Annotated in this window: 105 protein-coding genes, 2 tRNA genes and 2 riboswitches (2 of these 109 cut by a window edge); of the genes, 63 read left to right on the forward strand and 44 right to left on the reverse strand. The window is 72.9% G+C overall.

The genetic code is table 11. The annotated features are described in order from the left end of the window. The 3 genes from RM572_RS00960 to RM572_RS00970 all read left to right on the forward strand — a co-directional run. On the forward strand, nucleotides 1–170 hold the final stretch of the coding sequence (locus RM572_RS00960) for a ketoacyl-ACP synthase III (RefSeq protein WP_311671345.1). Its footprint begins 865 nt before the window's first position; 170 of the gene's 1035 nt are visible here — the last part of the coding sequence; the start codon falls outside the window, past its left edge; the stop codon is at nucleotides 168–170. Between the two features lie 119 nt (nucleotides 171–289). Continuing rightward, on the forward strand, nucleotides 290–538 hold the full coding sequence (locus RM572_RS00965) for an acyl carrier protein (protein WP_311671346.1): 249 nt from the start codon (nucleotides 290–292) through the stop codon (nucleotides 536–538). Nucleotides 539–611: 73 nt separating this feature from the next. Then, the gene (locus RM572_RS00970; protein WP_311671347.1) at nucleotides 612–1871 is read left to right on the forward strand and encodes a beta-ketoacyl-[acyl-carrier-protein] synthase family protein; all 1260 of its coding nucleotides are present in this window, start codon (nucleotides 612–614) and stop codon (nucleotides 1869–1871) included. 96 nt (nucleotides 1872–1967) lie between these two features. Here the strand turns inward: RM572_RS00970 and RM572_RS00975 are convergent, their stop codons facing one another. Then, nucleotides 1968–2462: a DUF3145 domain-containing protein gene (locus RM572_RS00975; RefSeq protein WP_311671348.1), complete on the reverse strand. Its 495-nt coding sequence runs from the start codon at nucleotides 2460–2462 to the stop codon at nucleotides 1968–1970. Nucleotides 2463–2766: 304 nt separating this feature from the next. Here RM572_RS00975 and RM572_RS00980 point away from each other — a divergent pair, with 304 nt between their 5' ends. After that, on the forward strand, nucleotides 2767–3696 hold the full coding sequence (locus tag RM572_RS00980; RefSeq protein WP_311671349.1) for an SGNH/GDSL hydrolase family protein: 930 nt from the start codon (nucleotides 2767–2769) through the stop codon (nucleotides 3694–3696). Between the two features lie 33 nt (nucleotides 3697–3729). On the opposite strand, the gene RM572_RS00985 is transcribed toward RM572_RS00980, so the two are convergent. Next, complete coding sequence (locus RM572_RS00985; RefSeq protein ID WP_311671350.1) at nucleotides 3730–4176, reverse strand: MarR family winged helix-turn-helix transcriptional regulator; 447 nt, start codon at nucleotides 4174–4176, stop codon at nucleotides 3730–3732. 84 nt (nucleotides 4177–4260) lie between these two features. Between RM572_RS00985 and RM572_RS00990 the strand changes: the two genes are divergently transcribed. Together RM572_RS00990 and RM572_RS00995 are read left to right on the forward strand one after the other, a co-directional pair. Then, a complete protein-coding gene (locus tag RM572_RS00990; protein ID WP_311671351.1) occupies nucleotides 4261–5277 on the forward strand; it encodes an NADP-dependent oxidoreductase in 1017 nt (338 codons plus the stop codon). A 149-nt stretch (nucleotides 5278–5426) separates the two neighbouring features. Continuing rightward, entirely contained in the window at nucleotides 5427–5855 is a 429-nt protein-coding gene (locus tag RM572_RS00995; RefSeq protein ID WP_027762878.1) for an organic hydroperoxide resistance protein, read from the forward strand. 689 nt (nucleotides 5856–6544) lie between these two features. Here the strand turns inward: RM572_RS00995 and RM572_RS01000 are convergent. Further along, entirely contained in the window at nucleotides 6545–7822 is a 1278-nt protein-coding gene (locus RM572_RS01000) for a helix-turn-helix domain-containing protein (RefSeq protein ID WP_311671352.1), read from the reverse strand. Nucleotides 7823–8324: 502 nt separating this feature from the next. Between RM572_RS01000 and RM572_RS01005 the strand changes: the two genes are divergently transcribed. The 13 genes from RM572_RS01005 to RM572_RS01065 all read left to right on the forward strand — a co-directional run bounded on the left by RM572_RS01005 (nucleotide 8325) and on the right by RM572_RS01065 (nucleotide 23725). Further along, the gene (locus RM572_RS01005) at nucleotides 8325–9299 is read left to right on the forward strand and encodes a DUF3068 domain-containing protein (protein WP_311671353.1); all 975 of its coding nucleotides are present in this window, start codon (nucleotides 8325–8327) and stop codon (nucleotides 9297–9299) included. A 379-nt stretch (nucleotides 9300–9678) separates the two neighbouring features. Further along, nucleotides 9679–10884 carry a glycosyltransferase family 4 protein gene (locus RM572_RS01010; protein WP_311671354.1) on the forward strand — a complete coding sequence of 402 codons (1206 nt, stop codon included), beginning with the start codon at nucleotides 9679–9681 and terminating at the stop codon, nucleotides 10882–10884. A 199-nt stretch (nucleotides 10885–11083) separates the two neighbouring features. Then, the gene (locus RM572_RS01015; protein WP_311671803.1) at nucleotides 11084–11794 is read left to right on the forward strand and encodes a class I SAM-dependent methyltransferase; all 711 of its coding nucleotides are present in this window, start codon (nucleotides 11084–11086) and stop codon (nucleotides 11792–11794) included. Beyond that, nucleotides 11791–16128: an alpha-(1->3)-arabinofuranosyltransferase domain-containing protein gene (locus RM572_RS01020; protein WP_311671804.1), complete on the forward strand. Its 4338-nt coding sequence runs from the start codon at nucleotides 11791–11793 to the stop codon at nucleotides 16126–16128. Before RM572_RS01015 ends, RM572_RS01020 begins: the two co-directional genes overlap by 4 nt. 335 nt (nucleotides 16129–16463) lie before the next feature. Continuing rightward, entirely contained in the window at nucleotides 16464–17813 is a 1350-nt protein-coding gene (locus tag RM572_RS01025) for a condensation protein (protein WP_311671805.1), read from the forward strand. Further along, on the forward strand, nucleotides 17810–18655 hold the full coding sequence (locus tag RM572_RS01030; protein ID WP_311671355.1) for a class I SAM-dependent methyltransferase: 846 nt from the start codon (nucleotides 17810–17812) through the stop codon (nucleotides 18653–18655). The genes RM572_RS01025 and RM572_RS01030 overlap by 4 nt, the downstream gene beginning before the upstream one ends. Further along, nucleotides 18655–19659 carry a DMT family transporter gene (locus RM572_RS01035; RefSeq protein ID WP_311671356.1) on the forward strand — a complete coding sequence of 335 codons (1005 nt, stop codon included), beginning with the start codon at nucleotides 18655–18657 and terminating at the stop codon, nucleotides 19657–19659. The genes RM572_RS01030 and RM572_RS01035 overlap by 1 nt, the downstream gene beginning before the upstream one ends. Further along, nucleotides 19646–19879, forward strand: a complete 234-nt coding sequence (locus tag RM572_RS01040; protein WP_311671357.1) for a Trm112 family protein — start codon at nucleotides 19646–19648, stop codon at nucleotides 19877–19879. The genes RM572_RS01035 and RM572_RS01040 overlap by 14 nt, the downstream gene beginning before the upstream one ends. Then, nucleotides 19876–20640, forward strand: coding sequence for an FkbM family methyltransferase (locus RM572_RS01045; RefSeq protein ID WP_311671358.1), 765 nt, complete (start codon nucleotides 19876–19878; stop codon nucleotides 20638–20640). Before RM572_RS01040 ends, RM572_RS01045 begins: the two co-directional genes overlap by 4 nt. A 98-nt stretch (nucleotides 20641–20738) precedes the next feature. Then, nucleotides 20739–20935: riboswitch (cobalamin riboswitch) on the forward strand. A gap of 29 nt (nucleotides 20936–20964) precedes the next feature. Then, the gene (locus tag RM572_RS01050) at nucleotides 20965–21696 is read left to right on the forward strand and encodes an energy-coupling factor ABC transporter permease (RefSeq protein WP_311671359.1); all 732 of its coding nucleotides are present in this window, start codon (nucleotides 20965–20967) and stop codon (nucleotides 21694–21696) included. Beyond that, complete coding sequence (locus RM572_RS01055; RefSeq protein ID WP_311671360.1) at nucleotides 21693–22085, forward strand: energy-coupling factor ABC transporter substrate-binding protein; 393 nt, start codon at nucleotides 21693–21695, stop codon at nucleotides 22083–22085. The genes RM572_RS01050 and RM572_RS01055 overlap by 4 nt, the downstream gene beginning before the upstream one ends. Before the next feature lie 6 nt (nucleotides 22086–22091). Beyond that, nucleotides 22092–22853, forward strand: a complete 762-nt coding sequence (gene cbiQ, locus RM572_RS01060) for a cobalt ECF transporter T component CbiQ (RefSeq protein WP_311671361.1) — start codon at nucleotides 22092–22094, stop codon at nucleotides 22851–22853. Next, nucleotides 22850–23725, forward strand: a complete 876-nt coding sequence (locus RM572_RS01065) for an energy-coupling factor ABC transporter ATP-binding protein (RefSeq protein WP_311671362.1) — start codon at nucleotides 22850–22852, stop codon at nucleotides 23723–23725. The genes cbiQ and RM572_RS01065 overlap by 4 nt, the downstream gene beginning before the upstream one ends. A gap of 5 nt (nucleotides 23726–23730) precedes the next feature. Here RM572_RS01065 and ku read toward each other — a convergent pair whose 3' ends face one another. Further along, nucleotides 23731–24732 (reverse strand): non-homologous end joining protein Ku, encoded by a 1002-nt coding sequence (gene ku, locus RM572_RS01070; RefSeq protein WP_311671363.1) that lies wholly within the window; start codon nucleotides 24730–24732, stop codon nucleotides 23731–23733. A 32-nt stretch (nucleotides 24733–24764) separates the two neighbouring features. Here ku and ligD point away from each other — a divergent pair, with 32 nt between their 5' ends. Further along, nucleotides 24765–25655, forward strand: coding sequence for a non-homologous end-joining DNA ligase (gene ligD / locus RM572_RS01075; protein WP_311671364.1), 891 nt, complete (start codon nucleotides 24765–24767; stop codon nucleotides 25653–25655). Between the two features lie 24 nt (nucleotides 25656–25679). On the opposite strand, the gene RM572_RS01080 is transcribed toward ligD, so the two are convergent. Continuing rightward, nucleotides 25680–25979, reverse strand: coding sequence for a hypothetical protein (locus RM572_RS01080; RefSeq protein ID WP_027762865.1), 300 nt, complete (start codon nucleotides 25977–25979; stop codon nucleotides 25680–25682). A gap of 133 nt (nucleotides 25980–26112) precedes the next feature. On the opposite strand from RM572_RS01080, the gene RM572_RS01085 reads away from it, so the two are divergent. From RM572_RS01085 to RM572_RS01105, 5 genes are all read left to right on the forward strand, one after another. Next, nucleotides 26113–26185, forward strand: a tRNA-Asn gene (locus tag RM572_RS01085). A gap of 234 nt (nucleotides 26186–26419) precedes the next feature. After that, nucleotides 26420–26493, forward strand: a tRNA-Ile gene (locus tag RM572_RS01090). A gap of 298 nt (nucleotides 26494–26791) precedes the next feature. Beyond that, nucleotides 26792–27010 carry a DUF6186 family protein gene (locus RM572_RS01095; RefSeq protein WP_311671365.1) on the forward strand — a complete coding sequence of 73 codons (219 nt, stop codon included), beginning with the start codon at nucleotides 26792–26794 and terminating at the stop codon, nucleotides 27008–27010. 13 nt (nucleotides 27011–27023) lie between these two features. Beyond that, nucleotides 27024–27377, forward strand: a complete 354-nt coding sequence (locus tag RM572_RS01100) for a DUF6256 family protein (RefSeq protein WP_311671366.1) — start codon at nucleotides 27024–27026, stop codon at nucleotides 27375–27377. A 93-nt stretch (nucleotides 27378–27470) separates the two neighbouring features. Beyond that, nucleotides 27471–28583: a glycoside hydrolase family 5 protein gene (locus tag RM572_RS01105; RefSeq protein WP_311671367.1), complete on the forward strand. Its 1113-nt coding sequence runs from the start codon at nucleotides 27471–27473 to the stop codon at nucleotides 28581–28583. Between the two features lie 76 nt (nucleotides 28584–28659). Here RM572_RS01105 and RM572_RS01110 read toward each other — a convergent pair whose 3' ends face one another. From RM572_RS01110 to RM572_RS01125, 4 genes are all read right to left on the reverse strand, one after another. Further along, nucleotides 28660–28959 carry a hypothetical protein gene (locus tag RM572_RS01110; RefSeq protein WP_027762863.1) on the reverse strand — a complete coding sequence of 100 codons (300 nt, stop codon included), beginning with the start codon at nucleotides 28957–28959 and terminating at the stop codon, nucleotides 28660–28662. Next, nucleotides 28953–29270 (reverse strand): hypothetical protein, encoded by a 318-nt coding sequence (locus tag RM572_RS01115; RefSeq protein WP_027762862.1) that lies wholly within the window; start codon nucleotides 29268–29270, stop codon nucleotides 28953–28955. The genes RM572_RS01110 and RM572_RS01115 overlap by 7 nt, the downstream gene beginning before the upstream one ends. Nucleotides 29271–29382: 112 nt before the next feature. Continuing rightward, on the reverse strand, nucleotides 29383–31137 hold the full coding sequence (locus RM572_RS01120) for a ThuA domain-containing protein (protein WP_311671806.1): 1755 nt from the start codon (nucleotides 31135–31137) through the stop codon (nucleotides 29383–29385). An 89-nt stretch (nucleotides 31138–31226) separates the two neighbouring features. Next, entirely contained in the window at nucleotides 31227–34082 is a 2856-nt protein-coding gene (locus RM572_RS01125) for a carbohydrate-binding protein (protein ID WP_311671368.1), read from the reverse strand. A gap of 363 nt (nucleotides 34083–34445) precedes the next feature. Between RM572_RS01125 and RM572_RS01130 the strand changes: the two genes are divergently transcribed. Further along, entirely contained in the window at nucleotides 34446–35852 is a 1407-nt protein-coding gene (locus RM572_RS01130; RefSeq protein WP_311671369.1) for an FGGY family carbohydrate kinase, read from the forward strand. A gap of 259 nt (nucleotides 35853–36111) precedes the next feature. Here the strand turns inward: RM572_RS01130 and RM572_RS01135 are convergent, their stop codons facing one another. The 6 genes from RM572_RS01135 to RM572_RS01160 form a co-directional block, all read right to left on the reverse strand. Next, complete coding sequence (locus tag RM572_RS01135; protein WP_394813507.1) at nucleotides 36112–37245, reverse strand: RNA polymerase sigma factor; 1134 nt, start codon at nucleotides 37243–37245, stop codon at nucleotides 36112–36114. Between the two features lie 217 nt (nucleotides 37246–37462). Beyond that, entirely contained in the window at nucleotides 37463–39382 is a 1920-nt protein-coding gene (gene dnaG / locus RM572_RS01140; RefSeq protein WP_311671371.1) for a DNA primase, read from the reverse strand. A 47-nt stretch (nucleotides 39383–39429) separates the two neighbouring features. Then, entirely contained in the window at nucleotides 39430–39903 is a 474-nt protein-coding gene (locus RM572_RS01145; RefSeq protein WP_311671372.1) for a GNAT family N-acetyltransferase, read from the reverse strand. A gap of 90 nt (nucleotides 39904–39993) precedes the next feature. Then, on the reverse strand, nucleotides 39994–41271 hold the full coding sequence (locus tag RM572_RS01150; protein WP_311671373.1) for an NAD(P)/FAD-dependent oxidoreductase: 1278 nt from the start codon (nucleotides 41269–41271) through the stop codon (nucleotides 39994–39996). A 166-nt stretch (nucleotides 41272–41437) separates the two neighbouring features. After that, complete coding sequence (locus tag RM572_RS01155) at nucleotides 41438–42823, reverse strand: deoxyguanosinetriphosphate triphosphohydrolase (protein ID WP_311671374.1); 1386 nt, start codon at nucleotides 42821–42823, stop codon at nucleotides 41438–41440. 53 nt (nucleotides 42824–42876) lie between these two features. Next, nucleotides 42877–43677 (reverse strand): sirohydrochlorin chelatase, encoded by an 801-nt coding sequence (locus tag RM572_RS01160; RefSeq protein ID WP_311671375.1) that lies wholly within the window; start codon nucleotides 43675–43677, stop codon nucleotides 42877–42879. 231 nt (nucleotides 43678–43908) lie between these two features. Between RM572_RS01160 and RM572_RS01165 the strand changes: the two genes are divergently transcribed. Then, nucleotides 43909–46056 (forward strand): molybdopterin oxidoreductase family protein, encoded by a 2148-nt coding sequence (locus RM572_RS01165; protein WP_311671376.1) that lies wholly within the window; start codon nucleotides 43909–43911, stop codon nucleotides 46054–46056. On the opposite strand, the gene RM572_RS01170 is transcribed toward RM572_RS01165, so the two are convergent. Continuing rightward, nucleotides 46004–47143 (reverse strand): sensor histidine kinase, encoded by a 1140-nt coding sequence (locus tag RM572_RS01170; RefSeq protein WP_311671377.1) that lies wholly within the window; start codon nucleotides 47141–47143, stop codon nucleotides 46004–46006. The genes RM572_RS01165 and RM572_RS01170 overlap by 53 nt on opposite strands. Next, nucleotides 47136–47927 carry a response regulator transcription factor gene (locus RM572_RS01175; RefSeq protein ID WP_311671378.1) on the reverse strand — a complete coding sequence of 264 codons (792 nt, stop codon included), beginning with the start codon at nucleotides 47925–47927 and terminating at the stop codon, nucleotides 47136–47138. The genes RM572_RS01170 and RM572_RS01175 overlap by 8 nt, the downstream gene beginning before the upstream one ends. A 125-nt stretch (nucleotides 47928–48052) precedes the next feature. Between RM572_RS01175 and RM572_RS01180 the strand changes: the two genes are divergently transcribed. The 3 genes from RM572_RS01180 to RM572_RS01190 are packed head-to-tail and all read left to right on the forward strand — an operon-like array spanning nucleotide 48053 to nucleotide 50075. Then, nucleotides 48053–48730, forward strand: a complete 678-nt coding sequence (locus tag RM572_RS01180) for a glycosyltransferase family 2 protein (RefSeq protein WP_311671379.1) — start codon at nucleotides 48053–48055, stop codon at nucleotides 48728–48730. Beyond that, nucleotides 48727–49395 (forward strand): TIGR04282 family arsenosugar biosynthesis glycosyltransferase, encoded by a 669-nt coding sequence (locus RM572_RS01185; RefSeq protein ID WP_311671380.1) that lies wholly within the window; start codon nucleotides 48727–48729, stop codon nucleotides 49393–49395. Before RM572_RS01180 ends, RM572_RS01185 begins: the two co-directional genes overlap by 4 nt. Further along, a complete protein-coding gene (locus RM572_RS01190) occupies nucleotides 49392–50075 on the forward strand; it encodes a class I SAM-dependent methyltransferase (RefSeq protein WP_311671381.1) in 684 nt (227 codons plus the stop codon). Before RM572_RS01185 ends, RM572_RS01190 begins: the two co-directional genes overlap by 4 nt. A 63-nt stretch (nucleotides 50076–50138) precedes the next feature. On the opposite strand, the gene RM572_RS01195 is transcribed toward RM572_RS01190, so the two are convergent. Next, nucleotides 50139–51551, reverse strand: a complete 1413-nt coding sequence (locus RM572_RS01195) for a hypothetical protein (protein ID WP_311671382.1) — start codon at nucleotides 51549–51551, stop codon at nucleotides 50139–50141. A 598-nt stretch (nucleotides 51552–52149) separates the two neighbouring features. Here RM572_RS01195 and RM572_RS01200 point away from each other — a divergent pair. After that, entirely contained in the window at nucleotides 52150–53466 is a 1317-nt protein-coding gene (locus tag RM572_RS01200; RefSeq protein WP_311671807.1) for a molybdopterin-dependent oxidoreductase, read from the forward strand. Beyond that, the gene (locus RM572_RS01205) at nucleotides 53463–53942 is read left to right on the forward strand and encodes a hypothetical protein (protein ID WP_311671383.1); all 480 of its coding nucleotides are present in this window, start codon (nucleotides 53463–53465) and stop codon (nucleotides 53940–53942) included. The genes RM572_RS01200 and RM572_RS01205 overlap by 4 nt, the downstream gene beginning before the upstream one ends. A 10-nt stretch (nucleotides 53943–53952) precedes the next feature. Here RM572_RS01205 and RM572_RS01210 read toward each other — a convergent pair whose 3' ends face one another. Both RM572_RS01210 and cutA read right to left on the reverse strand, forming a co-directional pair. Further along, nucleotides 53953–54984, reverse strand: a complete 1032-nt coding sequence (locus RM572_RS01210; RefSeq protein WP_311671384.1) for an NAD-dependent epimerase/dehydratase family protein — start codon at nucleotides 54982–54984, stop codon at nucleotides 53953–53955. A gap of 111 nt (nucleotides 54985–55095) precedes the next feature. Next, nucleotides 55096–55449, reverse strand: a complete 354-nt coding sequence (gene cutA, locus RM572_RS01215; protein WP_311671385.1) for a divalent-cation tolerance protein CutA — start codon at nucleotides 55447–55449, stop codon at nucleotides 55096–55098. Between the two features lie 87 nt (nucleotides 55450–55536). Between cutA and RM572_RS01220 the strand changes: the two genes are divergently transcribed. Beyond that, the gene (locus tag RM572_RS01220; protein WP_311671386.1) at nucleotides 55537–55956 is read left to right on the forward strand and encodes a VOC family protein; all 420 of its coding nucleotides are present in this window, start codon (nucleotides 55537–55539) and stop codon (nucleotides 55954–55956) included. On the opposite strand, the gene RM572_RS01225 is transcribed toward RM572_RS01220, so the two are convergent. Then, nucleotides 55931–56611: a helix-turn-helix domain-containing protein gene (locus RM572_RS01225; protein ID WP_311671387.1), complete on the reverse strand. Its 681-nt coding sequence runs from the start codon at nucleotides 56609–56611 to the stop codon at nucleotides 55931–55933. The two genes, RM572_RS01220 and RM572_RS01225, sit on opposite strands and share 26 nt — an antisense overlap. Nucleotides 56612–56772: 161 nt before the next feature. On the opposite strand from RM572_RS01225, the gene RM572_RS01230 reads away from it, so the two are divergent. The 6 genes from RM572_RS01230 to RM572_RS01255 all read left to right on the forward strand — a co-directional run bounded on the left by RM572_RS01230 (nucleotide 56773) and on the right by RM572_RS01255 (nucleotide 64950). Continuing rightward, nucleotides 56773–58122, forward strand: a complete 1350-nt coding sequence (locus RM572_RS01230) for an NAD(P)/FAD-dependent oxidoreductase (protein WP_311671388.1) — start codon at nucleotides 56773–56775, stop codon at nucleotides 58120–58122. Between the two features lie 3 nt (nucleotides 58123–58125). Continuing rightward, a complete protein-coding gene (gene nirB, locus RM572_RS01235) occupies nucleotides 58126–60792 on the forward strand; it encodes a nitrite reductase large subunit NirB (RefSeq protein WP_394813487.1) in 2667 nt (888 codons plus the stop codon). Further along, nucleotides 60789–61235 carry a nitrite reductase small subunit NirD gene (gene nirD, locus RM572_RS01240; RefSeq protein ID WP_311671389.1) on the forward strand — a complete coding sequence of 149 codons (447 nt, stop codon included), beginning with the start codon at nucleotides 60789–60791 and terminating at the stop codon, nucleotides 61233–61235. Before nirB ends, nirD begins: the two co-directional genes overlap by 4 nt. Before the next feature lie 162 nt (nucleotides 61236–61397). Further along, complete coding sequence (locus tag RM572_RS01245; protein WP_311671390.1) at nucleotides 61398–62312, forward strand: oxidoreductase; 915 nt, start codon at nucleotides 61398–61400, stop codon at nucleotides 62310–62312. Next, nucleotides 62309–63121: a response regulator gene (locus tag RM572_RS01250; protein ID WP_311671391.1), complete on the forward strand. Its 813-nt coding sequence runs from the start codon at nucleotides 62309–62311 to the stop codon at nucleotides 63119–63121. Before RM572_RS01245 ends, RM572_RS01250 begins: the two co-directional genes overlap by 4 nt. 387 nt (nucleotides 63122–63508) lie before the next feature. Further along, a riboswitch (cyclic di-AMP (ydaO/yuaA leader) is annotated at nucleotides 63509–63691 on the forward strand. A gap of 5 nt (nucleotides 63692–63696) precedes the next feature. Then, a complete protein-coding gene (locus tag RM572_RS01255; RefSeq protein ID WP_311671392.1) occupies nucleotides 63697–64950 on the forward strand; it encodes a transglycosylase family protein in 1254 nt (417 codons plus the stop codon). A gap of 85 nt (nucleotides 64951–65035) precedes the next feature. Here RM572_RS01255 and RM572_RS01260 read toward each other — a convergent pair whose 3' ends face one another. Next, nucleotides 65036–65893 (reverse strand): hypothetical protein, encoded by an 858-nt coding sequence (locus tag RM572_RS01260; RefSeq protein ID WP_311671393.1) that lies wholly within the window; start codon nucleotides 65891–65893, stop codon nucleotides 65036–65038. 220 nt (nucleotides 65894–66113) lie between these two features. Here RM572_RS01260 and RM572_RS01265 point away from each other — a divergent pair, with 220 nt between their 5' ends. Continuing rightward, on the forward strand, nucleotides 66114–67850 hold the full coding sequence (locus RM572_RS01265; protein ID WP_311671394.1) for an SPFH domain-containing protein: 1737 nt from the start codon (nucleotides 66114–66116) through the stop codon (nucleotides 67848–67850). Next, nucleotides 67847–69181 carry an SPFH domain-containing protein gene (locus RM572_RS01270; RefSeq protein WP_311671395.1) on the forward strand — a complete coding sequence of 445 codons (1335 nt, stop codon included), beginning with the start codon at nucleotides 67847–67849 and terminating at the stop codon, nucleotides 69179–69181. The genes RM572_RS01265 and RM572_RS01270 overlap by 4 nt, the downstream gene beginning before the upstream one ends. A gap of 90 nt (nucleotides 69182–69271) precedes the next feature. Here RM572_RS01270 and RM572_RS01275 read toward each other — a convergent pair whose 3' ends face one another. Further along, a complete protein-coding gene (locus tag RM572_RS01275) occupies nucleotides 69272–69535 on the reverse strand; it encodes a chaplin (protein WP_027763809.1) in 264 nt (87 codons plus the stop codon). Nucleotides 69536–69802: 267 nt separating this feature from the next. Then, the gene (locus RM572_RS01280) at nucleotides 69803–70327 is read right to left on the reverse strand and encodes a hypothetical protein (protein ID WP_311671396.1); all 525 of its coding nucleotides are present in this window, start codon (nucleotides 70325–70327) and stop codon (nucleotides 69803–69805) included. 155 nt (nucleotides 70328–70482) lie between these two features. Here RM572_RS01280 and pnuC point away from each other — a divergent pair, with 155 nt between their 5' ends. From pnuC to RM572_RS01330, 10 genes are all read left to right on the forward strand, one after another. After that, nucleotides 70483–71154, forward strand: a complete 672-nt coding sequence (gene pnuC / locus RM572_RS01285) for a nicotinamide riboside transporter PnuC (protein WP_027763807.1) — start codon at nucleotides 70483–70485, stop codon at nucleotides 71152–71154. Further along, nucleotides 71151–72251, forward strand: a complete 1101-nt coding sequence (locus RM572_RS01290) for an AAA family ATPase (protein ID WP_311671397.1) — start codon at nucleotides 71151–71153, stop codon at nucleotides 72249–72251. The genes pnuC and RM572_RS01290 overlap by 4 nt, the downstream gene beginning before the upstream one ends. A 65-nt stretch (nucleotides 72252–72316) precedes the next feature. Continuing rightward, the gene (locus RM572_RS01295) at nucleotides 72317–73078 is read left to right on the forward strand and encodes an alpha/beta hydrolase (protein ID WP_311671398.1); all 762 of its coding nucleotides are present in this window, start codon (nucleotides 72317–72319) and stop codon (nucleotides 73076–73078) included. A 163-nt stretch (nucleotides 73079–73241) separates the two neighbouring features. Continuing rightward, nucleotides 73242–74252: a LacI family DNA-binding transcriptional regulator gene (locus RM572_RS01300; protein WP_311671399.1), complete on the forward strand. Its 1011-nt coding sequence runs from the start codon at nucleotides 73242–73244 to the stop codon at nucleotides 74250–74252. After that, nucleotides 74252–75211, forward strand: coding sequence for a ribokinase (locus RM572_RS01305; RefSeq protein WP_311671400.1), 960 nt, complete (start codon nucleotides 74252–74254; stop codon nucleotides 75209–75211). Before RM572_RS01300 ends, RM572_RS01305 begins: the two co-directional genes overlap by 1 nt. Further along, nucleotides 75212–75718, forward strand: a complete 507-nt coding sequence (locus RM572_RS01310; protein ID WP_311671401.1) for an RpiB/LacA/LacB family sugar-phosphate isomerase — start codon at nucleotides 75212–75214, stop codon at nucleotides 75716–75718. Next, nucleotides 75718–77169: an Nramp family divalent metal transporter gene (locus RM572_RS01315; protein WP_311671402.1), complete on the forward strand. Its 1452-nt coding sequence runs from the start codon at nucleotides 75718–75720 to the stop codon at nucleotides 77167–77169. Before RM572_RS01310 ends, RM572_RS01315 begins: the two co-directional genes overlap by 1 nt. Nucleotides 77170–77180: 11 nt before the next feature. Further along, a complete protein-coding gene (locus RM572_RS01320; protein WP_311671403.1) occupies nucleotides 77181–77567 on the forward strand; it encodes a hypothetical protein in 387 nt (128 codons plus the stop codon). A 1-nt stretch (nucleotide 77568) separates the two neighbouring features. After that, nucleotides 77569–78414 carry an NAD(P)-dependent oxidoreductase gene (locus RM572_RS01325; protein WP_311671404.1) on the forward strand — a complete coding sequence of 282 codons (846 nt, stop codon included), beginning with the start codon at nucleotides 77569–77571 and terminating at the stop codon, nucleotides 78412–78414. A 55-nt stretch (nucleotides 78415–78469) separates the two neighbouring features. Further along, nucleotides 78470–78691 carry a hypothetical protein gene (locus tag RM572_RS01330; RefSeq protein WP_027763801.1) on the forward strand — a complete coding sequence of 74 codons (222 nt, stop codon included), beginning with the start codon at nucleotides 78470–78472 and terminating at the stop codon, nucleotides 78689–78691. Here the strand turns inward: RM572_RS01330 and RM572_RS01335 are convergent. Next, entirely contained in the window at nucleotides 78660–79145 is a 486-nt protein-coding gene (locus tag RM572_RS01335) for a GNAT family N-acetyltransferase (protein ID WP_311671405.1), read from the reverse strand. The genes RM572_RS01330 and RM572_RS01335 overlap by 32 nt on opposite strands. Before the next feature lie 126 nt (nucleotides 79146–79271). Between RM572_RS01335 and RM572_RS01340 the strand changes: the two genes are divergently transcribed. The 3 genes from RM572_RS01340 to RM572_RS01350 are packed head-to-tail and all read left to right on the forward strand — an operon-like array spanning nucleotide 79272 to nucleotide 80234. After that, nucleotides 79272–79568, forward strand: coding sequence for a hypothetical protein (locus tag RM572_RS01340; RefSeq protein WP_311671406.1), 297 nt, complete (start codon nucleotides 79272–79274; stop codon nucleotides 79566–79568). Between the two features lie 2 nt (nucleotides 79569–79570). After that, nucleotides 79571–79969, forward strand: a complete 399-nt coding sequence (locus tag RM572_RS01345) for a PIN domain-containing protein (RefSeq protein WP_311671809.1) — start codon at nucleotides 79571–79573, stop codon at nucleotides 79967–79969. Nucleotides 79970–80024: 55 nt separating this feature from the next. Then, on the forward strand, nucleotides 80025–80234 hold the full coding sequence (locus RM572_RS01350) for a DUF397 domain-containing protein (protein ID WP_311671407.1): 210 nt from the start codon (nucleotides 80025–80027) through the stop codon (nucleotides 80232–80234). An 18-nt stretch (nucleotides 80235–80252) separates the two neighbouring features. On the opposite strand, the gene RM572_RS01355 is transcribed toward RM572_RS01350, so the two are convergent. Continuing rightward, entirely contained in the window at nucleotides 80253–80699 is a 447-nt protein-coding gene (locus RM572_RS01355) for a PIN domain-containing protein (RefSeq protein ID WP_311671408.1), read from the reverse strand. After that, complete coding sequence (locus RM572_RS01360; protein ID WP_027763795.1) at nucleotides 80696–80938, reverse strand: type II toxin-antitoxin system Phd/YefM family antitoxin; 243 nt, start codon at nucleotides 80936–80938, stop codon at nucleotides 80696–80698. Before RM572_RS01360 ends, RM572_RS01355 begins: the two co-directional genes overlap by 4 nt. Nucleotides 80939–81146: 208 nt before the next feature. On the opposite strand from RM572_RS01360, the gene RM572_RS01365 reads away from it, so the two are divergent. Then, nucleotides 81147–84524 carry a pyruvate carboxylase gene (locus RM572_RS01365; RefSeq protein WP_311671409.1) on the forward strand — a complete coding sequence of 1126 codons (3378 nt, stop codon included), beginning with the start codon at nucleotides 81147–81149 and terminating at the stop codon, nucleotides 84522–84524. 65 nt (nucleotides 84525–84589) lie between these two features. Here RM572_RS01365 and RM572_RS01370 read toward each other — a convergent pair whose 3' ends face one another. Both RM572_RS01370 and dacB read right to left on the reverse strand, forming a co-directional pair. Then, the gene (locus RM572_RS01370; RefSeq protein WP_311671410.1) at nucleotides 84590–84853 is read right to left on the reverse strand and encodes a hypothetical protein; all 264 of its coding nucleotides are present in this window, start codon (nucleotides 84851–84853) and stop codon (nucleotides 84590–84592) included. A 119-nt stretch (nucleotides 84854–84972) separates the two neighbouring features. After that, on the reverse strand, nucleotides 84973–86568 hold the full coding sequence (gene dacB / locus RM572_RS01375) for a D-alanyl-D-alanine carboxypeptidase/D-alanyl-D-alanine endopeptidase (RefSeq protein ID WP_311671411.1): 1596 nt from the start codon (nucleotides 86566–86568) through the stop codon (nucleotides 84973–84975). Nucleotides 86569–86795: 227 nt separating this feature from the next. Between dacB and RM572_RS01380 the strand changes: the two genes are divergently transcribed. Beyond that, the gene (locus tag RM572_RS01380) at nucleotides 86796–87596 is read left to right on the forward strand and encodes a hypothetical protein (protein WP_051308272.1); all 801 of its coding nucleotides are present in this window, start codon (nucleotides 86796–86798) and stop codon (nucleotides 87594–87596) included. Nucleotides 87597–87654: 58 nt separating this feature from the next. Here RM572_RS01380 and RM572_RS01385 read toward each other — a convergent pair whose 3' ends face one another. Next, entirely contained in the window at nucleotides 87655–88053 is a 399-nt protein-coding gene (locus RM572_RS01385) for an ATP-binding protein (protein ID WP_311671412.1), read from the reverse strand. A 196-nt stretch (nucleotides 88054–88249) separates the two neighbouring features. Here RM572_RS01385 and RM572_RS01390 point away from each other — a divergent pair, with 196 nt between their 5' ends. Both RM572_RS01390 and RM572_RS01395 read left to right on the forward strand, forming a co-directional pair. Beyond that, on the forward strand, nucleotides 88250–89098 hold the full coding sequence (locus RM572_RS01390; protein ID WP_311671413.1) for a helix-turn-helix domain-containing protein: 849 nt from the start codon (nucleotides 88250–88252) through the stop codon (nucleotides 89096–89098). Next, nucleotides 89095–89316 (forward strand): DUF397 domain-containing protein, encoded by a 222-nt coding sequence (locus RM572_RS01395; RefSeq protein ID WP_311671414.1) that lies wholly within the window; start codon nucleotides 89095–89097, stop codon nucleotides 89314–89316. Before RM572_RS01390 ends, RM572_RS01395 begins: the two co-directional genes overlap by 4 nt. 15 nt (nucleotides 89317–89331) lie before the next feature. On the opposite strand, the gene RM572_RS01400 is transcribed toward RM572_RS01395, so the two are convergent. Continuing rightward, entirely contained in the window at nucleotides 89332–89772 is a 441-nt protein-coding gene (locus tag RM572_RS01400) for a VOC family protein (RefSeq protein WP_311671415.1), read from the reverse strand. 208 nt (nucleotides 89773–89980) lie between these two features. Here RM572_RS01400 and RM572_RS01405 point away from each other — a divergent pair, with 208 nt between their 5' ends. From RM572_RS01405 to RM572_RS01415, 3 genes are all read left to right on the forward strand, one after another. Next, nucleotides 89981–90268 (forward strand): hypothetical protein, encoded by a 288-nt coding sequence (locus tag RM572_RS01405; protein WP_311671416.1) that lies wholly within the window; start codon nucleotides 89981–89983, stop codon nucleotides 90266–90268. Nucleotides 90269–90511: 243 nt separating this feature from the next. Beyond that, a complete protein-coding gene (locus RM572_RS01410) occupies nucleotides 90512–90844 on the forward strand; it encodes a plasmid mobilization protein (RefSeq protein ID WP_311671417.1) in 333 nt (110 codons plus the stop codon). A 29-nt stretch (nucleotides 90845–90873) separates the two neighbouring features. Then, complete coding sequence (locus RM572_RS01415) at nucleotides 90874–91326, forward strand: hypothetical protein (RefSeq protein WP_311671418.1); 453 nt, start codon at nucleotides 90874–90876, stop codon at nucleotides 91324–91326. 2026 nt (nucleotides 91327–93352) lie between these two features. On the opposite strand, the gene RM572_RS01420 is transcribed toward RM572_RS01415, so the two are convergent. The 8 genes from RM572_RS01420 to RM572_RS01455 form a co-directional block, all read right to left on the reverse strand. Continuing rightward, entirely contained in the window at nucleotides 93353–96664 is a 3312-nt protein-coding gene (locus RM572_RS01420) for an RHS repeat domain-containing protein (protein ID WP_311671419.1), read from the reverse strand. A 200-nt stretch (nucleotides 96665–96864) separates the two neighbouring features. After that, a complete protein-coding gene (locus RM572_RS01425; protein WP_311671420.1) occupies nucleotides 96865–97365 on the reverse strand; it encodes a hypothetical protein in 501 nt (166 codons plus the stop codon). Between the two features lie 652 nt (nucleotides 97366–98017). Then, a complete protein-coding gene (locus tag RM572_RS01430; RefSeq protein ID WP_311671421.1) occupies nucleotides 98018–99013 on the reverse strand; it encodes an ArsA family ATPase in 996 nt (331 codons plus the stop codon). Then, entirely contained in the window at nucleotides 99004–99288 is a 285-nt protein-coding gene (locus RM572_RS01435; RefSeq protein ID WP_027763782.1) for a cory-CC-star protein, read from the reverse strand. The genes RM572_RS01430 and RM572_RS01435 overlap by 10 nt, the downstream gene beginning before the upstream one ends. Further along, nucleotides 99285–100985 (reverse strand): carbon starvation CstA family protein, encoded by a 1701-nt coding sequence (locus RM572_RS01440; RefSeq protein WP_311671422.1) that lies wholly within the window; start codon nucleotides 100983–100985, stop codon nucleotides 99285–99287. Before RM572_RS01440 ends, RM572_RS01435 begins: the two co-directional genes overlap by 4 nt. Nucleotides 100986–101487: 502 nt before the next feature. Beyond that, the gene (gene ppdK / locus RM572_RS01445; RefSeq protein WP_394813488.1) at nucleotides 101488–104259 is read right to left on the reverse strand and encodes a pyruvate, phosphate dikinase; all 2772 of its coding nucleotides are present in this window, start codon (nucleotides 104257–104259) and stop codon (nucleotides 101488–101490) included. A 458-nt stretch (nucleotides 104260–104717) separates the two neighbouring features. Further along, a complete protein-coding gene (locus RM572_RS01450) occupies nucleotides 104718–105359 on the reverse strand; it encodes a hypothetical protein (protein WP_311671424.1) in 642 nt (213 codons plus the stop codon). After that, nucleotides 105356–105775: an isomerase gene (locus RM572_RS01455; protein ID WP_311671425.1), complete on the reverse strand. Its 420-nt coding sequence runs from the start codon at nucleotides 105773–105775 to the stop codon at nucleotides 105356–105358. The genes RM572_RS01450 and RM572_RS01455 overlap by 4 nt, the downstream gene beginning before the upstream one ends. A 130-nt stretch (nucleotides 105776–105905) precedes the next feature. Here RM572_RS01455 and RM572_RS01460 point away from each other — a divergent pair, with 130 nt between their 5' ends. Continuing rightward, nucleotides 105906–106694, forward strand: coding sequence for a helix-turn-helix domain-containing protein (locus RM572_RS01460; protein ID WP_311671426.1), 789 nt, complete (start codon nucleotides 105906–105908; stop codon nucleotides 106692–106694). Nucleotides 106695–106751: 57 nt separating this feature from the next. On the opposite strand, the gene RM572_RS01465 is transcribed toward RM572_RS01460, so the two are convergent. The 5 genes from RM572_RS01465 to RM572_RS01485 form a co-directional block, all read right to left on the reverse strand. After that, nucleotides 106752–107663 (reverse strand): Gfo/Idh/MocA family protein, encoded by a 912-nt coding sequence (locus tag RM572_RS01465; protein ID WP_311671427.1) that lies wholly within the window; start codon nucleotides 107661–107663, stop codon nucleotides 106752–106754. Between the two features lie 12 nt (nucleotides 107664–107675). Continuing rightward, nucleotides 107676–108908 carry an ROK family protein gene (locus RM572_RS01470; protein WP_311671428.1) on the reverse strand — a complete coding sequence of 411 codons (1233 nt, stop codon included), beginning with the start codon at nucleotides 108906–108908 and terminating at the stop codon, nucleotides 107676–107678. A gap of 91 nt (nucleotides 108909–108999) precedes the next feature. Continuing rightward, on the reverse strand, nucleotides 109000–109866 hold the full coding sequence (locus RM572_RS01475) for a carbohydrate ABC transporter permease (protein WP_027763776.1): 867 nt from the start codon (nucleotides 109864–109866) through the stop codon (nucleotides 109000–109002). Continuing rightward, nucleotides 109863–110864, reverse strand: coding sequence for a carbohydrate ABC transporter permease (locus RM572_RS01480; protein WP_311671429.1), 1002 nt, complete (start codon nucleotides 110862–110864; stop codon nucleotides 109863–109865). The genes RM572_RS01475 and RM572_RS01480 overlap by 4 nt, the downstream gene beginning before the upstream one ends. Before the next feature lie 20 nt (nucleotides 110865–110884). Beyond that, nucleotides 110885–112282 carry an ABC transporter substrate-binding protein gene (locus tag RM572_RS01485; RefSeq protein WP_311671430.1) on the reverse strand — a complete coding sequence of 466 codons (1398 nt, stop codon included), beginning with the start codon at nucleotides 112280–112282 and terminating at the stop codon, nucleotides 110885–110887. A gap of 138 nt (nucleotides 112283–112420) precedes the next feature. Between RM572_RS01485 and RM572_RS01490 the strand changes: the two genes are divergently transcribed. Further along, nucleotides 112421–112463, forward strand: partial view of a zinc-dependent alcohol dehydrogenase gene (locus RM572_RS01490; RefSeq protein ID WP_311671431.1) — the start only. The gene runs 1004 nt beyond the window's last position; 43 of the gene's 1047 nt are visible here — the first part of the coding sequence; its start codon is at nucleotides 112421–112423; its stop codon lies beyond the right edge, outside the window.

A 112463-nucleotide genomic window follows, 5' to 3' on the forward strand; every position in this document is an offset into this window, starting at 1 on the left:
TCACCGTCGCACGGGACGTGGAGACCACCGGCAACACCTCGGCCGCCTCCATCCCGCTCGCCATGGAGCGGCTGCTGGCGACCGGTCAGGCGAAGAGTGGCGACACGGCACTGGTCATCGGTTTCGGTGCCGGCCTCGTCTACGCGGCCGCCGTCGTTACTCTCCCCTGAAGCAGGACCACACACCTCGCAGCGCACGCCGCACCGTCACGGAGGCGGCAGCGCTGTGGCACAGCACCGGGCCGGGAAGCCGCGTCCGGGAGACCGACACAACACGAAGGAGCGCCGCAATGGCCGCCACGAAGGAAGAGATCATCGCCGGTCTCGCCGACATCGTCAACGAGATCGCCGGTATCCCCGCCGAGGACGTCAAGGAGGACAAGTCCTTCACCGACGACCTGGACGTCGACTCGCTGTCCATGGTCGAGGTCGTCGTAGCCGCCGAGGAGCGCTTCAGCGTGAAGATCCCGGACGACGACGTCAAGAACCTCAAGACCGTCGGCGACGCCACCGAGTACATCCTCAAGCACCAGGGCTGAGCCGGACTGTCGCCGCCCTGCGGTGGCGCCGACGCGTCACCGCGTACCTCAGACACGTGGAGAGAGAATTCCGATGAACACGACCCCATCCGCCGTGGTCGTCACCGGTATCGGCGCAACCACACCGCTGGGTGGCGACAGCGCATCGACCTGGGAGGGTCTCGTCGCCGGCCGGTCCGGTGTGCGTCTCCTGGAGGAGGAGTGGGCGGCCGACCTGCCCGTGCGCATCGGTGCACGGGCGGCCGCCGACCCCTCGGAGGTCATTCCGCGTCCGCAGGCGCGGAAGCTGGACCGCTCCGCGCAGTTCGCGCTCATCGCCGCCCGTGAGGCGTGGGCGGACGCCGGCTTCACCGCGCGCGCGGGCGAGGACGGCACCGTCGACCCCGACCGGCTCGGCGCGGTCGTCGCGTCCGGTATCGGAGGCGTGACCACCCTTCTCGACCAGTACGACGTGCTGCGGGACAAGGGTGTGCGCAAGGTGTCGCCGCACACCGTGCCCATGCTCATGCCGAACGGCCCCTCCGCCAACGTGGGTCTCGAGGTCAACGCGCGGGCCGGGGTGCACACTCCGGTCAGCGCCTGCGCCTCGGGATCGGAGGCCATCGGCTACGCGGTGGAGATGATCCGCACGGGCCGTGCCGACGTCGTCGTCGCCGGTGGGACGGAGGCGGCGATCCACCCGCTGCCCATCGCCGCGTTCGGCAACATGATGGCGATGTCGAAGAACAACGACGACCCGCAGGGCGCCTCGCGGCCGTACGACGCGGACCGCAACGGCTTCGTCATGGGCGAGGGCGCCGGTGTGATCGTGCTGGAGTCGGCGGAGCACGCCGCGCGGCGCGGTGCGCGGGTGTACGCGGAGGCCGTCGGCCAGGGCGTCTCGGCCGACAGCCACCACATCACGCAGCCCGAGCCGAGCGGCAACGGCATCGCGCACGCGCTGCAGAACCTGATGCAGAACACCGACCTGCGCGCCGACGAGATCATGCACATCAACGCGCATGCGACGTCGACCCCGCAGGGCGACATCGCCGAGATCAAGGCACTGCGCAAGGTGTTCTCCGGCGACGTGGACCACATGGCACTGTCCGCGACGAAGTCCATGACCGGTCACCTGCTGGGCGGTGCCGGTGGCATCGAGACTGTGGCGGCGGTGCTCGCGCTGCACCACCGCCTCGCTCCGCCGAGCATCAACATCGCGAACCTCGACCCGGAGGCGGACGCCGACGTCGTCCGTGAGCCGCGCGAGCTGCCGCAGGGCCGCATCGCCGCGCTCAACAACTCCTTCGGGTTCGGCGGCCACAACGTGGTGCTGGCGCTGCGGACGGTCTGACCTCCGCGCGGCCCGCACGTACGAACGCCCCGGCCTGCCAGGCTGTGAAGCCTGGCAGGCCGGGGCGTCTTCGCGTAGTGCCGTGGTGAAGGGGACTCAGACGACCTGGTGGAGCCAGCGCACCGGGGCGCCCTCGCCGGCGTACCGGAAGGGTTCGAGTTCGTCGTCCCAGGGTTTGCCGAGCAGCCGGGCGATCTCCGCCTCGAGGTCGCTCTCCCCCCGCACGGAGCGGGACATCGCGGCCCGCAGCCGGTCCTCGGGGATCAGGATGTCGCCGTGCATGCCGGTGACGGCGTGAAAGATGCCCAGCTCGGGGGTCGAGCTGTAGCGCTCTCCCTCGGCGGCGGCACACGGGTCGGCGGTCACCTCGAAGCGCAGCATGTGCCATCCGCGGAGCGCGGAGGCGAGCTTCGACGCGGTGCCCGGCTCCCCCTGCCAGGAGAACTCGGCACGCCAGGTGCCCGGAGAGGCGGGCTGTTTGATCCAGTCGAGCGCGACGCGGCCGCCCAGCACCCCTGCGACGGCCCACTCGACGTGCGGGCAGAGCGCGCGGGGCGCGGAGTGGACGAACAGGACTCCACGTGTCGTCACCGGGACCTCCAGTGCGGTTCGAGCTCCGACCTCGCGGGCGGGCTCGAGTACCTGCCGGTCACGCGCCGGACCGGCGCCTGACATTCTGCACCATCGACCACTGGCCTACCAGCTTCCGAGGTGACCAACAGTAAACACCATTGTGGTCATTCCTCCACGAATCGGGCAGGATATGACGCGATGTGATGGGTGTTCGGTTACCTGTACGCACGCGAACCGCCCCACGGGAGAAAGCTACCGCGCTGATTCCGGCCGCGGGTGCCGTACGGTCGGGAAGGGAGACGACGCGGAAGGGAAGGCGGCGATGCGGACACGCGGACACACCGCCCGGATGGCGGTGGCCGGCGCCCTGGCCATGACCCTGGGGTGCTCCCTGGCGGCCTGTCAGGGCGGCTCCTCACCAGAGGGCTCCTCACCCCCCTCCTCCTCGGCATCCGGGGCGCGGCCGGGTACATCCCCTTCGTCACCCGGCGCGTCCGCGGCACCCTCGGCCTCCCCGGCATGGGACACCGACCCCGACTCCCTCGCCGCCGTCGGCGACTCCATCACCCGGGCGTTCGATGCCTGCGGGCCGCTCGCCGACTGCCCGAAGTCGTCCTGGGCCACCGGCACCGACCCGGCCGTGGCCAGTCTCGCCTCCCGGCTCCTCGACCGCCCCGGCCGCGACAGCTGGAACCTGGCGGTCTCCGGCGCGACGATGGCCGACCTCCCTCGGCAGATGGCGCAGGCTGCGGACCGCGACCCGGAGTTGGTGACGGTGCTCGTCGGCGCCAACGACGCGTGCAGGCCGTCGGTCGACGCGATGACGCCGGTGGCCGGCTTCCGCACCGACTTCGAGCAGGCACTGCGCACCCTCCGGGAGGAGGCTCCCGGCTCCCAGGTGTACGTGGCGAGCATCCCGGACCTGCAGCGGCTCTGGCAGGTGGGACGCGACGAGCCGGACGCCCGCCGGGTGTGGGATTACGGCATCTGCCGCTCCATGCTGGACGCGCCACGGGACACGGGTGAGGCCGCGACCGCACGCCGGGCGCAGGTCTCGGAGCGCGTGGACGCCTACAACTCCGTGCTGCGCGAGGTCTGCACGGAGGTGAGGCGGTGCCGCTGGGACGGGGGCGAAGTGCACGACTACCGCTTCACCGCGAACGCGCTCAGCCGCTGGGACTGGTTCCACCCGAGCCGCGAGGGACAGAGCGATTTGGCCGAACTCGCCTACAAGCGCATCACGGACGGCTGACTCGACGAGACCGCCGGGCCCCTGGGCGCGGCATCACGGGCTGTCCAGCATCCGTATGAGCAGGTCACGGAGCACCCGCCGCTCCAGCGGCGTGAGCTCGGCGAGCGGCTCCCGGGCGAACCCGAGCGCACCCCGCAGGCTCGCGGCCGTCGCGCTGCCGCGCTCCGTGGGCGCGGCGAGCTTGACGCGGCGATCGGCCGGGTCCGGCCGCCGCTCGACCAGGCCCCGGGCCTCCAGCCTGTCGACGATGCCCGTCACGTTCGACGGCTCACACCTCAGCTGCTCGGCGATGCGGCGCATCGGCGTGGGCTCACGGTCGAGCAGGGCGAGAACGCGCGCCTGCGCTCCGGTGAGCGCGTGGTCGGCGGCGGCCACCTCGTACTCCGCGTGGTAGCGCGCCACGACGCCGCCGATCAGCTCGACGACCTCGCGCGTGAGGGCGTCGGGCAGGGGCGGGACGGAGGGTGAGCCGGTCGACATGACCTCAGCCTACCTCAAAGCTTGACAACATGAAATATCCAGGTGCAGCATTGTTTCAGCATCTGAAGCATCTGGAGGCACCACATGACTCTGCCCACCGCCGGTCGCGCCTGGCATCTGACGGCCCGCCCGCAGGGCTGGCCCACGCCCGACGGGTTCGCGCTGCGGGAAGTCCCGGTAGAGGCCCCCGGGGAAGGCCAGATCCTCGTGCGCAACCTCTACCTGTCCGTGGATCCGTACATGCGCGGCCGGATGAACGACGTCCGGTCGTACGTGCCGCCCTTCCAGCTCGACGCGCCCATGGACGGCGGTGCCGTGGGCGTCGTCGTGGCTTCCGAGGCCGCAGGCTTCGCCGTGGGCGACCACGTCCTGCACGGGCTCGGCTGGCGGGAGTTCGCCACGCTCGACGCCCGGCACGCCACCGTCGTCTCCGCCGACCTGGCGCCGCTCAGCACCTACCTCGGAGTCCTGGGCATGCCGGGTCTCACCGCCTACGCGGGTCTCCTGGAGGTGGGAGGGTTCACCGAGGGCGACGCGGTGTTCGTCTCCGGCGCGGCCGGCGCCGTGGGCGGACAGGTGGGCCAGATCGCCCGGCTCAAGGGCGCTTCCCGGGTGATCGGCAGTGCGGGCTCGGACGAGAAGGTGCGTCTGCTGACCGAGGAGTACGGCTTCGACGCGGCCTTCAACTACAAGTCGGGCCCGGTCGCCGAGCAGCTCCGAGCCGCCGCCCCGGAGGGGATCGACATCTACTTCGACAACGTCGGCGGCGACCACTTGGAGGCCGCTCTCGGCGCGATGAACGTGCACGGCCGCGTCACGGTGTGCGGCATGATCGCGCAGTACAACGCCACGGAGCCCCCCGCCGCACCGCACAATCTCGCCCTGCTCATCGGCAAGCGGATCCGGATGCAGGGCATGCTCGTCAGCGACCACGCATCGCTGCAGCCGCAGTTCGTCTCCGAGGTCTCCGGCTGGATCCGCTCCGGCGAACTCACCTACCGGGAGACCGTCGTGGACGGCATCGACAACGCCCTGGACGCCTTCCTCGGCATGCTCAAGGGCGAGAACACCGGAAAGATGGTCGTCCGCCTCGCCGACTGACGGCAGCGACCCGCACCGACACCCGATCATCCGACCCCACGGGGGCTCCCCGCCATGCCGGCGCCCGCATCCGATCCTCTAGGCTCGGACCGGACCGCAGAGGTCGTGGGCGCGAGCCTCCCGGTCGGACAAGAAACGAGAGGATCTGCATGTCCATCCCATCCCTCGACGTCAAGTACACCGCGGTGGCCACCGCTCACAACGGCCGCGACGGCCGGGTCGCGTCCGACGACGGCAAGCTCGACGTGGTCGTCAACCCGCCCAAGGAACTGGGCGGCAGCGGTGAGGGCACCAACCCGGAGCAACTGTTCGCCGCCGGCTACAGCGCCTGCTTCCAGAGCGCCCTCGGCGTCGTCGCCCGGCAGGAGAAGGCCGACATCACCGGCTCCACGGTCACCGCAGAGGTCGGCATGGGCAAGACGCCGGAAGGCGGCTTCGGCCTCACCGTCGCCCTGCGCGCCAGCATTCCTCAGGTGGACGCCGCGACCGCCAGGCAGCTGCTGGAGAAGGCGCACCAGGTCTGCCCGTACTCCAACGCGACCCGCGGCAACATAGAGGTCACCCTGACCGTCGACTGACGGCTGACGGCTGAGGGCAGGCCGGACGGTCGGCCGCTCGGCAGAAGTGGACGGGTGGGTGGCGCCGCCCGCCCGTCCACCCCGCGCCGTCACCTCTCCGATCCACGGGTTCGCGTGACGCGCTCGAGAACGTCGGTACGGTGCCCGTCGACCGACGGCTCGTCAGCCGGCCGTATGCAGCAGCACCTTGCCGGTCGGGACGTCGGAAGGGGTGGCGAGCAGTCCCATCGCTTCGGGGAAGCCGGTCAGCGGCATGCGGAGACTGATCAACGGTGCGGGTTGAGCCGTCCGGAGGCCAGCGCGTTGGGGCGTGAGACCAGGCGAAGGACCGGGCGCCGAACACCGTACGCAGGGTGAGTCGGTCGGCCGCGAGCCGGATCGGTTCGGCATTCCAGCTACGGGCGCGGGCGTCACCGACGAGGATCACGCGTCCACCGGGCCGGGCCAGGTCACAGGCCGTTCGGCCTGCACCGGACGGCCCGGACCTCTCCAGCACCAGGTCGAAACCCCTCGTCGGCGCCGTCGATGACGAGCGCTCGTGCCAAGGGGTCGTGGACACCGACCTCTCCCGGGCCCCCCGGCCCGGCGGTCGGGCGGTCGGGCGGGCCGGGCGGCCGGACCTCACTGCAGAGCATGGTGCCGTCGCGTTCCCGGGCCCGCCGAGCGAGGCCGGCGGGGGACACCGGTCGTCACACCGGCCGGGAGAGCTCCGGGCGTCGGGCCGTGCTCACGGTGCCGGGCGGGCCCAGCTCGCCGCGCAGCCGCATCGTGCGGAGCACCAGCTCCAGTTCGAAGCGGCTTTCCGGCGCGTCGATGTCGTCACCCCACAACTCGCGTATCTGACGCAGGCGGTAGCGGACGGTCTGGGGATGCACTCCCAGCCGGGCGGCGACTTCGGGGGCTCCTCCTCTGGTCTCCAGCCACGCGAGCAGTGTCTCGGCGAGCCGGCGGCTGTGGGTGGGGCCGCAGTCCCGCAGCGGGGCGAGCCGGCGGCGGGCGAGGTCCCCGATGAGTTCCTCGGGAGGCAGGAGCACCAGTGCCTCGGTGTGTTCGGTGCAGGGAAGGAGTTCGCCTCCGGGCAGGAGCCCGCGCTCCATCAGAGCCACGGCGGACTGTGCCCAGTACAACGACTTCACCGCCTGTGCCGGGGGTACGGGCGGGCCGAGAGCCCCCGCCCAACCGGCCGTCGCCCGGCGGAGCCGTTCGGCGCGGCCGGGTGCGTCCGGATCGGGTACCACCATCCGGGGCTGCTCGCATTCCATGTCCAGCAGCACCTCGTCACCGACGGCCGGCGGCACGGCCGACCGCGCCGGGCGCTGCAGCACGGCGACCGCCACGGTGCACGGCACCGGCCAGGCGATCCGGGCCGCGCGGTCCGCGATGAGTTCGGTGAAGTCGGCCGGGGCCCGGTGGTGTTCGGTGAGCAGCAGATCCAGCAGGCGACGCTGCAGCCGCAGCCGCTCGCCGGCCTGCCGGGCGGCTGCCTCGGCATAGCCGTGCACGGAGGCGGCGACGAGGCTGTCCAGATAGACGAACGCCGCGTCGGCCAGCTCGTACATGGCAGGCGGTGGGATCTCCAGACGGGTGCCCAGTTCGGAGAAGCGGCGCCAGGCGAGGCGTATGCCCAGCCGGTAGATGGCCTGGAGGGCGTCGAGACTGCGGCCTTCCCGCACCTCCCCGCGCCCGAAGTCCTGGAAGATCCGGGGCGGCGGACGCAGATCGGAACTCAGGCCGTGCGTGGTGAGGTGGCCGAGGAAGTGCTCGATGGCGCCCCGGATGCCGACCAGCGCCAGAGGCTCTCCGTTGTCGTCGAGCATCAGCGGCAGGTTCGGGTGCTCACGCCGGATCTCCCCGAGGATGTCCTCGGCGAGTTGCGGCACCTCCTGGAGCGCGCGGGCGGTGAAGCGGCTCACCCGCAGCGGCGGCACCCCGCTCCAGGCCGATCCGGCGACGGCGGCAGTGGTCACGGCGCCCCACCCTCGTCCCCGGCGGCCCCGGCGTCCGGGGACGGCGAAGACGGAGACGGCGAAGACCGTGGCGGCGAAGACTGCGGGGACGGCTCCTGCGAAGGCTGCGGAGGGGAGGTGGACGTGCGGAACTCGACCAGGGGGACGTTCGGCTGCTCCGGCGTGGCGTGCAGCGCGGCGACGATCCCCCACCCCGCCCCGACCGCCAGTGCGGCGGCTGCGACGCAGGTCAGAGTAGCTGTGAGGAGTCTGTGCATGGCGCGACGAACCTCTTTCGTCAGTGCGCACCAGCCCGCCCCAGGGCTGTGACCCTCTGGAAGTTACTCGAGTGTTAATTAGCCATTGACGCCATGTCAAGCGTCCTCTACGTTTCCGGTCTCATGCGAGGCCCTCACCGGTCTCCTCCGAACGCGCACGAATCCGCCCGCGCCCTCGGCATCACCCGCGCTCCACCGGTCACCCCCGCCGCGCTCTCTCCCCGGCCTCACCCACGGAGTCACGTATGCGCCGTTCCGCTTCCCCTCTCTCGCTGGTCCTCCTCGGGCTCGGCGTGTTCCTGCTCGTCCTCGCACCCATGCTGACCTGGTACGTCGAGCCGAGGGCCCAGCGCACGCCGGTGGACGTCGTCTCGACGACGGTGCTCACCGGCACCGGAAGCCACTTCGACCAGGAGGACGTCGAGACGAAGGACGGGCAGCGGCTGACCGTCACCAGGCGGGTGCTCGGCAACGTGGCGGAGAGCGAGAGGAACGGCGTCGCCGTGTGGGACGTGTCACAGACCATCGACACGCCGAAGACCGCGAAGCTGAACGATCCGCGGCGCTCCTTCCAGTGGGAGACCGAGCGCTGGGTCACCGACCCGGCGACCAACCGGCCGGTGCACTGCTGCGGCGAAGCCCCGCAGGAGTTCGGCGGCGAGGCGTACCTGAAGTTCCCCTTCGACGTGCAGGAGCGGTCCTACACCTGGTGGGACGGCACGCTGGGCGGCACGGTGCCGCTGCGGTACGCAGGCCGCGCGGAGGTCCAGGGCTACGAGGGGCTGCGCTTCACCGGTTCCGTGGAGCAGGTGCGGGTCGGGTCCCGGCAGGTGCCGGGGCTCCTCGTCGGCAAGCCGGACGCCGGCCAGGTGCAGGCCGAGGAGTGGTACGCCAACGAGGACATCGACCTCGTCGTCGACCAGAGAACCGGCCGGATCCTGCGGGTGAGCATCGCGCCGAAGGTGACGCTGCGCGCCCCCGGCGGCGAGCGGGACGAGGTCACCCTGTTGCGTAGCGACAAGCTGGAGTTCACGGAAGCAACGCAGCGCGAGCAGGTCGAACTTGCGTCCGCGGACAGCAGGAAGCTGCAGGTCGTGGGCGAGACGGCACCGATCGGCGCCGCCGCGGCGGGAGCCGTACTGGCCCCGTTGGGAGCGGTGCTCGTGGTGCGCGGACGCCCACGCTCCGGCACCCCGCACGCCACGGGCAGCGCGAAGTGATGAAGCACCGGCCCGATGCGTCCCCGAATTTGTCACGCGGGTGAGTAGCCCGCGCGTCCGCTCCGTCGAACACTGAGCCCACGCCGCGCAAACCGGCCCGTTCCGCCCCACGGACCCGCCCGACCGCACGCCGCACCGCGCACCGCAGCCGCGTCACACCGCACGCGCACCCACACCGCGTACCACCCGCACGCGCACTGCTCGCCCCGTACGCGCACCATGCCGCAGCGCAGCGCAGCGCACCGCACCGCACCGCCGGGCACGCACGCCCACCCGCACCCCGCGGCCTCCCCGCCGCGGCGTCCCCACCCACGCGAGGCCGCCCATGCCCGAGGCCCACCCGCACCCGTCCCGCACACCGAGACGAGTTGGAGCACGCATGCCCCAGCACGTGCCGAGCGCGCCCGCCGTCCCGCCCGGCGCGGCCCGCCCCGCAGCCGGCGCCGCCGCCGTGCACGCGCCCGCCCGCTTCCCCCGCCCGCGGGAGGACGCCGGCGAGGCGTCGACGCCTCGCCGGATCGTCTTCCTCGCCCGGCGCGACCTCGGCAATCCGGCCGCCGGGGGCTCCGAGCTGCTCATCGACCGGATCGCGGAGGGCCTGACCGCCCACGGGCACCAGGTGACGCTGCTGTGCGGCGGTCCCGCCGCGTACCGCGACTACCGGGTGGTCTCCGCGGGTGGCGACGCCGGGCACTTCCTCCGGGCGCGGCGGGCCCTCACACGTCAGGTCGGCGCCTGCGACCTGCTGGTGGAGGTCTGCAACGGCATGCCGTACCTCGCGCCGCTCTGGCACCGGGGTCCGACGCTGTGCTTCGTCAACCACGTGCACACGGACCTGTGGTCGATGCGCTATCCGGCTCCCGCCGCGCGGCTGGGCCGCCGCCTGGAGCACTGGGCACTGGCCGGCAGCCACCGCCGCAACCTCAAGGTCGCCGTGTCCGGCTCCACCGCGCAGGCGCTGGCCGCGCTCGGCGTCCCGGACGACGAGATCCGCGTCGTGCACAACGGCGTCGAGGAGCCCGGCACGCTGCACGCCAAGGACGACGAGCCGCTGTTCCTCGCGATGGGCCGACTCGTCGAGTACAAGCGGATCGATCTGCTGCTGCGCCTGTGGGAACGGGTACGCCCCGTCACCGGCGGACGGCTCGTGATCGTGGGCGACGGTCCTGAACGCGCGCGGCTGGAGGCCATGGCCGGCCCGGGCGTGACGTTCGCCGGGCGCGTCGACGAGGCGGAGAAGCACCGGCTCCTCTGCCGCGCGTGGCTGCTGCTGCACCCGTCGCTGGTGGAGGGCTGGGGGCTGGTCGTGACCGAGGCCGCGATCCGCGGCACCCCGGCCGTCGGCTTCGACATCCCCGGACTGCGCGACTCGGTCGACGACGGCCGCACCGGTCTGCTGGCCCGCGGCGAGAGCGCGTTCGCCGCGCACTGGTGCTCCGTCGCCCTGTCGCCACGACGCCGCGACATGCTCGGCGCCGCCGCCCGGCTCCGGGCGCGGCGGCTGAGCTGGGAGAACACCGTGCAGGGATTCCGGACGGTCGCGGCCGAGGCGTACGCGCGGGCCGACACGGGCCGGACGGCGTGAGGGGCGGCAGGTGACGGACACGGCAGCAGACGGGCAGCACGCACACGCCCCGCAGACCACGCCCCCGCAGACCGCGACTCCGCAGACCACGGGCCGGCACCCGTCGCCCCTGCAGACTCCACCCACCCAGTCCCCACCGGCCCAGTCCCCATCCCCGCAGGCCGGCACCCCGCGGGCGCCCTCCCACCCCGACCCGTCACTGCGCCGGTCCGCGGCGCTCCTCCGCGCCTTCCTCCGGGAGCAGACCGACCCCGCCCACACCTACGGCCTGCTGGCACGGGACGCCGCCGACCAGGTGGAGCGGCATCACCCGCTCTCCGGCGCCACCGTGGTCGACGTCGGCGGCGGGGCGGGCCACTTCACCGAGGAGTTCCGGCGGCGCGGCGCCCGGGCGTTCCTCTTCGAACCGGACCCCGCCGAGCTGCACGCCGACGACCGGCGCCCGCACGGCGCGGTGCTCGCCGACGGCTACCTGCTCCCGCTCGCGGACGGCGCGGCGGACGTCTGCTTCTCCTCCAACGTCCTCGAACACGTCGCGGACCCGCAGACGTTCCTCTCCGAGATGGTCCGGGTGACGCGTCCCGGCGGTCTGATCTACGTCGCCTTCACCAACTGGTACTCCCCCTGGGGCGGCCACGAGACCGCGCCCTGGCACTACCTCGGTGCGGCGCGGGCCCGCGCGCGTTACCGGCGGCGCACCGGGCGGGAGGCGAAACACACCCTGGGCGAGAACCTGTTCGCCGTGCACGTCGGTCCCACGCTGCGGCAGGTGCGTGCCCGGCCGGACGTACGGATCGTCTCCGCCCGCTCCCGCTACTGGCCGTTCCTGCCGGGCGCGATCACCCGCGTTCCGCTGCTCCGCGAGATCGCCACCTGGAACCTCCTCCTCATCCTCCGGCGGTGCCCATGACTTCGACGCTCAGTCCTCCGCAGTCCCCGACGGACCCGGGCCGGCCCCGGCCGGCGCGCACGCCCGTTCCGCCCGGCCGGCCGGAACGGCGGAGCAGGCGCTGGCTGCTGGGCTTCTGGGGCGTCGTCCTCGTCGGCTTCCTGGTGCCGTCCCCGGGCCGGATGACGTTCGAGACCAAACTGGGCGTCGTCACGGACCCGTGGCGGTTTCTCGGCGACCTCGGCGAACTGTGGCACGACCGGGCGGGTTTCGGCGGCATCGCCGACCAGTACGTGGGCTACGCCTTCCCGATGCTGCCCTACCACGCGCTGACCGACCTGCTGGGCCTGCCGGTCTGGATGGCGGAGCGCCTGTGGCTGTCGCTGGTGGTCACCGCCGCCTTCTGGGGCGCGTTGCGGCTGGCCGAACGGTTCGGGGTGGGCACCTCGCGTTCCCGGCTGCTGGGCGCGGCCTGCTACGCGCTCTGGCCGACGTTCACCATCGTCGTCGGTTCGACCTCGGCGGCCGCGCTGCCCGGCGCGATGCTGCCCTGGGTGCTGCTGCCGCTGACCTCGACCACCGCCTCGCCGCGTGTGGCGGCCGCCCGGTCGGCGCTGCTGATCCCCTTCATGGGCGGCGTCAACGCCGCCTCCACGCTGGCCTCGCTGCTGCCGGTCGGCCTGTACCTGCTCAGCCGCACCGGCCGGCGCCGCCGTGCCCTCATCGCCTGGTGGACGCCCGGCGTGCTGCTGGCGACCGTGTGGTGGGTGGTGCCGCTGCTGCTCCTCGGCGGCTACGGCGAGGACTTCATGCCGTACGTCGAACAGGCCGAGACCACCACCGGCACGATGGCGGCCACCGAGATGCTGCGCGGCGCCGGGAACTGGACGGCCTATCTCTTCTACGGCGAGCCCTGGCTGCCGGCCGGCTGGACCATGGCCACCGGCGTGCTCACGATCGCGGGCAGCGCGCTGGCCGCGGCGCTCGGGCTGGCCGGGCTGGCCCGGCGTGATCTGCCCGAGCGCCGCTGGCTGGTGCTGACCGCCGTCGTCGTCGCCGCCGTCACGCTGGCCGGTTACGCCGGTGCGCTGGGCGGCCCGTTCGCTCCGACGGTGCAGGGCTGGCTGGACGGCTGGCTGCGGCCGTTCCGCAACATCTACAAGTTCCAGCCCGGCCTGGCGCTGACGCTCGCCTTCGGGCTGGCGCACCTCGTGGGCGTCGCCGCCCGGCGGGCGGGTTCGCGGGGGCTGCCCGCACGGCGGCTGCTGCCGGGGCTGGCGGCTCTGCTGGTGCTGCCCGGGCTCGCCCTGCCGTTCCTCCGGGCGGACGTCCTCCAGCCCGGGGCGTTCGAGAAGCTGCCCCGACACTGGCAGCAGACCGCCGACTGGCTGGAGGAGCACGCGCCGGAGAGCCGCGCGTACGTCACCCCGGCCACCGCGCACGGCATCCACACCTGGGGTTCGCCGATCGACGACCCGCTGCACGTGCTGGCCGAATCGCCCTGGGCTCAGCGGGACTTCGTGCCGTTCGGCACGCCGGGCAACAGGCGGGGGCTGGACGCCGTCGAGCGGGCGATGGCGTCCGGCACCGAGGTGCCCGGACTCTCCGCGTACCTGGCACGCGCGGGCCTGCACCACGTGGTGGTCCGCAACGACCTCGACCCGGACCAGGTCGGGTACGTTCCGCCGCAGACGGTGGAACGCACCCTGCAGTCCTCCGGGTACGAACGGGTCGCCGCGTTCGGGCCGAAGGTGACCGCCGGCCGGATCGCGGCGGACACCCCGCTCGACGTGGCCGCCCTGTACCCGCGCCCGCAGGCCGTCGAGATCTACCGGCCGACCGGCGTGGAATCTCCGGGGAGGGTCACTGCACGCGCGGTGTCGGAGACCGCGTCCGTCAGCGGCGGCCCGGAGTCGCTGCTGCCGCTGGCCGGCGACCCGCGGCTGGCCGGGCGTCCCGCCGTGCTGACCGGCGACGCGCATCCCGGCCTCGACGAACCCGCCCTCCAGGTACGCGGCGACGGACTGCGCCTCGCCGACACCCGTTTCGGTCTGCTCAACCACAACACGTCCGCCGTGTACACGCCCGGACAGCGCAACCCTCCGGACGCCGTGCAGGACGCGGGCGAGCCGCCGAAGCAGATCCTGCCCGTGGAGGGTGTCCGGCATCAGACGACGGCCGCGCTGCGCGGAGCGGAGTCGGTGACCGCGTCCAGCAGCGGCAACTGGCTGTTCCACCTCCCGCAGTTCGAGCCGGTGCACGCCTTCGACGGCGACCCGGACACGGCGTGGGCCGAGGGCAGCGCGGCGGAACCGGTCGGCCAGTGGGTGCAGGTCGACTTCGACGGCACCACCGACGTCCCCCCGGGCCTGGAGGTGACGCCGCTGCCGGGCGACCAGGTGCGCGCCACGCCGACACGCATCCGGGTCACCACCGAGCAGGGCAGCGAGGAGAGCCCGCTGCGCCCGGACGGCTCGACGCAGCGGGTACGTGCCCCGGCGGGTCCTTCCGACTGGCTCCGTGTCACCCTCGCCGCGACCGAGAGCGCCTCGCCCGGCCTCACGGGGGCCGGTTTCGCCGAGATCGCCGTGCCGGACGTGCGGGTGGAGAAGCTGCTGCGCCTTCCGCGGGACGCGTCGGACACCGCCGCCGCGGGCGAGATCGTCTCGCTGCACCGCGCGTTCGACTCGGGCGGGCTGCTGCCCGTCGCCGAGGAGGGCGGCGCGATGAACCGGCGCTTCGCGACCGGGACGGCGGGCGACTGGCGCATGACGGCGACCGCACGTGCAGTGCCGGGCGACGCGCTCGACGCACTGCTGGCACGTGTGGCGCCCGAGCAGCGGGTACGGATCACCGCCACCGCGGAGTCCACCAGCCGGCTCGGCGCGACCGTCGGCCCGCGCAGCCTGGTCGACGGCGACCTCACCACGGCCTGGATCGCGGGCGACGACCCGACCGTCCGTCTGCGCTGGGAGAAGAAGACGGAGATCGACCGGCTGGTGCTCGCGGGTGCGGGCGGCATCACCTCCCGGCCGACCGAGGTGCGGATCTCCTCCCCGGACGGTGCCGCCACGGTCGGCGTCGACGAGAACGGCTGGGTCCGTTTCGACCCGATCACCACCGACGCCCTCGACCTCACCGTCACCGCCACCGAGGACAAGACGGTCCACAACCCCTTCGCCGACCGGCACCTGCAACTGCCCGTCGGACTGACCGAGGTGCACGTACCGGCCCTGGAGGAGCTGCGCACGCCGCCGCCCGACCCGGACGAGAGGTTCTCCCTGCCCTGCGGCGACGGACCACGCCTCGAGGTGGACGGCACCCGGTACCGGACGAAGGCGTCCGGCACGGTCGCCGACCTGGTGCGCGGCCGGGAGGTGGACGTCGAACTCTGCGCGGACGGCCTCGCCTTGCAGCAGGGGCGGCACACCGTCCGGGCGGGCGGTGACGGTCCCCTGGCCGTCACCGGGGTCGCACTCGCCCGGGGCACGGCCGCCGACGTTCCCGGCGGTTCCGCCGGCGGGGCGGGCGGCTCCTCGGAGACTGCGGTGCGAGAGGTGACCGTCGAGGACTGGTCCGGCGACAGCCGCACGGTGCGCGTCGGGGACGGCGCGGCCGCCTACCTCCAGACGTTCCAGAACGTCAACGAGGGCTGGAGAGCCACGCTGAACGGCGAGGAGCTGACCCCACTCCGCCTGGACGGCTGGCAGCAGGGCTTCCTGGTGCCCGAGGGCGGGAACGGCCTGATCACCCTGGAGTACGAACCGGCGCCCTGGTACACGGCCTCGCTGTTCGCGGGCGGGGCCGGGATCGCGGTGCTGCTCGGGCTGGCCCTGTTCCGGCGACGGGCGGGCGAGCCGCTCGGCGAGGACGACCCCGCGGCCGTGCCGCGACCGAGCTGGGTGCTGGGCACGCTCGTCCTGACGTCGGTGATGGTGCTGGTGTCCGGACCGTACGCGCTGGTGGTGCCGGCGCTTGCACTGGTGGCCCGCTTCCGGACCCGTCTGCTGGTGCCGCTCGCGCTGGTCGCGATGGCCGGTGCGGGAGTCGCCGCGGTGGTCGGCGTGCTCGGCGGCGGCCCCGGCATCGGCGACGGCGAGGGCGCGTTCGGCACGGTCGCGCAGGCCCTCGCCCTGCTGGCGCTCTCCGCCGCGCTGGTCACCCTTCCGGCCCGGCACGAGAGCGGCGACGTCGACCGCCGTGAGCGGAGCGATGCCGCTCCCGACGGCACGCCGCCGCCCCCGGGCCCCGGACGGCCCGGCGGCGACCCGCCGACCAGGCCGATGCCCACGGTGCCGGGCGGCGGTTTCGCGCGGGGCGGCGGTCCCGCACCGGGTGGGGAGGCGCGCCGATGACCGCGACGCCACCCCTTCCGGGCCCAGACGCCGCGGCGGCCCGGCCCCCGGCCCGGGTCGGGCAGCTCGAGGGTGCCTGCCGGGTGCCGGGTTCGCCCGGCGTCGGGCACGGCGACGAGAGCCGCTCCCCCGGCCCCGACGCGCCCGCGCGGCCGCCCGGGCCGGACACCACCGGGCCGGGCGCACCCGGACGGAGCACCGTCGGCGCCGGTGAGGGTGAACCGGCAGGCCCGGCCCCGTCGTTCCCCGGCACCCCCGATCCCGGCACCGGCCACGGCCCCGACCCCGACCGCCGCGCGGCGGCTCCCGCCCCGCCCGCGCGGCGGGAGCCGCCGATGCGGCTGCCGTTCCCCGTGGTCGACGAGATCACCCGGCACTGCCGGGACGACGACGAGCCCGACACCGTGCACATCGAGATCCACCTGCCCCACCGCCCCGAGCCGGAACGGCTGCGGGCCGCCGTCGACGCGGCGCTGCGCCGCCATCCGCGCATCCTCATGCGGCAGGTGCCGTCCCGGTGGTGGCATTCCCGCTACCGCTGGGAGGTGACGGACGCCCCGGACCGTGCGCCGGTGTCGTACCCCGGCGGCACGCTCACCGAGGCGCGGCGCCGGGCGCTCACCCGCTGCCCGTCCCTGGACGCGTCGCCTCCGGTCCGTGTCGAGGTGGTGGCGCACAAGGGCGGCTGGGCCCTGGTGGTCACTCTCAACCACACCGCACTGGACGGCCCGGCCTGCCTCCGCGTCCTGGCCACCGCCGCGGAACTGTACGGCGGTGCGGACAACTCCCCCGCCCCGCCGCCCGTACGCACGGCCGGGCCGGGGGCCGGCCACGCGCCGGAGCCGCCCGGGGCGGGCGGCTCCGGCGCGTGGCGGCGGCCCGCTCGCGTCGCCGCCGAGGACGCGCGCCCGGGAACGCCCGGCAACGGCATGCTCGTCACCGAACTGCCCGTCCCCGCGCGCCCGCCCCGCCTCCCCGGCGAACCCGCCGCCTACACCGTCAACGACCAGCTGCTGGTGGCCACCTGGCTGACGGCCGCGCGCTGGAACCGCATGCACGACCGGCCGGTGCGCCCGGTGCGGATCACCATGCCGGTGGACGACCGGCCGCGCACCGCGGACATGCCGATCGGCAACGGCACCCGCCTCGTCGAGGTGACCTTCGGCCCGGAGGAGCGCGCGCTGCACGACCGGCTGACCGCCCCCGGCGGCCCCGACCCCGGCGCGGTGGCCCGCCTGCTGCGGGCGACGTCCGCCCGCACCCGGGCCCTGAAGGCCCTGGACCGGCCCCAACTGGGCTTCAGCGGCGGCCTGCTGACGTCGCCGCTGCTGCCCGTCGGGCTCCGGGCGGCCGCGACCCGGACGCTGCGCGCGGCGGCCGGGCCGTGGGCGTCCACCACGCTGCTGTCCAACATCGGCCGCGTGCCGTACCCGCTGGACTTCGGCGACGCGGGCCGCGCCACGGCCGTCTGGTTCTCCGCCCCGTCCCGCGCGCCGCGCGGTCTGTCGGTGACGACGGTGTCGACCGGCGGTCGGCTCCAGCTCGCGCTGCGCTGGTCGCACCGGAGGCTGGGCGACGGTGCCGGGGCACGGCTCGGCGCGCTGTTCGCCGCGTCGCTGGAGGCGACCGCGCACGATGCCACGGGCGCCGGGCCCGGCCCGGTGCGGGAAGGCGGTGCACGATGACCTCGCCCACCCACCGGCCCGCGCACGGCCGCGGCGGGGGCGTCCACACGAGCACGGGCGCGGACACCCCGCAGGGACTCCGCGGCCTGTACGAGGATCCGGCCACGCCGGTCGCCTCCGGTGCGGACCGCAGCCGCCGGCAGGCACACCTCCTTGCGCGGGCGCTCGGCCCCGTGCCGCAGACCGTGCTCGACGTCGGCTGCGGAGACGGTTCGGCCGCGGCCGTCGCCGGTCCGCTGCTGGCACCGCACCGGGTCGTCGGTGTCGACTGGTCGCAGGACGCCCTGCGCCGCGCGGCCCGCCACCTGACCGCCGTACGCGGCGAACTCACCGGTCCCGGGCTGCCGTTCGCAGCCGGGGTCGCGGACGCCGTGCTGTTCAGCGAGGTCATCGAGCACCTGGTCGACCCGGACGCGGCCCTGGACGAACTGCACCGCGTCCTGCGACCGGGAGGCCACCTGCTGCTGTCCACACCCAATCTGGCGGCCTGGTACAACCGCGGCCTTCTGCTGGCCGGGGTGCAGCCGGTGTTCTCCGAGGTGAGCCTGCGGGGCGTCCACGGACGGCCCGGCGCCCAGGTGGTGGGGCACCTCCGGCTCTACACGGCCCGGGCGCTGCGCTCGATGCTGCCCGCCGCGGGCTTCGAGGTGCTGGGGGTCGCCGGCGCGCCGTACCACGACGTGCCGCGCCCGCTGCGTCCGCTGGACCGCCTCGCCTGCCGGGCGCCGTCGCTCGCCTCGATCCTGCTGGTGCACGCGCGCAGACTGCCCCGCCCGGACGAGGACGCGGAGGGAGCGGACGGAGCGGACGGCACGGGGCACGGAGCGGGGGCGGGCGGCTGATGCTCTGGGGTGTCGCGGCGGCGCTGCTGGCCAACCTGCTGTTCAGCGTCGGTTTCGTGGTGGAGAAGCGGGCGCTGTCCGCGCTGCCGCCGCTGTCCGCCACCCGCCCCGCCGCCCTCCTGGTCCATCTGCTGCGCAGCCCGCTGTGGCTGGTGGGAGCCGCGGCCCTGCTGCTCGGCTTCGGCGCGCAGCTCGTCGTCTACCGGACGCTGCCGCTGGTCGCCGCGCAGGGCCTGTTCGTCACCGGGCTGGTGATGCTGCTTCTGCTGTCCGCTCTCTTCCTCGGGGAGCAGCCGAGCGGGCGGGAGCGGCGCGGCATGGTGGCGATCCTGGCCGCGCTGGTGATGATCGTGCTGTCGCTGCCCGGAAGCGACGAGGAGATCGGCCGTGCCGCCCCGGCCCCGGTGGTGCTGCTGATCGCGGTACCGGCGCTGGTCTTCGGCATCGGACTGTTCCTCGCCGCCGAACGCCGGTCCCGGCGCCGGCACCGGATGCCGACGGCCGGGGTCCCGTACGGCGTGGCGGTCGGTTTCCTCTACGGCGTCAGCTCGCTGGCGATCAAGGGCGTCGCCGGACTGCTGGACGTCGCCGACCTCGCCGGCACCGCCACCGCGGTGCTCGCCTCCCCCTACCCGTACCTGCTGCTGTGCACCGGGGCCGGCGGACTGGTGCTGTCGCAGACCGCGCTCCAGCGCTGCCGCGCCTCGCTGGTGGTGCCGGTGTGCACGACCGTGACGTTCCTGTTCACCGTGGTCAGCGGGTCGTTCGCGTTCGCCGAGCCGCTGCCGTCGGAGCCGGTGCGGCTGCTGCTGCGGCTCGGCGGCTCGGCGCTGGCCGTCTCGGTGCTGCTCGCCCTCCCCCGGCACGACGCCGCGCCCCGAGCCGCGACGGCGGCCCAGGCGGCGCCGCGGCTCGTCGGCCGGACTCTCAGCGCCACCGGACGCACCCCGCTGCTCCCGCACCTGCCCCCTCACCCGGAAGGCCGCCCGCATGTCCCCCGATGACCCGTTGCTCGGCATCCTCGCCTGCCCGCTCGACAAGGGCCCGCTGGCCCTGCTGGAGGACGAACAGATCCTCTACAACCCGCGGTTGCGGCGCCGCTACCGCGTCGTGGACGGCGTGCCGCAGCTGCTGCCCTCGTCCGGGGAGCAGGTCTCGGAGCGGGAGCACGCCGCGATCCTGGAGCGGCTCGGTCCCGACGTCCGGGAGGAGCCGGCTCCGTGACGCTCGCCGCGCGGCTGGCGCCGCGTCTTCCGGCCCGGCCCGTGAACGTCGCGACGGACCTGCTGTACCCCCGGTTCGAGCCGGAGCTGGCCCGGCTGGCGGACTTCTGCCCGCGCGGCGGCACGGCCGTCGACGTCGGCGGCTGGTACGGCCCGTGGACGCGCCGGCTGGCGCGGCGGGCGGACCGGGTGGTGACCGTGGAGCCCGTCCCGCATCTGGCGCGACGGCTGCGGGCGACGAGCCCCCCGAACGTCGAGGTGCTCCAGGCCGCCGCCACCGACCACCACGGCACCGCCACCCTCTGGCTGCCGCACGGCGGGCGCGGCGACCGGGGGGTCTCCTCGCTGGTGCGCCGCGAGGTCCACCGCAGCGCGGTCGACGTGTCCTGTCTGGCCCTGGACGAACTTCAGTTGCGCGGGCTGACTCTCGTCAAGGTCGACGTGGACGGCAGCGAAGCGGCCGTGCTGCGCGGCGCGGAGGAGACGCTGCGCCGCGAACGGCCCGCGCTGTTCGTCGAGTTGGAACAGCGCATCCAGCCGGTCGGACCGGTGCTGTCGTACCTGTCCGCGCTGGGCTACACGGGCTGGGTGCGGCCGGCCCGCCGGTGGCTGCCGCTGGCCTCGTTCGACCTCGCCGGCCACCAGGCCCGCACCGCGCACGTGGCCGAACACGGCCTGCTCCGCCGTTCTCTGGCCCCGCACCGCCGGTACGTCAACTCGGTGCTGTTCCTGCCGTCCGGGGGGCGCCCCGGATCCGGGTGACCCCCGGACGGCGACGCGGCGCGCGGGGTGTGACGAACGTCCACCCGGAACCGCGGCCCGCGGGGCCGGCGATGGTTGTGGCGGTGAACTGCGGCGGTCTACTGTCGCAGGGCCTTGGTGTTCGGGAAACCGGTGCGGAACCGGTGCGGCCCTCGCCACTGTGATCGGGAAGTCCGGCTCCTCCCCCGTCGAGGGAAGCCACTGGCGCGCCGCGGGAGACCGCGCGGGCCGGGAAGGCGGAGACCGGGCGGCATGACCCGTCAGCCAGGAGACCGGCCGGGGCGCGTCGTCCATCCACGAGGTGCTGGAGAGGTCTCACCCGACATGCACATAGCCGAGGGGTATCTGCCCCCGTGGCACGCGGTCGCCTGGAGCGCCGCCGCCGCTCCGTTCGTCGTCCACGGCGTCCGCAAACTGACCCGCGAGGTCCGGGAACACCCGGAGTCCACCCTGCTGCTCGGCGCCTCCGGCGCCTTCACCTTCGTCCTGTCCGCCCTCAAGATCCCTTCCGTGACGGGAAGTTGCTCGCATCCCACGGGCACCGGCCTGGGCGCCATCCTGTTCCGGCCGCCGATCATGGCGGTACTGGGCACCCTCACCCTGCTCTTCCAGGCGCTGCTGCTGGCGCACGGCGGCCTGACCACCCTGGGCGCCAACGCGTTCTCGATGGCGATCGTGGGGCCCGGGGCCGGGTACGGCGTCTACCGGCTGGTGCGGCGGAGCGGTGCGCCGCTGATGGCCGCGGTGTTCTGCGGCGCCTTCGTCGCCGACCTGAGCACGTACTGCGTCACCAGCGTCCAGCTCGCGCTGTCCTTCCCCGACCCGGCGACCGGGTTCGCCGGCGCCCTGGCGAAGTTCGGCGGGATCTTCGCGCTCACCCAGATCCCGCTGGCGGTGAGCGAGGGCCTGCTGACGGTGCTGGTGATGCGTCTGCTGACGCGGTCCAGCGCGGGCGAGCTGCGGCGCCTCGGGGTGCTGACCAGGCTTGCCGACCGGGCCGCCACCGCACGGGGCGCGGACCGCACCGAGTCCGAGCAGGAGGAGACGGCCCGATGAAGCGCGACACACGCATCAACCTGCTGCTCGTCGCGGTCGTCGCGGCGCTCGCGGTGCTGCCGCTGGTCCTCGGTCTCGGCGACCACAAGGAGGAGCCGTTCGCGGGCGCCGACGCGCAGGCGGAGACGGCGATCACGGAGAACGCCCCGGACTACGAGCCGTGGTTCTCCCCCCTGTACGAACCACTGTCCGGTGAGGTGGAGTCGGCGCTCTTCGCGCTGCAGGCGGCGCTCGGGGCGGGCGTGCTGGCCTACTACTTCGGGCTGCGCCGCGGCCGGCGCCAGGGCGGGGCGCGGTCCGCGGCGGGCCCGGCGGGTGCTCCGGACCCGTCGGGCCCGCCCGCGGAGGAGGGGGCGGACGGCGGCCGCGACACGCCCGCCTCGGCCTGACCGACGGTGCTGCCCATCGACGCGGCGGCGCACAGCAGCCGCTGGCGCCACCGCCATCCCCTGGAGAAGGCGCTGCTCGGCCTCGGCCTCACGGTGCTGGCGATCAGCCTGCCGCCGTGGCCGGGCGCGCCCCTGGTCGCGGCGGCGACCCTGGCCGTGCTGCTGGGCCCGGCCGGCGTGGCCGGGCGGGCGCTGTGGCGGGCCTTCCGGGTGCCGCTGGGCTTCTGCGTGACCGGCGCCGTTCCGCTGCTGTTCCAGCTGGGCGGCGCCGGAAGCGGGCCGGTGCCATGGCTGTCGCTCGCCCCGGACGGGCCCGTCCGTGCGGGTGAGCTGCTGGCCCGTACTTCGGCGGCCTCCCTCGGCCTGCTGCTGTTCGCGTTCACCACGCCCGTCTCGGACGTGGTGCCGCGCCTGGTACGGGCCGGGGTGCCGCCCGCCGTGGTCGACGTGGCGCTGGTCATGTACCGGATGAGTTTCCTGCTGCTCGACTCCGTGCGGCGGGTCCGTCAGGCCCAGGCCGCCCGGCTGGGCGACACCACACGGGCGGCGGCCTGGCGGTCCCTCGCGGGGCTCGCCTCGACCGCGTTCGTCCGCGCCTTCGAACGGGCGCAGCGGCTCCACACCGGGCTGGCCGGGCGGGGCTACGACGGGACCCTGCGGGTGCTCGTACCGCCGGCCCGGCTCTCGCCCCGCTTCCTGACGGCCACGGCGCTGCTGCTCGCGGGCCTGGCCGCCCTCACCCTCACGCTGAGGAGGTTCCCCTGGTGACGCCGACGTCGCCGCACCCGCCGCTCGTCACGCTGGAGAGCGCCGGTTTCCGCTACGAGGACGGTCCGCCGGTGCTGCGGGGTCTCGACTTCGCCGTGCCGGCCGGTCGCTCGCTGGCCGTCCTCGGCCGCAACGGGAGCGGCAAGACCACGCTGCTCCGCGTCCTCTCCGGCGGTCTGCGGCCCACCTCCGGGCGGCTGCTGCTGGAGGGCGGCGAGGTCGCGTACGACCGCCGCGGCCTCACCCGGCTGCGTGCAGCGGTCCAGCTGGTCGTGCAGGACCCGGACGACCAGTTGTTCGCCGCCTCGGTCGGGCAGGACGTGTCGTTCGGCCCGCTGAACCTGGGCGTGCCCGAGCCGGACGTGCGCCGCCGGGTGGCCGACGCGCTGGAGGCGCTGGACATCACGGAGCTGCGCGACCGGCCGACGCACCTGCTCTCCTACGGGCAGCGGAAGCGGGCGGCGATCGCCGGGGCGGTGGCGATGCGGCCGCGGCTGCTGATCCTCGACGAGCCCACGGCGGGCCTCGACCCGCACGGGCAGGAGCGGCTGCTCGCCGTCCTCGGCGGGCTCCAGCGGTCCGGAACGACCGTGGTGATGGCGACGCACGACGTCGACCTGGCGCTGCGCTGGGCCCAGGACGCGGCGGTGCTCACCCCGGACGGGCTGCGCACCGGACCGGCGGCCGCGCTCCTCGCCGACCCGGACCTGCCGGCGTCGGCCGGGCTGCGCCTGCCCTGGGCCACCGCCGTGGCCGCCGTGCTGCGCACCCACGGCCTGCTCGACGACGGCGCGGCCGGCCCCCGCACCCCGGAGGAGACCGCAGCCTGGCCGGCCTCCGCCCGTCCCGGCCCTCCTACGCGGGGGGTTTGACCCCGTCACGCGGACTTGCGGGGGCTGCGCTTCGTCGCGGTGGTCTTCTTGGCGGTCTTCTTCGCCGTCGTCTTCGACGTCTTCTTGGCGGTCTTCTTCGCCGTGGACTTCTCGGCCGCCGTGCTCTTCCTGCTCGCCGTGCTCTTCTTGGCGGGGGCCTTCTTCGCGGCCTTGCTGGACGCCGTCTTCTTCTGCGGGAGCTGGTGCACCTCCGCTTCGCCGTCGTCCTCGCCACGCGACTGCCGGGCGGCCTGCACCGAGTTCTCCAGCACGGACATCAGGTCGACGACCTTGCCCTCGCGGGGTGCCGGTGCGCCCACGGGCAGCGGCTCGCCCGCCTCCTTCGCGTCGACCATCGCCTCGAGCGCCTCGCGGTACTCGTCGTGCAGCTCGTCGAGGTCCAGCTCGCCGAGGGTCTCCATCAGCGCGTCGGCCAGGTCCAGCTCCTGGTCGCGGACGCTGACGTTCTCGCCGGGCGCCATCCCGTCGGCGGAGCGGACCTCGTCCGGCCAGAGCATGGTGTGCAGGGTGAGGGTGTCCTGGTAGACGCGGAGCATGCCGAGGCTCTCCCGGTTGCGCAGTGCGAGCTTCGCGACGGCGACCCGGCCGGAGCGGGCCAGCGCCTCGCGCAGCAGTACGTACGGCTTGGCGGCACTCTGCCCGTCGCCGGTGAGGAAGTACGAGCGGTCCAGCCGGATGGGGTCGATGTCCTCGGCCGGGAGGAAGCCGAGGATCTCCACGGTCTTGGCCGTGGGCAGCGGCAGGGCGGCGAGGTCGTCGTCGGTGATCTCGACGTGGCTGCCGTCGACGGTCTCGTACGCCTTGCCGATCTCCTCGCTCGGCACCTCCTCGCCGTCCAGCTCGCACACCTTGCGGTAGCGGATGCGGCCGCCGTCGGTGGTGTGGACCTGGCGGAAGGAGACGCCGTGGCTCTCGGTGGCGGAGACCACCTTGATCGGGATGGAGACCAGGCCGAAGGAGATGGCCCCCTTCCAGATGGAACGCATCGATTTGTCCCTTCTGTGGGAGTCTTTCGAGTATGCCCATCACGGAGATCGACGGCCACCGCCTCTCCCTCAGCAACCTGGACAAGGTGCTGTATCCGGCGGCCGCGTTCACCAAGGGTGAGGCGATCCACTACTACGCGTCCGTCGCCGACGCCGTCCTCCCCCACCTGAAGGGGCGGGCGGTGTCCTTCCTGCGCTTCCCGGACGGCGTGAACGCGGCCGCGTTCTTCGCCAAGAACGTGCCGCCCGGCACCCCCGACTGGGTGAGGACGGCGGTGGTGGTGCGCACAGGCGAGAAGCGGGAGACCCAGGTGGTGATCGAGGACCTGGCGACGCTCGTGTGGGCGGCGAACCTGGCCGCGCTGGAGCTGCACACCCACCAGTGGCGGGTGGACGCCCAGCGGCGGGCGGACCGGATCGTCTTCGACCTGGACCCCGGCGAGGGGGCCACGATCCTGGACTGCCGGGAGGTCGGCGTGTGGCTGCGCGACCGGCTCGCGGCGGACGGTTTCACCGCGCTGGCGAAGACCTCGGGCTCCAAGGGCCTGCACCTGCTCGCGGCGGTGGAGGCGACGGACGCCTCGGCCGTCTCCGCCTACGCCAAGCGGCTCGCGCAGGAGGCGGAGCGGGCGATGCCCGAGCGCGCCCTGCACCGGATGGCCCGGCACCTGCGGGCGGGGAAGGTCTTCGTCGACCACTCGCAGAACTCGTGGGCGAAGACCACCGCCGCCCCCTACACCCTGCGGGCCAGGCCGCAGCCGACTGTCTCCGCTCCCGTCACCTGGGAGGAGCTGGCGGCCGCGGGCACCCCCGACGACCTGGTGTTCACCGCTGTGGACGTCCCCGGGCGGGTGCGGCGCCTCGGCGATCTCATGGCACCGCTGCTCGACGAGCGGCGGGCCGCCGCCCTCCCCCAGGGCTGAGCGCCCGCCCTCACCGGCATGGGCTCAGGCGTTGCCGGAGCCCCAGTCGTCGTTCTGCGCGGCGCGCCGGTCGGTCAGCGAGTGGACCTTGTCGCTCACCGCGTCGGGCATGCGGTGCCCGGTCCGCTCGTTCACCGTGTCGTACGCCCGGCTCGCGAACTGGCGGCCGTTCGTCGCCGCGGACTCGGCGGCGTTGCGCACGGCGGGGTTCTCGCTCAGCCGCTGGGCCTGCCGGCGCAGCTGCTCGTAGCGCTCCCGGCCGGCCCGCGCGCCGAGGACGAACCCGATACCCAGGCCGAGGACGAAGCTGACTCGGTACCGCATGACAACCCTTTCGTCGATGCCTCCGCGGGGCCGGACCGGAACGGATTTCGGCGTACCCCGTGGCATGCGCTAATGTATTGCTCGCAGCGAGGGAACGCCCCCGGGAACCGGGCGGTGATCCCCGTGAGAGCAGTCCCCTGTAGCTCAATCGGCAGAGCAGCCGGCTGTTAACCGGCAGGTTACTGGTTCGAATCCAGTCGGGGGAGCACGCCACTCGAAGGGCCCCGGAGACGGGGCCCTTCGTCGTGCGCGGAGGCGTACGGAGAGCGCGGACGAGGAACTCCCGCAAGATCCACGCGGGGGACTGCGGAACCGTCCGGCGGGTGCGCGGGATCCTGGTGTACGGAGATCGTCACGATGGCACCCGTCACGGGCGAGAGATCGTATGAGCAGCTATGCTGCGGCAGACGGCGCGCACGGACGTGTGCGGCGCGCCGTGAGGGGCGGTAGCTCAGCCGGTTAGAGCAGCGGACTCATAATCCGTCGGCCGTGGGTTCGAGTCCCACCCGCCCCACCGGCAGCGACGAAGCCGTCGGCTTCCGAGCTGCGTGTACGTCAACGAGCAGGGCCGCCGCGGGTTACGCGGCGGCCCTGTCGTCGTCCCGCCCGGAGCGCCTCCGCCGGGCGCGGCCCGCCGTTCTCCGCAACGCACCAGGAGGACGACGAAGCGGACATGCGGTGACACTATGCTCTCCGGCACGAACGGCGGGGTGCGGTCCGCCGCCCCGGGCTGCGCGAACCGTGCCGGCGTGCGCAACGGCCGTGCGGCGTACGGGCGAGACGGGAGGCGACGACAGGTGGAGCATCCGGTCGTGGGGTATGTGGTGTGGGCGGTGCTGTTCGGGGCGCTGTTCGCGTGGGAGGGGCTCGCGCTGATGCGGATCGGCGACGGCTTCCCCACCCTCAGCGAGACCCTGGGCGCGGTGATGCGCCATCCCGCCGGACGGTGGGCGCTGTTCGCGCTGTGGCTCTGGTTCGGCTGGCACACGTTCGTGCGCGGCTGGCACTTCCTGCTGCGGGACCCGTCGTAGAGGAGCGCCGCGCATGCTGACCCCGTGGCTCAACTTCGCGGTGATGGCGACGGGTTACCTGCTGGTGATGGGGTGCCTGACCGTCGGGCTGCGCCTCGCCCGGAGGCAGGGCCGGGACAGCCCGGCGCCCAGGCGTCCTGCCACGCCCACGGGATGGCCGGGACTGGCGCGGCGGGTGGCGGGGACGGCCGTCGGCGGGTACGTCGTGCTGATGGCCGTGGTCGTCGGCTACTACGAGGGGGTGGCGGGTCTCGGCGGTGATTTCCTCGCGGCCGCCGCCACCGAGAGCCTGCTGCTGATCGGCATGGTGGTGCCCGTGTTCCTGGTGGTGTCCTGGGTGGTGGCGCGGTGGCGCGGGCGCCCTTGACGCGGGGATGAGAGCGCTCTAATTTGCACGCCACTTCCCGGAGTTCCCCTCCGCGGTCCGGGATCCTTCTCCCCCACGAAGGAGGCACCCCGCATGCGGCACCACCACCTCGGCCGGGCCCGTACCGGCGCGGCGGCCCTGGCGCTCGCCCTCACCGCCCTGACGGCACCGGCCGCGACCGACGCCTTCCGCGCCGACGCCGCACCCGCACCGCCCGCACCGTCTACGGCGCCCGCACCCGCACCGCCCACGGCCGTCCCGCCGCCGGCGCCGGACGCGGCACCCGCCGGATCCCCGGTCGCCGAGCACGGGCGGCTGTCGGTCTGCGCGCGCACGCTGTGCGACAGCCGCGGCCGGGCCGTCCAGCTCACCGGCATGAGCACGCACGGCACGCAGTGGTACGCCCAGTGCGTGACCGAGGGCTCGCTCGACGTTCTCGCCCAGGAGTGGGACGCGGACGTGCTGCGCGTCTCGACGTACGTGCAGGAGGGCGGCTACGAGACCGACCCGGAGGGCTTCACCCGTCTCGCGCAGCGCATCGTCGACCAGGCGATCGAGCGCGGCATGTACGCCGTGATCGACTGGCACATGCTCAGCCCCGGCGACCCGCACGCGAACACCGGGTCGGCCAAGCGGTTCTTCACCGACATGGCGTCCCGGTACGCCGACCACCCGAACGTGTTCTACGAGATCGCGAACGAGCCGAACGGCGTGAGCTGGCAGCGCATCAGGTCCTACGCCGAGGAACTGGTCCCGGTGGTACGGGCCCAGGACCCGGACGGCGTCGTGCTGGTCGGCACCCGCGCCTGGTCGTCCTTCGGCGTCTCGGAGGGCGCGGACGAGCAGGAGGTCGTCGCGGACCCGGTCGACGCCGAGAACATCATGTACACCTTCCACTTCTACGCGGCGTCGCACCGCGAGGAGTACCTGCGGACGCTGGAGGAGGCGGCGGACCGGCTGCCGGTGTTCGTCACCGAGTTCGGCACGCAGGACTACGCGGGTGAGGGCCCGAACGACTTCACGATGGCGCAGCGCTATCTCGACCTGATGGCCGAGAAGAACATCTCCTGGACGAACTGGAACTTCTCGGACGACCACCGTTCGGGTGCGGTGTTCCGGGAGGGCACCTGCGCCGCGGGCGACTGGGGCGGCGCGGACGCGCTGAAGGAGTCGGGCGCCTGGATCCGGGACCGGATCAGGTCCTGAACCCACGGGTGCGCACTCCGTGCGGGGTCTCCCGTGCCCTGGAGGCCCCGCACGGAGCGGGCGACAGGTCCGGCGGTCAGCAGAACCAGCCGTTCTGGACCCAGCCGTGGCGGTTGATGTCGCCGTAGGCGAAGCCGTACACCCAGTCGCCCTGGACCCGCTTGACCAGGAAGGTCTGCGGGTTGTGCAGCGTGCCCATCCAGGCGCCGACGGGCGCGGTGCGGACGAAGAGGCTGTCGGCGCAGACCGTCTCGCGCTGGCCCACGGTGCCGTCGGCCGCGCCGGCGGGCGTGGCGAAGGTCAGCAGGGCGGCGGCGGTGGCCGTGGCGGTGGCCACGACGGAGACGGCGCGGGTGCGCAGGCGCGAGGTCACCATGATCCGTAGCCTCCGAGGCACTCGGCGCGGACGTAGCCCCAGTCGTTGGGCCCGAAGTCGAACGTCGCGGCCCAGCCGTTGTAGACGGGGTGGGCGCCGCGGGTGTGACCGACCTTGTTGCCGTACGTCAGCGTCCGCTTGAGACCGACCGGGCCGGAGGAGCTGTCGTAGTTGGCGTAGAAGCTGGCGCTCTGGCACACGATCACCGCGTGATCGGGGACGACGGGGTCGGCCTGTGCCGAGGCGGTGGGCAGGGCGATCAACGGGGCGACGGCGGCCGCTCCCAGGGCCGCCAGTCTTCGAGCTCGCATGGGGGTCCTTTCTGCTTCCGGCGGCCGTGGACCCGGCCGCCGGAAGCGGAGCTACCCCTTACTTTGACGTGTACACGGTCGTGCTCTGGCAGCAAGCTGCCAGCGGCGCGGTTCAGTCGGGGAGGTTCCACTTCTGGTTGGCGCCGCCGTGACACGACCACAGATGCAGCCGCGTCCCGTCAGCCGACGAGGTCCCCTCCGCATCCAGACACTTCCCCGACTGCGGATTCCGCAACGAACCGTCCGCATGCGCCTCCCACACCTGCGCACCCGTCCCGTTGCACGACCACACCTGCACCTTCGAACCGTCCGCCGTCCCCCCACCGGACACATCCAGACACTTCCCCAGCGCACGCAACGACCCGTCACCCGGCACCGACCACTCCTGCGCCGCCGAACCGTTGCACGACCACAACTGCACCTGCGTACCGTCCGCGGCACCACCACCCGCCACGTCCACACACTTCCCACCGATCCCCGTGACCGGACCCGACCCCGGACCCGGACCCGGACCGTCGAGTTCCTTGACGCGGATGTGGCGGAAGGCGACCTCGTCCGCGTCGCCGTGGTTCTGCAGACCGAGGTGGCCGTCGGCCAGCGACCGGACGGGGTCGGTGTTGGTGAAGTCGTTGACCAGCACGCCGTTGAGCCAGATCCGCAGCCGTTCGCCCTCGACCCGGATCTCGTAGGTGTTCCACTCCCCCGGTGGGTTCAGCGCGGCGTCGCGGGCTGCCAGGTCGGCGGACTGGAAGCTGTAGACCGAGCCGGTGGTGCGCTCCGGGGCGTCGGTGGCGTCGATCTGGATCTCGTAGCCGTGGTCCACCGCGGACCAGGGATCGTCGGAGGCCGGGAAGCCCACGAACACACCGGAGTTGTCGTCCCCCGACATCCGCCAGTCCAGCTTCAGCGAGTACGAGGAGAACTCCTGCGCCTGGTACCAGAGCAGGCCCATGCCGCCCTGGGAGGTCAGCGTGCCGTCCTCCAGTGCGAACGAACCGGGCCCGGCCTGCGACCAGCCGTCCAGGGAGGTGCCGTCGAAGAGCGGCGTGTAGCCGGTCTCCGGACGGCAGTCGGCCTCCGCGGCGCCGGCGGCCCAGCGGATGCCGCCGAGCAGGTGGCGCCGGAAGTCGTCCTCGCTGTACGACCCCTCGGTGTGGCCGCCGCCGGTGTAGAACGCCCGTCCGCCCTCGTAGTTCTTGCACCAGGCGATGGGGTGGTCGCCGTCCATGTTCCCGCCCTCGTAGGAGCCCTCGTCCAGGGACGCCAGCACGTGAGCGGTCTCGCGGGGGTTGGAGCGGTAGTTGTACCACTCGTCGGTGCGCGTCCAGGTGTCGCCCAGGTGGGCGGTGGCCGCGTGGGCGCGGTCCTCCACCTCCACGGTCGCCTGCTGGATGTGCGGGTGGGAGTGGAAGAGGGCACCGGCCAGCCCCGCGTAGAAGGGCCAGTCGTACTCGGTGTCGGCGGCCGCGTGGACGCCGGCGTAGCCGCCGCCGGACCGGATGTAGTCCTCGAACGCGGCCTGCTGTGCGTCGTTCAGGACGTCACCGGTGGTGGAGAGGAAGACCACCGCCTCGTACTGCGCGAGGTTGGTGGTGGTGAAGGCGCCGGCGTCCTCCGTGGCGTCGACGGTGAAGCCGTGCGCGGCGCCGAGTTCGCCGAGGGCGGTCAGGCCCTCGTCGATGGAGCCGTGCCGGTAGCCGGCGGTCTTGGAGAAGGCGAGCACCTGGTAGGCGGGGTCGGCGGCGGGTGCGGAGGGCGCGGAGGGCGCGGAGGGCGCGGGGGCCGTGGCGGCTCCCGCGGCCGCGCCGGGCAGGAAGGCCGCGCAGAGCAGCCCGCCGGCCGCGGCCGCGGCGATTCTTCGGATCACGGACACGTCGGATTTCCTCTCGTCAAGGAGGGGAGGGGGAAGGAGGGAGGGAAGGTGTGTGCTGGGCGCGGACCTGTCGGCGGCGCGGGTCAGTCGGGGAGGTTCCACTTCTGGTTGGCGCCGCCGCGACACGACCACAGATGCAGCCGCGTCCCGTCAGCCGACGAGGCCCCCTCCGCATCCAGACACTTCCCCGACTGCGGATTCCGCAACGAACCGTCCGCATGCGCCTCCCACACCTGCGCACCCGTCCCGTTGCACGACCACACCTGCACCTTCGAACCGTCCGCCGTCCCCCCACCGGACACATCCAGACACTTCCCCAGCGCACGCAACGACCCGTCACCCGGCACCGACCACTCCTGCGCCGCCGAACCGTTGCACGACCACAACTGCACCTGCGTACCGTCCGCGGCACCACCACCCGCCACGTCCACACACTTCCCACCGATCCCCGTGACCGGACCCGACCCCGGACCCGGACCCGGACCCGGACCGGAGGTGGTAAAGGAGAATTCGTCGACGTCGAAGAGGGCGCCGTCGCCGCCCCGGAAGACCAGGTGGAGTTCCGTGGTCCCGGCCGGCGGGGCGGACAGGTCGCCGCTCACCTCGGTGTACGTCTCCCAGCCGCCGGTGACCGGGACGGTCGCCGAGCCGAGCAGAGTGCCGTCCGGGGCTCCGGCGCGCAGTTCGAGGGTGCCGCCGCTGCCCGCGGAGGCGACCCGGGCGGAGAAGGTCTCCGCGTTCGCCAGGTGGTAGGGCTGGAAGGAGATCCAGTCGCCGTCCTCGATGTGGCCGACGGCCTTGCCGCCGTGCGCTCCGGCGTGGTCGACGACCTGGACGCCGCTCGCGTCGCCGAAGTGCTCGGCCTGGCGGTGCCGGGTCTGGGTGACGATCTGGTCGTGGGTGGTGAGGGCGGGCTGGCCGTTGGCTCCTTCGTCGGTGTATTCGGCGTCGACGACGCCGAAGATGTTGGCGTTGGGATCGTGTTCGCCGTCGGCGCGGGTCTGCAGCGTGCCGGAGCAGCCCTGCGCGGAGGTCTGCGGGTGGCCGTGGCTGTCGTGGCCGACGATGAAGGAGACGGTGACCCGGGAGCAGTCGACGGGGCCGTCCTCCGGGTCGGTCACGGTGACCTCGAAGGGCACCGGGTCGCCGAAGTCGACGAGCGCGCCGGCCGCGGGGAGTTCGAGCTCCACGGTGGGCGCGGTGTTGCCGACGGTGATCTGCACCGATTCGGAGCCGGTGTTTCCGTCCGCGTCGGTGACGGTCAGGGTGGCCTCGTACTGGCCGTTGCCGGTGTAGGTGTGGGTGGGGTTGGCGGCGCCGGAGGTGGCGCCGTCGCCGAAGTCCCAGGCGTAGTCGAGCGTGGTGCCGTCCGGGTCGTCGCTGCCCTCCGAGGAGAACTCGACGCTCAGCGGGGCCTGTCCGGAGGTCGGTGTGGCGGCCGTCTCGGCGATCGGCGACACTCCGTCCGTGGTGGACTCGATGCGGTACAGGGCGGAGTTCTCGTCACCGCTGAAGTAGCCGGTGCCGTAGTCGAGGACGTAGAGGGCTCCGTCGGGCCCGAAGGCCATGTCCATCACCTGGGTTCCCTGCCAGGGGAACGCGTTGATGGACTGCACGGTGCCGTCGGCGTCCTGGTCGATCCGCTTGATCCAGCGGCGGCCGAACTCGCCGGCGAAGTAGTCGCCGTCGAAGGTCTGCGGGAACTTCACGTCCGATGCGAGGGAGGGGTCGAAGCGGTAGACCGGGCCGCCCATCGGCGACTCGGAGCCGTTGCCGAACTCGGGCACCGAGCCTCCGTCGTAGGGAATCCAGGCGGGCTGGGCGGGAGGCAGCTGGGTGCGGCCGGTGTTGTTCGGCGAGTCGTTGACCGGCGCCCCGCAGTCGAACTTCTGCCCGGAGGCGCCGGAGCCGAAGTCGTAGTCGGTGTAGGCGTCGTTGTCGCCGGTGCAGTACGGCCAGCCGTAGTTGCCGGGGCCGGTGACACGAGCGAACTCGACCTGCCCGGCGGGGCCCCGGGACGGGTCCGCGGCTCCGGCGTCCGGGCCGTAGTCGCCGACGTGGACGATGCCGGTCTCGTGGTCGACGCTCATCCGGAACGGGTTGCGGAAGCCCATGGCGTAGATCTCCGGCCGCGTGTCCGGGGTGCCGGGGGCGAAGAGGTTGCCGTCCGGGATGTCGTACGAGCCGTCGGGGTTGACCGAGATGCGCAGGATCTTGCCGCGCAGGTCGTCGGTGTTGCCCGAGGAACGCTGGGCGTCGTAGGCCGGGTTCCGGGAGGACCGCTCGTCGATGGGGGTGAAGCCGTCCGAGGCGAACGGGTTGGTGTCGTCGCCGGTGGACAGCAGCAGGTTCCCGGCGGCGTCGAAGGCGATGTCGCCGCCGACGTGGCAGCAGATGCCACGCGACGCGGGCACGTCGAGGACGGTCGTGCCGCTGCCCGTGTCCAGGGTGCCGTCGGTGTTCAGCACGAAGCGGGAGAGGCGGTTGACGCCGTCAAACGGCGCGAAGTCGGCTTCCGTGCCCTCGCCGGGCGCGTCACCGGCCGGCGTGTCCAGCGGCGGCGCGTAGTAGAGGTAGACGTGGCGGTTCTGGGCGAACCCCGGGTCGATGCCGACGCCCTGAAGCCCTTCCTCGTCGTGGCTGTAGACGTCGAGCTTCCCGGCGACCTTCGTGGTGCCGGCGGCGTCGGTGAGGCGGACGGTGCCGTCCCGCGAGGTGTGCAGCACCGAACGGTCCGGCAGCACGGCCATGGTCATCGGCTCGCCCATCTCGGCCAGTCCCTTAGCCAGGGTGACCTGCTGGAACTCGGCGGCCTGCGGCTCGGCAGGCGGTGCCGGGGCGGCTGCGGCGGGGGCGGGTGGTGGGACGGTCTGTGTACCGGCCGCGAGGAGCAGGGCGCCGGCCAGGGTGGACAGGATTCTCTTGAGTCTCCCGTGCACGCGATCCTCCGTGGGGAACGGGGTGTGGTGTCGCTGGGCACAGGCGCGCGCCGTCGCGCCGCGTTCCGTGGAGCCGACGAGGGGGCGGCGGCCACGGCACTGGCTGTTCAACTGGTGCGGTACGCCAGCACCGTAGTGACTTCCGTCGCACCGGGAAAGGCTTTCGACCCGAAGAAGGCAACTTTTTCCGTGGACGGGACAAAGCGCGGGATGGTCGGTGCGCACCCGCACCGCTCCCGTCGCCCCCACGCCATCCGCCTCCGCCACATCTCCGGTCGCCACCGTGTCCTCGGGTCGCTGCTGTGTCCCCCGTCACCCCGGACTCCCCTCGGCACACCAGGACGATGAGGCATCATCTGCCCCATGGGGATAGTCGCCGGTCTGGACAGTTCAGCCGCACACACCCGTCTCGTCGTCTGCGACGCCGACACGGGTGAGAGCGTCCGTCAGGGGTACGCCGCGCACGGCGACGACCGCGACGATCCGCAGGCGTGGCTGCTGTCGCTCGGGGAGGCGGCCGCCGACGGCCGGTTGTCCGACGTCCGGGCGATCGGCGTCGCCGCGCAGCAGCAGGGCGTGGTGGCCCTGGACTCCGGCGGCGCCCCCGTACGGCCCGCGCTGCTCGGCAACGACCGGCGGATGCAGGCTGCCGCCAACGACCTCGTCGACGCACTCGGCGGGCGGGAGGCCTGGGCGCAGGCGGTCGGCACCGTGCCGCAGGCCGCGCACCCGGTGACCAAGCTGCGCTGGCTCTCCCGCAGCGAGCCCGAGACCGCCTCCCGGGTCGCCGAGGTGATGCAGCCGCACGACTGGCTGACCTGGCAGCTGCTCGGCCGTTCGTCCCGCCGCGTCACCGATCGCGGCGACGCCTCGGGAACCGGCTACTGGTCCGCGGCCACCGAGACCTACCGGCCCGACCTGGCGGAACTCGCCCTCGGCCACCCGGTGACGCTGCCCCAGGTGGCCGGCCCGGCGGAGGCCGCCGGCACCACGCCGGAGGGACTGCTGATCTCCGCGGGCACCGGGGAGACCATGGCCGCGGCCCTCGGACTGGGCGTCGGCACGGGTGACGCGGTCGTCTCGCTCGGCGCCTCCGGGTCGGTCTTCGCCGTGCATCACGAGGCGCTCGCCGACCCGACCGGCACCATCACCTCCTTCGCCGACGCCACCGGCATGCACCTGCCCGTGGTGCGGACGCTGAACGCCGTCCGGGTGCTGCGCGGCGCGGCGGAGATGCTGGACACCGACCTGGAGGGCCTGTCCCGGCTGGCCGGCGCCTCCACCCCCGGGGCGTACGGGCTGGTGCTGCTGCCGTACCTCGAAGGGGAACGCACCCCCGACCTGCCGCACACCGCGGGCTCGTTGCACGGCCTGCGCCGGGAGAGCATGCGCCCCGAACACCTGGCGCGCGCCGCCGTCGAAGGCATGCTCTGCGGGCTGGGCGACGCGCTCGACGTGCTGCGGCGCCGCGGGGTGCGGGTGCGGAGGGTGTTCCTGCTCGGGGCCGCCGCGGAGCTGCCCGCCGTGCAGGCCGCGGCACCGGGGCTGCTCGGGGCGCAGGTGGTCGTGCCCGACGCCGGCGACTACACCGCGCTGGGCGCCGCCCGCCAGGCCGCGTGGGCGCTGGCGGGCGGCAGCACGCCCCCGGCCTGGCCCGCCGCCCGAAGCAGGGTCTTCGACCCGTCGGAGGAGGAGGCGGCCGTCGGCCAGGCCGTGCGGCAGCAGTTCACGACCGTGCGCGAGCAGACCCACCCGGGCGCGTTCGGCTAGGGCCTGTCCGGCGGATCTTTGAGGGTCGGCCCGCGGCGTCGGATGCATGGGGTCTCCCCAGGTCCGCCAGGACCGTGGGGACGCATCGCAAGGCGGAGGATCGCCGCTCGTACTCGTCGTACTCGCGCGATGCGACAACGGTGGGGGCACCCCCGTGCCCGAAGGGCCACGGGGGAGAGGTGCCGTAGCCGTCGTCGCGGGCCCGAGAAGATCGCCGGACAGGCCCTAGGCGTCGCGCCCGAGGGGACGCAGGTGCCGGTCAGTCCAGGTAGCCCCGGAGCTGGTCGGCGAAGGCGTGGTCGCGGAGCTTGCCCAGCGTCTTGGACTCGATCTGCCGGATGCGTTCCCGCGTCACGCCGAAGAGGCGGCCGATCTCCTCCAGCGTGCGCGGACGGCCGTCGATCAGGCCGTACCGCAACTGCACCACCCTGCGCTCGCGTTCGCCGAGGGTGGAGAGCACCGCCTCCAGGTGCTGCCGGAGCAGCAGGAACGCGGCCGACTCGACGGGCGACGGTGCGTCGCCGTCCTCGATGAGGTCGCCGAGGTGGACGTCCTCCTCCTCCCCGACCGGCGCGTGCAGCGACACCGGTTCCTGCGCCAGTCGCAGCACCTCGACGACCCTTTCGGCCGTGAGGCCCAGGTGTGCGGCGACCTCCTCGGGGGTCGGCTCGTAGCCGCGCTCCTGGAGCATGCGGCGCTGGACGCGGATCACGCGGTTGATCAGTTCGACGACGTGGACCGGCACCCGGATCGTGCGGGCCTGGTCGGCGAGGGCCCGTGACATGGCCTGGCGGATCCACCAGGTCGCGTAGGTGGAGAACTTGAAGCCGCGCGCGTAGTCGAACTTCTCCACCGCGCGGATCAGGCCCAGGTTCCCCTCCTGCACCAGGTCCAGCATGGTCAGGCCGCGGCCGACGTAGCGCTTTGCGACGGACACCACGAGGCGGAGGTTGGCCTCGATGAGACTGCGCTTGGCCATCCGGCCGAGCACCACGAGGCGGTCCAGGTCGAGTGCGAGGCGTTCGTCGAGGCCGGTCGCGGCCGCGAGTCTCTCCTCCGCGAACAGGCCCGCCTCGACGCGGCGGGCGAGTTCCACCTCCTCCGCGGCGGACAGCAGCGGTATCCGCCCTATCTCACGCAGGTACTGCCGGAAGAGGTCGCCGGTCGGGCCGGTACCGGCACCGGCGCCCGGTGCGAAGCGGGCGGGTGCGTGCCGCGCACCGCGGGGTGGGGCCAGACGCGTGGTGGGGGTGGTCGGTGCGGCGGCCTGCGCCGCACTGGTCAGGGTCTGGGTCTGCACGGGGGCGACCTCCAAGTGATCGCTGCCGGTTCCGGGACGGCATACGAGACGGGAACGACCGCGGCCGCGCCGCGTGCCGTCCCGGCAGAAGATGTGCGGACCGCGAAGGAGAATGGCCCCTCCCGGCCAGCACCGCCGCGCTCCGATGACTCAGGCACCGCTTGCCAGTGTGCGCCACGACACACCTGGTCCACGAGACTCGTGCGCCGTCTTTCTTTGCCCGTCGGTAACCTTGGCACCCTTGACAACCCGCCGGGGCACGCCCCGACATGCCGGCGGACCGCGCGACGGCGACGGGCCCGGTGAGGCGTCAGAGCGCGTCGGCGCCCCGGTCGCGGAGGGCGCGGGCGTACTGCTGGAGCACCCAGAGCTGTTCGCGCACCGGCGCCGCCGACTCGTGGTCGCGCTGGGCCTCCAGACGCCGCGCGGAGCCTTCGAGTTCGGCGATCCGCGCGTGCACGGCGGCCAGCCGTACGGCGACCAGCTGCATCCCCGCGTAGATCTCGTCCGGCTCCCGGCCGCGCGCGGCGCGCAACGGTTCCACCGCGAGCTCGGTGACCAGGCTGCGCACCGTGTCGTCGGGGGCGGCGTCCCGTACACGGGCGACGAACTCGCCGTCGGCGCCGCCGACTCCGCCTGCCGCCTCGACGGCCTTCCGCACCACCGCGTACGGCGGCGCGGTGAACTCGTCGGCGCCGTACGCGTCGAACGCGGGGGCGACCAGCTCGGGCCGCTGCAGCGCGAGCTTGAGCAGCTCGCGTTCGACCCGGTGGGCGGGGCTGCGCAGGTTCAGGGCCGGGCCTGCGGCCCGCGGCCGTGCGGGCGGCTCCCCCGGGGGCGCGCCGTGCTCCGGCTGCCGCGGACGGTGGTCGCCGCCGGGCCGCGCGGCGGACCGCTCCCGCGCCCACTTCGCGAGCTGCCCCACCCGTCGCACCACGAACTGCGTGTCGAGGATGCCCAGCAGTCCGGCCAGCCGCACGGCGTACTCGTGCTGGATGGCGGCGTCCTTGATCCGGGCGACGATCGGCGCGGCCTCCTCCAGCGCCGCCGAACGCCCCTCCGCGGTGTCCAGGTTGTGCGCGGTGACGGCGGAACGGAGGGCGAACTCGAAGAGCGGCGTGCGGCTCTCGACGAGGGTCTGCACCGCCGGGTCGCCCTCGGCGAGCCGGAGTTCGCAGGGGTCCATGCCGCCGGGGGTGATGGCGATCGAGGTGCGGGCGGCGAACTTCTGATCGTCCTCGAAGGCGCGCAGCGCGGCCTTCTGCCCGGCGGCGTCTCCGTCGAAGGTGAAGACCACCTCGGAACGGGAGTTGTCCATCAACACCCGCCGCAGGATCTTGACGTGGTCGCCGCCGAAGGCGGTGCCGCAGGTGGCGATGGCGTTGGTGACCCCGGCGAGGTGGCAGGCCATCACGTCGGTGTAGCCCTCGACGACGACGGCGCGACCCGCCTTGCCGATCTCGCGCTTCGCCAGGTCGATGCCGTACAGCACCTGCGACTTGCGGTACAGCGCCGTTTCGGGGGTGTTGAGGTACTTGGGCCCGTTGTCGTCGTCGCGGAGTCTGCGCGCGCCGAAACCGACGACCTCGCCGGTGATGTCACGAATGGGCCACAGCAGCCGGCCACGGAAGCGGTCGATGGGGCGGCCCGAGCGACTGTCCTGGGCGAGACCGGCGAGGGTCATCTCCTTGTCGGAGAAGCCCTTGCCGCGCAGGTGGCGCACCAGGTGGTCCCAGCCGGCCGGGGCGTAGCCGAGGCCGAACCGGTCGGCGGCGTCCTTGTCGAAGCCGCGTTCGTCGAGGAAGCGCCGGCCGATCTCGGCCTCCGGCCCGTCGAGTTGCTCGCGGTAGTAGGCGGCGGCCGCGCGGTGGGCCTCGGCGAGCCGGGTGCGCTCGCCCGCCTGGCTGCCGCGGCCGTAGCCGCCCTCCTCGTAGCGGAGGGTGATGCCGGCCTGCGCGGCGAGCCGTTCCACGGCCTCGGAGAAGGACAGGTGGTCGACCTTCATCACGAAGTCGAGGGTGTCCCCGCCCTCCTGGCAGCCGAAGCAGTGGTAGAAGCCCTTGCTCGGGCTGACGTGGAAGGAGGGGGACTTCTCGTCGTGGAACGGGCAGAGGCCCTTGAGCTGGCCGCCGCCGGCGTTGCGGAGCTGGAGATACTCGGAGACGACGGCGTCGATCGGAACCGCGTTCCGTACCGCCTTCACGTCGTCGTCGTTGATCCTTCCGGCCACGGGGAGAGTCTACGGCGCGCCGCCGGCGGTGCCGTGCGGGAGGCGGGTCACGGGAGCGTGCGGACGAAGACGTGGTGCGGTCCGACGCCCTCGATGACGAACTCCTCGCCGGCCGCCTCGTAGCCGTGCCGCTCGTAGAAGCCGCGGGCCTCGGTGCGGCCGTTGCACCACATCAGCCGGGCGCCGCGGGCTGCGGCCGCGTCCTCGCCCGCGCGGAGGACGGCGGTGCCGTAGCCCCGGCCGCGGGCGGCCGGGGCGCTGGCCATGCCGCGGATGCGGTACGCGGCAGGGCCGGCTCCGCGCTCGCGCTCCTCGCCCGGGGCGCCGGGGTACGGCTCCGGGTAGAAGCTGCCGCAGCCGAGGACGTCGGCGCCCTCGCCGTCGTACGCGGCGACGTGGAAGGCGCCGTCCAGGCCGTCCTCGGCGAAGACCGCCGACTCGCGCGGCAGCCCGGGCCGCAGCACCTCCCAGCGCAGCGGGAAGATCTCCGACACGGGCACGACTGCGGTACGGATCGCCATGGACGTCACCCTACGGCGGCCGCGCCACCCGTTCGGAGGACGGCGGCGCCCCCGGCCCCAGGGGTGTGATCCCGGCGGACCGCCCGCCGCTCATCCCTCCCCGGTCTCCTCGGGGGCCAGCGACTCCAGCGGCGTGCCGGGATCGGCGAGGGCCTGGCGGTCGACGGGCCGGCCGGAACGGATGAGCCGCTGGATCGGCCCGGTGACGTCCCACACGTTGGCGTTCATCCCCGCGAGCACCCGGCCCTCGCGCAGCCAGAAGGCGATGAATTCCCGTTTGCCGAGGTCACCGCGGACAAGCACCTCGTCGAAGGCGCCGGACGGCGCCCAGCCCGAGTACTCCATGCCGAGGTCGTACTGGTCGGAGAAGAAGTACGGCACCCGGTCGTACGTCACCTCCTGCCCGAGCATGGCGCGGGCGGCGGCCGGGCCGGAGTTGAGGGCGTTGGCCCAGTGCTCGACGCGGAGCCGGGAGCCGAGCAGCGGGTGCTGCTCGGCGGCGACGTCGCCCGCGGCGTAGATGTGCGGGTCGGAGGTGCGCAGCGAGGCGTCGACGGCGACGCCTCCGACGGGCCGCTCCGCGAGGTCCAGCCCGGCGGCGCGGGCGAGGCCGACGCGGGGGGCGGCACCGATGGCGGCGAGCACCTCGTGCGCGGGGTGTTCCTCCCCGTCGTCGGTCTCCACGGCCTGCACCATGCCGTCCTGCCCGACGATCCGCGTCAGCCGGGCCCCGAAGTGGAAGCGGACGCCGTGGTCGCGGTGCAGGTCGGTGAAGAAGGAACCCATCTGGGGGCCGAGCACGGTGTGCAGCGGCGTCGGTTCGGGCTCGATGACCGTGACCTCCATGCCGTAGCCGCGGGCCGCGGCCGCGACCTCCAGGCCGATCCATCCGGCGCCGGCGATGACGAGGTGGCCGTTCTCCCTGCCGCGCGCGGCGAGGACGCCCCGCAGGCGTTCCGCGTGCGCCAGGCGGCGCAGGTGGTGGACGCCCGCCAGGTCGGTGCCGGGCACCTCGAGGCGGCGCGGCTCGGCGCCGGTGGCGAGGAGCAGGCGGTCGTAGTGGACCCGGGCGCCGTCGCCGAGGGTGACGGCCCGGGTCTCGGGGTCGATGCGGACGGCGGGCTGGCCGAGGTGCAGTTCCACCTCGGCCCCGGCGTACCAGGAGGGGGCGTGCACGAAGACGCTGTCGCGTTCGGCGTCGCCGGTGAGGTAGCCCTTGGACAGCGGGGGCCGTTCGTAGGGGTGGTCGCGTTCGTCGCCGATCAGGATGACGCGTCCGGTGAAACCCTCGTCTCTCAGGGTTTCCGCCGCTTTCGCGCCGGCCAGGCCACCGCCGATGATGACGAAGGTCTGATGTGCGTCGACCACGTGATGCCTCCTCGCTGAGACGATCCCCCCGGCCTGTGCGTCCCCTGGGCGGGAACTGCTCCCCGCACAGGATTCCCCGTTTTCGCAGGGAATCCTCCACCGAGCGTCCCGTATCAGTCTCCGTGCGGGAAGGCGGCGGGGCGACCGGGTGAGGACCCGGGGCACACTACGCCCGTAGACCTCGTCCGGCGGTGAGGCGGGCGTGCAGCGAACGGGCGGAGGTGTCGGTGAGCGCGGCGATCTGGTCGACGACCACGCGCAGCCGGGCGGCGTCGTCCGGGGCCTCGGAGTACAGCGACCGGTACTGCGGGTCCATGCCCTCGGGCGCGCGGGCGAGCAGCGCGTCGGCGAGTTCGCCGAGCACGACGCGCTGGTCGGCGCGGAGGCGCTCCTGGTCCTCGCGCTGCATGACGTAGCGGTCGGCGACGGCCTTGAGGACGGCGCATTCGAGACGCGCTTCGCGGGGCACGACCAGCTCCGCCGCGTACCGGGTGAGCCGTCCGGAGCCGTAGCGGTTGCGGGTGGCGCCTTCGGCAGCGAGGCAGAACCGTCCGATGAGCTGACTGGTGGCGTCCTTGAGTCGGGCCTGCGCGAGGGCTGTGCCGTCGTAGCCGTGCGGCCACCACTCCTGGTCCAGCAGCCGGTCGAGCGCCTCCGCCAGCTCCTCGGCGTCGGCGCCCGGGGCGTAGCGGCGGGCGCCGAGGGCGAAGACGTCCCGGCGTTCCGGCTCGGCGAGGAGGAGGTTGGGGTCGACGTGACCGGCGTGCAGACCGTCCTCGACGTCGTGCACGGAGTAGGCGACGTCGTCGGCCCAGTCCATGACCTGCGCCTCGAAGCAGCGGCGCCGGTCGGGTGCGCCCTCCCGGAACCAGGCGAACACGGGCAGGTCGTCCTCGTACACGCCGAACTTCGCCGAGGCGGGGTTCTCGGGGTGGGCGCCGCGGGGCCACGGGTACTTCGTGGCGGCGTCCAGCGCGGCGCGGGTGAGGTTCAGGCCGACGCTGATCTGGCCGCCCTCCGCGTCGTCGCGGGCCACGAAGCGCTTGGGCTCCAGCCGCGCCAGCAGCCGCAGCGACTGGGCGTTGCCCTCGAAGCCGCCGCAGGGTTCGGCGATGCCGCTCAGGACGCTTTCACCGTTGTGGCCGAACGGCGGATGCCCCAGGTCGTGCGCCAGGCAGGCGACCTCGACCAGGTCGGGGTCGCAGCCGAGCGCGGCGCCGAGTTCGCGACCGACCTGCGCGCACTCCAGGGAGTGCGTGAGCCGGGTGCGCGGGCTGGCGTCCCACACCCCGCCGGACGCCCCCACGGCGGAGGCGTCGTCCGGCCCCCCGCCCCACACCGCGGCCGGGACCGCCGGCACCACCTGCGTCTTGCCCGCCAGCCGGCGCAGCGCCGCCGAATGCAGCACCCGGCCCCGGTCGCGCTGGAAGGCGGTACGGCCGGGGCGCTTGTCGGGTTCCGGGGCCCAGCGCTCGGTGTCGCAGGGGCGGTAGGGGCCGCCGGGCTGGTTGCCGTCACCCGCGCGGGGGTCGGTGACGTGGGTGCCGTCCATGCGCCGACCGTACGTGCTGCGGGGGGCCCGCGGCCGGTGGGGGCACGCTTCGCTCAGGCCGCGAGGGGGTGCGGGTGCGGAGCCGTACGCGGAACGGGCGCGCGGGCGGCGCGCACGGACGCCTCCTGGCCGGACGTCTCCCGGGCACGCACCGCCTCGTCGTACCGCCGCAGCACCAGGCGGGCCAGCGCGGGGTGCGCGCCCAGCGGCGCTGCGGCCACGCAGCGGGCGGCGCCGCCCGCGCGGTGCGCCGCCGCGGCGCACCGCGCGGCGAAGAGGCCCGGCGCGGTGAAGCAGGAGGCCAGCGCGAGGTGCCGGTACCCGTCCGCGCGCAGGCCGGCCACGGCCTCCTCGACGGCGGGCGCGGCGGCGGGTACGACGGGTGTTCCGCCGAGGCGGTGGCTGAGCAGCCCGGCGGTGCGCGCGGTGTCGACGGCCGCGTCCGGGTCGCGGGAGCCGGCGGCGGCGAGCACCACGGCCCGGCGGGGGCCGGGACGCCAGCCCGCCTCCCGCAGCCGGTCGGCGAGCGCCTCGGCGAGCAGCGGATGGGGGCCGAGCGGGGCGGCGACCGCCGTGGCCAGGTGCGTGGCTTCCGCGGCGGCGGCCGGGAGGTCGTGGTTGACGTGGTGGCCGCGGGCGAGGAGCAGCGGCACCAGCACGGCCCGGCCGCCGTACGGGAGCGCGCCGAGGGTCGCCGGCAGCAGCGGCGCGTTCAGTTCGACGTGCCCGAGTTCGACGCGCAGGCCCGGCCGCTGTGCCCGTACGCGGTCGAGCAGCGCGGTGACGGTGCGGAGGGCCGCGGGGTCGCGGGAGCCGTGTGCCACGGCGACCAGGGTGGAACGGTCGTCTGCCATCCCCCGAGGGTGCCGTCCTCTCGTTGCCCCCGCGTTGCGCACACCTCACGGCGACGTCCGCCGTGCGGCTGCCGGGGAGGCCGTGCGCCGTCGGCGGCCACGAGGGGGGTTCAGGGCCGGGACTCACGGGGCGGGACTCACGGGGCGGCGGCGGGCGGCGTGAGGCCGTCGTGCCGGAGGCGTAACGCCGCAGGCGGGACGCGCGTAACAGCGCGGGGGCACGCTGGCCGTATGCCGACGACGACCCCCACCCACTGCCCCTACTGCGCCCTCCAGTGCGGAATGGGGCTGCGGCGCACCGGACCGCCGGTTCCCGACGGGGCGGGCGCGCCCGTCGAGGTGGTGGAGCGTCCGGACTTCCCGGTGAACAGGGGTGCGCTGTGCGGGAAGGGCCGCACGGCCCCCGAGGTGCTGGCGCGCGGTGCACGGCTCACCGGGCCGCTGGTGCGCCGTCGCCGCGGCGGGCCGCTGGAGACGGCGTCCTGGAACGAGGCCCTGGACCGCGTCGCGCGCGGGCTGTCGCGGGTCCGGGCCGCGCACGGCCCGGACGCCGTGGGCGTCTTCGGCGGTGGCGGGCTCACCAACGAGAAGGCCTACGCGCTGGGGAAGTTCGCCCGGGTCGTGCTGGGCACCTCGCAGATCGACTACAACGGCCGGTTCTGCATGTCGTCCGCCGCCGCCGCGAGCAGCTACGCGTTCGGCCTGGACCGCGGGCTGCCGTTCCCGCTGGCGGACGTGCCGCGCACCGGCTGCGTGATCCTGGTCGGCGCCAACCCCGCGGAGACCATGCCGCCGGCCCTGCGCTACTTCACCGAACTCCGCGACAACGGCGGCACGTTGATCGTCGTGGATCCGCGCCGCACCCGCACGGCCGAGCTCGCGGACCTGCACCTGGCGCCGCGCCCCGGCACGGACCTCGCGCTCGCGCTGGGCATGCTGCACCTGGTGGTCGCCGGGGGGCGCGTCGACCAGGCGTTCGTGGACGCCCGGACGGCCGGCTGGGCGGAGGCCCGCGCGGCGGCGATGGCGCACTGGCCGGAACTGGTGGAGCGCGTCACCGGCGTGCCGCTGCCCCGGATCCGCCGGGCCGTGGAGCTGTTCTGCGACGCGGAGGCGTCGATGGTGCTGACGGCGCGCGGCCCGGAGCAGCAGTCCAAGGGGACGGACACGGTCGGCGCGTGGATCAACCTGTGCCTGGCGACGGGCCGGGCGGGTCGCCCGCTGTCCGGATACGGCGCGCTCACGGGCCAGGGCAACGGCCAGGGCGGCCGGGAGCACGGCCAGAAGGCCGACCAGCTGCCGGGGTACCGCAAGCTCGACGACCCGTCCGCCCGTGCGCACGTCGCCGGGGTCTGGGGGGTGCCGCCCGAGTCGCTGCCGGGGCCCGGCCGCAGCGCCTACGAGCTGCTGGACGCGCTGGGCGGGGACGTGCGGGCGCTGCTGCTGATGGGTTCCAACCCGGTCGTGTCCGCGCCGCGCGCCGCCCATGTCGAGGAACGCGTACGGTCGCTGGACTTCCTGGCCGTCGCCGATGTCGTGCTGTCGGAGACCGCGCGGCTGGCGGACGTGGTGCTGCCGGTGACGCAGTGGGCGGAGGAGACGGGCACCACGACCAGCCTGGAGGGCCGGGTGCTGCTGCGCCGCCGCGCGGTGGACCCGCCGCCGGGGGTGTGCTCGGACCTGGCGGTGCTGAACGGGCTGGCCGCGCGGCTGGGCTGGGAGAAGGGGTTCCCGGCCGACGCGGAGGAGGTCTTCGAGGAGCTGCGGCGCGCCTCGGCGGGCGGGCCGGCGGACTACTCGGGCATCTCCTACCGACGGCTGGCCGAGGCTGAGGACGGGAGCGAGGACGCGGGCGTGTTCTGGCCCTGCCCGCAGCAGCCGGAGGGCGCGTCCGGCCCCCAGGGGCGCGGCACCCCACGGCTGTTCCTCGACCGCTTCGCCACGCCGGACGGCCGGGCCCGGTTCGCCGCTGCGGAGCACCGCCCGTCGGCGGAGGAACCGGACGCCGCGTACCCGCTCCACCTGACCACGGGCCGCGTCCTGGCCCAGTACCAGTCCGGCGCGCAGACCCGGCGGGTCGGAGAGCTGAACGCCGCCGCGCCGGGCCCGTTCGTGGAACTGCACCCCCGCCTGGCGGCACGGCTCGGCGCGGCGGACGGCGACCCGGTCGCCGTGGTCTCCCGCCGCGGCCGCGCCGTCGCACCCGCGCGGGTCACCCCGGACATCCGGCCGGACACGGTGTTCATGCCGTTCCACTGGCCCGGCCTGGGGCGGGCCAACACGGTCACCAACCCGGCGCTGGACCCGGTGTCGCGGATGCCGGAGTTCAAGGTGTGCGCGGTGCGCGTGGAACGGTCCGGCGAGCCAGCGGAAGAGTGACCTCGAAACGGCAGCCGCCGGGGATGTTGCGGACCGAGACCCGGCCTGCGTGGGCCTCGACGATGCCCCGGACGATGGCCAGCCCCAGTCCGGCACCGGCCGGTGGCGTGCGGGCGTGCTCGCCGCGCCAGCCGGTGTCGAAGACCCGGTGCAGTTCGTCCGCGGGGATGCCGCCGCAGCCGTCGGTGACGGCGAGCACCGCGGTGTCGCCGACCTCGCGGGCGGAGACCGCGACGGTGCCGTCCGCCGGTGTCCGGTGGATGGCGTTGACCAGCAGGTTGGCCAGCACGCGGGACATCTGGTTGCCGTCCGCCCGCAGCGGCAGGGGCTGCACGCCGTCGCCGGTGAGCCGGACGCCGCGGCCGGCGGCCAGCGGGTGGGCGCCGGCGATCGCGTCGCCGACCAGGTCGTAGGCGGATATCCGGGCGAGCGAGGGGGCCAGGGAGCCGGCCTGGATCCGGGAGAGCTCGAACAGGTCGTTCACCATCTCCGTCAGGCGTTCGACCTCGGTGCGCATCCGGCGGTGGTAGCGGGCGGGCTCGTCGGTCATGCCGTCCTCGAGGGCTTCGGCCATGGCGCGCAGGCCGGCGAGCGGGGAACGGAGATCGTGCGAGATCCACGCGACCAGTTCCCGGCGGGAGGCCTCCAGCGCGGCCTCCCGCTCCCGCGAGGCCGTCAGCCGGGCGCTGGTGTCCGTCAGGCGGCGGGCCAGCGAGGCGAGTTCCGCGGGCATGGGTGCGTCCGGGGCCTGGAAACCCCGCCCGTCGCCGAGGGCCCCCGCGGCGTCCTCGAGCCGCCGGTGGGCGCGGCTCACCCTGCGGCCGAGGAGCAGCGCGGTCGCCGTGGAGGTGGCGGCGGCCACCGCGCACACCATGGTGATCACGGCCAGGTCGTGCGAGGAGAGGAACATCGCCCAGGCCACCGAGAGGGTGCCGGCGAGCATCGCGCCGACCGCGACGACGGCGGGAACGGCGAGCGAGAGGGCGACGGAGCGGCGGCGTACGGCGCGCAGCGCGACCGCGCCGAGGACGCCGGCGACGGCGGAGCCGGCGGCCGCGTAGCAGGCGATGAGCAGCAGGTCACGCATGGCGGGCCGCCCTCTCCGGGACGTCGCCGTCGTCGGGGGCGCTCTCGCCCCCCTCGCCCCCCTCGCCCCCCTCGTCCCCCTCGTCGCCGGGGGCGCCGTCGAAGCGGTAGCCGATGCCCCACACGGTGGTGATGAGACGCGGCCGGGCCGGATCGGCCTCGATCTTGTGGCGCAGCCGCCGCACGTGCACCGTCACCGTGGACAGGTCTCCGTAGTCCCAGCCCCACACCGCCGACATCAGCTCCTCCCGCCCGAAGACCCGCCCGGGGTGACGCAGGAAATGGGCCAGCAGGTCGAACTCGCGGAGGGTGAGGGAAACGGGGCCGCGGGCGTCGTGCACCGTCCGCGCGGCCGGGTCGAGTGTGACGCCGCCGCCGCTCAGCCCCGGCCCTCCGTAGGGCGCGGCGGCGGCGCGGCGCAGCACGGACTCCACCCGGAGCACCAGTTCCCGGGGGCTGAACGGCTTGGTCACGTAGTCGTCGGCGCCCACCTCCAGGCCGAGGATGCGTTCCTCCTCGTCGCCGCGGGCGGTGAGCATCACCACCGGCAGCGGGCCGCGGGCGCGCAGCAGGCGGCACACCTCCAGGCCGTCCCGGCCGGGCAGCATCAGGTCGAGCACCACGAGGTCCGGGGGGCTCGCCTCGGCGCGGACCAGCGCGTCGTTCCCGTCGGCGGCGGTGTCGACGGTGAAGCCGGCGCGCTCCAGGTACCGGCTGACCACCTCCGTGACGGTGGGGTCGTCGTCGACGACGAGGACGCGCCGGGGGTTCGTGGGCTGCTGCATGCCTCGAGTCTCGCAGCGGGCGTGCGTTCCGCGGAGCGGTTGCGTCCGCCGTGCGGCGGACGTCCGTATTCCGTAAGGAGCCGGATGACCTCTTCGGCGCCTCCGCGTACCTAGGGTGAACGGTGATGAGCGATTCGGTGACATCTCCTCAGCCCCTGACCGGGGACGTCGTGCTGCCCTGCCTCAACGAGGCGGAGGCGCTGCCGTGGGTCCTCGCCCGCATCCCGGACGGCTGGCGGGCGCTGGTCGTCGACAACGGTTCGACGGACGGTTCGGCGGACGTCGCCCGGGCGCACGGCACCCGGGTGGTGCACGAGCCGCGGCGGGGTTTCGGCGCCGCCTGCCACGCCGGGCTGGAGGCCGCGGAAGCGGACCTGGTGGCCTTCTGCGACTGCGACGCCTCCCTCGACCCCGGCGCGCTGCCCGGCGTCGCCGCCCGCGTCCTGGACGGTACGGCCGACCTGGTCCTCGCGCGGCGGCGGCCGACCTCGTGGGGCTCCTGGCCGCTGCACGCCCGGGCCGGCAACCGGGCCCTGGCCGGCATGGTGCGGCGCCGTACCGGCCTGCGGCTGCGCGACCTGGGGCCGTTGAGGGTCGCGCGGCGGAGCCGGCTGCTCGAGCTGGGGATCACCGACCGGCGCAGCGGCTATCCCCTGGAGATGGTGGTGCGCGCCGCCGACGCGGGCTGGCGCATCCACGAGACGGAGGTGGCGTACCGGCCTCGCACCGGGGAGTCGAAGGTCACCGGCACCTGGCGCGGCACCTGGCACGCGGTGCAGGACATGCGGGCGGTGCTCCGATGACGGCGGGGGGCACGGGTACGGGCCCGACGACGCTGCTGGTGATCGCGAAGGAGCCGGTGCCGGGCCGGGTGAAGACGCGGCTCACGCCGCCCTACTCCCCGGAGCAGGCCGCCCGGCTCGCGGAGGCGGCGCTGCACGACACCCTGGAGACGGCCGCGGCTCTTCCCGTCCGCCGACGGGTGCTGGTGCTGTCCGGGCAGCCGGGCGCGTGGCTTCCCCGGGACGCCGGTTTCGAGGTCGTGCCCCAGGCCGACGGCGGTCTCGACGAACGGATCGCCGCGGCGTTCGCGGGCTGCGACGGCCCGGCGCTGCTGGTCGGGATGGACACCCCGCAACTGCGCCCGGGGCTCCTGGCGCCGGTGCTGACGCCGGACGGCTGGGACGACTGTGACGCCTGGTTCGGTCCGGCCGCTGACGGAGGGTTCTGGGCGCTGGGCCTGGCCGAGCCGGACCCGGAACTGGTGCGCGGCGTGCCGATGTCGACCGCGCGGACCGGAGCCGAGCAGCGCAACCGCCTGCTGCGCGCCGGGCTGACGGTGCGGGATCTGCCGGTGCTGCGCGACGTGGACACCGCCGAGGACGCGGCGCAGATCGCGGCGGCGTGCGCACGGGGCCGGTTCGCCGCGGCGTTCGCCGCCGCGCAGCGGGAGGTGTCCGCGCGATGACCGGCTCCCCGGCACGTGCGCGTGTCACGTCCGGCCCCGCACCCGTGCCGGCCTGGTGCGCCGACCCGTATGCCGAGGCGCTGCGCGCCGGCCGCGGGCCGCTGTACCTGCGGCGGCCGGACGGCTGGCTGCTGCCGCTGGACGTGGAGCGGTGGTGCGCCCGGGCGGACGCGGCCGATCTCGCCGTCCTGGGGCGCTGCACGGGCCCGGTGCTCGACGTGGGCTGCGGACCGGGCCGGATGGTCACGGCTCTGGCGCGCAGCGGGCGGCCGGTGCTCGGCATCGACACGGCCCCGTTCGCGGTGGCCCGCGCCCGCGGGCTCGGCGGTACGGCTCTGCTGCGGTCCGTCTTCGATCCGCTGCCCGGCGAGGGACGGTGGGGCAGCGTGCTGCTGATGGACGGCAACATCGGTATCGGCGGGGACCCGGCCGTTCTCCTCGACCGCGTCCGCGCCCTGCTGACGCCGGGAGGTCTGCTCCTCGCCGAGGCCGCGCGGGCGGACATCGAGGAACGGGTGGAGGTGTGCCTGGACGACGGTGGCGGGGGCCGCAGCGAAACGTTTCACTGGGCGCGGCTCGGAACGGCCGCGCTGCGCCGCCACGCGGAGTTCGCGGGCTGGTCGGTCGTCGAGGAGTGGTCCGCGCAGGGGCGCCCCTTCCTGGCGCTGCGCCGCACCTGACCTGCCCGGGCGCGCGATCTCTGGCGCGACCGCCGGGCGGCCGCGCCCGGCGGCCCGGGCAGGTCACCAGCCGGTGAAGAGCAGGTGGTTGACGGCCAGCGCGACGGCGGCCTGGGCGGCGAGCCACCACCGGTGCGCAGGCAGGGGAAGCAGGGCGGCGGCCGCGGTCAGCCAGAGGGTGAAGGGCAGCCAGATGCGTTCGGTCTCCGCCTTGCTCATCCCGGAGACGTCGGCCACCAGCACGGCCGCGAGGGCTCCCGCCACCAGCACGGCCAGGGCCGTCGGCCCGGTCGGCGGCGACCGGCGCAGCACCCGTACCGCACGCGGGAGTTCGGGGGCGGCCCGGCGCAGCCCGGCCACGGCCGCCAGGCCGACCGTCACCACGTTCGCGGCAAGATTGCCCCACACGAAGTAGCCGTACGGGCGGATGCGGGCCGTGCCCTGGTAGTAGCGCTCGACAAGGGTGAAATAGCCGTCGAACCACCAGAAGCCGGCCGCCGTGAACGCGGCGAACCAGGGCAGCATGCCGAGCAGCACCAGCGGCACCGGCCGCCAGGTGCGGGCCGCGAGCAGCACGGCCAGGGCGATCAGCCCGAACAGCACCAGGCCGTAGGAGAGGTAGCACAGCAGCCCGAACAGCAGGCCCGACCCGACGGCGGCCGCCTTCGGCCACCGAGCGGTGCGGGTCGCGGCGAGGGCGAGCAGGGCCAGCGCCCAGGCGGCGACGGCCGCGAAGTAGCCGTCGGCGGAGACCGCGAACCACACCGCCGCCGGCGAGAGCACCGCGAACGGGGCGACGGCGCGGGCGGTGTCCGGGCCGCACAGCGCCCGCACCGCGACCAGCACCGCAGCGGCGGCGGAGGAGGCGACGGTGACGGTGAAGACGGCCGCCCAGGGACCGCCGCCGAGACCGATCCGGTCCAGCAGCACGTACGTCAGCAGGGCACCCGGCGGGTGCCCCGCCACGTGCGGAACCCAGTTGTCGGGCGCGCCGAGCAGGATGTGGTCGGTGAAGACGCGCAGGGTGAGGCCGATGTCGTCGACCCGGTCGACCTCCTGGAGGTACTCGTAGCCGGTGGTGAGCCTGCGCGCGACGCCCCGGTCCCAGCCGTCGACCAGCGCCAGCGCCCAGCACCACGCCATCGACCCGCCCCAGGCCGCCCAGACCAGGGGACGCCAGGCCAGTCTCCGGGCGAGCGCCGGGCCCTGGAGGACGACGAGCGCCGCGACGGCCAGGGCGGCAGGGGTGCCGGGCCCGATGTGGGGCTCCCACTGGGCGTACAGCGGCGGCCAGCCGAGGTGCAGGACGTCGTAGGTGACGTGCAGGTGATGTCCGACGACGGCGGCGACGGCGAAGAGCAGCACCGCGAGCGCGGCCACGACGAGGTCGCGGGCCGTCCCGGCGGAGTGTCGCCCGCGGCGTGCGTCGCCGTCCTGTTCCTCCGGAGGCGTGGCCTCCCGCTGCGTTCCGCTCATCCGGTTCACCGTAGGCGGACCGGGGTGTGCGTCAGGGCTCCGCCGTGCGGGTGTCATCGGAATGTCAGAGATGCTGCGGCCCCTGGCCGCGGGCCCGTGACGTCACCGTTTCGTCATGGGCGACCTCCCCGGAGGGCGCGTCTGCGTGGCCTAGCGTCGGATGCAGGCGCTCCGCACCGGCCTCCGAGGAGAGATCCCGAGCATGGACCACGACGACGGCGAACGGGACGAACGTCCCGAACGGGAGCCCGCGCACGAGCCGGAGGCCGACTCCCGGCCGTCCGCGCCGGGCGGCGGGACGGAGTCCACAGCCGACGGTGAGCCCGGACGCACGCCGGAGCAGGACGGCACGGTCCCGGAGAGCCCGACTCCGGAAGGCCGCCCGGATGGAGGCATGGAGACCGGACCGGAACCGGAACCGGAGCCCGAACCCGCACCGGAACCCCAGCCGGAACCCGAGCCGGAGCCGGCACCCGAACCCCAGCCGGCACCAGAACCGGAACCGGGCGCGGAGGTGCCTGCCGCTGCCCCCGGCCCGGCCACCGGGAAGCCCCCCGCGCCCGAACCCGCCGAACCCGCCGCTTCGCCGCTCGCGCGCCTGACCCGCCTCACCCCGCCGCTCGCCCGCCTCGCCGCCCCACCGCCCGGACCGTTCCGGCCCGGCTTCTGGCGCAGCCCGCTGCGCGGCCCGTGGCTGACCTCCGTCCTGGGCCTGGTGCTGCTCGGCGGCCTGCTCGTCGTGACCGTGACCGGTCTGCTGTCGTACGCCGCCTACAACCCGGGGCTCGGCGCGCCGAACGACCGCACGCCCGGGAAGGGCCTGCTGGGCTTCTACCTCTTCTCCTGGCCCACCAGCCCGTACTGGCTCTACCGGCTCACCCAGGGCCTGCACGTGACGGTGGGTCTGGCGCTCGTGCCCGTCCTGCTGGCGAAGCTGTGGTCGGTCATCCCACGCCTCTTCACCTGGCCGCCGGTGCGTTCCGTCAACCACGCACTGGAGCGCGTCTCGCTGCTGCTGCTGGTCGGCAGCACCCTGTTCGAGTTCGCGACGGGCGTGCTCAACGTCCAGCTCGAGTACGTCTTCCCCGGCTCGTTCTATCCGCTGCACTTCTACGGCGCGTGGGTGTTCCTCGCCGCGCTGACCGTGCACGTCGCGCTGCGGGTGGGACGGGTGCGCCGTGCGTTGCGCGGCCGGAGTCTGCGGGAGGAACTGCGCACGCCGACCCGCCGCACCGAGCCCGAGCCGCCGGACGAGACCGGGCTCGTCCCCACCGCCCCCGCCGCACCGACGCTCTCCCGCCGGGGCGCGCTGGGGATGGTCGGGCTGGGCTCCCTGACCATGGTCGTGGTGACCGTCGGCCAGTCCACCGGCGGGCCGCTGCGGGACGTGGCGCTGCTGGCGCCGCGCGGCCAGGACCCCGGCCCGGGACCGAACGGGTTCCAGGTCAACAAGACCGCGCGCTCCCGGGGCATCCGCACCGCCGACATCGGCCCGGACTGGCGGCTGACGGTGCGCGGTCCGGGCGGCCGGAGGGAGGTGCTGGACCGGGCGGCGCTGCTGGAACTGCCGCAGCACACCGCGCTGCTGCCCATCGCCTGCGTCGAAGGCTGGTCGACCGGCGACCAGGAGTGGACGGGCGTCCGGCTGGCCGACCTGGCCGCCAGGGTCGGCGAGGGCCCGGCGCCCGGGGTGTTCGTGGAGTCGTTGCAGCTCAGCGGCTCGTTCCGGGCGGCGTTGCTGCGCGAGAACCAGGTGCGCGACACCCGCTCGCTGCTGGCGCTGCGAGTGAACGGCGCCGACCTGTCCCTCGACCACGGCTTCCCGGCGCGGGTGATCGTCCCCAACAACCCGGGCGTGCACAACACCAAGTGGGTCACCCGGCTCACCTTCCGGAACCAGGAGGGTTCGGCATGACCGGAGCCCGGAGCGCCGCCGCGCCCCTGCGCACGCTGCTGATGCTCGCGTCGTTCGCGGTCACCGCCTACGCGGGGCTGCGCCTGCTGGAGGGCGGGCCGGTGGTCGGCATCCTGATCTGGTTCGTCGGCGCGGCGCTGCTGCACGACATGGTCCTGCTGCCGCTCTACGGCGTGGCGGACCGGGCGCTGCAAGGGGTGCTGGTCCGCCGTCGGCCCGGCGCCCCGCCGTCCCCGGTCGTCAACCACGTGCGGGTGCCGGCGTTCGTCTCCGGTGTGCTGCTGCTGGTGTGGTACCCGCTGATCCTCGGCCTGTCGGACAACTACCGGCGCTACAGCACCCTCGACCCGGACGTGTTCCGGGGACGCTGGCTGCTGCTGACGGCGGGTCTGTTCGCGGCGTCGGCGCTGCTGTACGTGGCGCGCATGCTGCTGGCGTCCTGGCCGCGGGAGGACCGGGACGCCGGCGCGGAGTGAACGCGGCCCGTCAGCCGGCCGGGCGCAGCGGGGCCGCGGCGAACGCCTTCATGCCCGCGGCGAACCCCACCTGGGCCCGCCAGCCCAGTTCGTCGCGGAGCCGGTCCGAGGAGGCCGTGATGTGCCGGACGTCGCCCAGCCGGTACTCGCCGGTGACGGCCGGTTCCGGGCCGCCGAACGCTCCGGCGAGCGCGGCGGCCATCTCCCCGACGGTGTGCGGGTGTCCGCTGCCGGTGTTGTAGGCCCGCAGCCCGCCCGGCGGCGCCTGGCCGGCGGCGAGCGCCTCCAGCGCGGTGACGTTGGCCGCGGCGATGTCCGTGACGTGGACGAAGTCCCGCCGCTGACCACCGTCCTCGTACACCTGCGGCGCCTCTCCGCGTTCCAGCGAGGAGCGGAAGAAGGAGGCGACGCCCGCGTACGGGGTGTCGCGCGGCATGCCGTCGCCGTAGACATTGTGGTAGCGGAGACTGATCGCACCGCCGCCCGACGCGCGGGCCCAGACGGCGGCCAGGTGCTCCTGGGCCAGCTTCGTCGTGGCGTAGACGTTCCGCGGGTCGACGGGGGCGTCCTCGGTCACCGCGCCGGGCCGCAGCGGCTCACCGCAGTGCGGGCACGGCGGTTCGAACCGGCCCTGGTCCAGGTCCTCCACGGAGCGCGGGCCCGGCCGCACCACGCCGTGCGCGGTGCAGACGTACCGGCCCTCCCCGTAGACCACCATCGACCCGGCGAGCACCAGCGTGCGGACACCGGCGCCGGCCATCTCCTCCAGCAGCACCGCGGTGCCCAGGTCGTTGACCCCGACGTAGGACGCGGCGTCGGTGAAGCCCTTGCCGAGCCCCACCATCGCGGCCTGGTGGCTGACCGCGTCGACGCCCGCGAGGGCGGCGGCCAGCGCCTCCCGGTCGCGGACGTCTCCGCGCACCGCGCCGGAGGCGGGGTCGGCCGCGATGTCGAGGACGACCGGTTCGTGACCGGCCTTCTCCAGTGCCGTGACGACGTGCGAGCCGATGAATCCGGCGCCGCCGGTGACCAGTACGCGCATGGCCTCACCGTACGGCCCCGCGAGCCGTACGGGCGGGTGGTGGCGCTCCCGGGCGGCGCGCCGTCAGCGATTCGTCACATCCGCCCCGAGCCGGCCGGAGCGGACGGCCGGTCAGACCTCGGCGGTCGCCTCCGGGTCGGTGCACTCCTCGACGACCCAGCGCAGGTAGTCGGCGCCGCCGCGCACCACCGGCGTGGCGATGATCTCCGGCACGTCGTAGTCGTGCACCTCCCGGATGTACGCCTCGAGGGCGCCGTAGCGGGCGGCGGCCGTCTTGAAGAGCACCTGCCACTCCGGGTCGGTCTGCACCGTGCCCTCCCACCGGTAGACGGAGGTGACCGGCGCGCTGATCTGCGCGCAGGCGGCCACCCGCCGCTCGACGGCACCGCGCGCGAGGCTCTCCGCCTTCGCGGCTCCGTCCACGGTCGTGAGCACGGTCAGGGTCTCCGGAACGATCTCGGCCATGCCCCCACGGTAACGGGGAGCCCCTATGGCGGGGAGGTGGCCGTTTCGTTCAAGACCCGGGGCGGGCGGTGGCCGTACGTTCCCGGTATGGCACCTCGATTCGACCTCATCGGCATCGTCACGGCGGACATGGCCGCCTCGCTCGCCTTCTACCGGCGCCTCGGCCTGGACATCCCGGCCGGCGCGGACACCGAGCCCCATGTGGAGGCGGTCCTGCCGGGCGGGCTGCGCATGGCCTGGGACTCCGACGACACCGTGGCCTCCTTCGACCCCGGCTGGTCCCGGCCGACCCGGGCGGAGGTGAACGGGCGCATCTCGCTGGCGTTCCTGTGCGACGGCCCGGCCGGCGTGGACGAGGTCTATGCCGAGCTGACGGCCGCCGGGCATGCGGGGCACAAGGAGCCGTGGGACGCGTTCTGGGGTCAGCGGTACGCCGTGGTGGAGGACCCGGACGGCAACACCGTGGACCTGTTCGCGCCGCTCAGCGACGCGCCAGCAGGCGGCTGAGCGTCCACCCGGTCAACGCCCGCACCTCGCGGGCGAGGTGGGCCTGGTCGGCGTAGCCCGCCGTGGCCGCCACCTCGGCGAAGGGGGTACCGGCCTCGGCGAGCCGCAGCGCGCGCCGCATCCGCAGCACCCGCGCCAGGGTCTTCGGGCCGTAGCCGAAGGCGTCCAGCGACCGGCGGCGGAGCTGCCGTTCGCTGAGCCCGGCCGCGTCGGCCGCCGCCGCGACGCCGAGGCCCCGCCGCAGCGCCGCGACCAGCGGTGCGCACAGCGGGTCGGGCCGCTCACTGCGCCAAGCCGCGGTCTCGAGCACCGCGCCCGGGTCCGGCGCGGCGGCGACGCGTTCGGCGAACAGCCGCACCTCGCGCTCCGGCCACAGGGCGTCCAGCGGCACCCGCCGGTCGCGCAGTTCGTGCGCGGGCACGCCGAACACGGCGGGGCCGGTGCCGGGGGCGAAGCGGACGCCGGTCCAGCGGGTGCCGGGCGTCTCCCGCGTGGCGTGGCCGGTGGTGTCGGGGCCGGCGACGAGCAGGCCGTCGTTCCAGATCAGGTCCATGCAGCCGTCCGGCAGCACCAGCCCGGTGGTCGCCGTCCCGGGGACCGTGCGGCTCCAGACGACGGTGCCGCCGCCGAGCCGGGAGCCGCGCTCGCTGTACATGCCCCCAGCATGCCGGACCGTGCGGCCGGTGGGGGCGGTCCGGGGCAGGGGCCGGGGAGGGCGGGGCTCACAGCGACGGCGGGGGCGGGCTGAGGACGGCGTTGCGCGGGGGAAACAGCGGTGATCCCGTGGGGTAACGCCGCCGGCCCAGGCTGCTGTGCATGACTTCGGAGAAGCAGCGGGTGGTGGTGGTCGGCGGCGGCATGGCCGCCGCCCGCCTGGCCTTGCGCCTCGGCACCGCCCGCACCGGGCTGCCGGGCGGCCCGGATGCGGTCGGTGTCGACCTGACCGTGCTCGGTGAGGAGCAGCATCCCGCGTACAACCGGGTACTCCTCGCCGACGTCCTCGCCGGACGGTACGCGCCCGAGGTGATCGCGCTGCCGGAGCGCACTCCGGCGCGGCGGCGGCCCGGGGTGCGGGTGACGGGCATCGACCGCGCCGCGCGGCGGGTGCGGTGCGACGACGGGCGGGACGTGCCGTACGACGTGCTGGTGGTGGCCACCGGGTCCAATCCGGTGCTGCCGCCGCTGCGCGGCCTGTTCGACGACCGCCCGTCCGCGCCGGGCGGCGGTCCGCCCGCTGGGCGTGAACTCCCCGACGGCGTGCACGCCTTCCGGACGATGGACGACTGCCTGGCGCTGCGGCGGGCCGCCTCCCGGCCGGGTACCCGCTGCGTGGTGATCGGGGGCGGGCTGCTGGGCGTCTCCGCCGCTCGCGCCCTCGCGGAACGCGGTATGCAGGTCGTCCTCGCCCACCAGGGCGAGGACCTCATGGAGCGCCAGCTCGACCCGGAGGCGTCCGCGCTGCTCCGGCGGCACCTGGCGGACCTCGGCGTCGAGGTGCACACCGCGTGCCGGGCACGCGGCCTGAGCACCCGGCGCGACGGCGGCGGCCCAGGCCGCCGGCGGGTCGAGGCGGTGGAGTTGGCGGACGGCTACCGCCTGGACTGCGAGGCCGTCGTGCTCGCCTGCGGCGTCCGTCCCCGGACCGGCCTGGCCCGCGCGGCCGGCCTGGAGGTCGCGCGGGGCGTGGTCGTCGACGACCGGCTGCGCAGCTCCGACCCGTACGTCCACGCGATCGGCGACTGCGCCGAGCACGCCGGCACGGTCTACGGGCTCGCCGGGGCGGCCCACGACCAGGCCGACGTCCTGGCCGGGGTGCTGACCGGCGCACGGGACCCGGAGGGCCGGCTCCCCCGCTACGCGGGCACCCGGGCCCTGACCCGCCTCACGCTCCCCGCGCTCGGGCCCGCACACGACACGGCCGGCCGCGCGCTGGACCTGGCCGCCTTCGGCGAGCCCGTGCCGCGCGGCGGCGACGACGTCGTCCGGCTCACCGACGCCACGCGCGGCGTCCACCGCAAGGTCGTCGTCCGCGGCGACCGGCTCGTCGGCGGCATCCTGCTCGGCGACCTGGGCGCCGTGAGCGCGCTCGCCCGTACCTGGGAGGGCGACGAAGCCCTGCCCGCCGCACCGCTGTTGCAGCTGCTCACCTCCGAGGGAGGCCACTGAGAGATGGCTACCGCGACCGAGAACACCGAGACCCGGGCCCCGACCCCCGCCGCAGACGCCACCGTAGACGCCGACGACGCCGCCGCCGAGACGATCGTCCTGATCGGCCACGGCATGGTGGGCCAGCGCTTCCTGGAGGCGCTGGCGGACCGCGGGGTGACCGAGACCGCCCGGGTGGTCGTGCTGTGCGAGGAGCCGCGGCCCGCGTACGACCGGGTCCGGCTGACCGCCTACTTCTCCGAGGGGGCCGGGCCGGAGGACCTGTCCCTGACCGACGCGGAGTTCATGGACCGGCACGGCATCGAGCTGCACCTCGGCGAACCGGCCACCGGCATCGACCGCGACACCCGTACGGTCACCACCCGCGGCGGGCTGTCGTTCCGCTACGACACGCTGGTGCTGGCCACCGGCTCGTACCCGTTCGTGCCGCCCGTGCCGGGCCGGGACAGCGAAGGCTGCTTCGTCTACCGCACCATCGAGGACCTGCTGGCCATCGAGGCGTACGCGGAGAGGGCCCGGACGGGCGTCGTGGTCGGGGGCGGGCTGCTCGGTCTGGAGGCGGCGGGCGCGCTGCGCGGCCTGGGGATCGGCACCCGCGTGGTGGAGTTCCACCCGCGGCTGATGGCTCTGCAGGTCGACGACGGCGGCGGCGCCGTGCTGCGCCGCAAGATCGAGGCGATGGACATCGCCGTGCACACCGGGGTCGCCGGCGAGAAGATCCTGGCCGACGAGTCCGGCGCGGTGCGGGCGATGGCTCTCTCGGACGGCTCCGAGATCCCGGCCGACATGGTGGTGTTCTCCGCCGGGGTCCGCCCGCGCGACGAACTGGCCCGCGCCTGCGGGCTGGAGGTGGGCGAACGCGGGGGCGTGGCCGTGGACGCGTCGTGCCGGACGTCCGACCCGCGGGTGTTCGCGGTCGGCGAGTGCGCCGAGGCGGCGGACGGCGTGGTCTACGGCTTGGTCGCGCCCGGCTACGAGATGGCGGAGACGGCCGCCGACGCGCTCTCCCGCCGTTCCGGGAGGGATTTCACGGGTGCGGACACCTCCACCAAGCTGAAGCTGCTGGGCGTCGACGTCGCGTCGTTCGGCGACCCGCACGGCGCGGCCGAGGACAGCCTGGACGTGGTGTACTCCGACTCCCGGGCGGGGGTCTACCGGAAGCTGGTGATCGCCCCGGACGGGACGCTGCTCGGCGGCGTGCTGGTGGGCGACGCCGAGGCGTACGGCACGCTGCGCCCGCTGACCGGCAGCGTGCCGCCGGTGCCGCCCGAGGCGCTGGTGCTGCCCGCGGGCGCCGGGGCGGGGGCGCCCGCGCTGGGCCCCGCCGCGCTGCCGGACGACGCGGTCGTCTGCAACTGCCACAACGTCGCCAAGGGCGCCGTCCGCGCCGCCGTCACCGACCACGGCTGCACGGACCTGCCGGCGGTGAAGAAGTGCACGCGGGCCGGCACCGGCTGCGGGAGCTGCGTCAAGGTGCTCGGGCAGCTCGTGGACGCGGAGCTGGAGGCCTCCGGGGTCGCCGTCGACAAGGGGCTCTGCGGCTGCTTCGCGCACACCCGCGCCGAGCTGTACGAGATCGTGCGCACGCTGCGGATCACCTCGTTCGCCGCGCTGCTGGACGGGCACGGCCGTGAGGCGGCGCGCAGCGGCGACGGCTGCGAGGTGTGCAAGCCGGCCGTGGCGTCGATCCTCGCCTCGCTCGCGCCCTCCATCGGTGCGGACGGCCACGTCCTGGACGGCGAACAGGCCGCCCTCCAGGACACCAACGACCACGTCCTCGCCAACCTCCAGCGCAACGGCTCCTACTCGATCGTCCCCCGGGTGCCGGGCGGCGAGATCACCCCGGAGAAGCTGATCGTCATCGGCGAGGTCGCCCGCGACTTCGGGCTCTACACCAAGATCACCGGTGGTCAGCGGATCGACCTGTTCGGCGCCCGCGTCGACCAGCTCCCGCAGGTCTGGGCGCGGCTGGTGGAGGCCGGGTTCGAGTCCGGCCACGCCTACGGCAAGGCGCTGCGGACGGTGAAGTCGTGTGTCGGGCAGACCTGGTGCCGCTATGGTGTGCAGGACAGCGTGCGGATGGCCATCGACCTGGAGCTGCGCTACCGGGGGTTGCGCGCGCCGCACAAGCTGAAGTCGGCCGTCTCGGGCTGCGCGCGGGAGTGCGCGGAGGCGAGGGGCAAGGACTTCGGCGTGATCGCGACCGCGGAGGGCTGGAACCTGTACGTCGGGGGGAACGGCGGCGCGACCCCGCGGCACGCCGACCTGCTGGCGCAGGACCTGGACGACGCCGGGCTGATCCGGCTGATCGACCGGTTCCTGATGTTCTACATCCGCACCGCCGACCGGCTGGAACGCACCTCGACCTGGCTGGAGCGCCTCGAGGGCGGCCTGGACCACGTGCGGGAGGTCGTGGTGGAGGACTCGCTCGGCCTCTGCGACGAGCTGGAGGCGCTGATGGCCGCGCACGTCGCCGGCTACCGCGACGAGTGGGCCGAGACGCTGAACGACCCCGAGCGGCTGCGGCGCTTCGTGTCGTTCGTCAACGCGCCCGGCGCGCCGGACCCGTCGGTCCGGTTCGTCGCGGAGCGCGAGCAGGTGAAACCGGACCTGACGCTGCTGTCCGGTCCCGACATCCCCGTCCGCACCCTCGAAGGGACTCCGGCATGACCACGACCCTCGCTCCCGAGCACCGCACGCACGCCCTCGTCACGGCCCCCGGCTCGGCCCCCGCTCCGGCACGCGCCCCGGAGCGGCTGGAGGTGGCGGCGGGCGGCGCCTGGCACCCGGTGTGCGGGCCCGGCGACCTGGTGCCCGGACGCGGCGTGGCGGCGCTGCTGCCGGACGGCACGCAGGTCGCGCTGTTCACCGACCGCGCGGGGAAGGCGTACGCGATCGGCAACCGGGACCCGTTCACCGGCGCCTACGTCCTCTCCCGGGGCCTGACCGGTTCGGACGCGGGGCGGCCGTTCGTGGCGTCGCCGCTGCTGAAGCAGCGCTTCGACCTGGCCACGGGCCGCTGCCTGGACGACGCGGACGTGTCGGTTCCGGTCCTCCCGGTGCGCACGTCGCCCGTCCCCGCCGCGGCCTCCGCGGCGGCCCCCGCCGCCTGACGCCACGCCTGGCGCCGCCCTCGCCGTGGCCCACCTGCCGCTCTACCCTGGGCGGGTACGAAACAGCAGGTCGGCGCGGACGCACCGGGCCGGCACGCCGACGGCGGCACGCAGCGGCACTCCGACGGCGGCAGGGCGACACGGCGAGGAGCGCGGCAGGCGATGGGCTGGACGGCACGCAGGATTCCCGACCAGAACGGCCGCACCGCGGTCGTGACCGGTGCGAACAGCGGTCTGGGCTACGTCACGGCCCGCGAGCTGGCCCGGCGCGGCGCGCGCGTCGTGCTGGGCTGCCGGAACCGGTCGCGCGGCGAACGGGCGCTGGAGCGGCTGCTCGCGGAGGTCCCGGAGGCGCACGCGGAGCTGCGCCGGCTGGACCTGGCCGACCTGGGCAGCATCCGCGAGTTCGCGGCCGGGATGCCGGACAAGCCGCTGCACCTGCTGGTCAACAACGCGGGGCTGATGGCGATCCCGCACTCGCTGACCGCCGACGGCTTCGAGATGCAGTTCGGCGTCAACCACCTCGGGCACTTCGCGCTCACCGGTCTGCTCACGGAACGGCTGCTGGCGGCCGGCGACGCACGGGTCGTGAACGTCTCCAGCCTCGTGCACGTCGTCTCGGGCATCGATCCGGCGGACCTGAACAGCGAGCGCGGCTACCGGCGCTGGACGGCGTACGGGCGCTCGAAGACGGCGAACCTGCTCTTCACGCTGGAGCTGGCGCGCCGCACCCGGGAGCACGGCATGGTCGTGGCGGCCGCCCACCCCGGATACGCGTCGACCGAGCTGCAGACCAAGGGGCCCCGGCTGAGGGGCGACCGGACCGGCGAGCGGCTGATGCGGGCCGCGAACTCACTCGTCGGTTCGTCGGCCGAGCTGGGCGCGGCGGCCACGCTCTACGCCGCCACCTCCGCGGAGGTGGGTCCCGGGGCCTTCGTGGGGCCGCGACTGCTGGGGCTGCGCGGCGCGCCGGGCGCAGCCTGGCGGGCGCCCTGGGCGCGGGATCCGGCGATGGCCCGGAGGCTGTGGGAGGCGTCCGAGGAGCTGACGGGCGTGCACTACGAGGCTCTGGAATGACACACCACCACACATCGGGACATAACGGACCGGGCGAGAGGCCGACGGTGCGGGTGCTCGTCGTGGACGACGACTTCATGGTCGCCCGGCTGCACCGTGCGATGGTCGAGCAGACCCCCGGATTCGCCGTCGCCGGGGAGGCCCGGACCGGCGCCGAGGCACTGACGGCGGTGCGCGCACTGCGCCCGGACCTGGTGCTGCTGGACATCTACCTGCCGGACATGTCGGGACTGGACGTCCTGCGCGCGCTGCGGGGCGACCCCGGCGAGGAGACGACGGGCACCGCGCCCGCCGCCCCCGGGGTGGACGTCCTGGTGGTCACCGCCGCACGCGACGTGGAGACCGTGCGCGGAGCCCAGCTCGGCGGGGCCGTGCACTACATCATCAAGCCGTTCGAGAGCAGGACCCTGCGGGAGCGGCTGCTCGCCTACGCGCAGCGGCGACGCGAGCTGGCGGCACTCGCTGCGGCGGGAGAGGCCGGACAGGCGGAGGTCGACCGGGTCTTCGGCTCCCCCGCCGGGGATCCGCGAGCCGCCGCGCCGCCGCGCGAGCGACCGGCCCTCCCCAAGGGGCTGACCGCGCAGACCGCGGCGCTCGTACGGCGGGCGCTCAAGGAGGCGCCGGGAGACCTCTCGGCGGCCGAGTGCGCGGAGCTGAGCGGGCTCTCCCGGGTGAGCGCGCGGCGCTATCTGGAGCACTTCGCGGCCGGCGGCGAGGCCGAGGTGTCCCTGCGGTACGGCACCACGGGTCGCCCCGAGCGTCGGTACCGCCTCCCGGGCACCACGCCACCCCGGACCGGACGGGACTGAGACCCGGACGAGATCGACGCATTACCGCAGGGAAGCCCGTTACGTCCCATTTGGCGTTTCGGTATGGATATTGGCGGTCTGCTCCTCGCGGCGTGACGCGAATAACAGCACGGTCTCGACGGGGCGCGCCGCACACCGGACCGAAATTCAGGGCTTTCTCAACTCCCCCTTCATAGCGGCGAGTTGAGCACTCGACATACGAAGATCGCGACAACTCAGCGAAAACGGACAGCAGCACACAGTCGTGTCGGAGTGGCGTGAAGCCCGTGTGAAGACCGTCCGTAAACCCGACTTTCTTGCCGCAATCCGAATCCCTGTGTTTTGGTTCCCTCCGCCGCCGCGCTCGTGCGGCGGCCCTGAGCCGGGACGCCGAGTCCTGCCGCCCGGAGCAGGAGCCACCCGTGACCCACGAACGGCAGGAGTGGGGGACCCAAGGTAAGTGCCGCGCCGGTACGTCACCGGACGGCTTGGGGTGAAGTCGCAGCGAGTGCCGCTCATGCGCTCGCACAGGCGACCGGGCAACTCCAGCCCGAACCCGACAGCTCACCTCGCAGGCGTAGGAGAGGACCACAGCCATGTCTGCACGCGGACGTCATCGTCGCTCCAAGACGCAGCGTTTCACCCGCCGCGCCACCGCCCTCGCCCTGACCGCGGGCGGCGCCGGCATCGCCCTTCCGCTCGTGACCGCCGGCGGCGCCCAGGCCGCCTCCGTGGACACCTGGGACAAGGTCGCCCAGTGCGAGTCCACCGGTAACTGGAGCATCAACACCGGCAACGGCTTCTACGGCGGCCTGCAGTTCACCCAGTCCAGCTGGGAGGCCGCCGGCGGCACCGAGTTCGCGCCCCGCGCCGACCTCGCCACCAAGGACCAGCAGATAGCCGCCGCCGAGAAGCTGCTCGCCCTCCAGGGCCCGGGCGCCTGGCCCAACTGCGGCCCGCAGGCCGGCCTGCAGCAGAACAGCGGCGACCCGCAGATCGACCCGAACGGTGGTGGCGAGGACGCCGCCGCCTCGAAGGCCGAGACCGCCGAGGCCCCGAAGCAGGCCGCCCCGAAGGCCGACACCGGTGCCCGGGACACGAAGGCCCCGAAGGACGCCAAGACCGAGAGCTACACCGTGGTCAGCGGCGACACCCTGTTCAAGATCGCCAACGCGCACGACGTGGACGGCGGCTGGAACACCGTCTACGACGGCAACCGCGAGGTCATCGGCGGCAACCCGGACCTGATCTACCCGGGCCAGGAGCTCAGCCTGAACGGCTCCGCCGCCGGCGCCACGCAGAGCGAGGCGCCGAAGAAGGAGACCGCCGAGAAGCCCGAGAAGACCGAGAAGAAGGCTCCGGCGCCGAAGCAGGACTCCGGCAGCTCCGACGCGGCCTCCGCCGCCGCGGAGTCCGCGGACACCTCCCAGGCCGAGAGCGCCGCCGGCGGCTTCTCCGCTCCGGTCGAGGCCGCCACGAGCACCCCGTACCACCAGACCGGCGCCAGCTGGTCCAGCGGCTACCACACCGGTGTGGACTTCGCCGCCTCCACCGGCACCACGGTGAAGTCCGTCGCCAACGGCACGGTCGTCTCCGCCGGCTGGGCCGGTTCGTACGGCAACCAGGTCGTCATCCAGCACGAGGACGGCCGGTACAGCCAGTACGGCCACCTGTCCTCGCTGTCCGTCTCGGCGGGCGAGAGCGTCAGCGCCGGCCAGCAGATCGGGGCCGTCGGCTCCACCGGCAACAGCACCGGCCCGCACCTGCACTTCGAGGTGCGCACCGGCCCGGACTACGGCTCGGACATCGACCCGGTCCAGTACCTGCGGGCCAACGGCGTCTCCCTCTGAGGCACCCCCGCCCCGCGCACGCCGCCCGGCGCCGCCCCTCCCGGGGCGCGCCGGGCGGCGTCGTGTCAGGCCGCGACCGCGCGGCTCACCACCCGCCGCCGGACCCCTGACCCGGGTGGCCGCCCTGGCCCTGACCGGGGTAGGGCCCGTGCCCCGGCTGCGGAGCCTGCGGCGGCGGCCCCCAGCCCGGCTGCTGCTGCGGGTGCGGCGGCTGCGCCGCCGGGGGCTGCTGCCCCCAGCCCGGCCCGCCCTGGCCGCCGGGCGGCGGCGTCCACCCCGGCTGCTGCTGCGGGGGCTGCTTCTGCGGATACGGAGCCTGCGGATACGGAGCCTGCGGGTGCGGCTGGGGCTGGCCGCCCCACCCCTGCGGCTGCCCTCCGGGCTGCTGCATCAGGCCGCGCTGGGCCGCCTGCGCCAGCCCGGCGTCCCGCTTCCGCCCCGCGCGCAGCGGCTTCACCCACACGAGGCTGGTGCCGCCCGGCCGGCACACGACGGCGCCGCCCTCGGGGTGGGCGGCCCACCACAGCACCCCGGCGGGCCCGGGGTCCGCCCAGTCCATCGACCACAGGGCCGTGCGCGCCACGTAGACCCTCAGCTCCGCCGTGCCGGGGTCCTGGACCACCACCGTCGGGTTGTTGAGGCCCGAGCTGACCGTCGTCGCCCGGCAGGCCGCCCAGGGGCCGCGCTGCAGCGCCGCCCGCATCTTCCGCGCGTAGGACAGCCACAGCAGGGCGCCGACGGTCATGCCCACGCCGAAGATGACGAGGTAGAAGCCGTAATCGCCGTCCATGGCCAGGAGCAGCACGCCCAGGGCCGCGAACAGCGGGGCGGCGGCGAGCACCGCCGTCCAGGCGCGGAGGACCGTCTTCAACGACTGCGCGGTCGGCGGGAAGTCGGCCGCCGTGGCCCCGACTCCGCCCTGTTGCATGCCCGGGTCGCTCATGGCGCCGCCCCCCGTGTGAGTTCTCGCTGTGCCGTGTCCGCCGCCGTGCGCGGCAGCGGCGGCGTCCAACCAACCGAACGAAGGGCCGGGTGTCAACTGGCGCCCCGCGCACGCCACCCGTACCGGTCGCGTCACGATCGGCGTGCCCGGCTTTCCGCAGGTCCGAAGCATGGTGTGGGATGGAGGGCCGAAGACGCAGACGTGAGACAGGGGGATGTTCGTGGCTTCACGTGGCCAGAACCTACGCAGAGCCGCCCAGGCGGTGGCGGGCGGAGCCGATCCGCGCTCCGTCGCGGAGGACGCGTTGCGGCAGCACGCGGGTGATGCGGCGGAGCGCGGGAGCGGAGTCGCCGGCAGGCTGAGCCGGGGCGCGTCCGGGAGCCGGGAGGAGCTGCTCCAGGAGGACAGCATCGACCCGGCCGACTTCCCGGCGGCGCGGGAGCAGGGCGGCGACATCGACACCGTGATGTCCGAGCAGACCGTGCCGCTGGACGAGGCGGGCGAGGCGCTCAACCGCAGTCGGCAGGAGCGCGACGGACGGCGGAAGGTGCACGCCATCTGCCCGATGGTGATCCCGCGCGGCCGGTCGTTCCTCAGCATGCTGCCCGTGTCGCTGCTGTTGGTCCTCGGCGTCATCGGCACGTCGATCGCGGCGGCCACGTCGGGCGCGACCGGCGTCGGCACGCTGACGCACCCGCTCTTCGGGCTGCACTACTGGGTCATGTCGGTGGCCGCGGTGGCGTTCGTCTGGTGGCGGCAGGGCATGGTGATGGTGCCGGACGGCAGCCAGGCGCTGATCACCCGGTTCGGCAAGCTGGAGAAGGTCGTGGGCCCGGGACGGGTCGTACTGATCAGCCCGTTCAAGCGGGTGTCGTACATCGTCAACACGACCCGCGAGTACCCGTTCAACGCGCCGGTGCGGGAGGCTCCGACGCGGGGCGGGGTGAAGGCCTCGATCGACCTCTTCATCCAGTTCCGCATCCAGGACCCGCAGGAGTTCGTCTACACCCTGGGCGCCGTGCGCGGCTTCGAGGAGAAGCTGAACAACGCGGTCAGCGAGACCATCCGCAGCCTCATCTACGAGCAGGAGGCCGCGGGCATCTACGACATGGTCGGCGAGGACACCGGGCGGCTGCTGGAGCAGCTGAACAACCAGTTCCTGCCCGCCGTGGAGCTGACGAACGCCAACATCACGCACGCCGAACCGTCCGACCAGGGCTACCGGATGCACCTGGCCGCGCCGGAGATGGTGCGGATGGCCAAGGACGCCTACACCCACGAGTACGCGCTCCAGCTCCGCAAGGAGCAGGACGAGGGCGACCTGAGCAAGGAGCTGGCCACCCGTCACGAGACGCTGTCCGGCATCCAGGCGGAGATCGCGCAGTACCAGGCGCAGATGGACACCGCCGTCGAGCGCGAGACCAACCGGGCCCAGGCGCTGGCCCGGCAGCGGTACGTGCAGGCCGAGTCGGAGGCGAAGGCGAACGCGGCGCTGCTGGAGGCGCAGGCGCTGGACATCCGCGCGGTGACCGCGTCGGAGGCGCCGGAGATCCTGGAGTACCGCTACCAGCAGCAGATCCTGGACACGCTGGAGGAGGTCGCCGACCACCTGCCGCGGCTGGTCCGCATCGGCGGGCCGGGCGCCGGCACGGGTGACGGCGCGGCCGGGGTCGACTTCCTGGCGCTGGCCCGGGAGATGGTCGGCGAGCACGGCACGGAGCTGTTCTCCGAGGCGGACATGGCCGCCGTGCGGGCCCGGCTGGAGGAGGTCTCGGCCCGGATCGCCGAGCGCGAGCCGGAGATCCGTGCGCTGCGGGAGGCCGAACGGCCCACCGTCCCGGGGGAGACGGACCCGACGGCCGCCGTCGCGGACGACACCCAGGCCGTCGCGGAGGACGCGGCCGACGGCACGGCCGGTGACACGGCCGCCGCGCGCACCGAGGAGGGGGCGGAATGAGCGCCACGCACAACCGCAGGTCGGTCATCACCGAAGAGGTCGCTCCCTGGAGCGACGTGCCGCGGCTGCTGCGCGGCGGCGAGGCCGGCACCATCGTGCCGGTCATCATCCCCCGTCACCTGCGTCGGGTGTGGTGGATGCTGCCCGTGTGGCTCGGCGTCTTCTCCCTGCTGGCGGGCGTCATGCTGAGCCTCCAGGACGCGGACAGCGGCGCCGGAGACGTCGCGTTCGGGGCGCTGGCCACCCTGGCGTACGTCCTCGGCGCCTTCTTCCTGCTCGCGGGCGGGCTGTGGTGGTGGCGCTCGTCGATCGTGGAGATCGAGCAGGGCACCAACGGCATCCTCACCCGCTACGGCGCCATCGTGAGCACGCTGGACCCGGGCCGCCACTACCTGTGGCACCCGTGGGAGCGGGTGGACTTCGTGGTGGACACCGCGACGGAGATCCCGTACTCGGCACCGGTCGTCGCCTGCCCGACGCGGGAGAACGTTCCGCTGCGGTCCATCGAGTTCTTCCTGAAGTTCCGCATCACCGACGCGGTGCTGTTCGTGCGGAGCATCGGTGCCGGCAACTTCGACCTGGTGCTGTCCAGCGCGGTGCAGGACGCCATCCGGCAGCGCGGACGCCAGGTGCAGACCGAGCGGGCGTACGACCTGCGCGGCTCGGACGTGGCCGACATGCAGGACCTGCTGAACCGTCAGCTGGACCGCTACGGCGTGCGCATCACCGGCTGCAACATCCCGGACGTGCAGCTCCCGACGCAGTACCAGCAGCACCTGTCCACCAAGGAGCGGGTCGCCAAGGAGCGGACGGCGTACGAGCAGGAGTGGGGTCTCACCCGCAAGCGCCGCATCGACGCGCTCGGCATGGACATCGAGCGGGCGAAGAAGGTGCGCGACGCGCGCATCGTCGAGGTCAAGGCCGCCCTCAACCAGGCGCGCGAGCAGGTGGCGCAGCTCCTGGAGGAGCAGGAGACGGAGGCGCAGAAGGTCCGCTTCGAGATCGAGACGCGCGGCCGCAGCGGGCTGATCTCGGCGGAGAACGAGGCCCGTGCGCAGCGCCGGCTGGCGCAGGCGTACCGGGACAACCGGGCGGTGCTCCAGTACGAACTGGCGCGGCGGCGGCTGGACGTCGGGGCGACGCTGGCCGGTTCGGCTCCGCAGCCGATCGTGGTCCGCACCGACGGGCCGGACGGCGGCGGCTCCGACTCCTCGGCGCTCACCACGCTGCTCACGGCCCAGCTCCTGCCCCGCCTGTCCGGGATGCCGGCGGCACGGGAGGCGCAGGGCGCGCTGCGCGACGCGATCGAGCAGCGCACCGCGCGGGACTGAGCTTCCGGCTCTCTCCCCCAGCACGGCCCCGGGCGGGGCGCCGGTCGTCACCGGCGCCCCGCCCGGGTCGTTCGTCCCGCGAGGGGACGGTCAGTAGCTGCCGCCGTCGTCGTGGCCGCCGTTGACGCACACGTTGCCGAACGCGGGGTTCAGCAGGCCGATCACGCTGACGGTGTTGCCGCAGACGTTGACCGGGATGTGGATCGGGACCTGGACGACGTTGCCGGACAGCACACCGGGCGAGCCGACGGCCGCGCCCTGCGTGCCGCTGTCCGCGACGGCGCCTCCGGCGCCGGCGAGGATCACGGCGCCGGAGGCAACGGCGATGGAGGCGGCCTTCGCCAGACGTGTCATGCTGCACAGTCCTTTCGCAGAAATCGCTTGATGCGCGGGAACGCGCGCGGCCCCGGACTCCGTCGGCCCGACGAACTCCGTTGCCGTGACGGCCGGTTGACCCGGCCACCACGCATGCTTCGCGGCCCGGCCGCTCCCGGAGGGGCATCGGCCCCTACCGCCACTCTTTCGGGTGACGATCACCACCCGCGCGTGGAGTCGGACGAACATCTCTGCGGATCATCAGATGCTTCTGCGCGGTCCTGTGCGGTCCTGTGCGGCGGGTGTTCAGTCGCAGCCGATCCCGTCGCCGTCCCGGTCCAGGTCGTGCGGGTCGCCGGGCCCGACCACGACGGGACCCGGCAGGTCCGAGCAGTCGACGTCCGGGCCGGGGCCGGGCGCCGCCGGGAGCCCGGCGCCGCCGTCGTCGGCGGGCGGGGCGACGGCCGCCTCCTCCCGGACCGTCTCGGTCACCTTCACCTCGACCTTCTTCGTCCGGGTCTCGGTGACGGTGGGCGCGGGTTCGGGCTCCGCGGTGACCGTCGCCGTGGCGGTGACCGTCGGTCCGGCCTCGACGGTCGCCGCCGCGGCGTCGCCTCCGCTCCCCTGCCCTTCCTCGCTCGCGGCCATCAGCAGCCCGGTGCAGGAGAAGGTGCCGAACCAGACGCCCGCGACCACGACCCAGAACTTCGCCCGGCGCCGCATCGGGCCGTTCGCGCCCGGCCGGCCGCCCGGCCGAGCCGGCGGCGGCGGCCCGAACGGCCCTCCCCGCCCGCCCGTTCCGCCCGTTCCGCCCGCATAGGGATGTGTCATCTGCGGCTCCCCGCACTCGGTGGCGACGCTGTGTCGACAGCGTGATGACGAGGTGACGGCCGAACGCCCCGGGAGGTTGTGGCCGCTGCCGGAATCCCCTTGCCGCGACCCCCGGACCCCGTTATCGTCACTGTGACATTTAAGGAGGTCGACGCGTGGACGTCGCGGACCTGCTCGCCCCGCTCCAGCAGCCCCTCTTCACCCTGCTGGACACCCCCGTCAGCTGGGTCGAGGTGCTCGGCTTCGGCAGCGGCGCGCTGTGCGTGTGGCTCGTCGCCCGGCAGCACATCGCCAACTGGCCGATCGGCATCGCCAACAACCTGTTCTTCATCCTGCTGTTCGCCGGAGCCGGCCTGTACGCCGACGCGGGACTCCAGGTCGTCTACATCGCCCTCGCCCTGTACGGCTGGTGGGCCTGGCTGCGGGGCGGGCCGGAGGCGGCGGCCGGACGGCTGCCGGTGAGCCGCACCGACGCCCGCACCTGGTGGGTGCTGGCACCCGCGACGCTCGCGGTCACCGCGCTGCTCACGCTGTGGCTGGCCCGTTCGACCGACTCCACCGTGCCCTTCTGGGACGCCCTGACCACCGCGCTCTCACTGGCCGCCACCTACGGGCAGTGCCGCAAGAAGCTGGAGTCCTGGTACCTGTGGATCGCGGCCGACGTCGTCTACGTCCCGCTCTACGCCTACAAGGGCCTCCACCTCACCGCGCTGCTGTACGTCGGCTTCATGATCCTGTGCGTCGTCGGCCTGCGCAGCTGGCGTGCCGAGTGGACCGCGGCCCGGACGGGCCCCGCCCCGGCCGCGCCGCTCGGGGCGGCGGCGTGAGCCGGGGCGCCGCAGGGGAGTTCGCGCACGGGCTGGTGCTGGGCAAGTTCTACCCGCCGCACGCCGGCCACCACCACCTCGTGCGCACGGCCGCCGCGCGCTGCCGGCGGCTGACCGTGCTCGTGTGCGCGTCGTCCGTGGAGTCGGTCCCCCTGGCCCGCCGCGTGGCCTGGATGCGCGAGGTGCACCCCGAGCCGCACGTGCGGATCGTCGGCACGGTCGACGACGTGCCCGTCGACTACACCGACGACGCGGTCTGGGACGCACACATGGCCGTCTTCCGCGCCGCCGTGCCCGAGCCGGTGGACGCGGTCTTCACCTCCGAGCCGTACGGCGCCGAGCTCGGCCGCCGCTTCGGCGCCGCGGCCGTGACCGTGGACCTCGACCGCACGACGTACCCCGTCTCGGGAACGGCCGTGCGCAAGGACCCGGTGGGCAACTGGCACCACCTCGCCGCGCCCGTCCGTGCGGCACTGGCCCGCCGCGTGGTCGTCGTCGGGGCCGAGTCCACCGGCACGACCACCCTGGCCCGCGCCCTCGCCGTGCACTTCCGGGCCCGGGGCGGCGTCTGGGCGGACACCCGGTGGGTGCCGGAGTACGGGCGCCGGTACAGCGAGGAGAAGTTCGCCCGCCTCCGCGCCGCCCGCCCCGGCGCCGGCTTCGCCGACGTCCCGTGGCACTCGGACGAGTTCGTCGCCGTCGCCGAGCGCCAGCTCGCCGACGAGGAGACCGCCGCGCGCACCGGCTCCCCCGTCCTCTTCTGCGACACCGACGCGCTGGCCACCACCGTCTGGCACGAGCGGTACCTCGGTCACCGCGATCCGCGGGTGGCCGCCGTCGCCGCCCGCGGTGACCACGAACTGTGGCTGCTCACCGACCACACCGGCGTGCCCTTCGAGGACGACGGCCTCCGCGACGGCGCGCATCTGCGCGCCTGGATGACCGCCCGCTTCCGCGCCGAACTGACCTCGCGCGACCTCCCGTACGTGCTCCTCACCGGCCCGCACGAACGGCGGCTGGGCGCCGCCGTGGAAGCGGTGGACCGGCTCCTGGCCAGGCCGTGGCACTTCACCGACCCGCTGCCGGTGCACGGCTGACAGGGCACGCCCCGGGAGGGGCACCGCGACCCGAACCGTCCGCGGACGCTGGTAGCTTCGCCCGCATGAGTGCGACGGCAGAGGTGCGGCAGGGCGTCGTGTACGGACCGAGCGGGAAGGCGCTGGACGTCCACCGTCCGGTCCGGATGTCCTCGCCGGTGCCGGTGGTGCTGCTGTGGCACGGACGCGGGCCGGACGAGCGGGACGTGCTCGCGCCGCTCGCGGGCGCGATCGCCGCGCACGGTCTGCTCGTCGCCGTGCCGGACTGGCGCCCGGACGCCCCCGACGGCGGCTGGGCCCACCTGTCGGAGTCGGTGCGCTTCACGCGGGAGCACGCGGAGACCTACGGCGGCGACGCGGACCGGATCGTGCTGGCCGGGTGGTCGCTGGGGGCGCTCGCCGGGGCCGGCGTGACGTTGCGGCCCGAGCGGGTCGGCGGGTGGCGGCCGTCCGCGTTCGTCGGCATCGCCGGCCGGTACACCGTGGGCAAGCCGGAGTTGGGCATGCCCCGCTCCGCGGTGGCGGAGGTGTCGGCGGGTGCGGCGCTCCCCGCGGGCCCCGTCGAACTCGTGCACGGCGCCGGCGACGTGACCGTGCCGCCGGAGGAGTCGCGCCGCTTCCGGGACGTGCTCGCGGCGCACGGCCACGAGGTCGTCCTGACCGAGCCGGACGCGGACCACGCGGGCGTGCTGGGCACAGCGTACGATCCGGCGCGCGACCGCTGCGTACCCGCCCACGACGAGGCCGCGACCCGGGGCCTGCGGGCGAGCGCGGCCGCGGTGGCACGTGCGGCAGGCGTCGCGCCGGGCCCCCGGCCGGCTCACTGACGGCAACCTCACGAGGCGGTAACCCCGCGGACGGAAGTCTTGACGGCGGTGGGCAGGGACTCTAACTTCTCCGCATGCAAACGTTTGACCAAGATCTCTGGACTTTCTGCGCAAACGATTGTCCAACACGCGGGTCCGCCGCGCCCCTCCCGGTGCACCGCACGTGGTGACCATCCGGGACGTCGCCGCCGAGGCGGGCGTCTCCATCACCACCGTCTCCCGGGCGCTCAACGAGAGCGGCCGGGTGGGACGCGCGACCCGCGAACGGGTGCTGAACGCCGCCCGCCGGCTGGGCTACGAGCCGAACGACCTGGCCCGCAGCCTGCACGGCAAGGCGACCGGCACGATCGCGGTGCTCGTCCCCGACATCACCAACCCCTTCTTCCCCGAACTCGTCAAGGGGGTGCAGGAGGTCGCCACGGCGCACCAGAAGCTGCTGCTGCTCTGCCAGACCTCCGAGGACAGCGAGATCGCGGTGCAGGAGCTGCTGCACCTGCGGCGCAAGCGGGTGGACGGGGTGGTCCTGGTCGGCGGACTGGCCGCCAGCGAGCAGCTGGACGCGGCCCTCGCCGGGCTGCCGGTCGTCGCCGTGGACCGGGACACGACCGTCGACGGCTCCCGGGTGGTGCGCAGCGACCACCGGCGTGGCGGACGGCTGGCGACCGAGCACCTCATAGAGCTGGGCCACGAGCACATCGCGCACGTCCGCGGCCCCGCCCACCTCTCCGTGGCGCAGGACCGGCACGACGGCTACCGGGAGGCGCTGGAGGAGGCCGGGCTGCCGTACGACGCGTCCCTGGTCGTCGAGGGCGGCTTCCTGGAGGAGGGCGGCTACGACGGGCTGCGCGCGCTGCGCCGCCGCCGGCGCCCGTTCACGGCCGTGTTCTGCGGCAACGACCTGATGGCCATCGGGGCGCTGCGCGCCCTGGAGGACGTCGGCCTCGCCGTGCCGGACGAGGTGAGCGTCGTCGGCTTCGACGACATCCACCTGGCGTCGTACCTGCGGCCCGGCCTGACGACCGTGCACCAGCCGATCCAGACCCTCGGCCGCCGGGCGGCCGCCCTGCTCATCGGGAGCGCCATGAACGACGAACAGCCGGCGAGCGAGGTGCTCGACGTGCACATCGTGCGGCGGCAGACCACCGCACGCCACCGCCGTACGGAGGTGCGCTGATGGGCTCCGTGACGGTGCTCGGCAGCCTGAACGTCGACCTCGTCACGAGCGTGCCGCGGCTGCCCGGGCGCGGGGAGACGGTCGCCGGCGGGCGGCTGCACCGGCTGCCGGGCGGCAAGGGCGCCAACCAGGCGGTGGCGTGCGCCCGCGCGGGCGCGACGGTCCGGATGGTCGGCGCCGTCGGCACCGACGAGGGCGGGGACCTGCTGCTGCGGGCACTGGCCCGGGAGGGCGTGGACACCACCGCCGTCCGGCGGCCGGCGGACGTGGCCACCGGAACGGCCACGATCCTCGTCGAGGACGGCGGGGAGAACATGATCGCCGTCACGACCGGCGCCAACGGGCACCTCGGGGACGAGGACACGGTCGCCGCCTGCGACCGGCTCGGACCCGGCGACGTGCTGCTGCTGCAGTGCGAGGTGCCGCTCGACGTGGTGCGCCGGGCCGGACGGCTGGCGGCGGCCCGCGGTGCGACGGTGGTGCTCAACGCGGCGCCCGCGCCGCCGCCGGACGCACTCGGCCTGCCGCTGCCGGAACTCGACGTGCTGCTGGTCAACGAGCACGAGGCCCGCCTGCTGGCCTCCGCCGGGACCGGGGGCGAGGGTGAGGGCGAGCCGGGGGCGGACTCCGCCGAGGGCGCGGCCCGCGCGCTGGCCGCTCGCAACGGCTGCCTCGTCGTCGCCACCCTCGGCGCCCGCGGCGCCCTGGCGACGCGGGGCGGCGCACCGGAGGTCTTTCCCGCACCACGGGTGGACGCCACCGACACCGTGGGAGCCGGGGACGCCTTCGCCGGCTACCTCGCCGCCGCCCTCGCCCGGGGAGCCGACCCGCACGCGGCGATCACCACGGCGGTCCTCGCGGCCTCCCTCGCGGTCACCCGCCCGGGGGCCCAGGAGGCCATGCCCCGGCACGACGAAGTGTGCAGCATCCGCAACACACCCTCCCCGGAAGGAGCCTGAATGCGCATCACCCTGGGCAACGACCACTGCGGTCTCGGCCTCAAGGACCACGTCAAGGAGGTGCTGGACCGGATGGGCGTCGAGGTGACCGACGTCGGCACGCACACCGCGGACCCGGTCGACTTCCCCGACATCACCCGCCTGGTGTGCGACCCGGTCCGGCGCGGGGAGGCGGACCGCGGCGTGCTGCTCTGCGGGACGGGCGTGGGCGCGTGCATCGCCGCCAACAAGATCCCCGGCATCCGCGCGGCCCTGTGCCACGACACCTTCTGCGCCCACCAGAGCGTCGAGCACGACGACGTCAACGTGCTCGCCATGGGCGCCTGGATCATCGGCCCGGTCACGGCCGAGGAGGTCCTGCGCAGCTACCTGAACGCCACCTTCAGCACCGAGGAGCACTTCCGCCGGCGCGTCGACAAGCTCCACCGCATGGAGCTGGACGGCGCCCGGGAACTGACCACCGCCACCGCAGACCCGCACCCACCCGCACCACGGAGTGATGCCTGATGACGGACCAGCAGGCGACCGCCGCCGGCGAGACCCTCACCTATCCCGAACCGCCGCCACGGCTGCGCAGACGCCTCACCCTGGTGGGAGCGGTCGGCGTCCTCGGCCCCGGCGCGATCATCGCCTCCGCCAACATCGGCAGCGGCGAGATGATCTTCGCCTCGCGCGGCGGCTCCATATTCGGCTACACGCTCATCTGGGCGTTCGTCGTCGCCGCCGTCACCAAGGCGGCGCTGGCGTACTCGATGAACCGCTACATGGTCGTGGCCGGCGAACACCCGATGACCCGCTGGGCGACGGTCTTCCCCGGCCCGCGCGGCTGGTTCCCCCTCGTCTTCGGCGCCACCTCGATCGCGGTGATCCCCTCCTGGGTCAGCGGCCTGGGCCTGGGCATCGGCGACCTGATCGCCGAGACGGGCATCGGCACCGGGGCGCTGTGGGCGTCCCTGCTGATCGTCCTGTCCGCCGTCCTGTCGTGGGTGGGCGGCTACGCGAAGCTGGAGATGGCGCAGACCGTCATCGTCGGCTTCATGCTGCTCGCCGTCGCGATCAGCGTGGTGGTGCTGCAACCGGACTGGCTGAGCGCGCTGAAAGGTTTCTTCCCGAGCGTTCCCGAGTACGCCGGCTGGCTCCGGGCCGACTACCCGGAGATCGCGGAGCGTTCGGTGTGGCTGGAGATCGGCGCCTACCTCGGCGCGATCGGCGGCGGCACGTACGACTACATCGGCTACACCGGCATGCTCCGTGAGAAGAAGTGGGGCCTGCTCGCCCACCGCCAGGTGCACGCCTTCAGCGAGCGCTACGAGGACGCCGGGCGCGGCGGCAGGCAACTGCCGCTGTCCGCCGACCCGGAGGAGGCGCAGAAGGCCCGGGCCTGGTCCCGTGCGCCGATGGGAGATGCGCTCCTGTCCTTCTCCGCGATCACCGTCTTCGCCATCATGTTCATGATGAACGGCGCGTCGCTGCTGTCGGAGTCCCGCAAGGTACCCGACGGGCAGCAGACCCTCACCCACCAGGCCGGGTTCCTCACCGCCGTCCACCCCATGTTCGAGTACCTGTACTTCGTCGCCGTCTTCTTCGCCTTCTTCGGCTCGCTGTACGCCTTCTGGGAGATGTACAGCTACACCGCCTACGAAAGCCTCGGCGCGGTGTCGGAGAAGGTGCGCCTGGCCGGGCAGCGTGCCGTCCGCCCGTACCTGTACGTCTACCTGCTCGCCGCCTCGCTGCTGCTGGTGTGGACGATCGGCGAGGTCGTCGTCATCGTCACCCCGGCGTCCGTCCTCGGCGGCCTGCTGATGAGCGGCGTGTTCTGCCTGGCCCTGGTGTGGACGGAGAAGAAGGTGCTGCCCAAGCAGTACCGGCTCGGCACCGCGGCACGCTGGTGGGTGATCCTCTCGGGTCTCTTCCTGGCCTTCCTCGGCTGCGTCTCGACCTGGCAGCTCTTCGCGTAGGGAGAACAACGATGACGATCCGTCCCGGAAGTGCCGTCGCGGCCGCGTGCCTCGTCCTGCTGTCCGTCCTGCGCTTCAGCGAGCAGGCGTACGGCCTCGCGGCGCTCTTCGCCCTCCTCGCCCTGATCGCCCTGGCCTTCGGTGCCCGCACGCCCCGCACCACGCCGTCGGCCTCGGCCGCGCCCCCGCCCACCGAGGCCGTTCGCGCGGCGGCGGCGCACGACCGCAACCACCGCACCTGGCGCACCATCGCCGTCTTCGGCCTGGCGGTGAGCGTGGTCGGCGCGTTCACCTTCCCGCCCATGGCGCTGGTGGTGGCCGCGCTGGCGGGGTACTCCGTCCTCCGGATGCGCCGGTCGCGGCGCTCCGCCCACCTCCTGGAAGGAACGATCAGCTGACATGAACGTCGGATTCGTCGGCCTCGGCAATCTGGGCCTGCCCCTCGTACGCACCCTGCTGCGCGGCGACTGGCCGGTGACGGTCTTCGACCCCGCCGCGGAGCGCGTCGCGGAGTGCGTCCGGGCCGGGGCCGCCGAAGCCGGCTCCCCCACCGGACTCGCCGACCGCGACCTGCTCGTGCTGGCCGTCCCCGACGACGCGGCGGTGAAGGGTGTGCTGAGCGGGCGCGACGGAGCGCTGGCCCGCATGGCGCCGGGCTCCGTCGTCGTCCTGCACAGCACGGTGCTGCCGCGCACGGCCGTCGCCCTCGCCGAGGAGGGCGCCCGGCACGGCGTCGGCGTGCTGGACGCGCCGGTGAGCGGCGGCCCCGAACGCGCCGGCACCGGCGACCTCACCGTCATGGTGGGCGGCGACGAGGAACACGTCGCCAGGGCCCGGCCCCTGCTGGAGACGGTCGGCTCGCACGTGCTGCACGTCGGGCCGCCCGGCGCCGGCTCGGCCGCCAAGCTCGCCAACCAGCTGATGATGTTCAGCGCACTGGCCGGCGCGCACGAGGCCCTCGCCCTGGCCGGCGCCTGCGGAGTGCCGGAGGACCACGTGCTGGAGATCGCCCGCACCGGCCTCGGCGACTCCTGGGTGGCCCGCAACTGGGGCTTCTTCGACCGGATGGCCGCCGACTACGACCGCGTGGGCACGCCGGTGAGCGAACGCTCGTGGAGCAAGGACCTGTGGGACGTGGTCGCCGCCGCCCGGGACACCGGTCTGCGGCTTCCGGTGGCCGGCCTGCTCTCCCAGCACCTCTCCGACGTGGTCGAGGACCACGCCCGCAGGGACGCGTCGTCCTAGCTCTCTGACACGCCCCTTCCCATGAGGCGGGGTGGAGGGCGCATACTGAGGGCCCATGACGAAGCCCACCGCGCCCCGGCGCCACCTCCCCACCAGTCCGTTCGCCCCCGCCGTCGTGGCGGCCGTCGAGGAGTACGCGGCCGGCGACCGCGTCTCGCACGACCGCTACGGCCTCGGCCGCGTCCTCAGCGTCGGCCACGACGACGCCCTGATCGTCGACTTCGGGTCGCATCAGGCCCGGATCGTCACCCCGTACAAGGGGATGGACAAGCTCTGACGGCGTCGAGCCTCCGCTCGAAGCACCAGGAACCGTCCACCCCGGCGTACGCCCCGAAGTTCGGGATGCGCCGATAGCCGGAGCGCTCGTAGAACCGGACGGCGGCAGGCTGTCCGTCGCCGGTCTCCAGCCGCAGCGCGGACCACCCCTGCCCCCGCGCCCCTTCTTCGAGCGCGGTCAGTACGCCGTCCGCCACGCCCGTTCCGCGCGCCTCCGGCACCACGTACATGCGCTTCACGTCGCCGATCCCGTCGCCGAGGGCGCGCAGACCGCCGCAGCCGACCGGCCGCGCGTCGTCGTCCCACGCCACGAAGAACGCGACGACGTCCGCCGCGGTCGGCGGCGTCCCGGGTTCGCTGTCCGGTCTGTCGCAGAGCGCCGCGATCTCCGCGCGCTGCCCCGCCCGCAGCGCCTCCGCGTCCGGGTGCGCCCCTGCCACCTGCCTGATCCTCACGCCCCCGCACTGTGCCCGGCGGTCGTTTCACCGGCGTGAACATCGCGTTCCGACGGTTCACCCGTTCGCAGGAAATCCGCTGGTCGCAGGCATCTCGGGGACTCTTCGTCCGGTATGGTCAACGGTATGGCAACCAAGAAGTACACCGTGACCCTCCCCGAGGAGCTCGCCGAGGCCATCCGCGCCGAGGTCGGCACCGGCGGCTTCAGCCGCTACGTCACGCAGGCCATAGAGCGCCAGCACGAACGCGACCGGCTGAACGAGGCCGTGGACTGGTGGGAGTCCGAGTACGGCGAGGTCACCGAGGCGGAGATGAGCGAAGCCGAGGCCGAGCGTCGGGAGATCGAGCGTATGCACGCCGAGCGCGCCCGGGCCCGGCATGCCGACGACCACGCTCCCGTCGCACACGAGAAGGCGGCGTGACGGTGCGCGGAGAGGTGACGTACCTGCTCGACTGCGAAGGTCTCTCCCAGTGGGTTTCCGGCGACCGCCGCATGGGCCTGCGACTCAAGGACGCCGCCAAGGCGGACATTCGCGTACTGACCACGTCCATGACGCTGATCGAGGCGTACGACATGAAGACCTACCGCCCCGCCTGGCACCGGGCGCTCTCCCGCCTCCACGTCGAACCGGTCACCGAGACCGTCGCCAAGGAAGCGGTCGAACTCCTCCGCGAAGCAGGACTGCACGGCCACAAGTACGCCATCGACGCCGCGCTGGCCGCCGTCGCCCTCCGCCAGCCCGGCCCCGTCACGGTCTTCACCTCCGACGAGGACGACATGCGCAAGCTCTGCGGCGAACGCGCCGTCGTCGTGAAGCTCTGACCGTGTACGCGCCGCGCGTACGAACCCGTCTCATCGAGCGTCTGTCAGGAGAGGCATGAGCAGCATCACGGTGGAGCCGAGCCACTTGCGCCGGGTGAAGAGCAGCCACAGCGGTTCGGACGGCGGCGACTGTGTCGAGGTCGCCGCCACGCCCGGCGCGGTCCACGTGCGCGACTCCAAGGACCACCACGGCCCCCGGCTCCGCTTCCCCGCCCGCGGTTGGTCCGCCTTCCTCTCCTACGCGGGGCGGCACACGGCCGCCTGAGCCGGCCCTCGCCGCCGCTCACAGGTCCTCGGGCAGCAGGCGGAAGGAGCTGTGGCCGGTCAGCGGGCGCATCATCCGGAAGTGGCGGTCCGTCGTGAACACGGCGTCCGTACGGTAGGCGGCGGCCAGGGCCACGTTCATCGCGTCGGCGAGCCCGACGCCGCGGCCCTGGTCGGCGTCTCGGTAGCCCTGCATGACGGCGACGGCGGTTCCGACGTGCGGTGCCACGTCGGCGATCTCGAAGCGCTTCAACGCCGCGTAGCGTTCCACGAAGCGGAGTGCCGCCACGGCCTTGTCCGCCCCTGACCGCTGGGAGATCAGGTAGTCGAGCTCCCCCAGGACGAGAGGCGAGATGACGAGGTGGCCGATGGCGCCCAGCGCCTTGCGGTGGGCCTCGTGGCCGCTCAGCTTCGGGTCGAGCATCCGGTACAGCGCGTTGGTGTCCGCGACGGCGAGTTCGGTCACGAACCCATCCCTCGGAGCGTGTCGTCGATCTCGTCGTCGGTGAGGTCCGGCAGGTCCAGGTCGGGAAGCTCGATGTCTCCCATCGGACCGACGGGATGAGGCGGGACGTCCTCGGTGACGTAGGGGCGGACGGTCGCCACCGGGCGCCCGTTCTTCGTCACGGTGATCGTCTCGCCCGCTTCGGCAGCGGCCAGTATGCGGGAGGAGTGCTGGTTGAACTCGCGCGCCGTGGCTTCCATGTACTACATGGTAGTACATGGAAAGGTGCCACGTGCTCCCCTGAGGACGTCGACCCCTGCCGCGGCACCACCGGGAGCGGATGCCCAGCAGGCCGGACCGTATGCGCGGGTCACGGCGTGATGAATGGCACCGAGTGCCACCTGTTCCGGGGAAGGGTGTCACCCTCTACGATCTCGGCATCCGGTCCGGAAGAGAGCAGGGAGCCGTATGTTGCGCAAGGTGCTCGTGGCCAACCGGGGCGAGATCGCCATCAGGGCGTTCCGCGCCGCCTATGAGCTGGGCGTCTCGACCGTCGCCGTCTACCCGTACGAAGACCGCAACTCCCTGCACCGGGCCAAGGCGGACGAGGCGTACCAGATCGGCGAGCCCGGGCACCCCGTTCGGGCGTACCTGTCGGTGGACGAGGTGGTGAAGGCGGCCCGGAAGGCCGGCGCCGACGCCGTCTATCCCGGTTACGGCTTCCAGTCGGAGAACCCGGAGCTGGCGCAGGCCTGCGAGGACGCGGGCATCAAGTTCGTCGGCCCGCCCGCCCACGTGCTCCAGCTGACCGGGAACAAGGCGCGCGCCGTGGCGGCGGCCCGCGAGGCGGGCGTGAGCGTGCTGCGGTCGTCCGAGCCGTCCGCCGACGTGGACGCCCTCGTCGGGGCGGCCGACGACATCGGCTTCCCCGTCTTCGTGAAGGCCGTCGCCGGTGGCGGCGGGCGCGGCATGCGCCGCGTGGAGCAGCCCGAGAAGCTGCGCGAGTCCGTCGAGGCGGCGATGCGCGAGGCCGAGTCCGCCTTCGGCGACCCGACGGTCTTCCTCGAAGAGGCCGTGGTCAAGCCACGCCACATCGAGGTGCAGATCCTCGCCGACGCCTCCGGCGACGTCGTCCACCTCTACGAGCGCGACTGCTCCGTGCAGCGCCGCCACCAGAAGGTCGTGGAGATCGCCCCCGCGCAGAACCTCGACCCCGAGGTGCGGCAGCGGATCTGCGACGACGCGGTGGCGTTCGCCCGGCACATCGGCTACGTCAACGCCGGCACCGTGGAGTTCCTGCTGGACGAGCGCGGGCGGCACGTCTTCATCGAGATGAACCCGCGCATCCAGGTCGAGCACACCGTGACCGAGCAGGTCACCGGCCGCGACCTAGTCATCGCCCAGCTGCGCGTCGCGGCGGGCGCCACGCTGAACGAGCTGGGCTACACCCAAGACGCCATCCGCACGACCGGCGCCGCCCTGCAGTGCCGCATCACCACCGAGGACCCGGCGAACGGCTTCCGCCCCGACACCGGCTTCATCAGTGCCTACCGCTCCCCCGGCGGCCCCGGGGTGCGGCTGGACGGCGGCACCACCCACACCGGCGCCGAGACCAGCGCGCACTTCGACTCCATGCTGGTGAAGCTCACCTGCAACGGCGAGAGCTGGGAGACCGCCGTACGCCGTGCTCGGCGCGCCATCGCCGAGTTCCGCATCCGGGGCGTGGCCACGAACCTGCCGTTCCTCGCGTCCGTGCTGGACCACCCGGACTTCTCCGAGAGCCGGGTCACCACCTCCTTCATCGACGAGCACCCGGAGCTGCTGGAGGCCCGCAAGCCCGCCGACCGCGGCACCCGGCTGCTGCACTACCTGGCCGACGTGACCGTGAACCGCCCGCACGGCCCCCGCCCGCAGGTCGCCGACCCGGCGCTCAAGCTGCCCGCCGTCGACCTGAACGCGCCCGCCCCGGACGGCTCCCGGCAGCTGCTGCGCGAGCTGGGCCCGGAGCGGTTCGCGGAGCGGCTGCGACAGCAGAAGGCGGTGGCGGTCACCGACACCACGTTCCGCGACGCGCACCAGTCGCTGCTGGCCACCCGCGTGCGCACCCGCGACCTGCTGGCCGTCGCCCCGCACGTCGCGCGCATCGCGCCGCAGCTCCTCAGCCTGGAGTGCTGGGGCGGGGCGACGTACGACGTGGCGCTGCGCTTCCTCGCCGAGGACCCGTGGGAACGGCTCGCGGCCCTGCGCGAGGCCGCGCCCAACCTCTGCACCCAGATGCTGCTCCGCGGCCGCAACACCGTCGGCTACACGCCGTACCCCACGGAGGTCACCAGCGCCTTCGTCGCGGAGGCCGCGGCCACCGGCATGGACGTCTTCCGCATCTTCGACGCGCTCAACGACGTGTCGCAGATGCGCCCGGCGATCGACGCCGTGCGCGAGACCGGCACCTCGGTCGCGGAGGTCGCGCTCTGTTACACGGGGGATCTCTCCGACCCGTCCGAGCAGCTCTACACCCTCGACTACTACCTGCGGCTCGCCGAGGAGATCGTCGAGGCCGGGGCGCACGTGCTGGCCATCAAGGACATGGCCGGGCTGCTGCGCCCGCCGGCCGCACGGAAGCTCGTCACCGCGCTGCGCGAACGGTTCGACCTGCCGGTGCACCTGCACACCCACGACACGGCGGGCGGCCAGCTCGCCACCCTCATCACCGCCATCGACGCGGGCGTGGACGCGGTGGACGCCGCGGTGGCCTCGATGGCCGGCACGACCAGCCAGCCGTCGCTGTCGGCGCTGGTCGCGGCGACCGACCACACCGAACGGGCCACCGGACTGAACCTGGCCGCCGTCGGCGACCTGGAGCCGTACTGGGAGGCCGTCCGCAAGATCTACGCCCCCTTCGAGGCCGCACTGCCCTCCCCCACCGGGCGCGTGTACCAGCACGAGATCCCCGGCGGGCAGCTCTCCAACCTGCGCCAGCAGGCCATCGCGCTCGGGCTGGGCGACCGTTTCGAGCTGATCGAGGACTGCTACGCCGCCGCCGACCGGATGCTGGGCCGGCTGGTCAAGGTCACCCCGTCCTCCAAGGTCGTCGGCGACCTGGCGCTGCACCTGGTCGGCGCGGGCGTCGAACCGAAGGACTTCGAGTCCGACCCGGGGAAGTTCGACGTGCCGGACTCGGTGATCGGCTTCCTGCGCGGCGAGCTGGGCGACCCGCCCGGCGGCTGGCCCGAACCGTTCCGCACCCGCGCCCTCCAGGGCCGCAAGCCGGGCGCCGAGTCCGTGCCGCTGTCCGGGGAGGACCGCGACGGGCTGCGCGACGACCGGCCCGGCACGCTCAACCGGCTGCTCTTCCCCGGCCCGGACAAGGAGTTCCGCGAGCACCGCAGCTCCTACGGCGACACCTCGGTGCTCACCAGCAAGGACTTCTTCTTCGGCCTCGAACCGGACATCGAGCACACCGCCGAACTGGAGCCGGGCGTCACCCTGCTGATCCAGCTGGAGGCCATCTCCGAGCCGGACGAGACCGGTCACCGCACCGTCCTGACCACGCTCAACGGTCAGCTCCGCCCGGTGTCGGTCCGCGACCGGTCGGTGACCACGGACGTGAAGGTCGCGGAGAAGGCGGACACCTCCAACGACCGCCACATCGCCGCCCCGTTCGCGGGCGCGGTCACCCTCCAGGTCGCCGAGGGCGACGAGGTGACGGAGGGCGACACCGTCGCCACCATCGAGGCGATGAAGATGGAGGCCTCCATCACCGCCCAGCGCTCCGGCACCGTCTCCCGCCTCGCCATCGGCAAGGTCCAGCAGGTCGAGGGCGGCGACCTGCTGATCGAGCTGAACTGACCCGCACGGCCGGGGCACGGCGGGCCACCCGCCGCGCCCCGGCCGTCCACGCGACGGCGGGGGCGTCAGCGCGAACAGTCGCGCCCGGGTTCGCACTGCCAGCCCGAGAAGCCGCCCTCCTGCGGATGCTCCAGGGCGTGGTCGAACTGGATGAGGCCCCAGGCCACCCAGGCGAGGAAGGCGACGCAGACGGCGAGTCCGGCCCACAGGGCGTACTGCTTGCCCCGGCTGCTGGGACGCGGTGTGTCGCGGTCCGCCGGCTCGTCCCCACCCCGCCTCTCGGCGGCGTCGGCCGCGCCGGCCGCCCGCGGTTCGCCGGGCTCGCTCATGGTTCCTCCCCCCTGGCCGTCGGCTCCGTGCCGAACCTACCGGCCGACGGGCCCACGGCGAACGGGCCGGCCGCCGTCTCCCGACGGCGGCCGGCCCGTTCGTGTGCGGGAGGGAGCCGTCAGCAGTGGCGCGGCTTGAGCCAGGAGCACTCCACGTGGGCCGGGGGTTCGCCGTTCCGCGCGGTGGGCGGGGTGATGCGGCGCGTGCCGTCCTCGCCGTGCGAGGCGAGGGTGACCGCGATGGCGTCCTCGATGCTCTTCACGGAGGAGGCCAGGTAGTTGTTGAGGAGGATGCTGAAGACCAGCTCGCGGCCGTCGGCGTCGGTGACGTACCCGGAGAGGCCCGAAGCACCGGTCAGCGAACCGGTCTTGGCGTGGACGTTGCCCGCGGCCGGGGTGTCGCACATACGGGAGCGCAGTGTGCCGCCGACCATGCGGTCGGACTCGCAGGCGACGGGCAGCGAGGCGTACCACGCGTCGAACCAGGGCGCGTCGCGCACGGAGACCAGGAGCTGGGCGAACTCCGCGCTGGGGATGTTGTTCATCCGGGACAGCCCGGAACCGTCGACCTGGCGGAGGGTGGAGGTGTCGACGCCCTCCTTGGCGAGGTAGTCCTCGATCGCGGACAGACCGGCGTCCCAGGTGCCCTCCCCCGCGACCTCGTGGCCGACGGCCTTGGTCAGCACCTCGGCATGGTTGTTGTTGGACAGCTTCATGAAGGGGACCAGCAGGTCCTCCAGCTTCATGGAGTCGTGCGCGGCGAGGACGTCGGCGTCGTCGGGCGCGGCGCGGCCGAAGCGGGTGTCGCCGTGGACGCGGACGCCGTGGTCGGCCAGCGCGTCGGCGAAGACGGCCGCGGCGAGGCCGGTGGGCTCCCACACGGCCGTCCAGGAGCGGGTCGGGTTCGCGCCGACGGGGATGTCGCCTTCGATGACGAGCGTGTTGTTCCCGTGCTCGCGGTCGATGGAGAGCGTGTCGGTCTCGCCCTCGGCGACGGTGGTGCCGCGCACGTCGACCGTCACGTAGTCGTTGGGCGGGGTGACCGTGACCTTCGGTTCGTCGCCGGGTTCGTCGCCCGGTGCGGCCTCGACGTAGACGGTGCCCGCGTCGTAGTCGGTGTCGGGGGCGACGGTGAGCGGTGAGATCTGCGAGGAGTAGTACGCGGACTCGTCGTCGGCGGCCCAGGAACGGCCGAGACGCCGGTCGTCGAACCGGGTGTCGTCGGCGACCAGGTCGCCGAACACGTGCTTGATGCCGGAGTCGGCGACCTCCTCGGCGAGCTTGTCGTAGTCCTCGGCGAGGATCGTCGGGTCGCCCGTACCGCGCAGGTAGAGGTCGCCGCGCAGCACGCGCCCGCGCTGCCGCCCGTCGGCGAGGACGTCGGTGCGGAAGCGGTGATCGGTCCCCAGCAGTGCGGTGGCGGCCACGGAGGTGGCCAGCTTCGTGTTGGAGGCGGGCATCAGCCGGTCGCCCGACTCGTGTGCGTACAGCACGTCGCCGCTCTCGGCGTCCTGCACGACCACGCTCGCCGCGCCGCCGTCGAGGCGTTCGTCGGCGAGGATGCGGTCGATCGCGCCCTGCAGCGCGGCGCCCTGCGGCGTGTCGGTGTCGGCGCCCGCGGGCGGTCCTCCGCTCAGCGTCAGCGCCAGCCCGGCGGCCACCACCCACACTCCGGCACGTGTACGGGACTTCAGCCCGGAACCTGGTCTCGTCATAGCTCGCCAGCATCCCGGACGTCGGCGCCGCGCGACAGATGCGGGACGCACCCGGGTTACACCCGAGGCGGCCGGAGAGTGGGGGTCTCCTTCGATCCCGCCGCACGGGCGGGATCGCGCAGCCGGAGTCGGCTGTACCGTCCCGTCGCGCCTGGCGCCCCGGCTGCGCCCGGAACGCCGCCACGGCACGGAAGGCACTTCCCCTCAGCCATCCCTCAAGGAGAGACGTGAAACGTCATCTGCTGCGCGGCCTGCTCGCGTCCCTGCTCGTCCTCTTCACCGCGATGATGTCCGGTCCCGCGCAGGCCCAGGCGGCCGGAGACGGAGACGGCGACGGCCTCGACGACGCCCTGGAGGACACCCTCGCCGCCCGGCACTTCCCCTGGGTCTGGTTCGACAGCGGCGAGGACTCGGGCTGCACCGACCCGGCGACGAGCAGCAACCCGGGCACCGCGCTGGCCCGGGTCAGACCCCACCCCGCCGACCCCGGCAAGATCGCCATCATGTACACGATCCTGTACCGGCAGGACTGCGGCGACTGGTTCGGCGGCGGGCACTCCGGCGACGTCGAGCCGTTCGCCCTCACGCTCGCTCCCCGCGCCGACTGCCCCAACGGCTACGGCGCCTTCGCGCTGAAGACGACCGCCCACCAGGGCACCGCCTTCGAGCACACCGACGAACGCCTGCTGGGCAACGACTGCTCCTGGGGCCGGGACGCCGGCGGCTCGCCCTACGTCGCACGGATCTACTCGGCCGAGAACAAGCACGGCAACTACGCCTCGCTCGGCTCGTGCGAGGACGGAGCGCTGGGCAACGACCACTGCTCGGAGAGCTTCACCCGGCAGTACGCGGTCCACAACGTGGGCGAGGACGGGGCACGGCGCATCGACGAACTGTCCGGCCACCAGTTCCCCGGCGAATACGCCTGGTCCCCGGTGCCGTTCAGCGGCAGCCTCGACCGCGGCAGCGACGCGGGCATGATCCGCACCAAGCTCCTCAGCGACGGCCTCCTGGCCCGGGGCTTCTGACGCACCCGCCCCATCCGTGTGTGGGGGCGGCAACGAGGTTGCCGTCCCACACATGCCCTCACCGGGCCGAGCGGAGATTCAGCTCGGCCCACACCGTCTTGCAGGGCGCGGGCCGGAGTTCGACGCCCCAGCGGTCGGCGAGGGCCCGGACGATGACGAGTCCGCGACCGGTCTCCGCCAAAGCGTCAGTCCTGCGGGCCGGGCCGGGCGGCAGCCGGTCGAACCGCGCGTCGACCACCTCGACGCGAAGCCGTTCCGCGTCGTCGAGGGCCATGCGCAGCCGGAAGTCGCGTCCCGGCACGCGCCCGTGCTGGACGGCGTTCACGGCCAGCTCGGCGACGACGTGCGCGACGGCACCGGAGGCGACGGAGTCGTAGCCCCAGCCCCACTCGGCGAGTTGCTGGACGGAGAGCCGACGTGCGAGCCGGGCGCCACGGCGGGTGGCGGACAACTGCACGGAGAACTGACGACCCGTTACGGGGGAACTTTGACGATTCACGTCACCCAGCGTGTCCGTCCGCCTCTACGGTGAACAGTGATTCCGCCCGTACGCACGGTCACCGTCCGGCTGCCGTCCGGTCGTTGTCCGGGCTGCACAGCGTGACGGCATGCGGGCAGCGGCGGTTGAGCACAGCCGGGACATGGAGGTGGGCATGGAGGACGGGACAGAACACCCGCCCGGAGGCGCGGCGTGGGACGAGGACGACACGGCGGCCGTCGTCCGGACGGTCGGCAAGCTGGTGAAACTCTGCCGGGAGCGGTCCGGCATGACGCAGGCCGAACTCGGTGCGGCCATCGGGTACAGCCTGGAGCAGGTCTCCTCCGTCGAGCGCGGCCGACGGGTGCCGAAGCCGGAGTTCCTGAGCAAAGCGGACGAGGTGCTGCACGCGGACGGCTTGCTGACCGCGCTGCAGAAGGACGTGGCCGAGGCCCGGTACCCGAAGAAGGTGCGCGACCTGGCGAAGCTGGAGGCCGACGCGGTCGAACTCGGCGCTTACTCCAACCACAACATGCACGGTCTGCTGCAGACCGAGGAGTACGCGCGTGCTCTGTACGGCATGCGCTGGCCCGCCTTCTCCGAGGAGCAGATCGACCAGCATGTCTCTGCTCGCATGGCTCGGCAGGAGGTCATCCGGCGCTCGCAGCCCCCCACGCTGACTTTCATCCAGGAAGAGGTGACGCTCCGCCGTCCGATCGGGGGCAGTATGGTCCTACGTCGACAGCTCGAACACCTGTTGGAGGTCGGGCGGCTGCGTCATGTAAGCATCCAACTGATGCCGACGGGGAGGGAGGAGCACGCAGGGATGGCCGGCGAAATCCGGTTGATTAGGCTGAGCGACGGCACCACCTTGGGGCACTCGGAAGCCCAACTGTCCAGTCGTGTGATCTCAACGCCCAAAGACGTGCACATCCTGGAGATGCGCTATGGGTTCCTGCGAGCTCAGGCCCTCTCACCTCGCGAATCCGTGTCCGCAATCGAGAAGATTCTGGGAGAGACATGACGCTCAGGACCGGCGCTGCCGAGCACGAGTCCACTCCAAAGTGGACGAAGAGCAGCTACAGCAGCAACGACGGACCTGACTGCATCGAGGTCGCCGCCGCGACCGACGCCGTGCACGTGCGGGACTCCAAGGACGTCGCGCGTCCCGGCTTCACCGTCTCCTCCGCAGGCTGGACGGCGTTCACCGCCTACGCAGCGCGCCAGGAAGCCCGTTCCTGAGGACAAGGCCCCGGCTCAGCCGATCTGTTCGGCCAGGGCGACGATGATGCCTGCGGGGCCGCGCAGGTAGCAGAGCCGGTACATGTTCTCGTACTGCGCCACCTCACCCAGGAGTTCGGCGCCGTGGGCCCGCAGACGGACGAGGGTGCCGTCCATGTCGTCGACGGCGAACATGACGCGGTGCAGGCCCAGCGTGTTGGGCGGAGGGTTCTCCGGCCCTGCGCCGGACAGCTCGGGTGCGTGGTACTTGGTCAGTTCCAGCTTGCTGTGGCCGTCCGGGGTCCGCATCATCGCGATCTCGCTCCGGATGCCGTCGAGTCCAACGCTGAGGTCAGCGAAGCCTCCCTCGATCTGCGCCCGGCCCTCCAGCTCCATGCCGAGTGCCGTGAAGAACTCGACGGCCGCGTCCAGGTCTTCGACGACGATGGCGACGTTGTCCATCCGTTGAATGCTCATGCCGCCGAGCATATGGACAGATGTCAGGCGGCGCGCTGTCCGCCACACGAGCGCGCGCCTCACACAGAGGGAACGTTCGGGTACCGTCCCCGCTCCCGGGGACACCCCTGCACTTTCCCGGCCGGCACATGAATTGTCGGCGGCCCGGTGTACGTTCCTACCGCCTTTCGAAGTTCGCCATTTCTCGCACTAGCAACCGAGGTACGTCATGACCAGATCCAGACTGCTCGCTCTCGCCGCCCTGTTGATCGTCCTCGGCGTGGGACTGATGGTGTGGGAGCCCGAGGGACCGGAGGCGGAGTGTGCCAAGGACTCCAGCGTGACGTCGGGCTTCGTCGACGAGGAGAAGGGCTGCCCCATATCCATCGAGAGCTACAACCGCATCCGCGAGGCCGAGTCCGGACCGCAGTGGGACAACATCGGCGGACTGGTCCTGGTCGTGGGCGGCCTGACCGCCGGCGTCGTCGGCCTCGTACGGAAGCCGCGCAACGGCTAACCGGTCTCCTCGAAGCCGCTGAGCGCTTCCGTCACGCATTGCGAGCGCGGGCGACCCGCGTCGCGCGTATCGCACACTCGCCCGGCGGCGTCGCCCGCGGTCCCGCAGCCTCGGGGCGGCTGCCTTGCGGTGGGGGCGGGCTACCCGGGGAAGCGAAGCGGAGGGGGCCGACGGCAGGGCGCGCCCCATGCCCTCCGCGTGCTCACACTGGCACTGCCGTCATACGCGTATTACGATTCTTTCATGGCGAAGACGCGCATCACCATCAGTCTGGAGAACGACCAGGCCGAACGCATCAAGCAGCACGCGGAACGGGCTGGCATGGACGTCTCGGCCTATGTTCTGCATGCCGCAACACTCCAGATGGCGGAGAGCGACGCCATAGAGGCACAGTTCGCTCAGGTCGACGCCCTCATCGCCCAGGCTGAGCGGGCAGCGGACGGGCTGTCCCCCGACTCCGCTCCGGAGCCGACCGCAGCACTGACCGAGCAGGAACGCCGCGAGGTCGAAGCGGCCCTGGGTCTGGTCCAGGGCCTGGACCAGACCCAGGGCCGCCGCCCGGGGCATGCCGCGTGAGCGCGCGGGTGCCGGTGTATGACACCGGCATGCTCATTGCCCTCGCCGACCGCAAGGCGAAGGCCGTGGCTCTCCACGAAGGACTGCGTTCGGTCCCGCACCGGGCGCTCGTACTCGGACCGGTCCTCGCCCAGGTGTGGCGCCCCCAGCCGGCCTTGGTACACGCTCTCTCCGGAGTCCTGAAGGACTGCACGATCCCGCAGGCCCGTACGTCCGAGCCGCCCATGCGGGAGATGAAGGCCGGCCGTCCGGAGTGCCTGGCCTGCGCGACCGGCCCGGACCTCGCAGACTGGCGGCGTATCGGTACCGCTCTGGGGCAGGCCTCCCTGGCGGCTAAGAAGCGGCCGGACGCAGTGGACGCCTGGGTGGCCCTGGCAGCGGCACGGCACGGAAGCGCGGTGATCTTCACCACCGACCCGGAAGACATCCACGCCTACCTGGCGGTCCTCGCACCGGCAGACGTACATGTGGTCGCCATCTGAAGGCTGCATCGTCAGGGCGCTTCCCGCGAGAAAGCTGTCGATGACCTGGGGCATCCCCCTGACTCAAAATTCCTCCTACTCACCCCACAGCGGATCGTGATCTGTCGCGACTAGACCATTAATAAGACTCGGCCACTCAGAACCGCAAAGTTGATACCCCAGCACCGATGGGGCTCAGAGAAAGCACAAGAGTCGACTCTTGGATCAAGAGTGCTTGAACTGAGGTAGATAACGCCAGGACGTCATTTTCTCGAATTTCCACGTTTGTGAAATATGAGGATGCCCAAAAGCAAGAGAGCCAAGGTCGTCAGCACCACACAAGACCACCAGACGGCTGGGAGATCAAGCGCGTTTGGCGACATCGCAATAAGTGCGGCTGTTGAGATAGATGCGATGAAGGCGAGGACGCCTACCCAACTCTTTTCCGTCATCGACTCCTTCTTTCGACACCTGTTACAGTAACTGCTGACAGGATTGCAACATGCCTACTGGAGCGCAATCCAGCCATCGCCGTGCTCGCCTCAGGTGATGAGCAGCACCACGAGGCTGATTACCACGAGCGCTACAGCGGAGAGACCCATCACTCTATTTCTTGCTTCTTCGGGTGTCCCGCTCCGCCATGTACTTCACCAGCACGGCCATCATCGTCAGCAGCGCAAGGGCGACGAATGCGTAGCTCAGCTTATCCATGCTTATCACCCCCTAGCCTCAGGGAAAGGCACGCTCCGGCTACGGAAAACTTTGCCAGCCCGCAGATAGACTGATGCCGCCCAGCACAGGCGCCCCCTCCATTCTGGTGGTGTGACGGTGATCCCCTCTCAAAAGCCAGATAGGAAAGGGAACTGATCGCCCGTGGAGATCACCCCGTCGACCCTGGAGCCATTCGACCCCGCAAAACCCCAAGACTGCTACCGCTATAAGCCCCAATGAAACGAAGGGAACGAAGAAGCGCGCAAACTTCTCTTGCAGCCTAATTCCTCGCTCCCCAAAGAATGCATAGTGGCTCGCCGTTGAAGCGTCTATCCATTTCTTGCGAAAGATGAATACCAGAACTCCCCCAATCAGGGGGAGGATGAACATAATGCGTTCCATCTGTGGTTTCTCTCCTTGCGTGCCGGGAATGACGGGCCGCGCCGCCACCCCTGACAGAGCTCTCGTGTCTCCCTGAGCGAGGTGTATCCCTCCCTGAACAAGGTCACCAACTGCTCCCAGAATGTCCCACGAGGAAAGTCCCGTTCCTGGCCCGAGAGGTCGGGTTCGGTGAACCGGCCGGTGCGGCTGTCGTGGTAGCGGTCATTCTCATTTATTTTCTGCCCTACGGCTGCGCCGCCCAGAAATCATTAAGGGCGGCGCAACTGCGAATTCCAGTTAGGGGATGAAGCATCTGAGACCGGATTCGCGACCGCTGGAGCGAAATGCTCCACCTAGCCGAGCGAAGGCAGTAGGCTAGGTTAGCTTGCGACGTCGTCGCGCTAGTGCGAGTGTCAAAATGCCACTACAGAGGAAGAAAATTGGCGCTACCCCAAAGGGAATTCCAGGCTTACCGGAAGCTGCCACAGCAAGCACTATTCCACCCATCAATAGCGCTCCCACAAGTTGCAGATAGCCCAGCATTCTTAACGGGCTCCCATCTTGTAGAGGTGGGTGGGGTCGTGGTAAGTGCCGGTGAAGTGGTAGGGCTGCGGCACCTGTTCGCTGCTGCCGGCGCGGAGGGAGCCGCGGGGCTTGTAGTCGTAGGCGTTGACCTTGTTACCGGACTCGTCGGTCAGAGCGACGACGGAACCGAGAGCGCTGGAAGCGCTTGCGCTGCAGTTCCCTTCAGCTTCTGCTGTTTTTCTCCCTCAGGAAGGTGACTAGCGCGCCAGCGACTGTTCCGGCGCTTCCGAACAGAATCGCTGCTTGCCAGACAGCACCTTCCAACAGGCCGATGGCTGTTGCCAGGCTGCCGGCAGCAGCGGCTAGTGCACCGGAGGCCAGGACTGGAGCGACAGCGCGCTTCAAGCGTTGCATTCTGTAGGCGATCCCATCAGGAGGTGGGGAAGATCCACGCGGCTATGCCCGAGGTCGCGCCTCCGGCCATTCCGCCAAGAGTTCCGTTCTTGCGTTCAGCTGCCGTCCCGCCGGCGAGGGTCGAGCCCAACGCGCCGCCACCCGCTCCCCATAGCGCTCCGGTCACCATCGCGCCCGCGACGCAGGTGATGCCCGCAGTAAGTGCGCAGGAACTGGCCACAAGGGCAATTCCAGCGGCTCCAGCCAAGGTGCCCGTCACGATGCCCACCGAATCGGCGAAGCTGAACAGGCCGCTCGGATCGATCCGGTTGATGAAGTCGCCTTGGGCGTAGAGGTAGGGGTTGGTCTCTTGGCCGCTGGGGTCGGGTTGGGTGAAGCGGCCCGTGCGGCTGTCGTAGTAGCGGGCTCCCATCTTGTAGAGGTGGGTGGGGTCGTGGTAAGTGCCGGTGAAGTGGTAGGGCTGCGGCACCTGTTCGCTGCTGCCGGCGCGGAGGGAGCCGCGGGGCTTGTAGTCGTAGGCGTTGACCTTGTTACCGGACTCGTCGGTCAGAGCGACGACGGAACCGAGGGCGTCGGTCAGGTAGTAGTAGCTCTCCCCGCCGCGCGTCATGGAGTTGAGTGTGCCCGCCGGCTCGCGAACGAACCCGGTGGTGACGCCGCCCGTCGTCTGAGCGGACAGACCCAGCGGAGTATTGCGGAACGTCGTGTCACCGAAACGCACACGTTCGGCGTTGCTGGTGCCCGCGTACTCCGCGGTGTAGGTGGCGCCGTCGTGGGTGATCTCGGTGAGCTGGTCGTAGGCGGAGTACTTCTCACCGGTCCGGGTGTCGGCCGTCGTCGGCGCACCGGCAGTTTCGTTGCCGGCCTCGTCGTAGGACCAGCCCGAGCCCTCCCCGTTCTTCGCGGTGAGCTGGGAGGCGTCGTTGTAGGTGTACTCGGTACCGCGAGGACACCCCTCGGTCACGCCCTGGGAAGTGACGTTCCCCGCCGGGTCGTAGCAGTACTGCCAGCCCGCCACCTTCTCCGAACCGTCCTGCTCCTCCGCATAGGACAATCGGCCCGCCGAGTTGTAGCTGTAGGTGTAGTCCAGACCCGTGACATGGTCGGTCTTCGCTCGGATCTTCGTCCCGTCGACCGTCTCACCGCCCTCGGTGCGGGAGTAGTCGTAGGACAGATCGACCAGGGTGCCGACGTCGGAGGTGGCGGTGATCCGCTGCGGACGTCCCGAATCGTCCAGATCGATCTCCTGAACGGTGCCACCGGGATAGGTGGTCTTGGTGCGCTCGCCGTTGCTGTTGTGGTCGAAGGTGGTGGTCTTGCCGTCCGGCGCGGTCAGGTCGGTCAGACGATTCGCGGCGTCATAGGTGTAGTCGGTCTCGCCGCCGGCGTCGCGGTAGTAGTCGAGGTTGCCGTTCGGGGTGTAGGCCAGCACGGTCTGCGAGCCGTCCTGGAGGGTGCGCACCGTCTCGCGGCTCAGGTCGTCGTAGGTGTATCCGGTGGTGCCCGTGGTGTCGGTGCGGGAGGTGCGGTTCCCGTCGTCGTCCCAGGTGTAGACGATCGCGGCGCCGGTCTCGGGCTCCACGCGGGTGACGCGGTCGCGGTTGTCGTAGGTGTAGGTGAGGGTCTGCTCGCGGCCGTCGGTGACGGTCTTCGTCCGGCCCAGAGCGTCGTAGGTGTAGGTCGTGTCGCCCTTCGGCTCGGGGGGATCGACCGTGGTCAAGTCACCGTCGCCGTTATAGGTGAAGTGCGTCGTGGGAGCAGACTCGCCGTCCTTGTGCGGCTGCTCTGCCGTACAACGCTGACCGTCGAAACCGCCGCAGTCGGTGTCGGAGTCCTGGTAGGTGAACTCCCGGCTGCCGCCGTCGTCGCCGGCGACCGCGACGGAGAGGGTGTTGCCTTTCGTGTCGTAGTCGTAGTCGGTTTGTTCGCCGTCCGGGGTGGTGATCGTGCCCGGCAGGTCGGCGCCCGAGATGGTCTGGTAGGCGCTGAGTGAGGTGGTGGCGCCGGTGGGCAGTTCTGCGGAGGTCATCGCGCCGCGGTTGTTCCAGCCGAAGGTGGTGGCGTTTCCGGGGTCGCCGCCCACTCCCATGGCGTCGGTGGCGGTCACCACGCTGTTGTCGGCATTCCATTCGGCGCTGCGTTCGTGGCCGAGGGGGTCTTCGGTCTTGCGGGTCCGCCAGCGGGAGTCGACCGTTTTGAGGGTGTGTTCACCACGGGGGCCGGTGATGCGCACCACGCCCTCGCCGGGCGAGCCGGGCTGCGGCAGGACCCAGCGGAAGGCGGTGGTGGGCCCGGTTCCTTCGGCTTCGTCGGTGACGCGGGTGATCGAGCCGACGCGGTTGGTGTCCCAGGTGAAGGTCGTCCGCCGGCCTTCCGGAGTGGTCACCTTCGTGAGCCGGTGGGAGGCGTCGTAGTCGAAACGGGTGGTGGCACCGGCGGTGTCGGTGAACGAGGCCAGGTCCGGCCCGTCCCAGGCGTAGGTGGCCTCCCGTCCGGTGTGGTCGGCCACCTTCACCAGGCGTCCGTCCTGATGGGTGAAGGTCAGCTTCCGCCCCGAGACACCCGTCATGGTGCGGGTCAGGCCACCGTCGTAGGCGAAGGTGGTGGCGTTGCCGTTGTTGTCCTCGATCCTCGAGACCCGCGCCGCGGTGCTGATGTCGTCGTCCGGACGGGTGAAGGTCGTCTCGCGGCCGCTGCCGCGGTCGGTGAGGGTGAAGGTCTTGCCGTCCGAGGACTCCTCCAGGTCCTGCCGGTACCCCGGAGCCGGGGTGAGGTCGTCGCCGTCCCGCTCGAAGACGGCGATCGTGCCGCTGGGGCCCTGGACGTAGACGGCGCCGGAGTTCGGCTCCCGCACCAGATAGTCCGCGCCCGTGGAGGACTTCCAGGAGGTGTTCAGGCCGTTGTAGGCGTGCCCGAACTTCAGCCCCCCACCCGGTCCGGGGTCGGCCACGTCGAAAGCGGTCAGCGTGAGCAGCAGGTTGCCGTTGCCCACGTTCACCTGCGCGGCGACCGCGTCGGTCAACTGCGCCTGATGGAAGTCCGACCAGGGCACCTTCCCCGTGCCGATGCCCTGGAAGGAGGACTGCAGGATGCCTGCGGTGACCGTCGGCCGCTTACTGCCGGGCACGCCTATCGGCGTACTGGTCGGCGCCTTGGTCACTCCTTGCGGCACCGGCGGCGGGTCGGCGGTGAACACCGACCTGGCCGGTGACGCGGTCTGGTCTGCCGCCGCCGTGGCGGGCACCAGCGCGACGACCGTGGCCGTCGCAGCGGCGACGGACACCGCCGCCAGACGGACCCGGCGTCTACGGCGCCGGATAGCGGGCATGCCAACATGCATGTGGGACTCCCCCAACTGTCGCAATCGGATGGACCGGGACGTTCTATGGCGGGTGGTGCCGTGCCAGCGGCACCACCCGCACCCCTTGCCTTCTCGCTCAGAGACCTGAGGGCCCGGCGCAAGGGAGACCGGACCAGAACACACCGCTCCGTCGGGGAGCCGGAGTGTTCCTGGACCGGAAGCGGCTCTCAGCAGCGCTTCGAGGTGCGCGCCGGGTAACCGCCCTGCTCACCAGGCACGGTCAACACGCCGTCGCCCGAGGTGCACTCCTCGACCGTGTCGGCGCCACCGCTCCAGAACTCCTGCTCGTGCGTGTCGAACGTGGTCTGTGCGCCGACCACGTACTCCCGCTCGTAGGACCACACGCCCACCGTCAGGTCGAAGGTGATGTCCTTGTCGAGGAAGGACTTCCACACCCACACGTAGCCGTAGTTCTCGTTGCACTCCGGCGAGTAGAACTGCTTCACCGAAGCGATCTCCTCGCCCTGCCGGTAGGCATAGGACGTCGTGCCGATCTGGTAGGCGTCCGCACACACCCCCGCCGCCTGCGCCCGGACGCTCGCCGGGTTTCCCGCCTCGGTCGCGGCCGACCCCGACGCCGGAGGCTGCTCGGGCTCCGGGCCCGAACCCGCCAGCGCGACGCCACTGCCCATCAGGGACAGCACCGCGCCCGCGGCGACCGCGGACACCGCCCTGCCCCACGGCAGCGGCCTTCGCCGACACGGGACCGCGGGCACACCACCGGCGAACCCCCACACGTTCGCGACGCGGGCATGCCGAACAGACGTGCTCAAGGCACGTGTACGCATACGCTTCCCCCCAAGGAAGTGTCAGTCGACGGCCTCCCCTGACCGCCTGACCCGCACAACATTCCACACCTCTGCACACCGCGCGCCGCATATACGGCGCCCCAGGCTCAAACGTGCGAGAACAAGCCCCGCCGGGGGACGTCCTCTGCCTGCACTGATTGCCGGGAGGCAATGGTTGCCCGGCGCCACAACGAGCACTGCAGACCGGACAGTTGGCCGAATAGGTCCCCCGGTATGTGAGGGAACGGCACATGTGCGGTGCGGCGCGCCCACCGCTGAAGCCGCCGTCGCGTCGCTGGTCCCGGCCGTCTGTCGTAGCGCCCACGCGCGCCACCGGGCGCTACGACTACCGGCATCGCCCACGCGCGAGCACCGTCGAACACGCCAGGCGGGCCCTGCTTCCACTGCCGCTACTCCGAGGAGCGCTGGAGCGAGGCGCTGCGCGCGCAGGTGCGTCCGCATGTGGCCTGGGTGCTCGCCGAGATCGACCGGCTGAGCCCTCGGGACGCACGGCCGTAGGACACCTGGGGCCTCATGCAGAGGCGTTCCCGAGATGGTCGGCCAGGGTGGCGAGGGCTTCGGGGCCGACGAGGTCGCCCGGGAGGAGCGGGACGTCGAGGAGGGGGACGTCCGGGAGACGGTCCCGGAGGCGGGCGAGGTGGGCGTCCTCCTGTTTCCGCCGCTGGGCGAGGAGTTCACCGGCGTCCGCCGGGGAGCGGCGGTTGGCGACGAGTGCGGTCACCTCGACGCCGAGGCCGGTGAGCTTCTCCTGCACCTCCAGCGTCTCGGCGATCGGGAGGGGTTCGGCGGTCAGCACGAGTACGAAGGCCGACTGCGCCGGGTCCGTCACCACCTCGCGCAGCCGGGCGAAGCGGTCGCGGCGGCGCAGCAGGATGCGGCGCAGCTCGGCGTCGCGGTCGGGCTCCTCGTCGCCGCCGAGTCCGCGCAGCGCGGCGCCGAACCGTTCGGAGCGGTCGCGGTTGGCGAGCAGGGTCTCGGTCCAGGAGGTGAGCTGTTCGGGCAGGGCGAGCAGCCGCAGCGTGTGGCCGGAGGGGGCGGTGTCGAAGACGACCAGGTCGTAGGAGGCGTCCCCGAGTTGCACCGCCTCGGCGATCCGTTCCAGGACGGCCGACTCGTGGGTGCCGGGGGCCTGCCGGGCCAGGTCCAGGTGGCGGGCGGCGGGTCCGTGCATCCGTTCGGGGAGCAGGCGCCGCATCGTGGCGGAGACGGCGGACAGGTGCTGGGCGACCGTACGGTCCGGGTCGATCTCCAGCCCGTCCACGTGGCCCCCGGTCTCCCCTGCACCGGAGGATTCGGCGAGGCGTACGGGCTCGTCGCCCACCGGGCGGTCCCAGAGGTGGCCGAGGTTGTGGGCGGGGTCGGTGGAGACCAGCAGCACGCGGGCGCCCGCCCGGGCACGGCCCAGGGCGAGCGCCGCGGCGACGGACGTCTTGCCGACGCCCCCCTTGCCGCCGACGAAGACGACCCGGCGCGCGGCGAGGAGGTCCAGGGCAGGGCCTAGCAGCATCCGACGTGCTCCAGGGGTGAGCGGTCCATGCCCATGCGGCGGTGCCAGGCGTGGAAGTCCTCGTAGAGGGCGGGCATCAGCTCGGCGGTGTAGTACGCCGCCGGGTCCGGCACGCCCAGGGCCTCCGCGAGGACGACCATCCGGAAGAGGTCGTCCTCCTCGCGCCGGGCGCGGGCGAAGGTACGCCGGTAGGGACCGGCGTAGAACTCCTCCAGCCCGGCCCGGAACGCGGACCAGCGGGCCCGGAACGAGGCCCGCCGGGACGTCGTCGTCACCCCTTGATCTCGGCCTTCTGCGTCGCGTCGGCGTCCAGGGCCTCCGGGGGCTCCTGGGAGGCCTTGCGCATCGCGACGACGGCTTCGAAGGCGACCCACACGGCGGCGACGATGATGACGAGGTCGATGACCAGCAGCAGCCAGTCACCGGTGTCGTAGAAGTCGCCGAGCTGCACGAGGGCTGCCCAGAACGCCATCACGAACACGAAGGCGAGCGGCACCAGCGCGGGCACCGGGTTGCGCCGCTTGCGGATCAGCATGACCGCGACGATGGACAGGGTCAGCGAGGCCAGCAGCTGGTTGCTGGTGCCGAACAGCGGCCAGATGCGGAGGCCGCCCTCGCCTCCGGCGCCCTGGCTGAAGGTGAGTCCCAGACCGACGCCGACGGCGATGAGGGTGCCGACGCCGTTGTTGATCTTCACCTTCGCGACCTCGCCGGCCTCCTGGACGACGAAGCGCAGCAGGCGCACGCCGGTGTCCATGGTGGTGGCGGCGAACAGGATCGCCATGGTGGCCAGGACCGTCGCGCTGAGCGAGACCGGCAGGCCCAGGCCGGCGTTGAGGATCGCGCCGCCGCCGTCGACGAACGCCGTGACGCCGCCCTCGCCGAAGGCGCTGTAGACGGCCTCCCAGTCGGCCAGGGTGCGGTAGCCCGCGATGGCGGCGATGATCGCGCCGAGCGCGAGCAGGCCCTCGCCGACCGCGCCGAAGTAGCCGACGAAGCGGGCGTCGGTCTCCTTGTCGAGCTGCTTGGAGCTGGTGCCGGAGGAGACCATGCCGTGGAAGCCCGAGATGGCACCGCACGCGACGGTGACGAAGAGCAGCGGCATGAGGCCCGGAGTGCCTGCGGGCACGGCGTCGTTGAGGGCCGGGGCGACGACCGTCGGGGCGCTGAGCAGCACCGAGCCGAACAGGATGCCGAGGCCGACGAAGAGCTGGACGCCGTTGATGTAGTCACGCGGCTGGAGCAGCACCCACACGGGCAGCAGGGAGGCGATGCCGGCGTAGACGAAGAGCGCGAGGATCCAGAAGGTGGCCGGGGACATGCCCAGGATGGGGTCGGGCAGCTCCACCGGGACGGCGTCGCCCAGCAGGATCAGGCCGTAGAGCGCCGCGACGCCGACGACGGTGACCAGGCCGAGGCTCATCTTGTAGCGGTAGACGGCCTGGCCGACCAGCAGGGCGACCGCGACGGCGCCCCAGGCGGGGATCACGGCGGAGGGGGTGGAGATCAGCAGGTTCTTGATGACGACCGCGAAGGCCGCGACGACCATCAGGAGCAGCAGGAAGATCACGACGAGGAAGAGGTTCGCGCCCCGGGCGCCGATGTAGCGGCCGGAGAGCGCGCCGATCGAGCGGCCCTTGTTGCGCGCCGAGGCCCACAGGGCGCCGAGGTCGTGCATGCCCGCGAAGAAGACGGTGCCGAGGGTGACCCACAGGAACGCGGGGACCCAGCCCCAGATCACGGCGACGGCGGGGCCGACGATCGGCGCCGCTCCCGCGACCGAGGTGAAGTGGTGGCCCCACAGCACGAACTTGTTGGTCGGGACGTAGTCGACGCCGTCCTGCATCTCGTGCGCGGGGGTTCTGAAGGACGGGTCGAGCTTGTAGACCCGGTTGGCGAGGAACTTCGAGTACAGGAGGTATCCGCCCGCGAACATCGCGAGGCCGATCAGGAGCAGCGGCAGTGCGTTCATAGGAGATGCCCTCGGGGGTCGGGGGGACGGAGCTGAAAGCCCGCGCGGCGTGTGCGCCGGGCAGGCAGACGGCGGGGGCCGGGAAGAGCGGTCCTCACCGGCGGGGGAAGGCCGGGCCGGAACGCCTCGGCGGCACAGCTCCTCCTGTGCACGCCGTGGTGGGTGCCATCACCGCGTCCGCCCTCATTGCCGGATCTGCCGGTGATGACCGAATGAAGGTTCGAGTCATTGCCCGTTCATGCTAGGGACCGAACCCGCAGATGAGGAGACCCCGGGGGTGATCGATGCGCGGTGCAACCAGCATCTCGCAACCCCTTTTGTCCCATTTGCCGTCATTGATGACACTTCGTCCGGTATCCCGTCGCCCCGCGATGGCCCGGCGCGGGCATGGCGGAGGGGGCGGTGCCTTCCGCACGAGGCACCGCCCCCTCCTTCGGTCCCGGAACCGGCCGGCGTCGGTGAGGGTGAAGAGAACGCCGACGGCCCCGGAAGCGGCTTCCGGTCAGCCGCCGTTGGCGGCGGCGCGGCCCGCCTCCAGGCGGGCGACCGGGATGCGGAACGGCGAACAGGACACGTAGTCCAGTCCTGCCTCGTGGAAGAAGTGCACGGACTCCGGGTCGCCGCCGTGCTCGCCGCAGACGCCGAGCTTGAGGTCGGGGCGGGTGGCCCGCCCTGCCTCGACCGCGTTGCGGACCAGCGAGCCGACGCCGTCCTTGTCGATGGTCTCGAACGGGGAGACGCCGAAGATGCCCTTCTCCAGGTAGGCGGTGAAGAAGCTGGCCTCCACGTCGTCCCGGCTGAAGCCCCACACGGTCTGCGTGAGGTCGTTGGTGCCGAAGGAGAAGAAGTCGGCGCACTCCGCGATCTGTCCGGCGGTCAGCGCGGCGCGCGGCAGCTCGATCATGGTGCCGAGGGTGAGGCCCAGCGAGGTGCCGTAGGCGCCCTCGACCTCGGCGATGACCTCCTCCGCCTCGTCGCGGACGATCTCCAGCTCCTGCACCGTCCCGACCAGCGGGATCATGATCTCGGCGCGCGGGTCGCCCTTCGCCTGGGTCTTCCGCTCGGCGACGGCCTCCGCGATGGCGCGCACCTGCATGGTGAACAGGCCGGGGATGACCAGGCCGAGGCGGACGCCGCGCAGGCCGAGCATCGGATTCTGCTCGTGCAGGCGGTGCACGGCCTGGAGGAGCCGCAGGTCGTTCTCGTTGTGGTCCTTGCGGGACTCGGCGAGGGCGACGCGTACGGACAGCTCGGTGATGTCCGGCAGGAACTCGTGCAGCGGCGGGTCGAGCAGCCGCACGGTCACCGGCAGGCCGTCCATGGTCTCGAACAGTTCGACGAAGTCCGCCTTCTGCAGCGGGAGCAGCGCGCCCAGGGCCTCTTCGCGCTCGTCGTCGGTGTCGGCGAGGATCAGCCGCTCGACCAGCTCGCGGCGCTCGCCGAGGAACATGTGCTCGGTGCGGCACAGGCCGATGCCCTGGGCGCCGAAGCGGCGGGCGCGGCCGGCGTCCTCGGCGTTGTCGGCGTTGGCGCGCACCCGGAGGCGGCGGACGCGGTCGGCGTACGCCATGATCCGGTGCACGGCCTTGACCAGCTCGTCGGCGTCGTCGGCGCCCGCGTGCATGCGGCCCTCGAAGTACTCGACGACCGGCGACGGCACGACGGGCACCTCGCCGAGGTACACCTTGCCGGTGGAGCCGTCGATGGAGACGACGTCGCCCTCCTCGACGACCGTCCCGGCGGCGGTGGTCAGCCGGCGGCGCTTGGTGTCGACCTCCAGTTCCTCCGCGCCGCACACGCAGGTCTTGCCCATGCCGCGGGCGACGACGGCGGCGTGCGAGGTCTTGCCGCCGCGGGACGTGAGGATGCCCTCGGCGGCGAGCATGCCGTCGAGGTCGTCGGGGTTGGTCTCGCGGCGGATGAGGATGACCTTCTCGCCGGAACGCGACCACTTGATGGCCGTGTACGAGTCGAAGACGGCCTTGCCGACGGCCGCACCCGGGGAGGCGGCGATGCCCCGGCCGATGGTGTCCAGCTCCACGTCGGAGGCGAAGCGCGGGAACATCAGCTGCGCGAGCTGCGCGCCGTTGACGCGACGCAGCGCCTCCGCCTCGTCGATGAGGCCCTGGTCGACGAGCTGCGTGGCGATGCGGAACGCGGCGGCGGCCGTGCGCTTGCCCACGCGCGTCTGGAGCATCCAGAGCTTGCCGCGCTCGATGGTGAACTCGATGTCGCAGAGGTCGAGGTAGTGGTTCTCCAGCCGCTCCATGATGTCGAGGAGCTGGTCGTACGACGCCTTGTCGAGCTGTTCGAGGTCGGCGAGCGGCACGGTGTTGCGGATGCCGGCGACGACGTCCTCGCCCTGCGCGTTCTGGAGGTAGTCGCCGTAGATGCCCTGGTGGCCGCTGGCCGGGTCGCGGGTGAAGGCGACGCCGGTGCCGGAGTCGGGGCCGAGGTTGCCGAACACCATGGAGCAGATGTTGACGGCGGTGCCGAGGTCGTGCGGGATGCGCTCCTGGCGGCGGTACAGCTTGGCGCGGTCGCCGTTCCACGAGTCGAAGACGGCCCGGACGGCGAGGTCCATCTGGTCGCGCGGGTCCTGCGGGAAGTCGCGGCCGGTCTCCTTGGCGACGATCGCCTTGAACGCGTCGACGAGGTTCCGGAGTTCGGAGGCCGGGAGGTCGACGTCGGTGCGGGCGCCGTGCGTCTTCTTCGCCTCGTCGAGGGTGTCGGAGAACAGCTCGCCGTCGATGCCGAGCACGGTCTCGCCGAACATCTGGATCAGGCGGCGGTAGGAGTCCCAGGCGAACCGCTCGTCGCCGGACTGGGAGGCGAGCCCCTGCACGGAGGCGTCGGACAGGCCGATGTTGAGGACGGTGTCCATCATGCCGGGCATGGAGAACTTGGCGCCCGAGCGGACGGACACCAGGAGGGGGTCGTCGGCCTGGCCGAGCTTCTTGCCCATCTTCCGCTCGAGCGCGTCGAGGTGGGCGCTCACCTCGTCCCGGAGAGCCGGGGGTTCGGCACCGGAGTCGAGGTAGACCTTGCACGCCTCGGTGGTGATGGTGAAGCCGGGCGGCACGGGGAGGCCGAGGTTGGTCATCTCGGCGAGGTTGGCCCCCTTGCCGCCGAGCAGGTCCTTGAGGTCCTTGTTGCCCTCGGTGAAGTCGTAGACGAGCTTCTGACCCTGCTGGGGTGGTGTGTTCACCGCGTGTTCCGACACGGGACTCGACTCCTCGCGAACGGTTGCCCTGACGGCGGGGAGCGTACCCATTTCGAAGGCACAGGAGTACGTCCATCGGTACGCCATGTGGGTGTGACCACCCGTTTGCCGAGTGATCAAAAGTGACCAGCCGGTATGAGTGCGGGGAGGTCACGTTCATGAAGTGAACTGATGACAACGCTGAGCACACACATCTTCGCCCTGTGTGCCGAAATCAGAAACTTTTGGACGAGAAGGCTTCAGGTTCGTAACCAAGGAACAGTAAAGCCGGGGGCCGCTCATTAGGGATCTGACGCTCACATTTGAGCGCTCATGTGAGCGCAGCATCTCTCAAGGTGGCGAGAATCACGCCCTGCCGGGGTCGGATTTCCACGATGCGGACACGTTTTCAGGCCACGCGAGGCGGACGGGTTCCCGACCGGCGAGCACGGGGTGAGTGCGACCCGGCCGTCGCGGTGAGCCGCGATCCGCCCTCACGGGCCACGGCTCACCGCGACGGCGGCGCGGAGTCACGACGGCACCGGGAGGCCCTCCCGGCGGGCGTAGGCCGCCCGGCACGCCTCGGCGCAGAAACCGAGAGTGTCGCCTCCCTGCTCGAGCGTGACGGCGCGCTTCCCGAGCGTGACCCGCATCCCGCACATCGGGTCGACCACGACGCCCTCGGGGACATCGGGATCCCCTGCGGTGTACGACGTCCGGAACTCCTCGGTCATGTACCCGACCACGTCGTCGGCCGTCATGGACGTGCCGTTCAGCCCGATGCTGCCGTCGGCGATGCCGACGATGTTGATCCACAGGTCGCCGCCCGTCCGCGCCCGGCCGCGAACCGCGTCCAGCCGGCGCACCGCCCGCCGGATCCGGCCGATGAAGGCCCTCGACGTCTCCTCACGCCAGGCTTCGGGCACGCTCATCGTGATCCACAGCGGTGGGGCGGCGGCCGGGTCCCACGGCCCGTCCCCGGTGTGCCAGGCGGCGAGCTCGCGGAATCCGACGTGGGTCATGGTCCGGGCGCGGCGCAGCGTCGCCTCAGGAGCGTCCGCGCCGGCGGTGGCGCCGTCACCGACCAGGCCGGCGATGATCTCTCCCGCGAGGAGTGCGCGGTCCTCCTCGCCGAGCGCACCGGCGGGGTGGCTGATCTCGATGAGGTTCACGATGCCTCCTCTGCGTGAGCGCGCGCGTCGAAGCCCTCCGGGGCGCGGTCGAGGAACGCCGTGACCGACGCGATGCGGCCGGAGGCGTCGACGACGAGCACGTCGGTGCCCTCGGCGAACGACGCGCCGCCGACGACGAGCTCCCAGCGCAGCCGGGCGCGGTCGTGGTGCGTGTCCGGTTCGGTGCGGGCCCGCAGCTCGTAGGCTCCGGCCTCCTCGCGGAAGTGCCGGGCGAAGGCGGCGAGCTCGCCCACGCCGGTGCGGATGCCGACCGGTGTCACGGAGGTGACGTCGTCGGCGAACACGTCGGCGCCGAGCTGCTCCTGCTGGCCGGGCGGGGCGTTCCAGAAGCGCAGGTACCGCGCGACCGCGTCGGTGAGCGGGGCGGGGGTCGGATCGGTCGTGGTCCGGGTCATCGTTCTTCTCCAAGGTCTCCGCCGCTCCGGACGGCGGCGTCGTTCCTGCAGCGTCCGCGCCGACGCTGCGCCCTGTCGATTACCTCGGAGGTAGTTGCCCGACGCCACGGCGGTCGGCACCCTTCTTGCCATGACAGTCGCTCAGGAACCCGTGGGGAGCCTCGTCCGGCGCTGGCGCGAGCGGCGTGGCCGGTCCCAGCTGGACGTGTCGATCGCCGCGGACCTGTCCGCCCGGCACCTCAGCTTCATCGAGACCGGACGCGCCGTGCCCAGCCGGACGATGATCGACCGGCTGTGCGCGGAGCTCGACGTCCCGCTCCGGGAGCGCAACGCCTTCTTCCTCGCCGCCGGGTTCGCCCCGGCGTACACCGAGCGCCCGTGGGACGACCTCGGCGTGGCGCGTGCTGCGGTCGATGCCGTGCTCGCCGGTCACGAGCCGAATCCCGCGCTCGCGGTGAACGTCCGCTGGGAGATGCTCGCGGCCAACCGGGCGATGTCCGCCTTTCTCGGCGGCCTGACGGGGGTGCTCGCCACGCCGCCGGTCAACGTGCTGCGGGCCACGCTGCACCCCGAAGGGCTGGCGCCCCGGCTGCGCAACTACGCCGAGTGGCGCGACCACACCGCCCGCCGGGTACGCCGCCAGCTGGAACGTACGGCGGCCGACGGGCTCGCCGAACTGCTGGCCGAGATCGAGTCCTATCCGGTGCCTTCCGGCGCGGACGTGGACACCGGGGGCCTGGCCGACGGCCTGATGGCGCCGATGGTCCTGGCCGGTGAGACCGGGGATCTGCGCTTCCACTACGCGCTGACCGTCTTCGGGGCTCCGCGCGACGTGACACTCGACGAGATCGCGATCGAGACCTTCTTCCCGGCGGACGAGGCGACCGCCACGGCTCTCCGGGCCCTGGCCCCGCACTGACTCCCGTGGGCGGCCGGGCGGGCACGCGAGCGCACCGTCCTCCGTCGCGGGGCGGCGTCAGGCGACGAGTGCCTGCTCCAGGAGTTCCTGGAGGCGGAGGCCGCGGTGGGCGTCCAGCGGGGAGGTGCGGCCGGTGCGGACGGCGGCGGCGAACTCGGCGCGCAGCACCGGCCAGCACTCCTCGTGGTCCAGTTCGGCCGTGTCGTAGACCAGTTCCGGCCCCGGGCCGAGGAGTTCGACGCGGGTGCGGGCGCGCGGGAGGTTCACCGCTCCCGAGAGGGACGCCTGGCTGACGGCGCCGTTCTCGTGCTCGCAGGTCAGCTCGATCCACCGGCACGGGTCGCCCGTGCCGCGCACGGTGGCGATGCGGCCGACGGCCTCGTCGAGGAGGTCGAGCAGGTGCGGGCCGAGGTCGAGCAGCGCGCCGTGCTCCAGGCGCCAGGCGGTGGCCAGGTCGCCGCCGAGGAAGGCGCCGTGCAGGTAGCAGGAGCGGGCGCCGGCGACCTCCGCGCCGGCCGCGCGGCGGAGGAAGTCGCGGGTCGCCGGGTGGTACCGCTTGGTGAGGACGAGCTGCGAGACGACGCCCGCTTCGGCGACGGCCTCGGCCACGCCGCGTGCGGTGTCCAGGTCCGGGCCCAGCGGCTTCTCCAGCAGCAGGGCCTTACCGGCCCGCGCGGCGCGCGGCGCCAGTTCGGCCTGGACGGCGGGCGGGACGGCGAAGGCCACCGCCTCGCACCGGCCGAGCAGTGCGTCGAAGCTCTCGGCGACGTCCGCGCCGTACGGTCCGGCGACCTCCCGGGCGGCCTCCGGCCGCCGTGCCCAGACGGCGGTGAGCTTGGTCTCGGGGCCGGCGGCGAGCATCCGGGCGTGCATGGCGCGCGCCCACGGCCCGGCGCCGACCAGGCCGACGCGTACGGGCTCGGGGGCACGGCAGGCAGTGTCGGCGGTACGGGGGGCGGTGTCGGGCATGGGTTCCGTTTCCTACCGCCCCAGGTCCGCGAGCCGGGCGTCGGCGCGGTCGGGGGCGTAGAGCTGTTCGACGACCATGGCGGCGGCGCCCGCCAGCCCGGCCCGGTCGCCGAGCTGGGAGGTGACGACCTCCAGGTGGGCGGTGGTGCGCGGCATGGCGCGCTGGTAGAGGAGTTCGCGGACTCCGGTGAGGAACGGCGTCCCGGCGAGTTCGCCGGCGATCATCAGCACGCCCGGGTTGAGCACCGTGACGACGGTGACCAGCACCTCGCCCACCCGGCGCCCGGCCTCCCGCGCGAGCCGTACGGCGTCGGGCTGCCCGGCGGCCAGGTGGGCGCTGACGTCGGAGCCGGAGGCGGTGGGGACGCCCGCGGCGGTGAGCCGGCCGGCGAGCGCACGGCCGCTGGCGACGGCGGCGAGGCAGCCGTAGGAGCCGCACATGCACAGCGCGTCGGTGCGGTCGTGCAGGCGGATGTGGCCGATGTCGCCGGCGCCGCCGTCGATGCCGCGGTACATCTCGCCGTCGACGACCAGTCCGGCGCCGATGCCGGTGGAGACCTTCACCAGCAGGAAGGCGGCGCAGTCGGCGTGGCCGGCGCGCTGTTCGGCGTACGCCATGAGGTTGGCGTCGTTGTCGAGGAGCACGGGCAGCGGCCCGCCCGCGTCGGCACCTTCGGGGTCGCCGACGTGCTCGGCGTACGCACGGCGCATCCGTTCGGCGACGGGGTAGCCGTCCCAGCCGGGCATGATGGGCGGCTGGACGACGAGGCCGGAGGCGTGGTCGACCGGCCCCGGCACGGACAGCCCGACGCCGCACACGCGCGCGGACGGCACGCCCGCCTCGCCGAGCAGCGTCCCGAACCACCGGCCGAGGGTGTCGAGCACGCCGTCCGGGCCGTCCTCGATGAGCAGCGGGCCGCGGTGTTCGGCCAGCGTCCGGCCGTTGAGGTCGAGCACGGCGGCGCGGGCGTTGCGCGTCTCCAGGTCGGCGGCGAGCACCACGGCGTGCGTGCCGTCGAACTCCAGGCGGGTGGACGGCCGTCCGCCCGTGGGGTGCGCGGCGGTCGCTCCGCCGCTGCCGGGTGCGGCCTCCCGGATCCAGCCGGCTGCGAAGAGCTGGTCGAGCCGGTGGCCGACGGTGGAACGGGACAGTCCGGTGGTGCGCTGGAGCGCACCGCGCGTGGTGGCGGTGCCGGTGCGGATCAGCCGCAGCAGGTGACCCGCGGTCCCCTGGGTGCCGTTCATGCCTGCGTCTCCGTCAGGTGCGTCCCGTGTGCCACGTGCTTACCGTCCTGCCTCGTTCCCCGTCGTGTGCGCCGCAGCGTGCCCGCGCCGGTCAGCTCTTGTCCGCGCCGCTGGTGAGGCCCTCGGTGAGCATGCGCTCCGCTGCGAAGAACAGCAGTACCACGGGAACGGTGAGCACCACGGAACCGGCCATCAGGACGGTCTTGGAGACCTCGATGCCGTCGGAGAGGAGCTGGAGGCCGAGCGAGACCGTCCACTCCTCGGGCTCGGCGGCGAGGAAGAGCAGCGCGAACAGGAACTCGTTCCACGCGATCATGAAGATGTACAGCGCCGTCGCCATGATCGAGGGGGTCGCCAGGGGCAGCACCACGCGGCGCACGGTCTGCAGGCGGGAGCAGCCGTCGAGTGCGGCGGCCTCCTCGATGCTGGTGGGGATGGTGACGAAGTAGTTCTTCATCATGTAGATCGACACCGGCACGGTCTGCGCGATGTAGACGACGGCGAGGCCGACCAGGCTTCCCTGGAGCCCGAGTTTGGCGAACATGACGAACAGCGGCACCGCGAGCAGCGTCGCCGGGAAGAGGTACACGGCGAGGAAGAGCGCGCTGACCTGGCGGCCGCCGAAGAAGCGGAGCCGGCTGATCGCGTACGCGCCGGGCACGGCGGCGACCAGCGTGAGCAGGACGGTGCCGAGGGAGACGACCGCCGAGTTGGCGAGCATCCCGACGAAGCCCTGGCCGCCCTCGGAGGTGGGCCGCAGCACCTCCTCGTAGGTGGCGGTGGTGAACTCCTTGGCCGACACCCACAGGCTGCCGGGGTCGAGCAGCAGCGAGTCGATGGACTTCACCGACAGCAGCAGCATGTAGTAGAAGGGCACGATCGTGATGACCGCGAGGAACGCGATCACGACCCAGCGGGCGATCCCGAAGAACCGCTCCTCGAAGACTGCGCGGCTCATGCGGACTCCTCCTGCACCTTCTTGGCGAAGAACCTGAAGTAGACGCCCAGCAGGACCATGAGGATCACGGCCAGGACGAGCGCCTGGGCGGCTGCGGCGCCGACGTCGTAGCGGGCGGTGAGGAAGTCGTAGACCCGCACCGCGGCGACGTCCGTGCCGGAGCCGCCGCCGGTCAGCAGGTAGACGTCGTCGAACTTGTTGAAGCTCATGATGAAACGCAGCACGCACAGCAGGGCGATGACCGGCATCAGCTGCGGCAGCAGCACGTGGCGGAAACGCTGGGTGAGGGTGGCGCCGTCCACCGTCGCGGCCTCCTCCAGCACGTCCGGCACCGCCTGGAGCCGGGCCAGCAGGAAGAGGAACGCGAACGGGAAGTAGCGCCACGCCTCGAACGCGATGACGGTCAGCAGCGCGAGGGGGACGTCGAAGGAGAGGCCGAGCAGCTCCACCTCGTACGAGCGGGTGGAGAGGAACGCGATGGGCTCCTCCCAGCCGAAGACCGAGGTCCCCCATTCGTTGAGGATGCCGAACTGCGGGCTGAGCGCGACCTGCCAGACGAACGTGACGGCCACGACCGGCGCGACGTACGGCAGCAGCATGGAGGCCCGCATCAGGCCGCGGCCGGGGAACGTGCGGCGCAGGGCGAGCGCGGCGACCAGGCCGAGGAGGACGGAGCCGACGGTGGCACCCACGGTGTAGACCAGGGTGGTCCACAGGCTGGTCCAGAAGCCGGGCGAGCCGAAGACGGCGTCGAAGTTCTCCAGCGTCCAGTCGCCGAAGAGGCCCATGCCCTGGATGTCGACCAGCCGGGCGTCCTGGAAGGCCAGCAGGACGGTCCACAGGATGGGCAGGATGACCACCACGAGGACGACCAGAAACGTGGGGGACACGAAGGCCAGGCCCGCACGGTTCTCCCGTGCGCGGGCGGTGCGGCGGCGGCCGTTGCTCGGCGGTGTGGGGGCGGCCGGGGGTGCGGCCTCGGGTGCTGTCGTCGTCATGGGTCGGACTTTCTCGGGGGTCACTGGAGGGACTCGCGCAGCGCGGTGACTTCCTCGTCCGCCTGGCGGGCGGCCTCGCGCGGCGGGATCTGGTCGCTTGCCATGGCTCCGATGGCCTGCGGCACGGGCAGTTCGCCGTTCGTGGCGCCGACGAGGAGCCCCTCGCCCTGCGTGATGCCCCAACGGCGCATGTTGCCGACGCCCTCGGACATCCGGTCGAGCAGTTCGGAGGGGTAGACCTCTTCGAGGGGCTTCTTGCTGTCGACGCCGATCTCGCTGGCGCGCCAGGCCTGCTGGAACCTGTCCGGGTCGCTCGCGGTGCCCTCGCGGACCGGGATCTTGCCCTCGGGGGCCATCCCGAACCACTCCTCGTAGCCCTCGTCGAGCATGAAGCGGACGAACTTCCCCGACGCCTCCTTCTCGGCGGTGCGGGTCACCGCCCAGGAACTGATCTCGCCGAACTGGGCGGGCTCGGCGCCGTCCGGGCCTTCGAGCGCCGTGACCACGCCGCTGTTCTCGGCGAGGTAGCCGGGGTCCTTCTGGCACGCCGGGCAGCTCGGCAGGGCGTCCTTGCGGAGCCCGGCCAGCTCGTCGAGCAGGAAGGAGGACCACATGATGATCGGCGAGCGGCCGGCGAAGTACGTGGCGCGGGTGGTGTCGACGGTCTGGACGCCGTCCGCGCCGTACTCGCTCGCCAGCTCGTCGTAGGCGGCGAACGCCGTGCGGCAGGCGGGGGATTCGAGGGCGACGTCGTCGCTCTCGACGAGCCGGCAGTCGTTGGCGAGGGCGAAGCTCTCGAAGCTCTGCTGGGTGAAGAGGTCGCTGGGGTCGGTGGCCAGCGAGATGCCGGTGCCCGGGCCCTCGTCGAGTGTCTTCGCGGCGCGGCGGAGGTCGGCGTAGCTGTCGGGCACCGGGAGGCCGGCCCGCTCCAGCATGTCCTTGCGGTAGACGAGGATCTGCTGCCAGGAGTCGGACGGCACGGCGAGGCGGGTGCCGTCGTCGGAGGCGAGGCCGAGGGCGTTGTCGTTGAACGTGCCCGGCCCGAGGTCGTCGACGATCTCGCCGGTCAGCTTGGTGTCGAGCAGTTCGTTGCCGTACATCTGCCAGATCTGGCCCAGCGGTACGGCTCCGATGACGTCGGGCAGGTTGCCCGCGGCCGCCGCCGACATGATGAGCTGCGGCAGCTTGCTCTCGTCGACGCCGACGAGCTTCACCTCGACGCCCGTCTTCTTCTCGAAGCGGGCGACGACCTCCCTCCCGACGGCCATCCGGGGCGGCAGGTTCTCCAGCGACCACACCGTGATCTGGTTGTCGGGCTTCGCCGACGCCGTGTCGCCGCAGCCGGCCAGCAGGCCGGTGCCCAGTGTCAGGGCGAGTGCGGCCGCGGTCGTCCTCGACCCTCGGGTCCGTATGCGCATGCCTAGTCCTTACACCACTTCCGCTTCTTCGGCACGCATCACAGCACCACTTTTGCGTTATGGCAAGACGTATCCTTAAGGTGTTCCAGACACAACGGGCCTCACACGGCCCGAAGCCCAACCCGAAGCGGAGCGCTCGTGGAACGCGTCGTCCAGTTCACCGGTCCCCGTCAGGTCGAAG

The organism is Streptomyces hazeniae (assembly GCF_031845485.1).
Lineage (GTDB): Bacteria > Actinomycetota > Actinomycetes > Streptomycetales > Streptomycetaceae > Streptomyces > Streptomyces hazeniae.

Coding starts and splice junctions, on each gene's coding strand:
- RM572_RS01415 (WP_311671418.1), top strand. CDS start 90,874: ATGCTCATTGCCCTCGCCGACCGCAAGGCGAAGGCCGTGGCTCTCCAC.
- RM572_RS01350 (WP_311671407.1), top strand. CDS start 80,025: ATGAGCAGCATCACGGTGGAGCCGAGCCACTTGCGCCGGGTGAAGAGC.
- RM572_RS01005 (WP_311671353.1), top strand. CDS start 8,325: ATGCGCCGTTCCGCTTCCCCTCTCTCGCTGGTCCTCCTCGGGCTCGGC.
- RM572_RS01050 (WP_311671359.1), top strand. CDS start 20,965: ATGCACATAGCCGAGGGGTATCTGCCCCCGTGGCACGCGGTCGCCTGG.
- RM572_RS01225 (WP_311671387.1), bottom strand. CDS start 56,611: ATGTACAGCGAGCGCGGCTCCCGGCTCGGCGGCGGCACCGTCGTCTGG.
- RM572_RS01275 (WP_027763809.1), bottom strand. CDS start 69,535: ATGACACGTCTGGCGAAGGCCGCCTCCATCGCCGTTGCCTCCGGCGCC.
- RM572_RS01245 (WP_311671390.1), top strand. CDS start 61,398: ATGGGCTGGACGGCACGCAGGATTCCCGACCAGAACGGCCGCACCGCG.
- RM572_RS01230 (WP_311671388.1), top strand. CDS start 56,773: ATGACTTCGGAGAAGCAGCGGGTGGTGGTGGTCGGCGGCGGCATGGCC.
- RM572_RS01485 (WP_311671430.1), bottom strand. CDS start 112,282: ATGCGCATACGGACCCGAGGGTCGAGGACGACCGCGGCCGCACTCGCC.
- RM572_RS01105 (WP_311671367.1), top strand. CDS start 27,471: ATGCGGCACCACCACCTCGGCCGGGCCCGTACCGGCGCGGCGGCCCTG.
- RM572_RS01270 (WP_311671395.1), top strand. CDS start 67,847: ATGAGCGCCACGCACAACCGCAGGTCGGTCATCACCGAAGAGGTCGCT.
- RM572_RS00965 (WP_311671346.1), top strand. CDS start 290: ATGGCCGCCACGAAGGAAGAGATCATCGCCGGTCTCGCCGACATCGTC.
- RM572_RS01250 (WP_311671391.1), top strand. CDS start 62,309: ATGACACACCACCACACATCGGGACATAACGGACCGGGCGAGAGGCCG.
- RM572_RS01405 (WP_311671416.1), top strand. CDS start 89,981: ATGACCAGATCCAGACTGCTCGCTCTCGCCGCCCTGTTGATCGTCCTC.
- RM572_RS01315 (WP_311671402.1), top strand. CDS start 75,718: ATGACGGACCAGCAGGCGACCGCCGCCGGCGAGACCCTCACCTATCCC.
- RM572_RS01430 (WP_311671421.1), bottom strand. CDS start 99,013: ATGCTGCTAGGCCCTGCCCTGGACCTCCTCGCCGCGCGCCGGGTCGTC.
- RM572_RS00995 (WP_027762878.1), top strand. CDS start 5,427: ATGTCCATCCCATCCCTCGACGTCAAGTACACCGCGGTGGCCACCGCT.
- RM572_RS01455 (WP_311671425.1), bottom strand. CDS start 105,775: ATGACCCGGACCACGACCGATCCGACCCCCGCCCCGCTCACCGACGCG.
- RM572_RS01420 (WP_311671419.1), bottom strand. CDS start 96,664: ATGCCCGCTATCCGGCGCCGTAGACGCCGGGTCCGTCTGGCGGCGGTG.
- RM572_RS01055 (WP_311671360.1), top strand. CDS start 21,693: ATGAAGCGCGACACACGCATCAACCTGCTGCTCGTCGCGGTCGTCGCG.
- RM572_RS01310 (WP_311671401.1), top strand. CDS start 75,212: ATGCGCATCACCCTGGGCAACGACCACTGCGGTCTCGGCCTCAAGGAC.
- RM572_RS01410 (WP_311671417.1), top strand. CDS start 90,512: ATGGCGAAGACGCGCATCACCATCAGTCTGGAGAACGACCAGGCCGAA.
- RM572_RS01160 (WP_311671375.1), bottom strand. CDS start 43,677: ATGGCAGACGACCGTTCCACCCTGGTCGCCGTGGCACACGGCTCCCGC.
- RM572_RS01280 (WP_311671396.1), bottom strand. CDS start 70,327: ATGACACATCCCTATGCGGGCGGAACGGGCGGAACGGGCGGGCGGGGA.
- RM572_RS01370 (WP_311671410.1), bottom strand. CDS start 84,853: ATGAGCGAGCCCGGCGAACCGCGGGCGGCCGGCGCGGCCGACGCCGCC.
- RM572_RS01330 (WP_027763801.1), top strand. CDS start 78,470: ATGACGAAGCCCACCGCGCCCCGGCGCCACCTCCCCACCAGTCCGTTC.
- cutA (WP_311671385.1), bottom strand. CDS start 55,449: ATGGCCGAGATCGTTCCGGAGACCCTGACCGTGCTCACGACCGTGGAC.
- RM572_RS01170 (WP_311671377.1), bottom strand. CDS start 47,143: ATGCGTGACCTGCTGCTCATCGCCTGCTACGCGGCCGCCGGCTCCGCC.
- RM572_RS01040 (WP_311671357.1), top strand. CDS start 19,646: ATGTCCCCCGATGACCCGTTGCTCGGCATCCTCGCCTGCCCGCTCGAC.
- RM572_RS01255 (WP_311671392.1), top strand. CDS start 63,697: ATGTCTGCACGCGGACGTCATCGTCGCTCCAAGACGCAGCGTTTCACC.
- RM572_RS01440 (WP_311671422.1), bottom strand. CDS start 100,985: ATGAACGCACTGCCGCTGCTCCTGATCGGCCTCGCGATGTTCGCGGGC.
- RM572_RS01390 (WP_311671413.1), top strand. CDS start 88,250: ATGGAGGACGGGACAGAACACCCGCCCGGAGGCGCGGCGTGGGACGAG.
- RM572_RS00985 (WP_311671350.1), bottom strand. CDS start 4,176: ATGTCGACCGGCTCACCCTCCGTCCCGCCCCTGCCCGACGCCCTCACG.
- RM572_RS01210 (WP_311671384.1), bottom strand. CDS start 54,984: ATGCGCGTACTGGTCACCGGCGGCGCCGGATTCATCGGCTCGCACGTC.
- RM572_RS01365 (WP_311671409.1), top strand. CDS start 81,147: ATGTTGCGCAAGGTGCTCGTGGCCAACCGGGGCGAGATCGCCATCAGG.
- RM572_RS01025 (WP_311671805.1), top strand. CDS start 16,464: ATGCGGCTGCCGTTCCCCGTGGTCGACGAGATCACCCGGCACTGCCGG.
- RM572_RS01115 (WP_027762862.1), bottom strand. CDS start 29,270: ATGCGAGCTCGAAGACTGGCGGCCCTGGGAGCGGCCGCCGTCGCCCCG.
- RM572_RS01030 (WP_311671355.1), top strand. CDS start 17,810: ATGACCTCGCCCACCCACCGGCCCGCGCACGGCCGCGGCGGGGGCGTC.
- RM572_RS01010 (WP_311671354.1), top strand. CDS start 9,679: ATGCCCCAGCACGTGCCGAGCGCGCCCGCCGTCCCGCCCGGCGCGGCC.
- RM572_RS01155 (WP_311671374.1), bottom strand. CDS start 42,823: ATGGACGGCACCCACGTCACCGACCCCCGCGCGGGTGACGGCAACCAG.
- RM572_RS01175 (WP_311671378.1), bottom strand. CDS start 47,927: ATGCAGCAGCCCACGAACCCCCGGCGCGTCCTCGTCGTCGACGACGAC.
- RM572_RS01260 (WP_311671393.1), bottom strand. CDS start 65,893: ATGAGCGACCCGGGCATGCAACAGGGCGGAGTCGGGGCCACGGCGGCC.
- RM572_RS01480 (WP_311671429.1), bottom strand. CDS start 110,864: ATGACGACGACAGCACCCGAGGCCGCACCCCCGGCCGCCCCCACACCG.
- RM572_RS01110 (WP_027762863.1), bottom strand. CDS start 28,959: ATGGTGACCTCGCGCCTGCGCACCCGCGCCGTCTCCGTCGTGGCCACC.
- RM572_RS01195 (WP_311671382.1), bottom strand. CDS start 51,551: ATGAGCGGAACGCAGCGGGAGGCCACGCCTCCGGAGGAACAGGACGGC.
- RM572_RS01475 (WP_027763776.1), bottom strand. CDS start 109,866: ATGAGCCGCGCAGTCTTCGAGGAGCGGTTCTTCGGGATCGCCCGCTGG.
- RM572_RS01305 (WP_311671400.1), top strand. CDS start 74,252: ATGGGCTCCGTGACGGTGCTCGGCAGCCTGAACGTCGACCTCGTCACG.
- dacB (WP_311671411.1), bottom strand. CDS start 86,568: ATGACGAGACCAGGTTCCGGGCTGAAGTCCCGTACACGTGCCGGAGTG.
- RM572_RS01460 (WP_311671426.1), top strand. CDS start 105,906: ATGACAGTCGCTCAGGAACCCGTGGGGAGCCTCGTCCGGCGCTGGCGC.
- RM572_RS01180 (WP_311671379.1), top strand. CDS start 48,053: ATGAGCGATTCGGTGACATCTCCTCAGCCCCTGACCGGGGACGTCGTG.
- RM572_RS01080 (WP_027762865.1), bottom strand. CDS start 25,979: ATGCGGTACCGAGTCAGCTTCGTCCTCGGCCTGGGTATCGGGTTCGTC.
- RM572_RS01145 (WP_311671372.1), bottom strand. CDS start 39,903: ATGGCGATCCGTACCGCAGTCGTGCCCGTGTCGGAGATCTTCCCGCTG.
- nirB (WP_394813487.1), top strand. CDS start 58,126: ATGGCTACCGCGACCGAGAACACCGAGACCCGGGCCCCGACCCCCGCC.
- nirD (WP_311671389.1), top strand. CDS start 60,789: ATGACCACGACCCTCGCTCCCGAGCACCGCACGCACGCCCTCGTCACG.
- RM572_RS01340 (WP_311671406.1), top strand. CDS start 79,272: ATGGCAACCAAGAAGTACACCGTGACCCTCCCCGAGGAGCTCGCCGAG.
- ku (WP_311671363.1), bottom strand. CDS start 24,732: ATGCGTTCCATCTGGAAGGGGGCCATCTCCTTCGGCCTGGTCTCCATC.
- RM572_RS01325 (WP_311671404.1), top strand. CDS start 77,569: ATGAACGTCGGATTCGTCGGCCTCGGCAATCTGGGCCTGCCCCTCGTA.
- RM572_RS01185 (WP_311671380.1), top strand. CDS start 48,727: ATGACGGCGGGGGGCACGGGTACGGGCCCGACGACGCTGCTGGTGATC.
- RM572_RS00980 (WP_311671349.1), top strand. CDS start 2,767: ATGCGGACACGCGGACACACCGCCCGGATGGCGGTGGCCGGCGCCCTG.
- RM572_RS01205 (WP_311671383.1), top strand. CDS start 53,463: ATGACCGGAGCCCGGAGCGCCGCCGCGCCCCTGCGCACGCTGCTGATG.
- RM572_RS01320 (WP_311671403.1), top strand. CDS start 77,181: ATGACGATCCGTCCCGGAAGTGCCGTCGCGGCCGCGTGCCTCGTCCTG.
- RM572_RS01165 (WP_311671376.1), top strand. CDS start 43,909: ATGCCGACGACGACCCCCACCCACTGCCCCTACTGCGCCCTCCAGTGC.
- RM572_RS01295 (WP_311671398.1), top strand. CDS start 72,317: ATGAGTGCGACGGCAGAGGTGCGGCAGGGCGTCGTGTACGGACCGAGC.
- RM572_RS01400 (WP_311671415.1), bottom strand. CDS start 89,772: ATGAGCATTCAACGGATGGACAACGTCGCCATCGTCGTCGAAGACCTG.
- RM572_RS01100 (WP_311671366.1), top strand. CDS start 27,024: ATGCTGACCCCGTGGCTCAACTTCGCGGTGATGGCGACGGGTTACCTG.
- RM572_RS01130 (WP_311671369.1), top strand. CDS start 34,446: ATGGGGATAGTCGCCGGTCTGGACAGTTCAGCCGCACACACCCGTCTC.
- RM572_RS01190 (WP_311671381.1), top strand. CDS start 49,392: ATGACCGGCTCCCCGGCACGTGCGCGTGTCACGTCCGGCCCCGCACCC.
- RM572_RS01470 (WP_311671428.1), bottom strand. CDS start 108,908: ATGAACGGCACCCAGGGGACCGCGGGTCACCTGCTGCGGCTGATCCGC.
- RM572_RS00970 (WP_311671347.1), top strand. CDS start 612: ATGAACACGACCCCATCCGCCGTGGTCGTCACCGGTATCGGCGCAACC.
- RM572_RS01395 (WP_311671414.1), top strand. CDS start 89,095: ATGACGCTCAGGACCGGCGCTGCCGAGCACGAGTCCACTCCAAAGTGG.
- ppdK (WP_394813488.1), bottom strand. CDS start 104,259: ATGGGTACGCTCCCCGCCGTCAGGGCAACCGTTCGCGAGGAGTCGAGT.
- RM572_RS01035 (WP_311671356.1), top strand. CDS start 18,655: ATGCTCTGGGGTGTCGCGGCGGCGCTGCTGGCCAACCTGCTGTTCAGC.
- ligD (WP_311671364.1), top strand. CDS start 24,765: ATGCCCATCACGGAGATCGACGGCCACCGCCTCTCCCTCAGCAACCTG.
- RM572_RS01220 (WP_311671386.1), top strand. CDS start 55,537: ATGGCACCTCGATTCGACCTCATCGGCATCGTCACGGCGGACATGGCC.
- RM572_RS01465 (WP_311671427.1), bottom strand. CDS start 107,663: ATGCCCGACACCGCCCCCCGTACCGCCGACACTGCCTGCCGTGCCCCC.
- RM572_RS00990 (WP_311671351.1), top strand. CDS start 4,261: ATGACTCTGCCCACCGCCGGTCGCGCCTGGCATCTGACGGCCCGCCCG.
- RM572_RS01360 (WP_027763795.1), bottom strand. CDS start 80,938: ATGGAAGCCACGGCGCGCGAGTTCAACCAGCACTCCTCCCGCATACTG.
- RM572_RS01020 (WP_311671804.1), top strand. CDS start 11,791: ATGACTTCGACGCTCAGTCCTCCGCAGTCCCCGACGGACCCGGGCCGG.